Genomic DNA, 114,762 nt, shown 5'->3' with positions numbered 1-114,762 from the left:
AAAGCGAGTCACAGGCATTCGGCTGGCTTTTGCCGGTCAGCCACAACTCTTTTGCTCCGGCCCAGGCCTCTTCCGCCTGACCGGTGCTCCATTTAGCAAAGTAGTAGTTACACTGCGCCTCAGTGGTGGTCGGTTTTTCCGGGCTGAACGCCAGCAGTCCTCGCCAGTCCTGGCGGCGGGCCAGTTCATTGACAAAGCGGGACTTCAGCGCACGCGCCGCCGGTAACGTGGGGTTAGCCTGCACAAAATTGGAGACGGTGATCGCGGGCTGATTCATCAGATCATCAGTGATCTGGCGATATTCAAGATAGGGGTACAACGGATAGGTCTTCAGCGTCGGCAGCAGTTGCTGCACCACATCCATCTGTTTGTTATCCCACGCAGTTTTGATCTGCGCGTAGCGATTACGTTGTTCATCCAGTGAATCCGCACGCGCCGCATTACTGAGGGACAGCAAACAAACGCAGGCCGCCGCAAATCGCCAGGCGGTATGTTTAGCTCTCTGCACAGCTCTTTCCTCTTATTCTCTCTTAGTGGCAGCGTCATGCCGCGTCATGATGTAATGCTAACCGGGCAGGCCTTAACGCGCCATGTTCCGAACACTTTTTTACCTTTCTCACGGGATTTAACACTCCGGGCTTAGCTGGCTGGGCTTAAGCGTCGAAAACGGCTACACTCCGCTGTTGAATACTCCTTCTATGACGATAAAAAGAGGCGAAGTCCAACGTGGCTCAATTCGTATATACCATGCATCGTGTCGGCAAAGTTGTCCCGCCGAAACGTCATATTCTGAAAAATATCTCGCTAAGCTTCTTCCCTGGCGCAAAAATCGGCGTGCTGGGTCTTAACGGCGCCGGTAAATCTACCCTGCTGCGCATCATGGCCGGCATCGACACAGACATTGAAGGCGAAGCCCGTCCGCAGCCGGGAATCAAGATCGGCTATTTGCCGCAAGAGCCGCAACTTAACCCGGAACAGACGGTACGTGAATCTGTAGAAGAAGCCGTGGCTGAAGTGGTTAACGCGCTGAAAGGTCTGGATGAGGTGTATGCCAAATACGCTGAACCGGATGCTGACTTCGATAAGCTTGCCGCACAGCAAGGGAAATTTGAAGAGATTATCCAGGCGCACGACGGCCATAATCTGAATGTGCAGCTTGAACGCGCCGCAGACGCGCTGCGTCTGCCGGACTGGGATGCGAAAATTGCCAACCTCTCCGGGGGTGAACGCCGCCGCGTGGCACTGTGCCGTCTGCTGCTGGAAAAGCCGGACATGCTGCTGCTTGACGAACCCACCAACCACCTGGATGCGGAATCCGTGGCCTGGCTGGAACGCTTCCTGCACGACTTCGAAGGTACCGTGGTGGCGATCACCCACGACCGTTACTTCCTTGATAACGTTGCAGGCTGGATCCTTGAGCTGGACCGCGGCGAAGGGATTCCGTGGGAAGGCAACTACTCCTCCTGGCTGGAACAAAAAGATCAGCGTCTGGCGCAGGAAGCTTCTCAGGAAGCGGCGCGCCGCAAATCCATTGAGAAAGAGCTGGAGTGGGTTCGCCAGGGTACGAAAGGCCGTCAGTCGAAGGGCAAAGCCCGTCTGGCGCGCTTTGAAGAGCTTAACAATACCGAATACCAGAAACGTAACGAAACCAACGAACTGTTTATTCCACCAGGACCGCGTCTGGGCGACAAAGTGGTGGAAGTCAGCAACCTCAGCAAATCCTACGGCGATCGTCAGCTGATTGATAATCTGTCGTTCTCCGTACCCAAAGGGGCCATTGTCGGCATTATCGGTCCGAACGGTGCGGGTAAATCGACACTGTTCCGTATGATGTCAGGTCAGGAGCAGCCAGACAGTGGCAGCATCACCCTGGGTGATACGGTAAAACTGGCGTCGGTGGATCAGTTCCGTGATGCGATGGACAACAGCAAAACCGTGTGGGAAGAAGTCTCAGGCGGGCTGGATATCATGCGTATCGGCAACACCGAAATGCCAAGCCGCGCCTATGTTGGTCGCTTCAACTTCAAAGGCACCGATCAGGGCAAACGCGTAGGTGAGCTGTCAGGGGGTGAGCGCGGTCGTCTGCATCTGGCGAAACTGCTGCAGGTTGGCGGCAACGTTCTGCTGCTCGATGAACCGACTAACGACCTGGATATTGAAACCCTGCGCGCGCTGGAAAACGCCCTGCTCGAGTTCCCGGGCTGTGCGATGGTTATCTCGCACGACCGCTGGTTCCTCGACCGCATTGCGACCCATATTCTTGATTATCAGGATGAGGGTAAAGTGGAGTTCTTTGAAGGTAACTTCACCGAATACGAAGAGTACAAGAAACGTACGCTGGGCGCAGACGCGCTGGAGCCGAAACGAATGAAGTACAAACGTATCGCGAAATAAATCTGATGGGGCTACGGCCCCATCAGCTTTTTCACCAGTTCAACGCATTGCAGGAAGCGCGAATCGTAATCCGCTTCTTCCACCCGCACAAAATCAATGTTGTTTTCCCGCAGCATCGACACCAGCATATCCTGGAACTCTTTACGATCCACCGAACTGCCAAGGCTGCGTAGCCCATCATTAACCCACGGCGTATTGTTCTCCAGCAGGATCACCAGGTCGAAACGGTATTCATCAATCAGCGCCTGAACAAACGGATGCTCGCGCCCTTCATATTTTTTGCAGAACGCCTGCGTAGTGACAAAATCGGTGTCAATAAACGCCACTTTATTCGCATATTTTACTGCAAAATCAATGTACTGAGCGTGCCCCAGCGCAATCTTGTCGTAATCGGAATATTGTAAAGCGATTTCATCGCCGCCGAGATGCGAGAACACATAATCGCGGCCAAATTCCCATGCGCTGGTGGTGTTGAAAATATTGGCGAGCTTATTCACCAGCGTCGATTTCCCACTGGATTCACCACCGAGGATCGCCACCGTACGCACGAAGAACGGCTTCACCTCCGTTGGGATATATTCCCAGTAGCGGAACGGGTTCTCGCGGATCAGCGAGCCGCTGATATTCATAAAGGTACGCTTTGGATCCACCAGCACCGCTTCAATGCCCAGATGCTGCAAGTACTGCGGCGCATCCGCCTCTTCTGAGGTGTAAATCCAGTTCGGCGTAATACCTTTCCCGGCCATAAACGCCTTAATACCCTTACTCCAGACATCCCAGCCGTGGGGATACGGCTCCATGCCCTCTTCATTGAAGGCATGAATACGAATGTTTTTCTGGTACTTAAAGGTCTGCAATAACCAGCGCAGACGGTCACTTACCGTCGGCTGCTGCGACATTGCGCTGTCTTCAAACAACTCGCGATCGCGGGTGTCATCATAGCCAAGGATGATATGTAACTCATCGACCTGGCTACAGGCACGCTGGATCAGGTAGATGTGCCCGGTATGAAGCGGATAAAATTTGCCGAACACCACGCCGATATTCTTCTCACGACGGGGAAATTCAAGGTCGAGAAAGCGGTGTAATGCTTCCAGCTTTTGCGCGCTGGGGCTTTTAATCTTGGCGTTCAGCAACTGGCTCAAATAGCCTTTGGTCATACCGCTGGCATCCGCCACCTGTTGTAACGTGCAGCCTTTCTGACGAATGGCGTTTTTTAAGTAGTCAAATGACGACATTATTGCCTCCTGCAAAAATCATTAGCCAATTATAAGTCGTCAAAGACGCTTAACGCATCCGCCAGCTTCTTCACACCGAAAATCTGCATCCCTTCCGGCACTTTTTTCGGCACATTCGCCGCCGGAACGATGGCGCGGCGGAAACCATGCTTGGCGGCTTCCGAAATACGCTCCTGGCCGCTTGGCACCGGGCGGATCTCACCGGCCAGCCCCACTTCGCCAAACACCACCAAATCCTGCGGCAGCGGTCTGTCGCGCAGACTGGAAACCATCGCCAGCAATAGTGCAAGGTCAGCACTGGTTTCGGTGACCTTCACCCCACCAACAACGTTCACAAACACGTCCTGATCCGCCATCTGCAACCCACCGTGACGATGCAGCACCGCCAGCAGGATCGCCAGACGGTTTTGTTCCAGACCTACTGCAACCCGCCGGGGATTTGACATCATTGAGTGATCCACCAGCGCCTGAATCTCTACCAATAGCGGACGGGTACCTTCCCACACCACCATTACAGAGCTGCCGGAAGTCACCTCATCGCCACGACTGAGGAAAATAGCCGAGGGATTGCTCACTTCGCGCAACCCCTGCTCGGTCATGGCGAACACACCCAGTTCATTAACCGCGCCAAAACGGTTTTTGTGGCTACGCAGCGTACGGAAACGGGAATCCGCATCACCGTCAAGCAGTACCGAACAGTCGATGCAGTGCTCCAGCACTTTCGGTCCCGCCAGGGAACCGTCTTTCGTCACATGGCCGACCATCACAATCGCCACGCCGCGTGTTTTAGCGAACCGCGTCAGGTAAGCCGCTGTTTCACGCACCTGCGCGACACTGCCCGGCGATGACTGGATATCCGCCATATGCATGACCTGAATGGAGTCGATCACCATCAGTTTCGGCTGCTCCTCCTCTGCGATCATGCAGATTTGCTCGATACTGGTTTCCGACAACATATTCAGGTTGGCCGTCGGTAATCCAAGTCGGTGAGCACGCATCGCCACCTGTTGCAGTGACTCTTCACCCGTGACATACAGCGTTTTCATCTGTTCGGCGAGTTTGCACAACGTCTGCAACAGCAGCGTGGACTTGCCCGCGCCAGGGTTTCCGCCAATCAGGATAGCGCTGCCGGGCACAACGCCACCGCCGAGCACACGGTCAAACTCTTTAAAACCGGTAGAGAAGCGCGGCAGCTCTTCAAGGCTGATATCGGCAAGTTTTTGCACTTTCGATACGCCCGCACTGCCGGCATAGCCAGCGAGACGCTCATTGCGCGCCACGGTGGGCGACGCAGCAACACGTATTTCCGTAATGGTGTTCCAGGCATGACAGGCACTGCACTGCCCCTGCCAGCGCGGGTAATCTGCACCGCATTCATTACAGACAAACGCGCGTTTCGGAGCTTTCGCCACACTCACCTCTATTTCTTATTGATACTGCCGGAAAGAATACAGAATACGCCCATCAGATCTGCGTGACGGATGGTAATTTCCGCCTTTTCATTCACCTTTGGCTTGGCATGGAAAGCAATACCCAACCCGGCGGCTTTGATCATCGGCAGATCGTTCGCTCCATCGCCAATCGCGACCGTCTGCGCCGTTGGGATCTCGTGCTCTTCCGCCAGGCGTTTCAGGGTTCTGGCTTTATATTGCGCATCGACAATGTCCCCCAGCACCTGGCCGGTAAATTTGCCGTCCATGATCTCCAGTTCGTTCGCCACTGCCGCCGTCAGGCGCAGTTTGTCACGCAGGTAATCCGCAAAAAAAGTAAAACCGCCGGAGGCGATCGCCACTTTCCAGCCCAGCGTTTCCAGCTTCAACACCAGTTGCACCAACCCCGGCATCAGCGGCAGTTTTTCGCGGACCTGCAACAGAATATTGGCATCCGCACCTTTCAGCGTTGCCACGCGGCTGCGCAGGCTGGCGGTAAAATCCAGCTCGCCGCGCATCGCGCGCTCGGTGACTTCCGCCACCATTTCACCCGTTCCTGCCAGTTTGGCGATTTCATCAATACACTCAATCTGGATCGCGGTGGAATCCATATCCATCACCAGCAGCCCAGGCGAGCGCAAGTGCGGGATTTTCCCCAGCGGCGCAACGTCCATGCCTTCATCGTGCGCCAGTCGGGAAGCGCGCGGCGTTAATGATCCTGCCAGTCGGATCACCTGGTAATCTTCCACATCCCAGGCCGCGACGATCACCATGGCGGCACCCAGTTTACGCTGGTAGGTTGTCAGGCGTTGTTTGTCCAGATGACGCCCATACAGAAGCCAGCCGCTACGACCAGCATGATAGTCCAGAGGCATAACCTCATCACCACTTAAAGAGAGCGGCAATCCCGGCCACTGAGAAACATCATCGGGCAGATCGCACCAGGTCAAACTGTTCGGCATTAAAGCTCCTGTAAAAACGTTCGCGCCAGAAAGCATCGGAGGGGAAAATAACGCATGAGGCTACCTTGTAACCAGCGCTTCTGGCAACATTAAGCCTTAAATTTTCAACAGGTGGAATATGGCTCGCGCAAAACTTAAATTTCGACTGCACCGCGCAGTGACAGTGCTGATCTGTCTGGCGTTACTGGTGGCGCTCATGCAGGGCGCGTCCTGGTTCAGTCAAAACCACCAACGCCAGCGTAACCCGCAGCTTGAAGAGCTGGCGAGAACGCTGGCGCGCCAGGTGACGCTCAATCTCGCGCCGTTGATGCGCACCGAAACCCCGGATGAAAAACGCATCGGCATCGTGCTGCATCAGTTAACCGAAGAGAGCCGCATCCTTGATGCGGGCGTATACGATGCCGAAGGCGATCTGGTTGCACGTTCCGGCGAAAGCATTGATGTCCGCGACCGACTGGCGCTGGATGGCAAAAAAGCGGGCGGTTACTTTAATCAACAGATCGTCGAACCCATTCAGGGTAAAAGCGGTCCTCTGGGCTACCTGCGCCTGACGCTGGATACACACACGCTGGCGACCGAGGCGAAACAGGTGGATAACACCACCAATATTCTGCGCCTGATGCTACTACTCTCGCTGGCGATTGGTGTGATTCTGGCGCGCACCTTATTACAGGGTAAACGCACCCGCTGGCAGCAATCGCCGTTCTTGCTGACGGCGAACAAATCCGTACCGGAAGAAGAAGAACCCGAAAAGAAAGAGTAGTGGTCCGCCTCCGGTAAGATAACTGAATGTTACAGAAAGGAAATCTGCTATGTCGACGCTTCGTCTGCTCATCTCTGACTCTTATGATCCCTGGTTCAACCTGGCGGTTGAAGAGTGCATCTTCCGTCAGATGCCCGCCACGCAGCGGGTGCTGTTCCTGTGGCGTAATGCCGATACGGTGGTGATCGGGCGGGCGCAAAACCCGTGGAAAGAGTGCAATACCCGGCGCATGGAAGAAGACAACGTGCGCCTGGCGCGTCGTAGCAGCGGCGGCGGTGCGGTGTTCCACGATTTGGGGAATACCTGCTTTACCTTTATGGCCGGGAAACCGGAATACGATAAAACTATCTCTACGGCGATCGTGCTCAATGCGTTGAATTCGCTTGGTATCGTGGCGGAGGCCTCCGGGCGCAACGATCTGGTTGTCAAAACCGCAGAAGGCGACCGCAAGGTCTCTGGATCTGCATACCGCGAAACCAAAGACAGGGGTTTCCACCACGGTACCCTGCTGTTAAATGCCGATCTCAGTCGTCTGGCTAACTACCTGAATCCGGACAAAAAAAAGCTGCAAGCCAAAGGTATCACCTCCGTGCGCGGGCGTGTGGCGAACCTGGTGGATCTGCTGCCAGGCATTACCCACGAGCAAATTTGCGACGCGGTGACAGAGGCGTTTTTTGCTCACTACGGTGAGCGTGTAGACGCGGAGATTATCTCGCCGGATAAAACGCCGGATCTGCCCAATTTCGCCGAAACCTTCGCACGCCAGAGCAGTTGGGAGTGGAACTTTGGCCAGGCTCCCGCATTTAGCCATCTGCTGGACGAGCGTTTTAGCTGGGGCGGTGTGGAGTTGCATTTTGACGTTGAGAAAGGCCATATCACTCGCACGCAGGTGTTTACCGACAGCCTGAACCCGGCACCGCTGGAAGCGCTGGCTGCGCGTTTACAGGGCTGCCTGTACCGGGCGGACATGCTGGCGCAGGAGTGTGACGCACTGTTGGTGGATTTCCCGGAACAGGAACAGGAGCTACGCCAGCTTTCGGCGTGGATTGCCAGCGCGGTGCGTTAACAGCCCCCGACAGTGGTGAATGCGCATGAACAGTTTCGTGAAGAGATAAAAAAGGGCAGAGAACCTGCCCTTAGAAGAGAAACTTACGCCTTGTCGCCCAGCAGGACAGATTCCAGCGCAATTTTGATCATATCGTTGAAGGTCGTCTGACGCTCAGCAGAAGAGGTCTGCTCATGAGTACGGATATGGTCGGAAACGGTGCAGATAGTCAGCGCTTTCGCCCCGAACTCCGCCGCCACGCCGTAGATACCCGCAGCTTCCATTTCTACGCCCAGCACGCCATATTTTTCCATCACGTCGAACATTTCACCGTCCGGCGAGTAGAACAGATCGGCGGAAAACAGGTTGCCCACGCGCGCATCTACGCCCAGCGCTTTTGCTGCATCGACGGCATTACGCACCATGTCGAAATCAGCGATCGCGGCAAAGTCATGATCTTTGAAACGAATGCGGTTCACTTTGGAATCCGTGCATGCACCCATCCCGATCACCACATCACGCAATTTCACGTCCATACGCACCGCACCGCAGGAACCCACGCGGATGATTTTCTTCACACCGAACTCAGTGATCAGCTCTTTGGTATAAATAGAGCAGGACGGAATGCCCATACCGTGGCCCATCACGGAGATTTTGCGGCCTTTATAGGTACCGGTATAACCCAGCATGCCGCGCACGTTGTTCACTTCGCGGTAGTCTTCGAGGAACGTCTCGGCAATGTGTTTTGCGCGCAGCGGGTCGCCCGGCATCAACACTACGTCAGCGAAATCGCCCATTTCTGCATTAATATGTGGGGTAGCCATCGTCAATTCCTTTATGTCGTTGTCGTTAAAGCAGCAAGGGCGGGAATATCCCGCCCAAAATCATCAGAACATGGCCTTGCCATATTCCATATCAGACACACCGAAGTATTTCGCCAGCGTCTGGCCAATGTCCGCAAACGTTTCGCGGTGACCCAGCGAGCCAGGTTTCACTTTCGGACCGTAAACCAGTACCGGAATGTGCTCACGGGTATGATCGGTACCTTTCCAGGTCGGATCGCAACCGTGGTCCGCCGTCAGGATCAGGATATCGTCTTCGCCAACCAGCTTCATCAGTTCCGGCAAACGACGGTCGAACAGCTCCAGACCACCCGCATAACCGGCGACATCGCGACGATGGCCCCATGATGAGTCAAAATCAACGAAGTTAGTAAAGACGATGGTCTTATCACCCGCGTCTTTCATCTCTTTCACGGTTGCGTCAAACAGGGCATCCAGCCCGGTGGCTTTCACTTTTTTCGTAATGCCGCAGTTGGCATAGATGTCGGCAATTTTGCCAACGGAAACCACATGGCCCGCTTTCTCATCCACCAGTTTTTGCAGCACGGTGGCTGACGGTGGTTCCACCGCGAGATCATGACGGTTACCAGTGCGCTGGAAGTTACCCGCTTTATCACCAATAAACGGACGCGCAATCACACGACCAATGTTATAGCCGCCTTCGGTCAGCTCTTCACGGGCAATTTCACACAGTTCATACAGTTTATCGAGACCAAAGGTCTCTTCATGGCAAGCAATCTGGAACACCGAGTCCGCCGAGGTGTAGAAAATCGGTTTGCCGGTTTTCATGTGCTCTTCACCCAGTTGATCGAGGATCACCGTACCGGAAGAGTGGCAGTTGCCGAGATAACCTGGCAGGTTAGCGCGCGCCACCAGTTTATCCAGCAGTTCCTGCGGGAAGCTGTTTTCGGTGTCGCTAAAGTAACCCCAGTCAAACAGCACCGGCACACCGGCGATTTCCCAGTGACCAGACGGCGTATCTTTACCGGAAGAGAGTTCGTGCGCCCAGGCATAAGCCCCGACGATTTCCGCATTGGCGTCCATCCCAGCAGGGATAAAACCCGTTGCCCCTTCATGTGCCTTTGCCAGGCCCAGGCGGGTAAGGTTGGGTAAGTTCAGCGGACCTTTACGTCCGGTGTCGGCTTCCCCTTTAGCACAGACTTCAGCAATATGACCGAGGGTATCGGAACCCACGTCGCCAAAGCGATCCGCGTCTTCAGTCGCGCCGATGCCGAATGAGTCCAGCACCATAATAAATGCACGTTTCATATGTTCTCCGTACCTTGTGCTTTGTAAAAAAGCGATCAGATCAGTATATCGCTATTCGGTGATGCGGCGATAGACCGTCGGTGTCTCTTTTGGCGCACTGTCGCCAATCACAATCGCGGCTTTAACGGCTTGTGCCGCATCCTGCCAGCTTGCTTCGTCTTTTGCATGAATCACTGCCAGCGGTCGCTGGCCATCCACGCGCTCGCCCAAACGGGCCATCTCTGTAAAGCCAACGCTGTAATCGATGCTGTCTGTAGCCTGGCGACGACCGCCGCCCATCGACACCACCGCCATGCCCAGCGCGCGGGTATCCATGGCGCTGATAAACCCTTCATCTTCGGCATAAACCGCTTTGCTCAGCGTCGCGGTCGGCAGATATTTGGCGTAATTTTCCACGAAATCGACCGGGCCTTTCTGTGCGGCAACCATGCGGCCAAATACCTCCGCAGCTTTGCCGTTATCCAGCACCGTCTGCAACTTCGCCCGCGCCTCGGCATCGTCTTTCGCCAGTTTGCCGGAGATCAGCATCTCCACGCACAGCGCCATCGTCACATCAAACAGTCGTGGATTGCGATATTCACCGGTCAGGAACTGCACGGCTTCGCGCACTTCCACTGCGTTACCCGCACTGGACGCCAGCACCTGATTCATATCGGTCAGCAGCGCAGTCGTTCGCACGCCAGCGCCATTGGCTACGCCCACGATCGCCTCCGCCAGTTGTTCGGAAAGGGCATATGTCGGCATAAATGCGCCGCTGCCAACTTTCACATCCATGACCAGCGCATCCAGGCTTTCTGCCAGTTTTTTGGCCAGAATCGATGCCGTGATCAACGGAATAGAGTCCACCGTCGCGGTAATGTCGCGGGTGGCATAAAAACGTTTATCCGCCGGCGCAAGGGAGTTGGTCTGCCCGATGATCGCTACACCAACCTCTTTGATGATGTCCCGGAAGCGCTGGTCGTCCGGGAAGATGTCAAACCCAGGAATGGCTTCCAGTTTGTCGAGCGTGCCACCAGTATGGCCCAAGCCGCGCCCGGAGATCATCGGAATATAGCCACCGCAGGCCGCCACCATGGGGCCGAGCATCAACGATGTCACGTCGCCAACACCGCCGGTGGAGTGCTTGTCGACCACCGGACCGTTGAGATCAAGCTGTTTCCAGTCCAGAACGGTGCCCGAATCCCGCATCGCCATGGTCAGCGACACGCGTTCCGGCATGGTCATATCGTGGAAGAAAATGGTCATGGCGAGGGCGGCAATCTGCCCTTCGGAAACGGTGTTATCGCGAATTCCGTTGATAAAGAAACGGATTTCTTCATCACTCAGCGCGAGACCATCGCGTTTTTTTCGAATAATTTCTTGAGCGAGAAACATGGTACCCCCTGAGGAATGAGAGGACCGGGCCACGGAACCGGCCCGGCGAAATACAGGTTTGGTCAGCCTGATAAGCGAAGCGCCATCAGGCAATCATCAGTAGCTACTGGCGCTTTTACCGTCGCCGTGGCCCAGCGCTTTCAGCAAGCTTGCCAGCAGGCTGGACGCGCCAAAACGGTAGTGGCGGGCATCAGCCCAATCCGCGCCAAACAGCTCGTCGGCAATCGCCAGATACTGTTGCGCATCTTCTGCCGTACGTACGCCACCTGCGGGTTTAAAACCGACGGTTTTCTCAACGCCCATATCGCGGATCACTTCCAGCATAATGCGCGCACTTTCCGGGGTGGCATTCACCGGCACTTTGCCGGTAGAGGTTTTGATGAAATCTGCACCGGCTTTGATAGAAATTTCAGAGGCTTTACGGATCAGCGCTTCCTCTTTCAATTCACCGGTTTCGATGATCACTTTCAGCAACACGTTCGCCGCTGCGCATGCCTCTTTACAGGCCTTAACCAGATCAAAACCAATCTGTTCGTTTCCGGCAATCAGCGCGCGGTACGGAAACACCACATCAACTTCATCAGCGCCATAAGCAATGGCTGCACGGGTTTCAGCCAGCGCGATATCAAGATCATCATTACCGTGTGGAAAGTTCGTGACCGTCGCGATGCGCACATCCGGCGTACCTTGCGCGTTCAGAGTCTTACGCGCAATCGGGATAAAACGCGGGTAAATACAAACCGCGGCCGTGTTGCCTACCGCTGTTTTCGCTTGATGGCACAGCGCGATGACTTTTTCATTGGTGTCATCGTCGTTCAGGGTTGTCAGGTCCATCAGTTTCAACGCACGCAGGCTGCTTGCAGTTAAATCAGTCATATTCTCTCCGACGGCGTAATGCCGATTTCTTGTTCGGGTCTGTTAATATTCTAACATTAACCCACCATTACACTTCGACACCCATCACAGTTAATGAAAACTGAATGCAGTTTTGCAAAACCACAATGAGACATTCATCAAATTATTAAGCTCAAAACAACCATGGTTGCGTTTCTGTAGGCAGGGATCAAAAGCGACAGACAGCGATTTTCTTAGACTCCCTGCACCACTTAAGGAAGGAGAGGAACGATAATGTCCGAGACTGTTGATCCTTTATCACTGTCGCGTTGCCAACAGATTGTCACCAGCCCAACGCTCACGGTGGAACAAAAACGCCATTTTCTCGCCCTGGAGGCGGAGAACAGCTTGCCCTATCCTGCTCTGCCAGAAGCCGCCCGTGCGGCGCTTGATGAGGGCGCTATCTGCGATATGTTTGAGGGACATGCCCCGTACAAACCACGCTACGTTCTGCCTGATTACGCCAAATTCCTTGCCAACGGTTCCGCCTGGCTGGAACTGGAAGGCGCTCAGGATCTGGATGACGCTCTCTCGCTGTTGACCATCCTTTATCACCATGTTCCGTCGGTAACCTCCATGCCGGTTTACCTCGGGCAACTGGATGCCCTGCTGCAACCATATGTTAGAATTCTAACACAAGAAGAAGTCGATATCCGAATAAAACGTTTCTGGCGCTATCTCGACAGAACTCTGCCGGATGCGTTTATGCACGCCAATATTGGACCATATGACACGCCCATTACCCGCGCCATTTTGCGCGCGGATGCCGATCTACAGCAGGTTTCACCCAACCTCACCTTTATTTATGATCCGCAAATCACCCCTGATGACCTGCTGCTGACTGTTGCGAAAAATATCTGTACTTGCAGCAAACCGCATATTGCGAATGGTCCGGTGAATGATAATATTTTCACAAAAGGCGGTTATGGCATCGTCAGTTGTTACAATTCCCTGCCTCTGGGCGGCGGCGGTAGCACACTGGTGCGGCTCAATCTGAAAGTCATCGCTCAACGCAGTGACTCGCTGGAGGATTTTTTCAGCCGCCAGCTTCCCCACTACTGCCGTCAACAAATCGCCATCATTGATGCCCGCTGTGACTTTCTCTACCAGCAATCTGGTTTCTTTGAGCATAGCTTCCTGGTGCGGGAGGGTCTGATCGACGCCAATCGTTTTGTGCCCATGTTTGGTATGTATGGGTTAGCAGAAGCGGTAAACGTTCTGTGTGAGAAAAGCCTGCCGGGCGCACGCTACGGCAAAGATGAACAAGCCAACGCCCTTGGCTACCGCATAAGCAAACAACTGGCGGATTTTGTAGAAAACACGCCGGTGAAACATGGCTGGCGACAACGCGCGATGTTACATGCGCAGTCCGGCATCAGCTCCGATGTGGGTACTACGCCGGGGGCGCGTCTGCCGTATGGCGAGGAGCCAGATCCGATCACACATTTACTGACCGTCGCGCCGCACCACGCATGGTACAAGGCAGGTATCAGCGACATTTTGACGCTCGATGAGACCATCAAGCGTAACCCACAAGCGCTGGTGCAATTGTGCCTTGGCGCATTCAAAGCGGGGATGCGCGAGTTCACCGCTAATGTGCAGGGCAACGACCTGGTGCGGGTCACCGGTTATATGGTCCGCCTCTCGGATCTGGAAAAATACCGCGCCGAGGGTTCACGAACGAATACCACCTGGTTGGGTGAAGAAGCTGCACGCAACACACACATCCTTGAACGACAACCCCGCGTAATAAGCTATGAACAGCAGATGCGCTTTCGTCAGTAAGATCATCCCCTTTTCCTGCGTCGACGGTCCGGGAAGCCGCCTGGCGTTGTTCTTACAGGGCTGCAATATGCGCTGTAAGAACTGCCATAATCCGTGGACAATCGGGCGTTGTAATCACTGTGGTGAATGCGTGCCCACTTGCCCGCACCAAGCATTAACGCTGGCGGGCGGCCAGGTTCAATGGCATGCGCATATTTGCCAGCAGTGCGACACCTGTCTGCATGGGTGCCCACAACAGGCCACGCCCATGGCGCAGCTAATGAGTGTGGACGCCGTACTGGCTCACATCCGTAACGCCGCACTGTTTATTGAAGGCCTCACGGTAAGCGGCGGCGAAGCCACGTTGCAGCTACCGTTTCTGCATGCGCTGTTTACCGCAATGCGTGCGGATCCGTCATTACACCATCTGAAAAATCTGGTGGACAGCAATGGTCTGCTCAGTGAAACCGGCTGGCGTAAGCTGTTACCGGTGTGTGATGGCGCAATGATCGATCTGAAAGCCTGGAGCAACGAGCATCACCGTTTTCTTACCGGGCGAGAGAATACGCAGGTAAAAACCAGTCTGCGCCTGCTGGCAGCCGAAAATAAGCTTGTGGAGCTGCGCCTGCTACTGATCCCGGAGCACTGCGATTATCTGACGCACATTGATGCGCTTACCGCGTTTATCCACCAGTTAGGGAATGTACCCGTACGTCTGAATGCGTTTCATCGCCACGGCGTTTACGGCACGGCAGCAACATGGCGCAGCGCAACTGCCGACGATATTGAACCCCTGGCCGACGCGCTGCTGGCACGTGGCGTCACAACGGTGCTGCTCCCGGCGCTATATCTCTAATGAAAAGAGCCGGCGCGTATTCTCCAGCAACGCCTGTGCGATGACATCGGGTGCTTCCGGGCGCAGTTCACAGAGTGTGTCAAAGACCCGCGCCGCCTGTTCCGGACGATTAGGTTGCCCCTGAAAACCATTGAGCGGCATATCCGGGGCATCGGTTTCCAGCAACAGCGCAGACAACGGTAAACGCGCCATAACGTCGCGGGTTTTACTGGCGCGCGGATAGGTTATGGTGCCACCCACGCCGATGCAGTAGCCCAATTCAATAAAGCGCTGCGCCTGCTGTAAACTTCCGGCAAAGCCATGTACCACGCCCCGGCGCGGCAGATCCTGTTTTTTCAGATGCATCGCCAGTTTGTCATGGGTACGACGGGAGTGGAGGATCACCGGTAAATCGAAGCGTTTCGCCAGTTGTAGTTGCGCATCCAGAAACTGCTGCTGGCGACTAAACTGCGGATCATCACGGTACAGATCGAGGCCAATCTCCCCTATCGCCACCACCTTTTCCGGCTTTGCGGCAAGGTAATGCGCCAGTTTTTCAAGGCTTTCCGACGTATGTGCTTCAATTACAATCGGGTGCAGCCCCAGCGCGGCGTAGAGCGCGGTGTGCTGAGAAGCCAAATCACAAACGCGGGCAAAGTAGTCTGCACTGATGGCCGGAACAATAATGCGCTCAACGCCCACCTCGGCTGCGCGGGCAATGCTGGCGGCTTCATCTCCGGTAAAGGGCGGAAAATCAAAATGGCAGTGCGTATCGATAAAGCGAAAACTCACGCCGTATCCTCTTTATTAATGGGAAAATCATTGGCTTGCGGTGCAATAACCAGCGGCGTATCAATAGCATCGTTAGCCACCGGTGCTGGCGGCACCACACGGGTCGCAGGCACGGGCGGGTGGCGCATGATCGGCGGCGTCTCCGCCAGCAGTTTACCCACCGTAGCGAGGAAATAACGCCCGCACAACCGGCCAAGTTTATAGTCGTCGCGCAGCGCAGGTAAACGGCTGCCTAATGCCATGCTATGCAACAGTTTTGGAGGATAGATTTCGAAAATACGCAACTTACCCGGCGGGGTTTCGATAAATTTCTGAATCGCTAAATAGCTTTTCTCATGATGCTGCACCAGATTGACCAGCGACTGAAGACTGCTTTCTCCCAACCAGCGTTCCATCCGCTTAAACCACTGCGGCGTATAGTACATCTGCGAGGGCACCGTGCGGATCACCACGATCGTTTTTGCTCCGCGTTTCGCCGCTTCCTGCACCGGGATGGCATCGCTGACGCCGCCGTCCAGATAGTTTACCCCGTCCAGCATGACACCCGGACGGTAAAAGCCGGGGATAGCGCTGGAGGCGCGAATCAAATCCAGCCATGTTTGATGCGTCGGGGAGAAATATTCTGCCGTATAGTCATCCTGGCGACAGGCACACATATAAAAGGCCTTACCTGTGTCAAAGGCGCGGGCAGCGTGATCCATCGCCAGAGGCATCCGGCTTGATGTGGACTCGACCAGCCAGTCGAGATCGATAAGGTTACCGCCACGGACAAACCGCACCGGATCAAAAAAGTCCCGTTTGGTGGTGTAGCGCATAATGACTTTGCGCGCATAGCCTGGCTGGTTACAAACATAGGCTGAAAGATTCTGCGCACCGGCAGACGTGCCAAAGTAGAGATCGAAAGGGTTAAATTCCGCGCGCATGAACTCATCCAGCACCCCGGCGGTGAAGATGCCACGCTGACCGCCGCCTTCGCATACCAGTGCGAGACGACCGGGACGAAATGGTTTTAACGCCAGCGGCGCAATGTTGCCGAGCGTTACGGGAATATACTGCCCCACTCTGCTTTCCTTTCTGATGCGTTATCGCACAAAGTAACGCAATTATTCCCCTGCTGATACAGCAAAGCCAGTCACAGGGACTGGCTTTAATGTAACCGAAATTTAAGCGTGTAATACGCTATGGACGCCGGCGGCCCATGAACAGGCTAACCAGGAACAGGATAATACCGACGATGAAGACAATTTTTGCTGCGCCTGCGGCCGTACCTGCAAGACCACCAAAACCCAGGGCGGCGGCAATTAACGCGATAACCAGAAATATAATGCCCCAACGAAACATAAGACTCTCCTTTACCATAGTTAATGTCGACCGCTATAAAGTGAGCGCTCAGGATGCTCACTCGCGGTTTTCCGGGTACGTGTTGGTCATACCCGGCAAGCGCCGGGCTGTGACATTTTGAGGAACCGTTACTTAACTTTGAGATCGTTTTTCACGCTTTTAACGCCATCTATTGCTTTGGCGATACTTTCCGCGCGTTCACTTTGGGCTTGTGAATCTACCGTACCGGATAACTGCACCACACCATCAGTGGTTTCGACTTTCACCTTACGGGAAGGTACAACGTCGTCTGCCAGCAGTTTGGCTTTGATTTCACTGGTTGTTGCGGTATCACCCGCGTAACCTTTTACTGATTGATTTTTACCGTCACGAACGTGCAGCTTATCGCTGACGGACGCTACGCCTTCCACGCCTTTGGCCACGGCAACAGCCTGTTCAGCCTGCGCCTGGCTCTCAACAAAGCCGCTCAGCGTAACCACCTTTTTCTCGGTTTTGACGGAAATATCGGTGCTCTTAATGCTCTCATGATCCACCAGCGCCGCTTTTACTTTTGCGGTGATGGAGCTGTCATCCATGAAACCACCGACTTTATTCATAGAGCTATCGATTTTTTCGCCTGCACTGGACGCTGTGTTTTGCGCTTTGTCAGTGGTGGTATCTGCCGCGAGGACTGAACCACTTGCCAAAGCCGAGCCCAGCATCACAGCCAGCAGAGTTTTTGAAATCTTCAGTCTTGTCATAATCATCGATGTCATTCCTATTGGTTTGCCCACAATTTGGGCTACAAGCAGCAACAGTGGCTGCTCTACTGCTGTGGTGAATCTCACCCAGTTCAGAAATCAATGGCTTCGGTCACAACACCGTCACACATCGCCCTGAAGCAGTTATTAATATCAATTCGCAATGGGAAGGGTGAATAAAAGACCATTAAACACGCAATGAACAGGACTTTTATCCACCCAACATGTCATCACTTTGTTAAATATAGATCACGCTTGCCAAAAAACCCGGACAAACGGTTAAAAAATGAGCAATAGAGGAAAAAACGGCAGGTTTTAAGAACTTTCCGCAACGGGCTAATAAGACAGGAAAAGTGATGGAGCACGGCGTACACCGTGCTCCGCGCAAGGATTAGTGCTCGCGGGTTTTATGGAAGGTGACGTCAGGATAACGTTCCTGAGTGAGGTTCAGGTTGACCATAGTTGGTGCGATATACGTCAGGTTATCGCCGCCATCAAGGGCCAGCTGAATTTCGTTTTTACGTTTGAACTCCTCAAATTTCTTCACGTCAGTGCCTTCAACCCAACGCGCGGTGGCGACGTTGACCGATTCGTACACCGCTTCCACGTTGTACTCGCTCTTCAGGCGTGACACCACCACATCGAACTGCAGCACACCGACCGCCCCAACAATCAGGTCGTTATTCGCAATCGGACGGAAGACCTGTACCGCACCTTCTTCAGAAAGCTGGACAAGGCCTTTTAGCAGTTGTTTCTGCTTCAGCGGATCGCGCAGACGGATACGGCGGAACAGTTCCGGGGCAAAGTTCGGAATGCCGGTGAACTTCATCATCTCGCCCTGGGTGAAGGTATCGCCAATCTGAATGGTACCGTGGTTATGCAGGCCGATAATGTCGCCCGGATAGGCTTCTTCTACATGAGAGCGATCGCCCGCCATAAAAGTCAGCGCATCTGAGATCACCACATCTTTACCGGTACGCACCTGACGCAGTTTCATGCCCTTTTCATAACGCCCGGACACCACACGCATAAACGCCACGCGGTCGCGGTGTTTCGGATCCATATTGGCCTGGATCTTAAACACAAAACCGGTGAATTTTTCATCATTGGCAGTGACTTCACGGGTATCGGTTTTACGCGGCATCGGCGCTGGCGCCCACTCCACCAGACCATCAAGCATGTGATCCACGCCAAAGTTACCCAGCGCGGTACCAAAAAATACCGGGGTCATTTCACCGCTCAGGAACAGTTCTTTATCGAACTCGTTGGAAGCACCTTGCACCAGTTCCAGCTCATCACGCAGCTGTTGCGCCAGGTCTTCACCCACCGCGCTATCGAGGTCGGGGTTATTCAGCCCTTTAACAATGCGGACTTCCTGGATGGTGTGCCCTTTACCGGTCTGATAGAGGTAGGTTTCGTCTTTATAAAGATGGTAAACGCCCTTGAACAGTTTGCCGCAGCCAATGGGCCACGTGATCGGCGCACATGCAATCTTCAGCTCATTTTCCACTTCATCCAGCAGCTCCATCGGATCGCGGATGTCACGGTCAAGTTTGTTCATAAACGTCAGGATCGGCGTGTCGCGCAGACGGGTGACTTCCATCAGCTTACGCGTCCTGTCTTCAACGCCTTTTGCGGCATCAATCACCATCAGACAGCAGTCCACTGCCGTCAGCGTACGGTAGGTATCCTCGGAGAAGTCTTCGTGCCCGGGGGTATCCAGCAGGTTAACGAGACTGGTTTTATACGGGAACTGCATTACGGAGGTGGTAATGGAAATACCACGTTGCTTTTCCATCTCCATCCAGTCAGATTTTGCATGCTGGCTGGAACCACGGCCTTTTACCGTACCGGCAGTCTGGATCGCCTGTCCGAACAGCAACACCTTTTCAGTGATGGTGGTTTTACCGGCATCGGGGTGCGAGATGATAGCGAACGTACGGCGCTTCGCCACCTCTTGAAAATAAGGAGACAACGTCATAATGAAAATCTTCTGTGTAATTGCGCGGCCTCAGGCCACGCGATGAAATACGAAAAATGCGGCTATTGTACTCAACGGCTGAGTGCAGACAATCAATGTTTACACAGGAGTTGCTCCAGTTCGGTTAGAGAGGTCACGGTCCAGGTTGGGTTAATACCTTCCGGTAAAGCGCGATCGTGCGCATTCAACCAGCAGGTCGACAGCCCGGCGTTATTCCCCCCCAGAATGTCTGATTCCGCCGTGTCGCCCACCATCAATACCCGCGCACGATCCGGGTTACCGGCCTGCTGCAGTGCGTAATCAAAGATTTTAGGATCGGGTTTGGCGACACCCACCTGTTCGGAAATCACTAATAAATCAAAATAGTCGCGAAGGCCGGTTCGTTCCAGGCGAATTTGCTGCAAGGCGGTAAATCCGTTGGTGATGATGCCAAGCTTCGCTTTGCCTCGCAGACTATCAAGCAGCGATACCGCCCCCGGCAATGGCGCGCAAATTTCGGCCATTGCGTTGAGAAACGCATCATTAAGCGAACCTGCAGGCACATTCAGACGCTCAGACCAGCCCTGAAAACGCTGATGCTGCAGTTGCAGAGCGCTAATCGCACCGTTCTGGTAATCCACCCATAGCGGTTTATTGACCGCCTGGTATTCGGCAAAGTCCTGATCGGTAAATGTCACGCTATAGTCAAGAAACATCCGTTGTAAGCCACCGAACGCGTCAAACGTAAACAGCGTTTCGTCAGCATCAAAGAGTATCCAGTCCCATTTCATTACATCACCTTTATTATCAGAGAGGCAGCGCCATAATTATCGCATCCTCGCGCCCGTTGGCCGTGGGGTAATAATTACGACGAATCGTCGCCTCGTTAAATCCTAAACTTTCGTACAGCGCGATCGCGCCGGTGTTGGAGGCCCGCACTTCCAGCCACAGCGTCAGTACGCCGCGGGATTCCAGTTCGCGGATGAGATGCTCCAACAGTTGTCGGCCAAATCCTTTACGTTGCCAGGCCGGATCGACGGCAATATTGAACAGCGTGGCCTCATCCAGCACGACCTGGGTGATGGCGAATGCCGCCATGTCATCACCCACCATCAGTCGATAGTTGAGATAGCGTTCACCTTGATTGCTGGCGAGTGTTTTTTCGCTCCAGGGGAAAGCATGCGCCCGGGTTTCAATCGCGTAAGCGCGGGCTAAATCAGTCGTGCTGAGGGAAGAAATCGTGTTCATGTTCGCAGATTTGTTGCCATAACGCGGCGCATGCCGCAGGGTTGCCGCGTAATTCATCGTACGGAGCCGTTGAGACTTGTGCTCCGCCCAGCACCAGCGGCCCATCAACGCCCAGCAACCAACTATTACACTGACTGCCGGGGGGTAACATCGCGACGCGATCCGGCGTCAATTGCAAGACCTGATCCGCAGTGATGGTCAACGCGCGCAAGACATCACTCACCAGCGGCTCAGTCAGTGCCGGCAGCGTGGACGCAACCATCACCAACCGGATATGCGCAGGCAACGAGATGGCGATTTCACCCTGCAACACCGCGGGATGGCGCAAAGTCCACTGGGTAATGCCCAGTTGCTGTAATTGCCAGTCGCGTCGGGAAGTCATAGCAAAACACTCCTGTATGTCAGGCGCGCAAATATAACAAACTCAGCGCCTGTTCGCCATTAAGACACAACCAACAAAGAGATAGCGTGAAGGATACTCACCCTGTACACACAATCATTCGCGATGCGTCGAGGCGGCAAGGATGAGGAACCCCCGGAGCTTATACCAGTAAGTGACAGGGGGCCAAAGACGACGCCAACAAAGAGGCAGCGTGAAGGATAACGTGTATAATCGCCGCCAGAATTTAACGAGGAACCCCCCATGTCCGCTTTTACCCCGGCAAGTGAAGTCTTGCTGCGCCACAGTGATGATTTCGAACCCAGCCGCATTCTTTTTGCCGGTGATTTGCAGGATGACCTGCCCGCTCGTCTGGACACCGCGGAAAGCCGCGCCTGGACTCAACAGTTTCACCAGTGGCAAACGCTAAGCCAGCAAATGGGCGAGCACGCTCGCTATAGTCTGGTTGCCGACAGCGCAACGGTTGGCGATTGCGATACGCTGGTTTATTACTGGCCGAAGAACAAACCGGAAGCACAGTTTCAGTTGATGAATCTGCTTTCCTTGCTGCCTGTGGGTGCCGACATATTCGTGGTCGGCGAGAACCGTAGCGGCGTACGCAGCGCTGAGCAGATGCTGGCAGAGTATTGCCCACTGAACAAAGTCGACAGTGCCCGCCGCTGCGGTTTGTATCATGGCCGCCTGGAAAAAACGCCAGCTTTCAACCCGGACGAATTCTGGGGGGAATATGCACTGGATAATTTGACCATTAAAACGCTACCGGGCGTGTTCAGCCGCGACGGGCTGGATGTCGGCAGCCAGCTGCTGTTGTCGACCTTTACCCCGCATACTAAGGGCAAAGTGCTGGATGTAGGTTGCGGCGCAGGTGTCCTGGCGGCGGTACTGGCGAGCCACTCGCCGAAAGTGCGTCTGACGCTGTGCGACGTCTCTGCTCCGGCGTTAGAGGCCAGTCGCGCAACGCTGGCGGCGAACGGTTTCGAAGGGGATGTGTTTGCCAGCAACGTCTTCTCAGAAGTGACTGGCCGTTTCGATATGATCATCTCCAACCCGCCGTTCCACGATGGTTTGCAGACCAGTCAGGAAGCTGCACAGACGCTGATTCGCGGTGCCGTTCGCCACCTGAACAGTGGCGGTGAGTTGCGTATTGTCGCTAACGCCTTCCTGCCGTATCCGGATGTACTGGATCAGACGTTTGGTTTCCATGAAGTCATTGCGCAAACCGGCCGTTTTAAAGTCTACCGTACGGTGATGACACGCCAGGCGATAAAATAATCGCTGTTCCCGGTGGGTGCGACTCACCGGGTTACACTTCCTCTGCGTCTCAGCGCCCATTTTTACAGCAATCAGCTTCCGTTGGCTTAATTAACTGTTGACGAAAAGTTGAAAACATCTAGAATGCGCCTCCGTGGTAGCGATACTTCAAGAGTATCGATGGTATGCGAAGGTGGCGGAATTGGTAGACGCGCTAGCTTCAGGTGTTAGTGTCCTTACGGACGTGGGGGTTCAAGTCCCCCCCCTCGCACCATAAACCACGCTGATATTGCTCGCACTGTGCGAAGGTGGCGGAATTGGTAGACGCGCTAGCTTCAGGTGTTAGTGTTCTTACGGACGTGGGGGTTCAAGTCCCCCCCCTCGCACCAACGAGGCAATATCAAAAAGTAAGATGACTGTGCGAAGGTGGCGGAATTGGTAGACGCGCTAGCTTCAGGTGTTAGTGTCCTTACGGACGTGGGGGTTCAAGTCCCCCCCCTCGCACCAGATATCTTATACCCTCCCTGTATGACTCTCCTGTTACAACATCATTTTCAAATTCATCAGCAGCAGCATCATTCCACCGACCAGCGCAACGCCTGAAGGCAGCAGCACAAAATGCCGTAAACGTTTGTGGTACAGCATTGCTGGCGTGAGCAACAGACCAAGCACAATGACTCCCCGCCAGGCATTAACTGACAGATCGGCAAGCGCCAGAATGGCCACAACAATGCCTGGTAAGACAATCCCCCATCCACTCCCCAGCGCGCGCTGCAACATGCTTTCATCTCTCATATCGATAATGATAACCAATATCATATGATATGTTTTCTCATTTGTCAGCCCGATACGAAGCGTCAGTATGAAGATCACTCATCTTCTAATGACAGGCATTCAGTAAGGTGATAAATTAAGCGCCACTTAAATGAAAATCCAAATCACTAATTTTTCGCGATAACTGTTTCATCGCGTTACATTTTCTTTTTTTGACTATCAGCACGCCGTTAGATTACGGATAAACAACGATTTTTAGGTATGACATTACAAACCTGGCAATCTCTCTGTAACAAGAAATATCGATTGTCCCTGCGTCTATTTCTGTTACTCAATGCGATCTCAGCGCTGTTTTCCATCGCTCTGCCGCTCTCTCACCTGCGTATTCTGACGATCCCCGTATGCATCATTTTCGCGGCGAGCCTGGTGTTGCCAGTGCTACACCACTATTTTCCTAGCCGAAAAATTAATATCACCCTTATTGCGTTGATATTTGGCTGTCTATGGGCGTGGCATGTAATCACTAAAGTCAGATTAATAAATGATAATGCTGATGCCTTTCTACTGATCGCCTTGTTGAGCATCCTGTTTATAGGCACCATTGCATTTTCAAATAATATCCTCGCCTTTTTATTTCACTCGTTACCGGTATTCGTCAGCTGTTTGTGGCTAAGCAGTGGAGAGAACGAATTCAGAATGATCTACTCTTTTGCACTGCCGGTTTTGGGCATCTCTATTCAGCATGCAATTCAAAAGCGTAATGATCATTTTGCCCAGGCATTAATGAATCGGCTGATGCAGGAGCGCAAAACACTCAATGATTTGAGCATGCTGGATCCGCTGACCGGTTTGTACAACCGCCGTGGTTTGCAGCATAAACTCGACAATATGCTGGCGGTAGATGATAGCCCTCGCTATGTGCTGCTTCTCGATATCGATCACTTTAAAGCTTATAACGATCATTACGGCCACATGATGGGGGATCAGGCGCTCATCCGTGTCTCTGCCGCCTTGCGCAATGCCGTACGCTCACGCGATATTGTTGCCCGCTTCGGTGGCGAAGAATTTATGATCCTGCTTAATAACGCAGAACAGGAAGATGCACGCCGTACCGCTGAACGTATTCGCCAGCAGGTGTATGATCTGAAAATTCCGCATATGTTTAATGAAAGCGTCGCCACAAACGTCACCGTCAGTATCGGGATTGCGCCATTGCTGGGTAATGATATCGAAGCGTCTCTTTCCCGTGCCGATAAAGCGCTGTATGAAGCCAAACATATGGGGCGCAACAACATCCTCGTAAGTGAAGAATTACAGCCTGCCTGAGGCGCTCCCGCGCTAACTTTACGATAAACACCTTGCTATCGATTTTATCCGTGGTTAGGATTAAAAATCATTATCATTTAGATTTCTTATCCTGCTACTGCCATGACTTCACGTACCGCAACGATTGCTGAAAATGCTACCTGGCGAGGGAGCCTCAACAATGAGCGCGATTCGCTGGCGAATGCCGTACGGGAAACTATCTCCAGCCATCGCGAATATCTGCTTGATTTTATTCATCTCAATGAACCCGCACCTTACCAAACCATGACGCTGGCAGAATGGTCACGCGGTAGCGCGTTACAAACGCTTATTGCGACCTATTCCGATCATATTTATCGCAACCAGCTAACGCAGCCGCGAGAAAACAAGCCACTGTTATCACTATGGGCGCAATGGTATCTCGGGCTGATGGTACCGCCGTTGCTACTGGCGCTGTTGATGCAGGAACGCGCAATCGACCTTACACCTGAACATTTCCATGTCGAGTTTCACGAAACCGGCCGTGCCGCGTGTTTCTGGATTGATGTGCAGCCCGATGACGTATTAACGTCCTGTAACGATGCCCAACGAATTTCCGCGCTGACGACATACGCTATGCTCCCGGTCGTACAGGCGCTGGAAGCCACCGGAGGCATCAACGGTAAGCTTATCTGGAGCAATACGGGCTATCTGATTAACTGGTGCCTGGGGGATATGATCCCCGTGCTTGGTGAGGGGCGTGTCGCAGCGCTGCGTCAGACCTGCTTCTTTGAAAAACAACTTGCCGATGGCAGCGACAACCCGCTGTGGCGCACCGTTGTGCTGCGGGACGGTGTACTGGTGCGCCGCACTTGCTGCCAGCGCTATCGTCTACCAGATGTCCAGCAGTGCGGCGACTGCACGTTAACATAAACAAAGGAGCGGTTATTCCGCCCCTTTGTTTTCCTTGTGCCTTTATGCAACCTGCTTATCGTCTTCTGCGCGCTGTGCTTCTTCTGCTTCCTGTTCCAGTAACTGTTTTTCGTACACTTTAAAGAACGGATAGTAGATAACCGCAGACACACAAGCGAGCAAGACCACGAGAATTGCTGCCCGGAAATCCCAACCCAGCGCCCACGCGCCGCCAATAGGCGCAGGAGCGGTCCAGGGCACAACGGAAATCACTCTGCCAATAAGATCCAGTTTCATCGCCGCCCAGGCAATAATGGCGTTGATCGTTGGTGCCAGCAGGAAAGGAATAAAGAATACCGGGTTCATTACAATGGGTGTGCCAAAAATAACCGGCTCATTGATGTTGAACATACTCGGTACGACGCTCAAACGCCCGATGGAGCGTAAATGTACCGAACGGCTGCGCAGGTAGCAAAAGACCAGCCCCATCGTCGCCCCGGAGCCACCAATCACAATAAAGAAGGTCCAGAACGCTTCCATAAAGATATGCGGCAACGGCGCGCCCTGCGCCAACGCGGTCTGGTTCAAACCAAGGTTCGTTAACCAGAACATTTGCAGCATACCGGAAACGATCGCAGCGCCATGAATGCCGGCGAACCACAGTAAATGACCAATGATCACCGCCAGCAGAATGGCCGGTAATGAATCCGCTGCCGCTACCAAGGGTTTAAACAGCGCCATAATGGCCTGCGGGATCAGCATATTGAACTGCGTCTGGATAAGCAGACTCAACGGATAAAGCGTCAGCACTACCACCAGCACAGGAATGAGTAAATCAAACGAGTTTTTTATCATCGGCGGCACCTGATCGGGCAGGCGAATACCAATGTTATGCGCTTTTAGAAAACGCATCATTTCCACACAATAAATCGCCACCAGGATCGCGGTGAAAATACCGGTGCCGCCAAGGCTATCCACCGGCAGCGTACCGTTGGTTTTTGGGGCTGCGACCAATAAGAAAGCCATCAGCGATAGCATGGCGCACATAAAAGGATCCAACTGATGCGACTTCACATAATGCTTACCAAGATTGTAAGCAATAGCCGCACAGATATAGATAGACATAATGCCCATCGTCATATCGAAAGGCGTAAGGATCCGCCCTTCATACTGCTTCGCAAGATCAAGCCAACCACGGGCGAAACCCCAGGTGGTGTCCGGCGAAAATGGCGGATAGGCAAAGACCAGCAGGAACGAGCCCACAATCATAAACGGCATTGCGGAAATAAACCCGTCACGGATGGCCATCACATGGCGTTGGGAAGAGATTCGCCCGGCAATCGGGCTGACGTAGTTTTCTATAAACCGGAAAATGAGGTTAAACGCAGCATGGTTGGCAGACATAGCAGATCTCCTGTCAGACTAACAAAGTAAGCGCACCAGCGAATATTCTGCCGCGTCGCGATCCATTTTTTCTCTGTGAAACCATGTGGTTGTTTGAACCAGCATTACAACGAAACAGGATACGTTCATAGACGGCTCTTTATTTAATTTTCTGGGCAGAGGGAAGTGACAAAATGAGTATTAACCCGGGTTGATGACACTGCAACCGGTTACTGTAACCGGTTTCCGCGATTGTGAAGGCGATCGATAATCTGGTTGTAAGGCGTTTGTTAAGGAGGGATATTTACAGCAATAACGTGCTTGTGACAGATTAATAGCGGTTTTAAGCAGGAGAACATCATGAGTTTGCAGTCTGTGCGGCAATTTTTTGCCGACAATGCCCCCGACATCGATATCATCGAACTGAGCCAAAGCACGGCAACCGTCGCGCTGGCTGCTGCGGCACATCATGTGGAGCCGGGACAAATCGCCAAGACACTGTCGTTAAAAGTAAAAAATGAAGTCATTCTGGTGGTCGCCAAAGGCGACGCGCGCCTGGATAATAAAAAGCTAAAAAATACTTTCGGCGCGAAAGCGCGAATGTTAAGTAGTGACGAAGTGGTTACGATTACCGGCCATCCCGTTGGCGGTGTCTGCCCATTCGGTCTGGAAAACCCTCTGGCAATATATTGTGATGTGTCGTTGAAACAGTACCCGGAAGTCTTGCCAGCTGCCGGAGCCATCCACAGCGCCGTGCGTATCTCGCCAGAAAGAATGGCGGAACTGACCCGCGCCAAATGGATAGATGTGTGCCTGTAGTCTCGTTGCACCAGCGCCAGGTTTGATGCCTGGCGCACCAGAAGCGAAAGGCTAATTGGGATACTGACCGTAAACGTGCGGCATCCATGTCAGAATATCTGCAGCGTTAAGCAAACTCACATCAGACGTAACACCCAGCTTTGTCATCGCGTTAAATTTGTGCGCACGAATGGTTTTAACATTGCGATCCAGCTGTGAAGCGATTTCAGCCATGGAAAGACCGCGCGTCATACAGTTCAATATTGCCCGCTCCGTCGGGCTGAGCGTACGACACTGGCTCACATACCAATGATTAAGCATATTGTCATTGATATGCCGGGTTTCACCGAAGAGCGTTGCAAGCTGCTCCAATAAGAGAGGCAACGGCGCTGTTTTACTCAAAATGCCATGCAATCGCAACGATGAAAAAAGCCCCACCAATTGCGCCTCTCGATCGTCCTCAACCAGAACGATACGCTGTACACCGGGATGCGAGTATGAAAGTAGATGCAGCCCCATTAAACATTCACGCCGTTCTTCTCGCAGTCCAAAAAGAGAATAAATGATAGAAAAAAACGACGTCTGTTTGAGTGCCTGACGGAATTCAGCAAAATTTTTATAGAAATGAAACGAGTATTGACAATATGTCGGATCACTCAATAAATTTTGCAATCCCACTTCACTCATTATGCATTTTTCGATGATGGCTACGTTTCTTTTCGTGCAATTCTTTCCCATTCTTTCCGCTCTCCGTATGCCGTTCCTAAATTGAGCTCTTTCATTCCCCGAGTACTATTAATCCATGTGTACAGGTCCGCATTACTGCGCAGTAATAATCTGCGCATTGCACTATTTTTTTGCGCACTGATAGTTTTATTGCTCTTTTTTAGCAGTGTTGCAATTTGATTTATTCCCCACCCTTTTCCCAACAGACGTAATACTTTTCGCTCGGAAAATGTCAGTGCATCTCCCATCGAAGAATTCTCTTCCATAAATTCTTCAGCGGGCATCAAAAGCGTCTGGCTGATTTTTCCATTTTTCTCATAGCTCGCATGAATAGTCGTGACAATGTCCGCAATCGACGCCTCATCAGAAAGTAACGTTGTGTGCGAACGTAAAAGAAGCTGTTTCGCAACCGGATAGAGGCTACCGGAGACAAAGAAAATCCAGTGCGCATTATCGCATTGCGAGAGCAGTGAATAGTATTGCTGACAATTTCTGCGCGCATACCGCTGTTCGCCTGTTAAATCGACAATAACCATACTGGCGCACTGTAATTTTTGCAGCGCAATCTCCTCTATGGATGAATAACAGGCCAATTCATATTCAGTAAAATGTCGGGCAACTATGCCCTCTATTCCGGCGCTGAATACTGGCATTCGACTTATAATAACCCCATGTTTACTGTTTAGTGATAGCATAAAACCTCCGCTTCCATTCGCGAGCTCTATCAATTCTCGTTATTAATATTTACTTGACTGATGAAATTAATGCGAAATAGTCCCACATCTCGTCAGGATGACGCGGTGAAAAATTAGTAAAATGCATGATTAGCAATTAAATATAACGTTGTAAAATTATAGTATTGCCCACTCATGTGTCAACATAACACAACGCCCTTTCAAACACCCCGGATATTATTAAAAAATAAAATAAGAAATTAAAACAATCAATGCGTGGATAATTAAGATAAAACCCATAAATTTAATAAATAATTAAGATTAATTTATACCTAACCTGCTCATTAATCATGTTTTTCCACAATGAGAACATTAATACCCTAACAGACCTGAACTGGTCTTAACCCACAACGGGAATGCATCATGAAACGCCTTCATCGTGATTTAATGCACAGTTCTTGATCTACTTTAGCGCCCTTCAGCCCATATTCTGTGCTAAATATAGACTTTTCGCTCCCCCTTCTTGTGAGCGCCTTTGCAAACAGTACCAGGGTAACCATGCAAACAGACCAGTCATCGCAGCGGGCAATTACACGCCTGTGTATTCAGTGTGGCCTTTTCTTGTTACAGCACGGCGCAGAGAGCGCGCTGGTGGAAGAGTTATCAACGCGTCTGGGACTGGCGCTGGGCATGGACAGCGTAGAGAGTTTAATTTCATCCAATGCCATCGTCCTGACGACCATCAAAGACGGGCAATGCCTGACCTCCACACGCAAGAACAGCGATCGCGGAATCAATATGCATGTCGTGACGGAGGTACAACACATTGTGATCCTGACCGAACACAAGCTACTGGATCTAAAAGGCGTTGAAAAACGCTTTGCCCAGGTAAAGCCACTGCGTTACCCGCGCTGGCTGGTCACCCTGATGGTAGGCCTTTCCTGCGCCTGCTTCTGCAAGCTCAATAATGGCGGTTGGGACGGTGCATTTATCACTTTTTGCGCCAGCAGCGTTGCGATGTATGTACGGTTGGTGCTGGCAAATCGGCACATGCACCCGCAAATTAACTTCTGTGTGACCGCGTTTGTTGCAACGACGGTTTCGGGCTTGATGCTCACTCTGCCGAATTTTCTCCACTCATCAACGGTAGCCATGGCCGCCAGTGTTTTGTTATTGGTACCGGGGTTCCCGCTTATTAATTCCGTCGCCGATATGTTTAAAGGCCATATCAATACCGGGTTGGCGCGCTGGGCCATCGCCAGCTTATTAACGCTCGCAACCTGCATTGGCGTGGTGATGGCGATGACGTTATGGGGGCTACGCGGATGGATGTGATCCTGTTTTTTGTGGCGCTGGCGCAAGATATGGTGCTGGCCGCAGTCCCCGCCGTTGGGTTTGCCATGGTATTTAATGTTCCCCATCGCGCCCTGCGTTGGTGTGCGCTTCTTGGGGCCATTGGTCACGGATCGCGCTTTGCCATGATGCACTGGGGTTTTAACATTGAATGGTCAACGTTCGTGGCCTCTATGCTGGTGGGCAGTATTGGTATTCGCTGGTCGCGCTGGTATCTGGCGCATCCGAAAGTATTTACCGTCGCTGCGGTAATCCCTATGTTCCCTGGGATCTCCGCGTACACGGCAATGATTTCAGCGGTGAAAATTGGTCATTTCGGCTACAGCGAAGAGTTAATGATCCTGCTGTTGACCAACTTCCTTAAGGCATCGTCGATTGTGGGGGCGCTCTCTATTGGCCTATCGATCCCCGGCTTGTGGATCTACCGCAAACGCCCACGCGTTTGAGATTTGTTTTCTGTCGCCGCCGTGGTGATCATCGCCCTGCCTGAGGAAAAGGGTTTGAATGTCGTACGTATGGAACAAATTGCCGAACGGGCGGGCACCCCAGCGGAGGGTGGTGTATCACGTCAAAACCAAAGAAAACCTCTATTTGCAGATTATGTTCACCGCCTGATGAGCAGCCTCAGCTTTCACTGCGTGGCAAACAGAGCGACTCTTTTTCAATGTTTGAAGAGAAGGAGGAGCCAACCGCGCAGCGTCAGTATTACCGTAACATGGTGGTGCAGGTTGTGCTGTGTTATACCTGCCCGTAAAAAATAACTTGCAATTAAATCGCGCACTATATAAATTCGTTTCATGAAGACGAAAACGACACCGAACGCGCAACTCGCGTTAGATAACCAGTTTTGCTTTGCGCTTTACTCAACAAACCTGGCTCTGAATAAGCTTTACCGGCAGCTACTGGCGCCGATGAACCTGACTTATCCGCAATATCTGGTCATGCTGGTGTTGTGGGAGAAAGACGATGTGACCGTGTCGGACATTGGCGAACGCCTGTTTCTGGATTCCGCCACACTCACGCCGCTGTTAAAGCGCCTCGAAAGCGCCGGGCTGATTTCACGTCAGCGTTCGCGCCAGGATGAGCGTCAGGTGGTGATCACATTAAGCGAAAGTGGGCGCGCGTTACAGCAACAAGCCGCCTCTATTCCGGAATCGATCAGTTGCGCGATGGCGTGTGACAACGCAACCCTGCGGGACATCAAACAGCAACTGGAACAACTTCGTCAGCGGTTTCACCTGGCTTAAGCGCCCTTACGGGCGTTTTCGCCAACAGATAAATAGCACGCTATTTTATAGCAAGCACTCAAGATAATAAGGAACCTGTCATGTCTTTAGAAAAAGTCGTTTATACCGCCAAAGCCAAAGCCACCGGCGGCCGTGATGGCCGCGCAACCTCTTCTGACGGCGTACTGGACGTCAAACTGGGCGTACCGAAAGAGATGGGCGGTGCGGGCGGTGAAGTGACCAACCCGGAACAGCTGTTTGCTGCGGGCTACTCCGCCTGCTTCCTCGGTGCAATGAAATTTGTTGCCGGCCGCGACAAAATCGCCATGCCTAAAGACGCCTTTATCGAAGGCGAAGTGGGTATCGGTCCGTTGCCAACCGGTTTTGGTATCGAAGCCAAACTGAACATTCACCTGCCGGGGATGGACGCGGCAGAAGCGAAAAAACTGGTCGACGCAGCGCACATCGTTTGCCCGTATTCCAACGCGACCCGCGGTAACATCGATGTGACCCTGAACATTATCGCATAACCGCTTCAGAGCCGGGGCAACCCGGCTTTTTCCTGCTGTACTGTCCTTTCCCTTCCCTGTGTTACTATGTGTCATTATCTCTGCGTGGAAAACGCAGTGCACCGTATCCGTTGTATTCCAGTTTGAGAACGCGTTATGTCTTCCAGAATTCTGACGTCAAATGTCATCGGCATTGATGAGTTTATGCGCGATCATGCCAGCGTACTGGCCCGCACGGAAGGTGGCGCAATCGCCGTTTTTGTCAATAACAGCCCCGCGTTTTATGCCGTTACGCCACAGCGACTCGAGCGATTGCTGGCGCTGGAGGCGCAGCTTTCGCGTCCGGCCAGCGATATTGCATTAGATGCGCAGTTCTACGAAGAACCCAGCGCCGCGCCGGTAAACGTGCCAATGGGGAAATTTGCTATGTATGCGGGTTGGCAGCCCGATGCTGACTTCCAGCGTCTGGCCGCGCTATGGGGCATCGCGCTGGCGCAGCCGGTTACGCCGGAAGAACTGGCGTCTTTCGTCGCATACTGGCAGGCGGAAGGCAAAGTCTTCCACCATGTACAATGGCAGCAAAAACTGGCGCGTAGCCTGCAAATAGGGCGTGCCAGCCAGAGTGGCGCAGCAAAGCGCGATATCAACACCCTTTCAGAACCGGACAGTCAAATCCCACCAGGCTTTAGAGGATAACGATGAAAAACGTCGGCGAATTGATGAAACGTCTGCAAAAAATGATGCCCGCCAATACCCAACCTGCATTTAAAACAGGCGAAGAGTTAATGGCCTGGCAGAAACAACAGGGCGAAATCCGTTCGGCGGCGCTGGAGCGTGAAAACCGCGCCATGAAAATGCAGCGCACCTTTAACCGCTCCGGCATTCGTCCGCTTCATCAAAACTGCTCCTTCGACAACTACCGCATTGAAACCGAAGGTCAGATGCGCGCCCTGAGTCAGGCACGGCAATATGTCGAAGAGTTTGAGGGCAATATCGCCAGCTTTATCTTTTCTGGCAAGCCAGGAACCGGTAAGAATCACCTTGCGGCCGCCATTTGCAACGAGTTGTTATTACGCGGCAAATCGGTGCTGATCATTACCGTTGCCGACATTATGTCTGCCATGAAAGAGACATTCGGCAACCGTGAAAGCAGCGAAGAGCAGTTACTGAACGATTTAAGTTCGGTTGATCTGCTGGTGATCGACGAGATCGGTATGCAAACCGAGTCCCGCTACGAAAAAGTGATCATTAACCAGATTGTCGACCGCCGCTCATCATCCAAACGCCCAACCGGCATGCTGACCAACAGCAACCTTGATGAGATGAACAAACTGCTGGGCGAACGCGTCATGGACAGGATGCGCTTGGGCAATAGCTTGTGGGTGATCTTCAACTGGGAGAGTTATCGCAGCCGCGTCACCGGCAAAGAGTATTGAGAGTTTTCCCCTCCGTAGGCTTCCCGCGCCCGGGTGTATACTGGGCGCTCTCGTCATACATCAGGATCTGCACGACATGAAATTCGCCAAACGCCTGCTTTGCACCGCTGTTATCAGCAGCACCCTGTTTACCGGTTTTGCCCATGCGGCGTCCTGGCAGGACACGCTCTCCAGCGCTGCCGGCCAACTCAGCCAGAATAATTCTGCCTCGCAACAAGGCGGTTTGTCGCTCTCCTCCCTGACCGGCCTGCTTAACGGCGGCAACCAGGCGCTCAGCGCCGGAACCATGAACAACGCCGCAGGTATTATGACCTGGTGCGCCAAAAACAAACTCTCCTCGCTGACCAACACTGAAAACGTGAAAAATCAGGTACTGGATAAACTGGGTCTGGGAACAACGGAACAAAAACAGGACACCAACTATCTGGAAGGGATTCAGGGAATGCTGAACACCAAAAACGGTGAGCAACTGAATCTGAGTAACATTGGCAACACGCCGCTGGCGGAAAAAGTGAAATCAAAAGCCTGCGATATCGTTCTCAAACAGGGCGTCAACTTCCTCTCCTGACCCTGTGCCGCGTTGCTCTCAACGCGGCGTTTTCCTCCGCTGCCCTACCTTTTCGTCGCCAAAGCGACGGCGATCACCCTGCCGCCTTTCTAAACCAATTCTGAATAAACCGGGAATAAAGTGACACTACAATTGCAGGTATGTGACATGAATATTAAATTGTACGTCCTGTTACAAAGATTAATAGCCAGCAACATGTCTGGCATTGATGGGGGATGACGGTTGTCTGAATTGCTTTCTGTTGCTTTGTTTCTCGCCTCCGTGGCGACTTACGCCTGGAAAGCGGGTCGTAACACCTGGTGGTTCACCGCTACGTTGCTGGTCCTCGGTTTCTTTATCCTGTTAAATATCACCTTATTTGCCAGCCACTATTTTACCGGCGATGGTATTAACGATGCGGTACTCTATACGCTGACCAACAGCCTGACCGGTGCTGGCGTCAGCAAATACCTGCTTCCCGGCGCGGGCCTCGCGCTGGCGCTGTTTGCCGTATTTTGCGCACTCGGTTGGGTACTGCGCCGTCGTCGTCATCGCCCACATCATATGGGCTACAGCTTGCTGGCTCTGGTGCTGGCGCTTGGTTCCGTGGATGCCAGCCCGGCATTTCGTCAAATTACAGAACTGGTGAAATCCCAGACGCGCGGCGGCGATCCGGATTTTCTGACTTACTACAAAGAACCGGCAAAGTCGATTCCGTCCCCGCACCTGAATCTGGTCTATATCTATGGTGAAAGCCTGGAGCGCACCTACTTTAATGATGAGGCGTTTCCGGGGCTTACGCCGGAACTGGGCGCGTTGAAAGAGGAAAGCATCGACTTCAGTCACACCCAGCAATTGCCAGGTACGGACTACACGATTGCAGGCATGGTGTCGTCTCAGTGTGGCATTCCGCTGTTCGCACCGTTTGAAGGTAATGCCTCCGCATCCGTTTCCACCTTCTTTCCGCAAAACCTGTGTCTTGGCGACATCCTGAAAAATTCTGGCTACGAGAATCACTTTATTCAGGGGGCAAACCTGCGCTTTGCCGGTAAAGATGTGTTCCTGAAATCGCACGGTTTTGACTATCTCACCGGTGCAGAAGAGCTTAAAAAGCAGGTTGACGACCCGAACTACCGCAATGACTGGGGTTTCTATGACGATACCGTGCTGGATGCGGTATGGCGACAGTATGAAGAGCTTTCCCGCGCCGGTAAGCGCTTCTCTCTGTTTGCCCTGACGGTGGACACTCACCACCCGGACGGATTTATTTCCCGCACCTGCACGCGCAAAAGCTACCACTACGATGGCAAGCCGAATCAGTCCTTCAGCGCCGTCACCTGTAGCCAGCAGCATATTGCCGCGCTGATTAACAAGATCAAAGCATCGCCATGGTTTAAAGATACGGTGATTGTCGTGTCGTCAGACCACCTGGCGATGAACAACACCGCATGGAAATATCTGAACAAAGCAGATCGCAGTAATCTCTTTTTTGTGATCCGAGGTGATGAACCCCAGCAGGATATCTCCGGCATCAAACGCAGCACGCTGGATAATGGTGCCACCGTGCTGGATATCCTTGGCGGGGATAACTACCTTGGCCTTGGGCGTAGCAGTCTCTCCGGGCAGTCACTGTCCGGCGTGTTCCTGAATATGAAAGAGAAAGTGCTGGCCTGGAAGCCGGAGATCATTCGCCTGTGGAACTTCCCGAACGAGATGAAAGCGTTCACTATCGACCAGAATAAACAAATGGTCTCGTTCTCCGGGAGCCAGTTCCGGCTGCCGTTGCTGGTGCGCGTCGGGGATAAACGTATCGAGCCCCTGCCGGAAAGCGAATATTCCGCACCACTACGTTTCCAGTTGGCGGATTTCGCCCCGCGCGACAACTTTGTCTGGATCGATCAGTGCTACAAAATGGCGCGCTTGTGGTCGCCGGATCTGGCGCTTTCTACCAATTGGTGCGTTTCACAAGGGCAGCTGGGCGGAGAACAGCGCGTCCAGCAGGTGGATAAAGCACAATGGAAAGGGAAAACCGACTTTCAAGAGACGGTGATCAGCGCTGAACGCTACCAACATAATGTGGATACGCTGAAGATCGTCGACGATAGCATCCGTTATAAAGCCGACAGTTTTGTATTTAACGTTGCAGGCGCGCCGGAAGACGTCAAACACTTCAGCGGCCTCTCCCGTCCGGAGAGCTGGGGACGCTGGTCCAACGCAAATCTTGCCGACGAAGTGAAGATTGAGTACGACCACCCGTTGCCAGAAAAATTCGCGCTGGTCATCACCGCCAAAGCGTTTGGCCCTAACGCTAACCGCCCCATCCCGGTGCGCGTGGGTTCTGAAGAGCAAACATTAACCTTGGGAAGCGAGCTGAGTACCACAACCCTGAGTTTCAGCAATCCATCGCTCAGCAACACACTGGTGATTGCCCCGCCTGCGCCGCAATCCAGCAATGAGGGGAATATTCTTGGCCACTCACCGCGCAAGCTGGGCATTGGCCTTGTTGAACTCAAAATCGTTGATCGCGAAGGCTGACCGCTACAGGTCGGCCTTCATCTCATACTGACTGATCGGCATAAGGAGATAACCAGCACGCGTAAATAGCGGCGTAAAATGGGCGGGCACGACCACAGAAGTGCTCAGTCCGGGGAAACGCTGATTTAATGCGCGCAGTAATTCGCTGGCGAATCCTTTACGCCGGTACTCCGGCTCAACATAGATAAACCGCAGTTGCGGCTTCTCCATATGGGTGGCAATCACCGCATACGCATGCTTGCGGTACTCAAAGGCCAGCGCAGGCAGCGAAACTGAAGAAAGGGGATCGACCAGCCATGACAGCATGGCATTGCTCTCGCCTGTCGCTTTGCGCACCACCTCCAGCGGGTCAAGCGCCTGTAACGCCACCGATTGCACAGATGCATCCGCAGCGCCCTGAAAACCGTAAAGTTCCTGAGTCATCACAAAGCCCAGATTGCGATAGAGCGCCACGGCGGGATGATTCTCCTGAATCACCTCAAGTTGCATGTTCACGACGCCCCGCTCGCGCAACGCAGCCATTAGCGGCGCAAGAAGACGTTTTCCTTGCCCTTTCGCCCGGTACGCGGGGCGAATTGCAAATGCCGCTAACCGGGCGGAGACGCCGCGTCGGGTGATCAGCGCCACGGCAGCAGGCGTTTCATCCGCCAGCCAGACGCAAGAATCCACCAGACTTAATCCTTCGGCAATAAAGCGCTGGGCAAAGACCGCAGGCGGCAGCGAAAACGGCACGCTGTAGCCTTCAAAGCAGTCGCCGACAATCGCGGCCAGTTGCTCACAACTGTAGTGAAGGGCAGGAACGGCAATGAGGTGCATAAGGCTTCTCCGCAGAATGCTTTTCCAGAGAATAGCACGGCGAAGCCGGGAGAGAATGCGCCCTGGACTACAGGGCGCAGAGAACAATCAGAAGGTTTCCCAGTTGTCACCAGTATCCGTCGCGGCCACTTTACGCGGTTGGGAGGCAACCGGTGCGGCTTTGGCGAAAGCGGCGGCCCCCGCTTTACGCTGTTCCTGCAGAATGCGGAACACGGCAACTGCCTGCGTCAGGCGGCTGGCCTGTTCTTCCAGCGCAGCGGCAGCAGCAGCGGATTCTTCTACCAGCGAGGCGTTCTGCTGAGTCACGCGATCCATCTCGGCAACCGCCAGACCCACCTGGTCGATACCGCGGCTCTGCTCATCAGAAGCAGACGCGATTTCGCCCATAATATCGGTCACACGGGTGACCGCATTGACGATTTCATCCATCGTCTCACCGGCGCTTTCCACCAGCGTGGAGCCCAGTTCAACGCGACCAACGGAGTCTTCAATCAGGCTCTTGATTTCACGGGCTGCCTGGGCGCTACGCTGCGCGAGGTTACGCACTTCGCCCGCAACCACCGCAAAACCACGCCCCTGTTCACCTGCACGTGCCGCTTCTACCGCGGCGTTGAGCGCCAGGATGTTGGTCTGGAAAGCAATGCCGTCGATTACGCTGATAATGTCAGCAATTTTCTGCGAACTGGCGGCGATGTCTCGCATGGTCTGCACCACGTTGTCCACCACTTTTCCGCCTTTCTGCGCGGTTTCAGATGCGCTCAATGCCAGATGACTAGCCTGACGGGCGTTTTCGGCGTTCTGTTTAACCGTTGCGGTCAGTTCTTCCATGCTGGCTGCCGTTTCTTCCAGCGATGCGGCTTGCTGCTCGGTACGGGAAGAGAGATCGTTGTTACCCACCGAAATTTCGCTCGCGCCGCTGTAAATGGCGTTCGCACCGTTACGCACATCGCTGACGGTACGCACCAGCTCGCTCTGCATGTGACGCAGGCTGTCCGCCAGCACGCCCATTTCGTTAGAGCCCTGTACTTCAATACGCTGTACCAGATCACCACCGGCAATATGGCGAATGTTGTCGATCAGGTGGTTCAGCGGCGCAATCAATGCACGTTTGATCCCTGCCCATACGCCGACGATCACCGCCAGTACCACGATCAGGACGGTAATAATGATCCATATCGCAGAACCATAGGAGCTTTCGCTCGCATTGACTGCTGTTTCATACAGGGAATCGTTCTGCTGCAAGTAGTTGACGTATTGTTTCTCGAAACCGTCCTGGTAACGCTGTGTCGGCTGGTCAAAGAAGTCATTAATTTTGCCGGCACCCAGCAGTTGGATCAGCTCCGCCAGTGCGTTGTGATAGATATCGTAGTTACGTTTGATCTCTGCTGCGGCTTCGTCGCTCTGGCGCGGATCGCGCGGCAGCGCCTGGTAAGCAGCCCAGTTCACTTCCGCCTGTTTCAGTGAAGTACTGGCAATCTGCATCAGATCCGACACAGTGGCACCGCTACCGATATTGTTCTGATCCATCATGTAGCGAATACCCGCGCGGTTCAGGGTATTACGGGTTTGCAGCAGCGCTACCCAGCTGGCGTTCAGCGTAGATTGTTGCTGACGAATGGTTTGCAATACGGTGAAGTTTTCTTTGTCCTGCTTTAGGGCGTTGAAGAACAAGCCGCCGGAGGTGAGCTGTAAAAGGCCAAATAATCCTAATACCAGTAACAAACTGGTCACAAGTTTAATGCGATTTAACATGTTTTCTCTTTCCATATAGACAGATGTAAGATTTTCGGCCTGGAATAAGAAAACTTTATGGCTCATCGTGCTAATATTCACCAAAACAATAGTCGTAATGCAGCCGACCTGAAACGTACTCAACCCGCGCCCACCAAGGGTTCCGAGTGATCGCCATCACACATTTTCCGCCACGTAGCGCGTGTAAAAACCGCTCACTCCGATTCCATTACCGCTTAGCGTCCATTTCTAACCACTCAACCAAATCGTCGCCGTTTCGCGCGCGTAATTTGTCATGATCGTGGCCAGCATACAGCCTTTACAACACCTCACATCCGATTCTCTTTTTCTGCTAAAAGCCAGGTCTGATATGGATACTAAAAAACTCTTCAAGCACGTGCCCTGGGTGATCCTCGGGATTATCGGTGCTTTCTGTCTCTCGGTTATTGCGTTACGGCGGGGCGAGCACGTAAGCGCCCTGTGGATCGTGGTCGCTTCCGTCTCCGTTTATCTGGTGGCATATCGCTACTACAGCCTCTACATCGCCCAAAAGGTGATGAAACTCGACCCGACCCGCGCCACGCCAGCGGTGATCAATAACGATGGTCTTAACTATGTGCCAACCAACCGCTACGTGCTGTTTGGCCACCACTTTGCCGCTATCGCGGGCGCAGGTCCGTTAGTCGGGCCGGTACTGGCCGCACAAATGGGTTACCTGCCGGGCACGCTATGGCTGCTGGCAGGCGTGGTACTGGCCGGTGCCGTGCAGGACTTTATGGTGCTGTTTATCTCTTCCCGCCGTAACGGCGCCTCGCTTGGCGAGATGGTCAAAGAGGAGATGGGCCGCGTGCCGGGGACCATTGCACTGTTTGGTTGCTTCCTGATTATGATCATCATCCTCGCGGTGCTGGCTCTGATCGTGGTGAAAGCGCTGGCGGAAAGTCCGTGGGGCGTGTTTACCGTCTGCTCTACCGTGCCGATTGCCCTGTTTATGGGTATTTACATGCGCTTCCTGCGCCCAGGCCGCGTGGGTGAAGTCTCGGTTATCGGGATTGTGCTGCTGGTGGCCTCCATCTGGTTCGGCGGTATTATCGCTCACGATCCGTACTGGGGCCCGGCGCTGACCTTTAAAGACACCACCATCACCTTCGCGCTGATTGGTTATGCCTTTATATCTGCACTGCTGCCGGTATGGCTGATCCTCGCACCGCGTGACTATCTGGCGACCTTCCTGAAAATCGGCGTGATCGTCGGTCTGGCGCTGGGTATTGTGATCCTCAACCCGGAACTGAAAATGCCAGCGGTGACGCAGTACATTGACGGTACCGGCCCGCTGTGGAAAGGCGCGCTGTTCCCGTTCCTGTTTATCACCATCGCTTGCGGCGCCGTTTCTGGCTTCCATGCGCTGATCGCATCCGGCACCACGCCGAAACTGCTGGCGAACGAAACCGACGCCCGCTTTATCGGTTACGGCGCAATGTTGATGGAATCCTTTGTGGCGGTGATGGCGCTGGTTGCCGCGTCCATTATCGAACCGGGCCTTTACTTTGCGATGAACACCCCGCCGGCAGGCCTCGGTATTACTATGCCGAACTTGCATGAACTGGGTGGTGAGAATGCGCCGATGATTCTGGCGCAGTTGAAAGATGTCACCGCACATGCGGCGGCAACGGTCAGCTCCTGGGGCTTTGTGATTTCGCCGGAACAGATCCTGCAAACCGCAAAAGACATCGGCGAGCCGTCGGTACTGAACCGTGCGGGTGGCGCGCCGACGCTGGCCGTGGGTATCGCTCATGTGTTCCACAAAATCATGCCAATGGCGGATATGGGCTTCTGGTACCACTTCGGTATCCTGTTCGAAGCGCTGTTTATTCTTACCGCGCTGGATGCAGGTACTCGTGCAGGCCGCTTTATGTTGCAGGATCTGCTGGGGAACTTCGTGCCGGTTCTGAAGAAAACTGACTCGCTGGTTGCCGGCATTATTGGTACTGCGGGCTGCGTGGGCCTGTGGGGCTACCTGCTGTATCAGGGCGTGGTTGATCCGCTGGGCGGCGTGAAGAGCCTGTGGCCGCTGTTCGGTATCTCTAACCAGATGTTGGCTGCCGTTGCCCTGCTGCTCGGCACAGTTATCCTGGTGAAAATGCAGCGCATCAAATACATCTGGGTTACTGTGGTTCCTGCCATGTGGCTGCTGTTGTGCACCACCTGGGCGCTGGGCCTGAAACTGTTCAGCACCAACCCGCAACTGGAAGGCTTCCTGTATATGGCTAACCAGTACAAAGCGAAGATTGCCGCGGGCGGCAGCGAGCTGACGGCGCAACAGATTGCCAATATGAACCATATCGTGGTGAACAACTACACCAATGCCGGTTTGAGTATTCTGTTCCTGGTGGTGGTTTACAGCATCATCTTCTACGGCATCAAAACCTGGTTGAACGTACGTAACAACAAGGTACGTACCGACAAAGAGACGCCGTATGTGCCAGTGCCGGAAGGCGGCGTGAAAACCTCCTCCCATCATTGATGTAACCAGGCCGGATGGCTCCCTCTAAGGGGGAGCCATCCGGCCCCCACATATATCCGGAACAAATAATGTTTGGTAACTTAGGCGAAGCAAAAAAGTACCTCGGTCAGGCGGCAAAGATGCTGATTGGCATCCCGGACTATGACAACTATGTTGAGCATATGCAGACCAACCATCCGGACAAACCGTACATGACCTATGAAGAATTTTTCCGCGAACGCCAGCAGGCACGTTATGGCGGCGACGGCAAGGGCGGCGTCCGCTGTTGCTAAAGGAGAATGTATGACCCCCATTGCAGTGACCCTGCTGACCGGTTTTCTCGGCGCAGGCAAAACCACCCTCTTACGCCATATCCTCAACGAGCAGCACGGCTACAAAATCGCCGTTATCGAAAACGAATTCGGTGACGTCTCCGTCGACGATCAGCTGATTGGCGATCGCGCCACGCAAATCAAAACCCTGACTAATGGCTGTATCTGCTGTAGTCGTTCCAATGAACTGGAAGATGCGCTGCTGGACCTGCTCGATAGCCTCGATCGTGGTGATATCGCCTTTGACAGGCTGGTGATCGAATGCACCGGTATGGCCGATCCCGGTCCAATCATTCAGACCTTCTTCTCCCACGAGATCCTCTGCCAGCGCTACCTGCTGGACGGCGTGATCGCGCTGGTTGACGCCGTGCATGCCGATGAGCAGATGAACCAGTTCACGCTGGCGCAGTCGCAGGTCGGTTATGCCGATCGCATTCTGCTGACCAAAACCGATGTGGCTGGCGAGAGCGAAAAACTGCGCGAACGGCTGAGCCGCATTAACGCCCGCGCACCGCTTTACACCGTCACTCACGGCGATATCGAGCTGGCGCAGCTATTTAATACCAACGGTTTTATGCTGGAAGAGAACGTGGTGGCGGCCAAACCACGCTTCCACTTTATTGCCGACAAGCAGAACGACATTAATTCGATCGTCGTCGAACTGGACTACCCGGTGGACATCAGCGAAGTCTCCCGCGTGATGGAGAGCCTGCTGCTGAGCTTTGCGGAAAAACTTTTGCGCTACAAAGGGATGCTCTGGATCGATGGCGAGCCCAACCGTCTGCTGTTCCAGGGCGTGCAACGCCTGTATAGCGCCGACTGGGATCGCCCGTGGGGCGATGAATCCCCACACAGCACACTGGTGTTTATCGGCGTGCAGTTGCCGGAAGAGGAAATCAGAGCAGCGTTTGCGGATCTACGGAAATAAGCAAACCGCGGTGATAATGTTGAACCGTACGATCCCCTCCCCTCCTATGGGAAGGACAACCGGACAATAACGCTGAACCGTACGATCCCCTCCCCCTATGGGAAGGGAAACCGGGCAATAACGCTGAACCGTACGATCCCCTCTCCCTATGGGAAGGGAAACCGGACAATAACGCTGAACCGTACGATCCCCTCTCCCCTATGGGGAGAGGGTTAGGGTGAGGGGAGAACAAAGTGTAAACCTGGCAATTCAGTGGAAACTACTGCGGGCAACAATACGATTACCACCCGCAGCAATGGGAAGCAGTGAGTATCAGCCCAGCACATCCTGCACGCAGGCTTTAAATACTTTCACGCCGAGCGCTAACGCTTCGCGGTCAAAGTGCATTTCCGGGTGATGCAGCCCCGGCGTCAGGTTCGCGCCCAGCCCCCAGAAACCACCTTTCACCTGTGGGCGCAAGCGCAGGTAGTGGAAGAAATCCTCACTACCCGGCGTCGATTTCGGTGCGGTCAGCCCGGTGTCGCCAAACACACTGCGGATCGCGCGGGAAACCACGTCAGTTGCCTCATCATCAATGATCGCCGCAGGCATCTCCTTAAGAACGCGGATTTCAGCACGCGCACCATAAGCCGCGGCACTGCTTTCAATAGCACGCAGTACCTGCGGTTTCAGTGCATCCATGGCCTCATTTTCTGCCGCGCGTAGATCCCAACACACCTGCGCTTTGTCCGGAATGGAGTTAGTGACTCCGGCATCGCAAAGAAAACGTGTGGCTTTCGCGCTCCAGGTGAGCGATGGCGCAAGGTGAATACCGTTAACCGCCTGCACCGCGTGCGCAGCGGCATCCAGTGCGTTCACCCCCAAATGCGGGCGCGCAGCATGCGCTGCTTTGCCGTGAAACATCACCTCAACGGTGGCGGACGCAGAATAGTACATCGCCGGAACGGCCTGGCCCATCGGACACTCTTCCAGCGGGCGCAGGTGGAAACCAAGCAACATGTCCACATCGTCCAGCACGCCGCCTTCGGTCAGGGCAATCGCCCCGGTGCCCAGCTCTTCAGCGGGCTGGAAGATAAACTTCAGTTTGCCCTTTTTCACTACGCCTTCAGCCATCACTTCCTGCGCCGTCGTCAGCACCACAGAAGAATGCCCATCGTGACCACAGGTGTGGCGCGCAACGTGTTGACCCTCAATGATATGCCCGAGTGCATCCATATCGGCGCGCAACGCCAGAGTCGGTCCGGGTTTGCCACTGTCCAGCACGGCGACGATGCCGGTAGTGTTATTGATCTGGCGCGTAACCTGGTAGCCCGCCGCCTCCAGTACCCCGGCGATATAAGCAGAGGTTTTATACTCTTCGAACCCAAGTTCTGGGATCTGATGCAGGTAATTAAAGTGCTCTAGTGTACGTGACACGTCTTACTCCTTGGTGTGCTTCACTCAGGCAATAACGCGCATTATCAGCATAGAAATAACCGCGTTAAGAATGCTGACGGCCATCAGTAACGGCCAGTACTTCTTCGGTACATCGGCCACGCCCAACAGGCGGCCCATATACTGTAGCTGCGAACCCATTAAAAAGATGGCGGGTGCAAGAATGGTTATTTGCCCGACATCAAGCTGGCCTTTGCTCAGCAGGCTGACCGCCACGCCTGTGCCTGCGGAGGAGGAGAGCCAGGCGGTGAGCAACACGGTAATGGCTTCGCCCGGCAGGCCGAACAGCCCCATAACCGGTGCGCAAATATGACCAATAATCTGCATCACACCCAATAAATTGAGCATTTCAGCGATCACATAGGCCATTAATACATTCGGCATCAGGTTATTGATGGCGATATTAAAACCTTTTCGCGCGCCGATAACGAAAATATCGAACGGATTACCGGAGACTTTGGCGGTATTACTCATGGTCGAAATCCCTCTTATAGACAGTATTTAATGCCAGGCGAACCACGGCTGCGCCAACAAACTTCAGCACAAACATCAACACCAGCGGAATAATAATCGGGATAGTCAGCGAGGCGAACATTGCCGAACCAATAGAGAAATAGTTATTGATTAATCCGGCACCGGAATATTGCCACGCCCCCATAATCACCACATCTTTACGGGTAATTTTCTCGCTGTCGTACAACTCTTTGGTTAATGCCGCCCCGGCATCGGTACTTTGCAGATCGGTGATCAGCGCCAACCCGGTATAACCCGGAATACCGAGCAGCGGTTTAAGCAATGGCGTCAGTAGCTTATGCGCTGCGCGTATCGCGCCATAGTGGGTAAAAATCTCCAACAGCCCCAGCGCCAGCATCACCGTTGGTACCAGCGACAGCGCAAACAGAAAGCCGGCTTTTGCACTAATGCCGCCGCTGCCAATAAAGGTGCTGGTCTCCGGCGACTTCATGGTGCCAAAGGCGCCGCCCAGCGTAGTGAAGTCAAACGCTCCCAGCCACGCCATACCCTCAACCTTGAAAAAGAAGCCGGAAAAAACCAGCAGAACAATCACCAGGGAGATCCAGGCGCCAGGCCCGACTTTCCACTCATCCGCGTGCGCTTTCGCGGGTTGCTCCAGCGTTTTCGATTCGCTCATAACATCTCTCTTTAAAATAATCAGATGACAATGTTCTATTACTAAGCAGGATCCATGCCTGAACAGGTCGATGATAAAATAAAAATCTTTTACCGCGATTTTTTACGCAATAAATAACCTTCCCGCGAAATACAGAGAATAAAAAGCAAAATTACTGAAAAATTATTTAATTAACTTCTGAAACCACCCTAATAAAATAATCTCTCACCGTCATTGGGCACCCTTTTGGTGCAAAAAGCCTCTTTTAATTTTTCGTATCTGTTTTCCTCTGAAACCTGGCGGTTAATTTGATTATCACTATTCAATCCGGATGATAAATATCCGCGTTAAGATGTTATTGTTGCTCTCAGGTCAACAGTTAAGAAGGAATGTGGCAGATGTTTCAGGACAAACAGGTCGGTTATCTGTATGAAGTGGGCAACCAGGGCGGCATCCGCCGCGCGGCGGACATTCTTGGCGTTAACCCATCGGTGGTGAGCCGCCAGATTGCGCAACTGGAGCGCGCATTACAGCTCCCCTTACTGGAACGGCGCGGGCGTAACGTGGTGCTTACTGAAGCCGGGCGTCTGCTTGCTGAGGATTACTTCGCCAGCCGCCAGCGGCGCGAAAAGCTGGAAAGCCAACTGAAAGATCTGCGCCATATGCGCGGCGGCACGATATCGGTTCGTATTGGCGGCGGGCTTATCACCGCGTTTATCGAAGGGGTAATGCGCGAGTTTGCGCAGTCGTACCCGCAGGTTTTTGTCGACATTGTGGTAGGCAGCATGCAGGAAATGCTCAACGACATAGTCAGCGGCGATGCGGATATGGCGCTGGCCTTTGGCCCGATTGGCTCCCCGGAACTCAAGCGCCACAGCTTTCAATGGGGGCCGATTTGTGCCGTCGTCTCGCCGCAACACCCTATCGCCCAACGGAAGAGCATTACTATTGAAGAATTGACTCAGCATCAACTCATTGCGCTGACGGAAAATTTCGGCCTGCAACGGCATATGAATGCGATGTTTAAAAGCCAGGGCTTGCAATTTCACCCGGCGTATCGCTGCAACCAGTTCTCCACTGCCATGGGACTAAGCCAGGCTGGACTGGGGATTTCGTTTATGACCGCGTACGCCGCCGCCGATCCGATTCGCCAGGGCACGTTAGTGGCGGTACCGCTTGATCACCCGATTGCCAGCAGCGCTCAGTGCCATTTGCTGCGCAACTCCGATCGACGCTTTACGCCTGCAGCCCACCATATGTGGCGGCTGTTGCATAATGCCTTTCGCGATAAATAGCGGGGTGTGATATACCAGAGACCGACCTTAACGAGGCAAACCATGTCGATAACGCGCGATATAGAGCAATCATTTTGCCGCCCGGAAACCTTGCCAGGTGTCGAACTGCGTAGTACCTGGCGCAGCCAGCAAGCCTATAAGCGCCACCGCCATGCAGAACTGTCGATCGGCGCGATTGTTGAGGGGCAAACCCGTTGCATCTGTAACGAACGGGAATACCTGCTGATGCCCGGCGATATGATCGTGATTCCTCCGCTAACGCCACATAGCTGTAACCCGTTACCTGGTCAGTCGCGCAGTTACCATATGCTTTATCTGCCGCAGACAACCAGTGCGCAGCAGGTGATCCGCAATCCACGACTGTTTCAGCAATACCTGCACATTGTCTCGTTAATCGAAAGCGGGCAAACCGGCCCATTGCCCGCGGCTATCGCCCGTTTGCTCACCGCCCTCACCTGCCCATCACAGCACCCGGCACAACTTCGCCCTACCAGTCAGCAGTTGCAGGACGCGCTGCTCAGCAACTTACAGCAACCGCCGACGCTGGATGAACTGGCGCACGTTTTATCTCTGCGCAAAGAGACGCTGATCCGCACCTTTAAACAGGACACCGGGCTAACGCCAGGCTGTTTTTTAAATAGCGCCCGCGTGGAGTTTGCCAAAAGTCGCCTGCGTGCCGGCGATAATCTGGCCGATGTAGGCTATCAGAGCGGATTTGCCGATCAGAGCCATTTTCACCGGACCTTTGTCAGTTATACCGCCGCCACGCCGCGCCAGTACGCGATCGGCCGATCAATATCCGACAATAAATAGCGTCACGATGCCGCTAAGGTGACCGCAGTTTTTTACTGCCGAGGTCACTATGGACATTTTTCCTTCCGCGTTTCCCTCACTGGCGCTGGCGCATTTTGTCGCCCTGCTTAGCCCGGGCCCGGATTTCTTCCTGCTGGTGGGCTATGCCATTCGCTACCGGTTGCGTGGCAGCGCCGGGCTTTGCGTGGGGATTGCTTCCGGCAACGCGCTCTATATTTTGCTGGTGATTATCGGCGCGAGCGCGTTACGCCGTTTCACCGTACTCTTCACCGCCATTGCGTTGCTCGGCGCGCTTTATCTGCTATGGATAGGTTGCCAGTTAGTACGCAGCCGCCCACAAGCCCTTACGCTTGATGAAACGCAGCAACGCTGCCCGTCCATCGGCAAACAGTGTCTGCTCGGCCTCGGTTCGGCATTGCTCAATCCGAAAAATGCATTGTTCTACCTGGCGCTGATGACCGCCCTTCTCGGGCCGGACGTGACACTACTCCAGCAATCCGCCAGCGGCGTCTGGATGATAATGGTTGTGCTGCTGTGGGATTTAGTCGTCGTCTCGCTTATCGGCCTACCTGCAGTACAGAACCGATTGCGCCGAAGCGTTTACTGGATAGAGCGTATCGCGGGCGTGGTGTTGATGGGGTTTGGGCTGTGGATTTTATGCAAATTCATCTAATGCAATTACTCAAAGAGCTCAGCGTGGGTACCCAAATCGGTAAACACCACCAGATGTTTGGCCTCATCCACGCGATAAACCAATAAGTAGTCGCCACCAAGATGTAATTCACGAAATCCGAGCATATTTCCGGTTAAGGCATGATCGCTATATTGAGCCGGAAGCGGGTTGCCAGAAAGCACCATCGACATAATTGCTGCCGTTTCATGCATATCTCTGCGACCCGCTTTGTTGTAACGCGCCCAGGCTTTAACAAATGTTTTCGTGTAATCGGAACGGTAAGGAAGTGGCGCGCGTTTACTCTTTCCCATCATTTAAGCTGTCCATTAGCTGCTCAACACCATTAAAGCGTCCATGCTGGTGTGTGGTGATCTCATTGGCTTCGCTCATCGCGTTGCGTAAGCGTGCTGTTGGTTTGCGGGTAACCTCAAACGGGATACCCTCACTTTTGACGATTTGCTCAGCAAACAGCCGTATTGCCGTGCTCCAGTTGAGCCCACAGCTCTCAAGTACCAGCCCGGCGCGCGCTTTCAGTTCGCTGTCGATACGCGATCGGATAACGGAATCCATAGAACCTCCTTTATTTTTGTAGCCACATTGTAGCTACAAAATTCAACCTTTGCACCATCCCCTCGTCTCGCTCTATGCTTAACGCATGGAAAAATTAGCTGAACTCAAGCGCGCCAAACGTCTGGCGCTCTCACTGTTGCTGGTTGCAGCGGCAACGTTTGTCACCACGCTTTTCCTGCCGCCCAACTTCTGGGTGAGCGGGGTCAAAGCCATTGCCGAAGCAGCGATGGTTGGCGCGCTGGCGGACTGGTTTGCGGTAGTGGCACTGTTTCGCCGCGTGCCGATCCCGTTTATTTCCAGCCATACCGCCATTATCCCGCGTAATAAAGATCGGATTGGCGACAATCTCGGCCAGTTTGTACAGGAAAAGTTTCTTGATACTCAGTCACTCGTGGCGTTGATCCATCGTCATCAGCCTGCACAGCTGATCGGCGTCTGGTTCAGCCAGCCGGAAAACGCACAACGGGTGGGTCAACACTTACTGCAAGTGATGAGCGGCTTTCTGGAAATGGCCGACGATACCCGTATTCAGCGCCTGTTACGCCGGGCAGTGCATAAAGCCATCGACAAAGTCGATCTGACGGAAACCAGTGCGCTGTTACTGGAAAGTCTGACGCGCAACAACCGCCATCAGAAGCTGCTGGATAGCCTGATAGCCCAGTTAATTGCCCTGCTGCAGCGTGAAAGCTCACGCACCTTTATTGCCCGCCAGGTGGTGCACTGGCTGGAGACCGATCACCCGTTAAAAGCGAAGATCCTGCCAACCGAATGGCTCGGTGAGCAAAGCGCGGAACTGGTTTCCGACGCGGTGAACTCGCTGCTGGACGACATTAACGCCGACCGTACGCATCAGATTCGCCAGGCATTCGATCGGGCCACGATGAAATTGATCGCCAATCTGAAAACCGATCCGGAAATGGCGCAACGGGCAGATAACATCAAAGATTATCTGAAAAACGACGAGGCTTTTAATCGCTATCTGGGCGAAATGTGGGCGGATCTGCGCAACTGGATGAAAGCCGACATGCAGTCTGACGATTCGCGTATGAAAAAACACATTACCGACGCGGGGTTATGGTTTGGCGAAACACTGCTGGCGGATGGTGCGCTGCGCGCCTCGCTGAATGAGCATCTTGAACAGGCTGCGCACCGGGTCGCACCGGACTTCGCCGCCTTTCTGACGCGCCATATTAGCGATACGGTGAAAAGCTGGGACGCGCATGACATGTCGCGCCAGGTCGAACTGAATATAGGCAAAGACCTGCAATTTATCCGCATCAACGGCACACTGGTCGGTGGATCGATTGGTCTGATCCTCTATCTGCTCTCACAGTTACCCATGCTGCTGCACGTTACCGTTTTTTGATTCTTCTGTAAGGAGACGCCATGGCCGACATTACCCTCACCCACAGCGAGCGCGAGCAATTACGCAATAAATTGCAAGCGTACTGCGAAACGCATTTCGAACTGGAGCTGGGGCAGTTTGACGCGGAATTTTTTATCGACTTTATCATCGAACAGATTGGCCCCGCCTTTTACAATGCAGGAATAGAGGAAGCGATTCGCACGCACGCGCTCTACAGCGAACGGATCCAGGAAGAGATGGATCTGAAGAAGATACTCTGAGCCTGTTTCACTCTCAGCGTTTCTGCGCTTCAGCCGCCGGAGATCAATATTCCCCTTCATTTTATATGACTATAATGCGGCCACTTTTTACATCTCCCGTGTCACGGGGAAGGAAAATCATGTCGCTTATCACCGCACTCCCGGACGTATTTGAACAATTCTCCGAAGCCCGCCAGAAAGGTTTTCTCACCGTGATGGACCTGAAAGAGCAGGGCATCCCATTGGTAGGCACGTACTGCACCTTTATGCCACAAGAGATCGCGATGGCCGCAGGCGCCGTAGTGGTCTCGCTCTGTTCCACCAACGATGAAACCATCGAAGAAGCGGAAAAAGACCTGCCGCGTAACCTCTGCCCGCTGATAAAAAGCAGCTACGGCTTTGGCAAAACCGACAAATGCCCCTACTTCTACTTTTCCGATCTGGTGGTGGGTGAAACCACCTGCGACGGCAAAAAGAAAATGTACGAATACATGGCAGCGTTCAAAGCCGTTCATGTGATGCAACTGCCGAACAGTGCGGCGGATGCTGCATCTCGGGCATTATGGAAAGCGGAGATCCTGCGCTTACAACAAGCGATCGAACACCGTTTTGGTCAGCCCATCAGCGAAGCAGCGCTGCGCGATGCCATTGCGCTGAAAAACCGTGAACGCCAGGCGCTGGCAAACTTCTACCGCGTGGGGCAGCTCAATCCGCCTGCACTTAGCGGTGCAGATATCCTGAAAGTGGTGTACGGCGCGACCTTCCGCTTTGACAAAGAAGCACTGATCGACGAGCTGAATACCATGGCCGAACGGATCCGCAACGAATGGCTGGCCGGGAAACGCCTGGATCCCCGCCCACGTATTTTGATCACCGGTTGCCCGATTGGCGGCGCGGCAGAGAAAGTCGTGCGCGCCATCGAAGAGAATGGCGGCTGGGTGGTGGGCTACGAAAACTGCACCGGGGCGAAAGCCACTGAACGCTGTGTTGACGAGAGCGGCGATGTGTACGATGCGCTGACCGACAAGTACCTGGCGATCGGTTGCTCCTGCATCTCGCCTAACGATGAGCGCCTGAAACTGCTCAGCCAGATGGTGGAAGAGTATCAGGCCGATGGCGTAATTGATGTCATTTTACAGGCGTGCCACACCTACGCCGTTGAGTCTCTGGCCATCAAACGCCATGTGCGGCAACAACACAACATTCCATATATGGCTATTGAGACGGATTACTCGACGTCGGACATCGGGCAACTTAGCACCCGCGTTGCCGCATTTATTGAAATGTTATAAGGAGTGGTCGTGGCGTTTACCGTAGGCATTGATTCCGGCTCGACCACCACCAAAGGTATTCTGCTGGAGGGCAACACCATCGTACGGCGTTTCCTCTGCCCGACCTCGTTTCGCCCCGCTGCGTCGATCGGTGAAGCGTGGGAGACATTGCGCGCCGGGCTTGCTGAACCTCCGTTTCTAACGCTAACCGGCTACGGACGGCAACTGGTGGATTTCGCCGACAAGCAGGTCACCGAAATCTCCTGCCACGGGCTGGGCGCACGGCTGTTATTGCCCGAGGCACGTACGGTCATTGACATCGGCGGTCAGGACAGCAAAGTGATCCAGCTTGATGAGCAGGGCAATCTCACTGATTTCCTGATGAATGATAAGTGTGCCGCCGGTACCGGGCGTTTTCTCGATGTCATCTCCCGCACGCTGGGTACGCAGGTTGAGCATCTTGATGACATTACCGAAGGCGTCGAGCCGCATCCACTCACCAGCATGTGCACCGTGTTTGCCGAATCGGAAGTGATCAGCCTGCGATCGGCGGGCATCGCACCGGAGGCGATCCTCGCCGGAGTAATCAATGCGATGGCGCGCCGCAGCGCCCATTTTATCGCCCGGCTTTCCACACAAGGCCCCTTGTTATTTACCGGCGGTGTCAGCCACTGCACCACCTTTCGCCGCATGCTGGCAGCGCACCTGAACAGTGAAGTGTTTACCCATGATGACGCCCAATATGCCGGTGCCGTGGGGGCGGCGCTGATCGGCCAGCGGCAGAGAAAGCGCCATGGCTGAATACCTGCTGCTGTTCCACAACACCCCCGGTGTGCTGCAAACCCGCAAGGCGTTGCAGGCCGCCGAAATCCCCTTTCGCGTACAGGATATCCCACGCACTCTGCGTGGCGGCTGCGGTTTGTGCATCCGTTTTCACAGTACCGCAAGCGAGGTGGATCAGTGGATGATCCCCGACGTCACGCAGGCAATTTATCGCTGCGAAGGTGAGCATTTCGTGCAGGTTTCGTAGATCCGAACAGAGGCCCTGTACGCGCAGTGCCATCGGGCTGTTTCGGCCTACTGCTCCTCAATCACAAACCGCGTCGCTTCAAAGCGGTTCAACATCAAATGCACCAACCACACCATGGTTAACGTCGCCACCAGCGCCACCGTGACAGACACGATGCGGTATAAATCGCTGAACACCAGGTCCGTGTCCGGGTGCAGGTTCTGACCAAACATAATGCCAATCGTCGTGACACTGGCGAAACCGACGCCAGCGCCGACTTTTTCCATCACGTGTAAGCGCGCGCTAAACGCCAGTCCGAGACCGATCAGCGGCATCATCAGCAGCATATGGCTGCTGTGGTTATAGAGGATCAACTGCACCAGCAGAATATAGAGACAGGCGAGCACCACCCCCACTACGCGCCACAATGAACTCAGCACCGATCCGCGATAATGCATGGGAAAGAGGATCAGGATCCCCGCCATCAGCGCGGAGAGGGAATCGCTCAGATCGCTTACCTGGAAGACAACAAAAATCATCGTTGCTACCGTTCCGGAAAGCAGGGATTCATGGCGCACGCGGGCGGCGTTTTTCTCGATCAACGGCGGACGGGTGCGCGGCTCCCCATCCGGGATCAGGTAATTCATCAGCGCACTCAGCGCCACCGCCATCACACTGGCTTCGATATTGGAAAACAGCAGCGTGTGCCAGTCGCTGGCGGGGTAGCTCATAAAGTTGAGCATCGTGCTCTGGCACACTACGCCTGCCGAACCGAACAGGAACAGCGCGCCTTTACTCATAAAGCGAAAACGCATCACATACAGTGCGAATACCACCAGCGTCATGATCACCGGCCAACGCGACAAATAGCCGATAATAAACACCATTTCGATGCAGTTCAGTACCGCGCTGAAGATAAACTGCTTTGCCACATGGCGATTAAATACCGGCACCAGCGATAACAGCATCACCGGGTATACCACATAAAACACGCCGTACTGGGTGTTATAAAAGCTCGACACGCTCAGGGCGATCATCCCGGCAAACACAATGCGCAAGGTTTGACGAAAGTCATTGGGGGTGTAAACGATATTGCCATGCGGCGTAAAAACCCGCGCCAGCGTATTAATAGACATAGTGCAGCAGGCTCACCAGATGGATTTGCAGGCCAGAGAAGATCCGTGCGAAAAAGCCCTCGCTGTTATACAACTGCACGGTAGCGCGTGCGCCGGTCGGCAACGTCTTTGGCAACGGTTCGTCCAGCGCCACGTGAATGCGCATACGCTGCGCGTCGCGCACCCAACGGTTGGAGGTTTCCGGTTTGGACAGTTCACCGTTCACCGCTTCCTGACCAGCAAGAACCCCGGCATCACTGCTGGTCACATGTGCCTTAAACACATGACCCGGCAACGCATCAAACACCACTGCAGCGTCGGTGCCTGTATGGGTATGGCGCAGGCTCTTCTCGCGGAAGTCCGCCACAATGTCCGTTTTTTCATGCACCAGCGCCAGTGCTGCGCCGCCAGCAGAGGCATAGAACCCCGGACTCAGTTGCAGGTTGCTGACCGTGCCATCCACTTCCGCCCTCACCTGCGTCCAGCTCAGGTTGAGCTGCGACTGTTGCAACGCATTACGGTATTTTTGCAGAGTGACGTTACGGGCATCATCCTTTTCACCACGCTCGATGGTCAGTTCATCAATCCTGGCATTGAGCGAGTTCACCGACTGGACGCTGCTCTGCCAGGTCGTGCGGACTTTATCGAGGTCGGACTGAGACACATTGTGCATCGCGCCCAGATTCTGATAGCGCTCAAAGGTAACGCGATCGTTCTGTGCGGTGATCTGCGCGGTCTTCAGGCTGGCCTGAGCGGCAACGATCTGCGCATCCAGTTGCTGGTTGGTCAACCGCGCCTGCGCCAGCGCGATCTCACTGGCCTCAATCTGGTTACGGAATGGCGTGGGATCCAGCGCAAACAGCAGGTCGCCCTTTTTTACCTGGCTATTGTTTTGTACATACACCTGCGCTACATAACCGGAAACCCTGGCAGAAACCGGCGTGACGACACGCATCACTGTCGAGTCAGGCGTCAGCGGGATCCAGATATCCGCAACGATAAAATAAGCAAACATCAGCAGGAAAGAGGCAATACTGACCCTTACCCAGCGGGCAAACTTTTGTTCTGGCGTCATCATTTTCTTATTCGGTTTGGGTGTCGTCTTCGCGCATCACGCGCAAATTACAGGCGATTTGATTCAGAGTCGCGCTAAATACCGCCAGATCCGCAGCGGGGATATTGGCCGAGGCGCGCGCCTGACAGGCGTTGATCACTTGCGTGATCCTTTCCAGCAGGCGTTGCCCGTCGGCGGTGAGCGCCAACAGGCGAATGCGTTTGTCGTACGGCGATGTCGTACGCGCAATCAGCCCCTGTTTTTCCAGTTGTGTGAGGGTACGCATCAGCGGCGGCAGTTCAATGCCCTGCACTTCCGCCAGTTCACTGACCGAAACATTGTCGCCCAACTGGTGCAACTGCATCAGCACCGTCCAGCTCGACTGCGTCATACCTGTGTCATTCAGCGCGCGATCGATCGTCGCGCGCCACTGCCGCACCACCATCGCCATGCGCATCCCTAACGGCCGACGGGCAAACAGTACATCTTCGGTCATCGAGACACCCTCCATTCAACGGAGGGGTAAGTTAATAGTTATCAGGGTAAGTATCAAGAAACGAGAGAGCAAAGAGCATGGATTGCGAAAGTCATTCGCACTTTTCTTCAATCAAAAAACACCATCCCTTTGTACGGTTTCTCGCGACAGGCCGCCAGCCGCTGCGCCAGGTTACCCACGTGCGCTTCCAGTTTATGCCCGTCCGGATCGAGAAAGTACCAGGAGTCGCCTTCACTTTTATTCACTTTCCAACTCACCACGCCAGCTTGCTCCAGGCGTGCAACGAAGGCCGCGAAATCACCCTCGTTGATGCTGAATGCGTAATGGGTATAGTCGCTGTGCTGCGGCAAAATCGGTGTGCGCTGCGCGTCAACGGAGAGGCATAACCACAGTTCACCACAGGTGAGATAGGCACCGTTATCCCAGCGCGCATGCAGTTTCAGGCCAAGCAATTCGTGGTAAAACGCAACGCTTCGGTCCAGGTCGCTGACGGCCAACGTCAGGTGATTGAGGCTGTTTAACATAGATTTTCCCGGCACAAATGTTGACAGTGAGAATTAATACTCAGCGACCAAACCGGGGCGTTTGGTCGCTACCGTGTTTCATTCAGAGCATCTGGCTCAATTAGCGTGCTTCGTTGCCTGGTTTGCTTCTTTTACCTCAGCAACAAACTCCGGCAGATCCCATGTGCCGCCTGCGCGCACATAGCGACACATGCCCGTTGTCGACTCACTGCTTTTACGGAACGTTTCACCGTCCCACACCCACTCCGCCGACGCCCAACAGTCGCCAATCCCACGACCGCGTTGGCCCAACGAGATCGCGCCATCGGCATAGTCCGATGCCGAGTTGGTGATCAGCTGCGGGTTGCCTTTCAATGCCTTGTCGATAACCCAATAGCCATAACCTTCGTTGTACGCGGCGCGCCAGCAGAGGGTGGAAATGAGCGCATGCTTACTGTCCAGCGGGGTCAGGGTAATATCGTTATCGCCTTCGACCGTCGCTTCCTGAGGTGATGACAGACGATCGCACCCATTATCGCCAGATAACGTTGCCAGCAGGCGCGGTTTCAGCGCTTTCACTTCCGCCTCGTTCAGCGTGCGATCTTCGCCATCATCCACGGCAACTGCCTGGATAACGGGCGCAGCAACAGGTGCTGCAACGCTATTTTCTGCCTTATCCCCTTTTTTACTCAATGCACCGGGCGTACCGACGCGCCCCTGCACATCGTCGAATTTCAGCAACACCGCGGACGCCCCCTCGCCAGACAGCACAAACGGTTTCACGCCGCCCGTAAACTCAACCTTACTACTGCCTTTCACGGCAGCAATCATGTTGCTGGCCTGCTCGTCCGATAATCGCCAGGTGTCGCTGTCTTCCGCTGCGACATCGCCTTGTGATTTACCGTCGATCCACAGCGTCAGTTTTGCCTGCGGCGTTGCCTCATCGGCTTCCATCTCCGCCAGCACCACATCGACCGTAACAGGGGTATCTGGCCCGGCTTTACGGGTGATCAGCACCGAGCCACTGGCTTCTTCTTCGGCGCTATAGCCTGCCGCGCGGCAGGTCAGCGTGTTGTCACACACCACTTCCCAATCTTTATGTTCAAAGGAGATGCCGCTGTGTCCCGCCATTGCGGGAAGACTGAGCGCTGCTGCCATCACCAGCGTCGCCTTAATACTGCTGTTCATGCCATCACTCCGTAATGAGAAATGGAAACAGTGTGCAGAAATTATGTGTCAGGGAGAAGTGTATTTTTCGCTTGTGCGCCAGGAGGATGATCGTGTCCACATATCACGGGCGAACAGATGAAACCTGCAACATATAGTGGCTGTTCCCCCGATGACATGAGTCCTAAGATAGGGTTTATAACCCTTTATAAAACAATGATAAATGCAACAAAAAGGACTTTCACAGTGAAAAAGCTCTCAAGAATATGCTGGAACGACAAATACTGGCGTGCGCCGTCCGGGCGGGAAGGAAAGTCAATCAATAGCAGTAGCTACGAATACCAGCATGGATTTGGTCATGAAGAGTGGTTATTCGATACGGAAAAACTTATTGATGGCTATCATTACGCCTATTTGCAATCCCTGGCAGGATTAGTTCGCAATGGTCAGGTAATGGATATCAATTTATACACCATTAAAAATGAAAAAAGGAACAATACACGTTATTGGCTGGGTGAGATTTTAAATGCTGAACTGGTTTCCCATGCGGAGTCCCGCAGAATAGTAAAACAGTACCAGCATAATGGCTGGTATGATGAAATGAAGTCGCAGCTTAACGAAGTCGATGTGGATGGCGATATATTAGGATCGATCGACAAGAGCGAATTCTTTACCATTAAGTTTAAGCCGCAAAACTTACGCTTATGCGAGCCGTATATTTTTAGTCATACTGACCCGGCCGTAAAATCAAATTATTACAATCTCATTAATTTTGTTGAGCTTCCTCTTCAAGCCCGCAGCGCAACAGCGTTCGACTTTAAAGCAGGCCATCGCTCTAAACCAGAGAGCGGCCAGCGCAGCGGCGGTGGTTATCGCGCAGAAATCAGTTATATTCATAATACAATACAGGAGGCATTATATACTTCGCTCTGCCAGCACGTTGGTGAAGACCGGGTAAGCACGGAACAAAATACCGGGTATGGGACACGCATCGACCTTGTTGTGCAGGAAAATGAAAACACGTACTCTTTTTATGAAATAAAAACCCATGCCCACGTTTCCTATTGCATCCGTGAGGCCATCGGGCAGCTATTGGAATATGCCTACTGGCACGATAACGGCATACATATTACAAAAATGGTTATCGTTGGAATTACCCCGGCGACGGCAGAAGATAATGCCTATATCGCGCGATTACGGGCGCTACACCATCTGCCACTGGAATATATGCATTTCGATTTAGACCAGAAAACGTTCTCGCAGAGTGATCAATAAACAACGTCCAGCCAACTTATGCTGGCTGGACGTGGGTTTTATTCCCCGTCAGCGCCTGATTAATCGAGGTTCAGTTCACCGTAGGTTTTCACCACGCGGGAAACGATGCCGTAATCAATCGCTTCTTTGGTGTTCATCCAGTAGTTACGATCCGTATCCTGTTTCACTTTCTCAACTGGCTGGCCGGTTGCATCGGCGATCATGCGGTTAACGCGTTCCAGAGTACGGATGATCTCTTTGGCTTCAATCTCAATATCGCTCGCCTGACCGCGCACACCACCCAACGGCTGATGGATCATAAAGCGGGTATTCGGCAGCGAGTAGCGATGCTCTTTTTTCGCCGCCAGCAGGATGGTGATCCCGGCGCTGGCCACCCAACCGGTGCCAATAATGTGCACTTCCGGGGTGATAAATTTGATCATGTCATGGATAGTGTCAGCCGCTTCGACATGGCCACCCTGACTGTTAAGGTAAATTTTGATCGGCGCATCGCTGATGCCCTGTAACAGCAACAATTGCGTGACGACTTTTTCCGTCAGCGCCTGGTTAATTTCACCGGAGATGATAATAGAGCGGGAATCCAGCAGTTTTTGCTGCATCAGCTGGGTTGCGTTGCCGGTTTCGCTCTCTTTTTTATCGTCTTCGTCTTTGCCATTCATAACGTGCATGTGCTTTCTCCCCTTCAGGTTATGGAGCTAAGCATAGCCCAACGCAGGTTGAGCGGAAATAACAAGATGTTATCTCCGCTCGAGAGTGTCCTTACCACAGCTCTTCACGCCGCAACCCCAGGTCTTTTAACTGCTCGTCGCTGAGTGCCCGCAACAGCCTTGCCGTGCGCCTGCGCTCCCGCAGGTGTTGCCATTTACGCCAGAGTAAAACAAACCCGATCCACGGGCGCGTCGGTCGATTTTCAAAGAATTCCATTATCGCTCTCCTCACCAGAACAGAGCGTTATCATCGCCGCGAAAGGCTGTGACAATACAGACTCAGAAATTACTTTTCTTTAACATACAGATCGCTTAAAACAGTGTCTGAATCGCGAAAAATGGCCAAATCTGTACTGGTTTTTAAATCTGTATGATGGAATCAAAGGATACAGCATGACACGCTACCAACATCTGGCCACGCTGCTGGCGGAACGTATTGAGCAGGGGCTCTATCGCCCCGGAGAAAAACTTCCTTCAGTACGAAGCCTGAGCCAGGAACACGGCGTGAGTATCAGCACCGTACAGCAGTCTTACCAGGTACTGGAAAACCTGCAACTGATCACCCCGCAACCGCGTTCTGGCTATTTCGTCGCGCCGCGTAAGGCGCAACCGCCCGTACCCGCGATGTCCCGCCCGGTGCAGCGCCCGGTCGATGTGACCCAGTGGGATGAAGTGCTTACGCTGCTTGATGCCCGCACCGATAAGGCCATCATTCCTTTTGGCGGCGGCGCACCGGATATCACACAGCCCACGCTCAAACCCCTATGGCGCGAAATGAACCGCGTCATACAGCACCAGTTACATGATGTTCTGAGTTATGACACATTGCCCGGCCGCCGCGAACTGCGTGAACAGATCGCCCGATTGATGCTTGATGGCGGCACGTCGCTCAGCGCCGATGATATCGTGATCGCCAGCGGTTGCCACGCCGCGCTCACGCTGGCATTACTGGCGGTTTGCCAACCGGGAGACATTGTTGCCGTCGAATCTCCCTGTTATTACGGCACCATGCAGTTACTGCGTGGGTTAGACATTAAAGCGATAGAGATCCCGACCGATCCCAATGCCGGGATCAGCATCGAAGCTCTGGAACTGGCACTGGAGCAGTGGCCGATCAAGGGCGTGATCCTGGTGCCTAACTGCAATAATCCGCTCGGGTTTATCATGCCGGAGGCACGCAAAAAGGCGGTACTGTCGCTGGCGCAACGCCACGACATTGTGATTTTCGAAGACGATATTTATGGCGAACTGGCCACTGATTATCCACGACCATCAACCATTAAATCTTATGATATCGATGGCCGCGTGCTGTTTTGCAGCTCCGTGACCAAAACTGTTGCACCAGGGCTACGGGTCGGCTGGATCGCACCGGGGCGTTATCTCGATCGGGTATTGCATAAAAAATATGCTGCCATCGGCACAAACGTGCCCGGTACACAGCTGGCCGTAGCGGCATTTATTCGTGATGGCCATTATCACCGCCATGTACGACGCATGCGCCAGGTCTACCAGCATCAGCTCGAAACCTATACCTGCTGGGTACGTCAGTATTTCCCGTGCGGTATCTGTGTGACCCGCCCACAAGGGGGCTATCTGCTGTGGGTTGAATTACCGGAGACCGTCGATATGGTGTGTGTTTCCCGTGCCCTGTGCCAGTTAAAAGTCCAGATTGCGCCAGGCTCACTGTTCTCTGCCTCCGGTAAGTATCGTAACTGCCTGCGACTTAACTGTGCGCTGCCGCTGACGGAAGCCAACCGTGAAGCCATCAAACACCTGGGCGTAGCGATCCATAATGCCTTAGAGGCGTAATATTTTGCCGTTTGGTTATGTGTCCTGTGTAAAAACGGCGTAGATCTTCCGTGAAATAGCTTTATTAAGTTGGCACAGTCTGGCCTCCGTCAACCCAAACAGTTGGCCGATCTCTTTCAGTTTCATTTCATGCTGATAGTAGAGCGTGAAGATCGCTTGCTCACGGGGAGCAAGTTGCGCCAGCGCACTCCGTAACATACGCCCCACCAGCATCTCCTCTTCAAGGGGGCGACTGACAAGCGAAGAGGGGTACGAATCCTTTTCTTGCAGATTTTCAAGACTCTCCAGTTCGCCAGCGGAACAGAGTTGCAAATACGCCTGCCAGGATTCGAATGTCATTCGAAGGTGTGAGCTAACGTCTGTAAAACATGGTGTTTTCCCAGGCTCACTCGCCAACAGGCGTATCGCATCGTTGAGTTTGTGCGTTTGTTGCCGCAATCGCCGGGGGCGCCAGTCCAATTTGCGCAGTTCATCCAGCACGGCACCGCGTATGCGTTGCATAGCATAGCCGGCAAAGCCATCGTCCGGGTGCCCGTAGCGCCGTAAAGAAGAGAGCAGCCCCATAAGCGCAATTTGCCGCATATCGTCCTTATCCAGCACGGCACTGGTTTGCCAGGCAAACTGCCTGACGACTTTTCCCACCAACGGTAAGTAATCACGGAGATAACGCGTTTCGTCGGTTGGGGTTAAAATATTTGCATCTGTATACTTCATCAATTCCCTGTTGACTCGCCCAGCCTTCATTTTAATAAGTGCCGGAAATAAGCAACTCACATGCCAGAGTTTTAAATATTAAAAATCAAAAGATTAAGAAAAAAAGAGGAAGTTTTAATTCCGACAAATTCACGGAAAGGAAATCTTTGCGGAAACAAAAATGCCGCTACGTTTATCGAAAAATATTTTGCGATTCATGCTATGGAAGAAATGAGAGCAAAAATGTACAGTAAGAAAAAACTAAACTGCTTACCATGTGTCGGCATTTCGTTACACAGCACTTAAGTGCATTGAGAAATAAAACCATTCGTCTTTCGGCATTAATCATTATTTATGCCGACAGGTCTCCACCATCAATCGTACTAACGAACCCTGACTGACAGTTAAAACACCATGCAATTTTATGAATAAACATTATTGTGCAATAAATAACTGGCTGATTGATGTCCCGTCAGGATCTATTCTTCATTTAGTGACCGGAGAACGAAAACGCCTGGGTGCCTATCAGCTCAAACTGCTTGATGTCCTGCAACAGAATGCCGGGAAAATTTTAACGCGCGAGGAACTGACCACGCTGGTCTGGGAACGCCGGGTGATTGGCAATAACAGTCTGCCCAATGCCATTCACGCACTGCGCGCCGCACTTGAGGACGACGGCAAGCAGCAACGGATCATCCGCACAATCCCGAAACATGGATATGTTCTGGAGGCGGAATATTGCCGGATGGTGGAAAAAGACGAAGAGGAGATCAATCTCACCAATGTGCTGCCCGCACAGGACGATGAAGAGGTGCTGTTCGACGAGGCTTTGGATACGATAGAACATGAACCGGTGGATACGTATTCCCTGCTGCCTGATGCGCTTTCTCCTGCCGTGCGACGCGAGGCGCAGATGCTTCCGTCACGCGCACAACGATGGAAAGTTGTCCTGGTTTTTCTGGTTATTGCACTGGGCAGCGCTGCACTGGGTTACTCCTTTATTCCCCGCAGTGAAGCACCGGAAGTGCGGGAAATAGCGAAAAATATTTACAGCAATATCCGCATCTTTACCGTCCCCGGGCACGAGAACGATCAGCCCCTCCAACAGACAACCTTCCTGCGATTAAGGGATACTTACTACACTATAAATCAACAACTTAAATCAAAATCAATTCACATGAGCGTTTATTATAACGATGAAAACCAGACGCTGAATTACACCCTGCGCCTGTATAACATCTGTCAGCAGAAAGTATTGGCGATGCAGATCTACCATTCGCGATCCAATGCCACCCTGCTTAATAACTTAATTCTCAGCGAAACCCGGAGAAAGCTCAATGAAATGGTTCCCTGCAAAACGCCGTAAACAGTCTGTTGCGCTGATATTGACAGCCCTTCTCGCTGCACTATCAGGCACGCAATTACACCGCGCCAATGCGGTCATACAGCAAAACGTCGATGAAGTTACGCAGTTTGGCTTCTATGACCTGATGCTGCGCCAAAAGGAGTTATACGACTCGCACATGACTACGAAGGGAAATACCATACAGAGCAATATCACCAGCCCTGATGACAATCAGTTCGTCCTGAAAGGGAATTTTGTGCGAACCCGACAACAGGGTCAAACCTATTATTTCAGCTACTCACCTATCTATTTTATGTCATCACAGAATAGCCGCATGATTAATGGGAATGTGGATTTACTAACCCACAGCGGTTTCTGGATACAGCAATACGAGGCGGATAACGTCCCATTGGTGAGTATGCAAAACGGTCTCATTTTCCTCTACCCGCTGGATGCCAGATAACGTACGTTCAATGAACAGATAGCGCAGATTCCCGGTTTTTTTACGCCCATAATTGTGCCGTATGTTTCACTGTTATTTCTGGCAAAACACAGAAAGAAAAAAAGCGCCAGGCAATACACATTGATATATCCGCGATGGGTCCATGTTGCGGATTACCTTCCCGATGTATCTGAGCCTTTTTCACGCATCGACGCCAGGCGGTAACGCAGAGCACGGGGAGTAATGCCAAGAACGGCAGCCGTTTTGGTTTTGTTTCCCTGATGCTGCCTGAGTACTTCACTGATGTAGTCATACTCCGCATTGCGCCCGTGCCGGCGTACATCAGAAATCATGGCTTCGCCCGGTTTCGCCTGCGAGTGGGGCGTCGGCAGCCCCAGATCGGCGGCGTTGATCTCGTCGCCGTCTGCAAGGATCACACCGCGCTTCACCACGTTTTCCAGCTCGCGGATATTGCCAGGCCAGTCATGATTCAGCAGTGCCCGACAGGCTTCATCACTCAGACTTACCCTTCGCAGGAAACAGGACTGATACTTGTTCAGCAGAAACCGGGCAATCGGCAGAATATCCTGTGGGCGACTCCGCAACGGGGGAATGTGGATCGGCACCACCGCAATGCGGTAAAACAGATCCTGGCGAAAACGCCCTGCGTCCACTTCACGCTGAAGATCTTTATTCGTCGCCGCAATCAGGCGGATATTCAACGGCAAGCATTGACGACTCCCGAGTCGTTCAACCTCCTGTTCCTGCAAGACACGCAGCAGTTTTGCCTGCATCGCTGGCGACATATCGCCGATTTCATCCAGTAACAACGTACCGCCGTTTGCTTGCTCAAACTTTCCCGGAAGGCTGGTCACAGCCCCGGTAAAAGCACCTTTTTCATAGCCAAATAACATCGCCTCCAGCAGATTTTCCGGGATGGCGGCACAATTGACGCCGACATAAGGTGCATCATGCGCATAAGCATTGTCGTGAATATACCGGGCCACGCACTCTTTGCCGGTTCCGGTTTCACCACTAATCAACACCGGGACTGGATATTTGGCAAGACGGCGGGCTAATGAAAAAACATTTTCGCTGGCAACCGAGTGAGTAATAAATATATTCCCTTTACTTCCGCCATAATCAATAAAATGCGTCATTAGCACTTACCAAGGAAACTGTTAAATATAAAAAAAGGCCCTATCATGCCAGACGTTTTATCCGTCAGTCAGAATAGGGCAAAAAAGACTTATATCTCAGCACGACGAATTATACCGCTCGAGAAAAAAATGTCTTAATAATCTTAAATATTAAAATATTAATCCATATAAAACATATGGATACTTAAAAAATCATCCATTACACATAATCATTTAATAAATTTCTTATCTGTGCATTGCTGACAGCTCAGAATGAAAAACGCGCACTGCCACAGGCCTCCCGTGCGACTCTGTCGGCCCTTTACGTAGACATGATTTGACCGCCATCACACTTAGTGCGCTGACCCGCCTGATTGAATAAATTATTCTTATTTTTATCCTTATTAATAATATATTATTCCTTATACAGCGCCACCATTAGTGCGGCAGGCAAAGTACACACTGAAAAGTTAAGTGAGACATTGATGAACATTGATCTATCCAAACTGACCACCGAAGGTCGCAACGCTGCGAGCGCCCATATTGACATGCTCTCCACCGAAGAGATGCTGAAGGTAATCAACGCTGAAGACCAAAAAGTGGCACTGGCGGTGGAAAAGGTGATCCCGGCAATCACCCGGGCGGTCGATGCCATAGTCGGGGCATTTCGCAAAGGCGGGCGCTTAATCTACTGTGGCGCAGGCACTTCCGGTCGGCTGGGGATCCTTGATGCCAGCGAATGTCCCCCCACCTACGGCACCCCGCGTGAGCAAGTGGTAGGGTTAATTGCCGGGGGGCATCGCGCCATTTTGCAGGCGGTAGAAAACGCTGAAGACAGTCTGACACTCGGCGTCGATGACCTGAAAGCGCTTAATTTCAACGCACATGACGTACTGGTTGGCATTGCCGCCAGTGGCCGCACACCGTATGTGATCGCCGCCATGCAGTATGCGAAAAGCCTTGCGGCAACCACGGTCGCCCTGACCTGCAATGACGGTAGCGAAATGGCCCGCATCGCCGACATCGCCATTGTACCCATTGTCGGCCCTGAGGTAGTCACAGGCTCTTCGCGCATGAAAGCCGGCACCGCACAAAAAATAGTGCTCAATATGCTCACCACCGGCGCCATGATCCGCAGCGGTAAAGTCTACGGCAATCTGATGGTCGATGTGGAAGCCACCAACCTGAAGCTGGTGCAACGCCAGATCAATATTGTGATGGAAGCAACCGGCTGCGATGCAGACACGGCCTCTCTGGCGCTGAAAGCGTGTGAGGGCCACTGTAAAACAGCGATCGTCATGGTTCTGGGCCAGCTCAGCGCTACGCAAGCAACACAATTGCTCCAGGATAACGGTGGTTTTATCCGCCAGGCACTGGTTAATGCGGGGATAAAGTGATGGTGAAAATCACGGGACAGCTTATAGCGAACATCGTGGAGTTGGTCGGCGGTAGAGACAACATTAAAACCTGCGGCAACTGTATGACACGGTTGCGTCTGACATTAAACAATGAAGAGCAGGTTGACTATGAAAGCCTTAAAGCCCTGCCAGGTGTGTTGGGTGTAGTGAACAGTGATGATCAATTACAAATTATTGTCGGTCCGGGGAAAGCACAAACCGCCGCAGACACCCTGAATACGCTGCTTGGACATGAACACGCCCCCGCCGAAGCCGCAACACTGCAAAGCGTTGCGCGCGACACCAAACAGCAGATGAAAGCAAAACAGACCAGCGCGGTACATCAGTTCCTGTCGAAATTCGCCACGATTTTCACCCCCCTGATCCCCGGTTTTATCGCCGCCGGGATGCTGCTCGGTGTGGCCACATTACTCGAGCAAAGTCTGCTGAGCGGCGCGGCGCAAAAGAGCGCAACCCTCAGCCATCTGGTGGGGTATATGAAAATATTCGGCAAAGGCTTGTTCACATTTTTGCCGATCCTGATTGGTTATAACGCGCAGAAAGCCTTTGGTGGCAGCGGCGTTAACGGCGCGATCATCGCTGCACTGTTTGTACTCGGTTATAACCCGCAGGCCACCAGTGGGTATTTCTCCGGTATCGATAACTTCTTCGGTATGAGTATCGATCCGCGCGGCAATATTATTGGCGTCTTGATCGCCGCCATCCTCGGCGCGTGGATTGAACGGCAAATACGCAAAATCGTGCCGGATAACCTCGACATGATCCTCACCTCATTACTGACGCTGCTGATTACCGGGGCGCTGGCCTTTACAGTGATAATGCCGATTGGCGGTGAGTTGTTTAAGGGCATGTCGTGGTTGTTTCTGCACCTGAACGGTAACCCGTTTGGCTGTGCGGTGCTGGCTGGTCTGTTCCTGATTGCCGTGGTTTTTGGCGTACATCAGGGCTTTATTCCGGTCTATTTTGCGCTCATGGATGCGCAAGGCTTTAACGCATTGTTTCCGATCCTGGCTATGGCGGGGGGTGGTCAGGTCGGCGCAGCGCTTGCGCTCTATTTCCGTTCACCGCCGCATTCTGTTATCCGCAACCAGATCCGTGGTGCGATCATTCCCGGCATTCTGGGCGTTGGCGAACCGTTGATTTACGCCGTCACGCTACCGCGTGTTAAGCCGTTCATTACTGCCTGTATTGGTGGCGCATGCGGCGGTTTCTTTATTGGCCTGGTGGCATGGCTGGGGTTGCCGGTGGGCCTCAATACTGTGTTTGGCCCGTCCGGTCTGGTCGCCCTACCGCTAATGACGTCAGCTCAGGGGATCTACGCCGGTATGGCGGTCTACGCAGCCGGCGTGGCGGTTTCGTATGTGTGCGGTTTTGTCGTCACCTGGTTCTTTGGTCACAAAGCAGTGGACTTGAACTGATCGCCAGGGCGGTGCGCCGCCCTGCGTTTTACTCGTCCTGATAACGTTCTTTCCAGATATCCAGTGTACGTGGCACCTGAGTTTTATCCTCCCGCGTGGTGAAGTAATGCAGTTGCAATTTTCCACCCGGTCGCGCAGGGGGAAACAAGCGTGCAGCCCAGATATCACCCTGTGGCGTGTAGATAATCATGGCGGTTTGTCGGTTGGCCGCACCGCGCAGCCACATCGAGACGACCGTCGCCCCCATATTGTCCCGGTCGTTTTCGTAGATAAACACATTGGCTGTATCCACAAACTGCTGATAATCCTCCCCGACCAGCGCACGGAATTTCTGGTCCAGCGCGTCCGTGGGGAGAACCCCCAACGAGTAGAGCGTCGCTGATGGACGCGGATCCTTCTCTGCGGGCTGATACACCCCATCAATAAACGCACCGTTGGGCATAATGAGTCGACATCCCCACTCTGCATTGCTGTGTACCTGCAAAGCGCCATCCTGCTTGGGAATGATCAAGATTAAGCAGTCGCTGACATCGTGAATATTTTCAACCAGCACCATACCGTAGACTTTACGTGCCTCAGCAGTAAATTCTTGCCGGTTAACCCCGGCCCATACGCGGATGTCCGTGTCGATACTCCATTCACTGCTGCGGCTAAACTGAAGCACACTGCCGCTCATATGGGGCGCGAGCATATTCCACCACTGCCCTTGCCACGTAAAATCCGTTTTCACGTCTGACACCATATTGATGCCTTTGTAATAAGCGCGGCGGATGCAGTTATCCGTTGTGCAAGTTTGCAGGGAGGCTTCCCACGCAGCATATTGCTGGCGTATTGAACGGGTATCGTCATGATCCAACCTTGAACGATAGATAGTATCCAGCGTTTGGTCGAGCCAGCGCAGATTGTCATTATTGCAAATCGTATTTTCCAGTGGTGTTGCCGCACGCCTGCAGTTCACCGCCCATGCGCTGCAGGCATACAGGTTTAATAAAATTAAAAGGCCACCAAATAAAAGGCGATTAACCATGGCAAATATTCTTCAAGGTTAGCGATTCGCAGTGTGGGAATTATAGATGATTTTTACTAAGAAATCGTTAAGCAAATTAATAAATTAAACTAGTTAAGTCGACCTTAATTTGTGTCGCTTATATTCTTATTTTATTTTTTTAAATCACAAATCGGCGTTCAAAATCGATATTACCGAAAGCAGCATGGCTGCAGAAAATAACGGATTGTGAAAAGCCCGGTAGCAAACCGGGCTGCAGAAGTATCAAAACGCGTAGGAAAGACTGCCCACAATGTTGCGCTCGGCGCCAAAATAGCAGTAAGAGAGGGAATTACAGGCGGCAATATAGCGTTTGTCCGTCAGGTTATTGACTGTGACCTGCGCACTCAATCCTTTCAGACCCACCTGCGCCAGATCGTAACCCACTGCCATGTCTACCAGCGTATAGGAAGGCAGCGTGTGCGTATTCTGGCGATCGGACGTCATGCCATTCACATAACGCGCGCCGGAACCCACCGTCAGACCCTTTAACGGGCCGGTTTTCACATCGTAGCTCAGCCAGGCGCTGGCCTGATTGCGCGGCGCGTAAACGGCGCGTTTGCCCTGCTCTTCCGCGCTGCTCCTGGTGTAGCGAATATCATTGTAGGTATAAGACGCCTGCAATCTCAGGTTATCCGTCAACTGCCCCACCGCTTCCAGTTCAAGACCTTCAGACTCGATTTCACCAATCGAGCGATACGGATCGGTTGGCTCCACTTTGGTGGCAATATTTTCCTGATTAATCCGATACACCGATGCGCTGTACATCGTCTGCGATCCTTCCGGCTGGAACTTCAGCCCCGCCTCCCACTGCTTCCCTTTCATCGGCTTGAGGATATTGCCGTACTCATCAGTAAAGCTGGTTGGCGTAAACGCAGTGGAGTAGCTGACGTACGGCGCAAAACCGCTATCGAACAGATACATCAGCGCGGCACGGCTACTGACGTGGTTTTGATCCAGCGTATCGCTGCTGTCATTGATCTTATTGACGTTCGTGATCTTCACCTGATCGTGACGACCACCCAGCGTCAGCCGCCATCTGTCCAGCGACATTTGATCCTGCACGTAGATCCCGGTTTGCTCCAGCTTATGCTTTTCGCGGCTGTAGACCGTGATCGACAACGGATCGGCACCATAGACCGGGCTGAAGGCATCGATCGCCGGGAAACTGCCGTAAGAGGCCGTAACATCATTATTGCGACGCTGATAATCAACGCCCAAAAGCACGCGGTGGTTGATCATGCCAGTGTCGATGCTGCCATCGATCTGGTTATCCAGGGTGATGGCCGAAAGCGATTCATCAGAGCCGGAATAGCCGCGATTCAGTTCGCTGTCGTTTAGCCAGCCTGCGGCATACACCTGGTTCAAATCGACATTGGTACGGAGGTAACGCAGTTTCTGGCGAACGGACCAGCCACTGTCGAACGCATGTTCGACGTTGTAACCAACCATATTTTCCCGGCGATCATACTTATCGTATTTGTCTTCCCCTTCGAAGAAGGTATTGGAAATTTTCTGTCCGGCATGGGAAACCACTGTGCCTTCATAAGGCAGGCCAGAGTGGCTACCGCCCTCGGGGTCGCGATGCAGATAGGCCATCAGTTCAAGACGCGTGTTGTCGGTAATACGCCATGTCAGGCTGGGCGCGATGGCGTAACGCTGCTCTTTCAGGTGATCAAACTGGGAGTCCGCATAGCGCGTCATGCCGGTTAAACGTACCGCCACGCGGTCGTTGTCATCCACCGGGCCGGTCACATCAAACGCGGCACCGCGCTGGTTATTGTTACCGGCAAACAGTTTAACTTCACCGCCGGGGTCAAACGACGGTTTACGGGAGTTCAGCGCCACAATGCCGCCTGGCGAAGAGCGCCCATAAAGCACCGATGCCGGGCCACGCACCACTTCAACGCTATCGAGGAACCAGGGATCAATGACCAGAGAACTGTGCGAATTGCTATCGCCCATCATCTTCAGACCGTCGAGATAGATATTATCCAGACTGCCATCGGAGAAGCCACGCAGCACAATATAGTCAAAACGGTTCGATGCGCCGATCTGGTTGCTGTAAACGCCCGGCGTGTAGCTGACTGCCTGGCGAACGTTAATAGCACCCTGCTCTTCATACTGCTGGCGCGTCACGATGGAAACCGCCTGCGGCGTTTCGATATCCGGCGTTTCCAGCTTGGTTGCGCCACTCTGCATTTGCGAAGTCACCACCACAGTATCCTGGGTGGCTGCGGTTTCCGCCGCCGCCAACCCGCTCATTCCACCTGTGATACAGCCAATCATCAACGCCAGTCGCGTTTTTGCGAACATGAAAATCTCCAGAAGCCGTTATTATTGTAAATAAGAATTATTACCTTTTTGGATTCCATCCTCGCTATGCGCAATGACGAGTCGCATATGCGCAGTGACGAAACCTATTGCAGGAGAGAAAAAGGATCTACACGATCAGCTGAAGGGGATCAGGAAACGCGCACTTCGCTGGGTGCAACGCCGTAACGACGGCGAAAGGCGGTTGAAAAGTTGGTGGCATGCTGATAACCCGACATCCACGCAGCCTGCTGCACACTATATCCCTGTGCCAGATAGCTGCGCGCCAGCTCAAGGCGACAGTCACGCAGATAGTCGAACACTGACTGACCATAAGCCTGGCGGAATTTCACCCGCAAACTGCTGGAGCTCATGGCCGCAAGCTGCGCCAGCGCATCAAGGGTGTAGGCTTTTTCCGGCTCTTGCTCAAGCAGGCGGCGCACGTTTTCCAGCCGGTGCTGCTCACTGTACGTTGCGACGCTACGCTTTTCACTGCCCTGCATGCGGCAAGACAACGCCTGTCCCAGCAGTTGCAACATCAGCCCTTCCATCATCAACTGACGCGACAGGCCAGGCCCGGCGCTCTGCTGCGCAGCGTGCAGCCCCGAAAGTAAAAACGCCGGAACCTGCCATAAGAAGGTCGGCGCGCCGCCCGCTTCCCATTGTTGCAACAACGCCATCAGCAACGGTGACTGCAAGCAACGGGCGGGATCGACACCCAGCGACAGCGTACGCAAATGGTAATCCGCCAGATGACTGGCATTCATCACCTGATGCTCGCTGAGGCGCGAGGTAAACGCCATGCCAGCGCGCACCACAAATTCCTGCCCGTTAAGACGCAGCATCACACAGCCTTCCAGCACCACCAGCATATAAAGCGGGCAACTGTGCAGCGATGTGGTTTCATAAGGTTGAAGAACGCGAATATCGGAACGGGTCAGATTGAGGCCAGAAGAGAGGGTCATCTCTTCCACGTCCCCGCGGATCACCATCCGCTGCGCTTTAGTAAAGTCACTGTCGCCGGACAACGCCGGGAAGCGATAATCGATGCCATAGCGTTCGCCAAACCCGATAAAGTCTTCAACCGAAAAGTGTGTTTTTTGCATAGCCGGCAGCCGTCGCGATCCTGTCGCCTTCCTTGTCCCGGGCGGGACGAAATGGCTTACACCTTACCATTGGCACCGAAGCGCTTCAATAATATTGAGAATTATTCTCACATACGAATCGCAGGATTTTAATACACTCAGCCGGTAGCCAGCGAGGTCAGGATCTGCTGGCGCAACCATTTGTGCCCCGGATCGCGGTGCAGCCGTTCATGCCACAGCATCAGCATGTCGAAGCCCGCCAGCTCAACTGGCGGTTCAACCACGCTTAATGCGTCGGACGTCGCCACCAGCCGTTCCGGCAACACCGCCACCAGATCGGTTCGCGCCAGTGCGTCCAGCATAAACAGGAAATGCGGCACTGACAGCACCACATTGCGCGTCAGTCCGCGCTGCGCCAGCGCGAGATCGGTTGCCGCGCGAAACCCGCCGCCCTCCGGCGACACAATCACATGTTCGAGCGAGCAAAACTGCTCAAGCGTGGGCCGACGCTGTAGCGCCGGATGGTTTACGCGCCCCGCCAGGACATAGCGTTCGGTGAATAGCCATCGCTGGTGTAAAGCGGGTGGCGAACCATCGCGCAGATGGAAAAAGAGATCAATATCCCCCTGCTCCGCCTGGCGCTGGATCTGTCCGGGATTGAGTTCAAAGATAGCCAGACGGCTGGCCGGTGCAGCGGCGCGCAGCCTGGCAAGCAACGGCAGCAGCACTGCCGTTTCAGTGTAATCCGTGGCCGCCACGCGCCAGGTCACCTGCGCCTGAGCGGGGTCGAACTCACTGACCGGAGAAACAGCGCGTTGCAATGCATCCAGCGCCTGGCGTAGCGGCTCACGCAGACCATCGGCTCTGGCCGTGGGTTGCATGCCGCGCGGTCCAGGTAGCAGCAACGGATCGTCAAAAATCTCCCTTAGTCGCGCAAGCTGTACGCTGACAGAGGGCTGAGAGAGATTCAAACGCTGTGCCGCACGCGTGACATTATGCTCGCTGAGCAGCACATCCAGCGTCAGCAACAGGTTGAGATCCAGCCGATGAAGATTAACCATAACTATACCTGTGATAACAGCAATTAATTTCTACTATATCGCCGCCTCACCTACCCTGCAGCTTCAATCTTATTGCCGGGAGTTGTTATGAACGTACTGATTGTTTATGCCCATCCGCAGCCCCATTCCCTGAATGGGGCGCTGAAAGAATTTGCCGTACAGCATCTGGAGAGTGCGGGTCACAGCGTGGAGGTCTCTGACCTGTATGCCATGCAATGGAAGTCTCAGCTAGACGAAAACGACAGCAGCAGTGCCCCGATTGGCGACGTGTTTCACCCGTCTCTCGATTCAAAACACGCCTTTGAACAGGGTACACAGTCAGAGGACATCGCCGCTGAGCAGGCGAAATTACAACGCGCCGATGCGGTGATTTTTCAGTTCCCGCTGTGGTGGTTCTCCATGCCCGCCATTATGAAAGGGTGGGTGGATCGCGTTTATGCCTGTGGTTTTGCCTACGGTGTGGGTGAACACAGCGACAGCCATTGGGGGGATCGCTACGGCGAAGGTCGCCTTGCGGGTAAGCGCGCAATGTTGCTGGTGACCACCGGCGGCTGGGCGTCGCATTACAGCCCGCGCGGCATCAATGGTCCGATCAACGATATCCTGTTTCCGATCCAGCATGGCATCTTGTTTTACCCCGGCTTCACGGTGCTGCCACCGCTGGTGATTTACCACAGCAGCCGCATTGATGAAGCGCGCTATGCCGCACACTGTGCCGAACTGGCTGAACGCCTGGATACGCTGTGGCAAACACCACCGCTGCCATTTCGCCAGCAAAACGGCGGCGATTACGACATCCCGGCGTTAACTCTGCGGGAAGACATTCTGCCGGGCGAGCAAGGTCTGGCTATTCATGAACATAGCAAAGCGTGACATCCCTAATTAAACTGGCGTAATAACCTTGCGCCGGTTTAATTAATTTGCAACAACTCACAATGCCTTCAAATTAACTCCACAGCATTTCGCTATTATTTTCCTGCGCAATTTTCCATACTTCTTCATTATTTCTTCATAACGTCAGTTTTTGTAAATTGCCATTATTTGCGCAGAAAATACTTACTCGTAAAACATAAATTCGTTTACTCTATTTACTGATGAGAACGATCATTCTCAAACCGAATTCACGAGGATCCGACATGCAGCCGAAAACATCGCAGGAACAGCGCCATCAGCAGCGCAAAGATGAGATCATTGCCGCTGCCCGCAGGCGTTTTCGCGCCAGCGGTTTTCATGCCGCCAGCATGTCGCAAATCGCGCTCGAAGCGCAACTTAGCGTAGGGCAGATCTACCGTTACTTCGCAAGTAAGGACGCGATCATTGAAGAGATGATCCGCCGCATCATCGACTACCGCATTGCGGAGATGGAAAACAAGACAGAGACCAGCCACCTGCCAGAAGCGCTGGCCTGGCGCCACTCTTTGAGCCCGGATGATGATGCGCTGATGCTGGAGATGGCCGCAGAAGCGACCCGCAATCCACAGGTTCAGGCCATGATGATCGAAGCCGACGCACGGATGTTTGAAAACGCCTGCAATTATATGCAAAGCCGACACCCGCACCTGAGCACAGAGCGTATCCGTTGTTGCGTGGAATTACTGGCGGCACTGATGGAAGGCACCACATTGCGCTGTTTAACACCGCAAAAATGCGACCCAACGCAATTACAATTGTTGTATCAGGAAATCACCACGATGCTTTTTGCAGACAAATAAATAATTCAAAAAATAAGGGAATATAAACCTTAACCTACATATTGCTATATCCAATATATAGCACATCCGCCTGCGCCTTATCCTGTTTAAAAAAACGGGCAGGCTTCGCTCATGCCAGGAAAAAGAGAAATGAAGTTAATAAAAACAACGTTAGTGGCCGCCCTCGCCCTTGTTGGTTGCGATAATGCCACCCCGCCTGCACAACAACCGGTCCAGGAAGTCGGCGTAGTGACGTTAAAAAGCCAGCCGCTCGCGATCGCCAGCCAGTTGACTGGCCGCACATCTGCCTCGTTGTCCGCTGAAGTCCGCCCGCAGGTTGGCGGCATTATCCAGAAACGCCTGTTTACGGAAGGCGATACGGTAAAGGCCGGGCAGGCACTTTACCAGATCGATCCTTCCAGCTACCGCGCGGCGTTTGATGAGGCCGACGCTGCGCTGAAGCAAGCGCAAGCGCTGGTAACGTCTGACTGCCAGAAAGCGACCCGTTATGCGCAATTGGTGAAAGAGGATGGTGTTTCACGCCAGGATGCCGACGATGCGCAATCCACCTGCGCACAGGATCGCGCCAGCGTGGCCTCGAAAAAAGCCGCACTGGAAACCGCACGCATCAATCTGAACTGGACTACCGTCACCTCACCGATTGCCGGACGTATTGGTATCTCTTCCGTGACGCCTGGTGCGCTGGTAACGGCGGAGCAAACCACGGCACTGGCAACCGTGCGCGGGCTGGACAGCATGTACGTCGATCTCACCCGCTCAAGCGTTGATCTTCTGCGTTTGCGCCGACAAGCGCTCGCCAGCGACAGCAATACCCTGAGCGTCACGTTAACGCTGGAAGATGGCAGCACCTACAGTGAAAAAGGGCGTTTAGCGCTGACCGAAGTCGCCGTTGATGAAGCGACCGGTTCCGTCACCCTGCGCGCTGTGTTCCCGAACCCGCATCATCAACTGCTGCCGGGGATGTTTGTTCGCGCTCGCGTGGAAGAAGGGGTGATGAACAACGCGATCCTCGCGCCACAGCAAGGGGTCACTCGCGACGCCAAAGGCAACGCCACCGCACTGGTGGTCAACGCACAGAACAAAGTGGAACAACGCACCCTCGAAACCCGCGACACCTATGGCAATAAATGGCTGGTGGTGAGCGGCCTGCAAAGCGGTGACAAGCTGATCGTGGAAGGCACCGATAAAGTTGCCGCCGGCTCAACGGTAAAAGCCGTTGAGGTCCAGGAAGCGAACGGAGGAAAAGCCTGATGTTCTCCAGCTTCTTTGTGCGTCGCCCGGTTTTTGCCTGGGTGATCGCCATTCTGATCATGATGGCCGGTATTCTGGCGATCCGCACGCTGCCCGTAGCGCAGTATCCGGATGTTGCGCCGCCAGCAATCAAAATCAGCGCCACCTATACCGGTGCGTCGGCGCAGACGCTGGAAAACAGCGTCACGCAGGTGATCGAGCAGCAACTCACCGGGCTGGATAACCTGCTCTACTTCTCCTCCACCAGCAGTTCGGATGGCGAAGTGGATATCACCGTTACCTTTGAGCAGGGAACCGACCCGGATACCGCCCAGGTTCAGGTGCAAAACAAAGTGCAGCAGGCGGAATCCCGTTTGCCGACCGAAGTGACCCAGTCCGGAGTGACGGTCGTGAAATCCCAGAGCAACTTCCTGTTGATCATGGGGTTGTACGATAAAACCGATCGTGCTACCAGTTCCGACATTGCCGACTGGCTGGTCAGTAACATGCAGGATCCGCTGGCCCGCGTGAACGGCGTCGGTAGCCTGCAAGTGTTCGGCGCGGAATACGCGATGCGCATCTGGATGGATCCGAACAAACTGGCCTCCTACTCGCTGATGCCGTCGGATGTACAGTCCGCCATTGAAGCGCAGAACGTACAGGTCTCCGCCGGTAAAATTGGTGCACTGCCATCGTCCAGCAGTCAGCAGTTAACCGCCACCGTACGCGCCCAGTCACGCCTGCAAACGGTGGCGCAGTTCCAGAACATCATCATCAAGAGTGAAAGCAGCGGTGCGGTAGTGCGCGTGAAAGATGTCGCCCGCGTCGAAATGGGCAGTGAAGACTACAATGCCATTGCCAAACTGAACGGCCACCCTGCGGCCGGTCTGGCGGTGATGCTGGCGCCGGGCGCTAACGCGCTGGATACCGCCACGCGGGTCAAGGACAAAATCGCCGAGTATCGCCATAGCATGCCGCAGGGTTATGACGTGGCGTACCCGAAAGACAGCACGGAATTCATCAAAATCTCCGTCGAAGACGTGGTTAAAACGCTGATCGAAGCCATCGTGCTGGTGGTCTGTGTGATGTACCTGTTTCTGCAAAATATCCGCGCTACGCTGATTCCGGCGCTGGCGGTGCCGGTGGTGCTGCTGGGTACGTTTGGCGTGCTGGCGCTGTTTGGTTACTCCATTAACACCCTGACGCTTTTCGCCATGGTGCTGGCGATAGGGCTCCTGGTGGATGACGCCATCGTGGTGGTGGAAAACGTCGAGCGTATTATGCGCGACGAAGGCCTGCCCGCCCGCGAAGCAACCATCAAGTCGATGGGTGAAATCTCCGGCGCGCTGATTGCGATTGCGCTGGTGCTCTCCGCTGTATTCTTGCCGATGGCCTTCTTTGGCGGCTCGACCGGGGTGATTTACCGTCAGTTCTCGGTCACCATCATCTCGGCGATGGCGCTGTCAGTGGTGGTGGCGCTGACGCTGACACCCGCGCTGTGCGGCGCGGTGATGCAACACAGCGTACCGCATAAAAAAGGTTTCTTTGGCGGCTTCAACCGCTTCTACAACCATACCGAACACCAATACCAGCACGGTGTTATGCACGTTTTGCGCCGCGCGGTGACGGTCATTGGCACTTACGCGGTACTCTGCGCAGCAATGGCGTTTGTCATGTGGCGACTGCCCGGCAGCTTCCTGCCCACGGAAGATCAGGGCGAAATCATGGTGCAGTTCACTCTGCCAGCGGGCGCGACGGCAAACCGCACTGAAGAGGTCGCCAGCCAGGTCACCGACTGGTTCCTGAATAAAGAGAAAGCCAACACCGAAGCGATCTTTACCGTTACCGGCTTTAGCTTCAGCGGTAGCGGGCAGAACGCCGGGATGGCCTTCGTCTCGTTGAAAAACTGGTCCCAGCGCGCGGGATCGGAAAACACCGCACAGGCCATTGCGTTACGCGCCAGCCGCGAATTGAGCAGCATCCGCGATGCCAGCATCTTCGCCATGACGCCGCCATCTGTGGATGGTCTGGGTCAAAGTAACGGTTTCACCTTTGAACTGCTGGCCAGCGGCGGTACCGATCGTGACCAGTTGCTGAAGTACCGTAACCAGTTGCTGGGCAGCGCGAACCAGAGCGTGGAACTGCACGCCGTGCGCGCTAATGACCTGCCGCAAATGCCGCAGTTGCAGGTGGATATCGACAGCAATAAAGCCGTGGCATTGGGCCTGTCGCTGAGCGATGTCAGCGATACGCTCTCCAGCGCCTGGGGCGGCACCTACGTGAATGACTTTACTGACCGTGGCCGTGTGAAAAAGGTCTATATCCAGGGCGACAGCGACTCGCGCTCCGCACCGTCCGATCTCAATAAATGGTATGTCCGCGGCAGCAACAATGACATGACGCCGTTCTCTGCTTTCGCCACCACGCACTGGGAGTTCGGCCCGGAAAGGCTGGTGCGTTACAACGGTTCAGCGGCCTATGAGATCCAGGGCGAAAACGCTACCGGCTTCAGCTCCGGCGTGGCGATGACCAAAATGGAAAACCTGGCCGACAGCTTGCCCGCGGGGACAACCTGGGCATGGAGCGGTCTTTCATTGCAGGAAAAACTCGCCAGTGGCCAGGCCATGAGCCTGTACGCCATCTCGATTATGGTGGTCTTCCTCTGCCTGGCGGCACTGTATGAAAGCTGGTCAGTGCCGATTTCGGTGATCCTGGTGATCCCGCTGGGTGTACTGGGTGCTGCGCTTGCCGCGTGGATGCGCGGACTGAGTAACGACGTGTACTTCCAGGTGGCACTGCTGACCACCATCGGCCTGTCGTCAAAAAACGCCATCCTGATTGTGGAGTTCGCCGAAGCGGCGGTGCAGCAAGGCAGTTCCTTGTCACGCGCTGCACTGCGCGCCGCACGTACACGTCTGCGCCCGATCATGATGACCTCACTGGCGTTTATCGCCGGGGTGATGCCGCTGGCAGTGGCGACGGGCGCCGGAGCAAACAGTCGCGTCGCCATCGGCACCGGCATTATCGGCGGGACGTTAACGGCAACGCTGCTGGCCATCTTCTTTGTTCCTCTGTTCTTTGTACTGGTGAAAAAATTGTTCGCCGGTAAACGCGCACGTCAGGAGTAATTATGTTGCGTATCAGTGTTCTTTTTCTGGCCCTGTTGAGCGCCGGTTGCGTCTCGTTAGACCCGACCTATGAGCGCCCGCAGGTACCGATCCCCGCGACGCTACCGGGGAGCAGCGGCCAGGCGCAAGCCGTGGCCACCGACTGGCAGCAAATTGTTAACGATAAGCGCCTGAAACAGGTGGTCAGCGACTCGCTGACCAAAAACCGCGATGTGCAAAAAGCGATTGCGGATATTGATGCAGCCCGCGCCCTGTATGCGGAAGACCGCTCAGCATTGTTCCCGACGGTCAATGCCGAGCTGAGCAATACCCGCAGCCGGACTGTTGCCAGCGGCCTGACCAATAGCGCCGAAGCGGATGGCGCGGTGTCCAGTTTTGAGCTGGACCTGTTCGGCCGTAACCAGAGTCTGACCCGTGCTGAGCGTGAAACCTGGCTTGCCAGTGAATATACCGCGCAGAACACCCGTCTCAGTCTGGTGGCGGAAATCACCACCGCCTGGATAACCCTGGCGGCGGATAACAGTAATCTTGCGCTGGCCAAACAGACAATGGAAAGTGCGCAAAACTCGCTGAATATCGTCAAACGAAAACAGCAGGTTGGCGTAGCAGCGGCGAGCGATATTGCCGATGCCATGGCGGTATTCCAACAGGCGCGCGCCAGCGTCGCCAGTTATCAGACGCAAGTGGCGCAGGATAAAAACGCCCTCAATCTGCTGGCAGGTGACACCGTGGCAGACTCACTGCTGCCGGGAACGCTGGAAAGCCTGGCGGATAACAGCATCACCCTGACACCCGCGGGCGTCTCGTCTTCCGTTCTGCTACGCCGCCCGGATATTCAGGAAGCGGAACACAATCTGCTGAGCGCCAATGCCAATATTGGCGCTGCTCGGGCAAACTTCTTCCCGACCATCTCACTGACCGCCAGCGCAGGCGTGGGCAGTGACTCGCTCTCCTCCCTGTTTAGCCACGGCATGAAGGTATGGTCATTTGCGCCGTCCATCTCCCTGCCGCTGTTTACCGGCGGCAAAAATACGGCAGAGCTGCGCTATGCGGAAGCGGAGAAGAAAGGGTTGATCGCCACTTACGAGAAAACCATTCAGAGCGCGTTTAAAGATGTTGCCGATGCGCTGGCCCGTCGTGAAACGCTGAATGAACAGCTTGATGCACAGCGCCAGTACACAGCGGCAGAGCAGAAATCGCTGGATATCGCCCGGCGTCAGTACACTGCCGGCACCGGCGATTACCTGTCCGTGCTGACCGCACAGCGCGCATTGTGGACGGCGCAGGCGTCACTGATTTCATTGCAGCAAACCGATCTGGAAAACCGTGTGACCCTCTGGCAATCACTGGGCGGCGGCGTGCGTTAATGGTTTTGCGCCGGGTTTTTCCGGCGCACTCTTTTCGGAGTTTGTTATGTCACGGATATCCCCTGCGTATGCCATCGTACTCGGCATGCTGACGGCCATCGGGCCCATTTGCACCGACCTCTATCTGCCCGCCCTGCCGGATATTACCCGGCAAATGGACACCACCAACACCTTAACCCAACTCTCACTGACGGCGTCATTGATTGGACTGGGCCTTGGGCAGCTCTTTTTCGGCCCGTTAAGTGACAGGATGGGGCGCAAGCGCCCGCTGTTGCTGTCGCTGCTGCTGTTTATCGTGTCGTCGGTACTGTGCGCCAGCACACAGGCTATACACGGATTGATTTTCTGGCGCTTTGTTCAGGGGATTGCGGGCGCGGGCGGCTCCGTCCTCTCCCGCGCCATTGCACGTGATAAGTATCAAGGCACGCAGCTGACGCAGTTTTTCGCCCTGCTGATGACCATTACCGGCATCGCCCCTATTGTCTCTCCCATACTCGGCGGGTATATCACGTCGTTGCTGCACTGGCGCGCGCTGTTCTGGACCATGGCGATCATCGGCGTGGTACTGGTGCTCTGCGCCACACTGCTGCTAACGGAGACCTTGCAGGAGAGAAGCCACAGTGAAAGTTTGCTGATAACGTCGCTCATCGTGCTGAAAAACAGGCAGTTTTCCACCTTCTGCTTTATACAGGCGTTTATGCTGGCCGGGTTGTTCTCGTATATCGGTTCCTCGTCGTTTGTCCTGCAAAACGAATACGGTCTGACGCCAATCCAGTTCAGCCTGGTGTTTGGCATTAACGGCGTGGGGATGATTCTTTCCGCGTTGATTTTCGCCCGTTTGGCGCGGCATATCAGCGGCGTGACGCTGTTAAAAAACGGTCTGGCACTGGCGGTGCTGCTGGCGTTGATGACTGCCGTTTTTGCCTGGCTCAATATGGCGGTGCTGGCGCTGGTGGGGCTGTTTTTCACCGTTGCGGTCAATAGCGGTATTTCGACCATTGCCGGTTCGGCGGCGATGAACAGCGTCGATGCTCGCCATTCAGGTACCGCCTCGGCGCTGCTGGGGATGTTGATGTTTGTTTTTGGCGGCATCGCCACACCGTTTTCCGGGCTCGGTGGTGAAGCAATGTGGAAAATGAGTATCGCCATTGTGCTGGCTTACAGCGCTGCAATGGTGATCCATATTGGCGGGCGGCAGCGTAGCAAGAGACAATGATAAATTGGTGGAAATCCATGGTCTCAAGAGTGTTGAACGGCGAGCGACAGCTCAACATCAATCACATCAAGAAATTAGCTACACGTTTTGGCCTGTCGCCGCTGATGTGTATTTCCTGTACCTAGCCCTTCTTTCCACCCGGTTTTAACCCACGGTGAAACTCATTAATGCGTTTCACCGTTTTAATGGCCCGTTGTGAGGTGGCGGACGCCACCGACAGGATGATCATCTCCAGGCACAGCAATACCGTGCCGTGCAGCGGAATTTTGCCCTTCTCGCCGCCACGCGGCACGTGGATCACCACATCCGCCTCCTGGCTAAAGCGCGAATCCACAGCATTGGTCAGTAAAATAACCGGAATGCCCAGCCGCCGCGTCTCTTTCAGGGTGGTTAACCCTTCGCGATGCGCCGATTTCTGCGCCATCATGATCATCACATCACCGCGTTGCAGGTTGATGAGCTGCTCCGACAAGGCGATCCCCGTCCGGTTAAGCGGCGTGGCAGGCAGCCCGATACGGCTGAACAACCGGGCGCTATATTCCGCCAGAATGCCCGATGCGCCGATACCGAAAATCGCCACCTGACGCGCCTCAACCAGTAAGGCGACAGCCTGAGCAATGGCGTAGCGGTTATCCGGCGCGGAGAGGATGTCACAGGTGTGTTGATGCCCTTCCAGCACAAAATCGATCCCGGAATTCACATCACAGGAGAGCGCATTTACCGTGGTGGTCATCTTCTCGGCGGATGAGATAGCCGGGCCAAACCAGTGCTCCAGCGTCTGCTTTAAATCCCGTAGCCCGGCAAAACCCAGCGCCTGAATCGCGCGTACCACCGTCGCATCGGAGGTCTGCGTCGCCGCCGCGATTTCAATGGCGGTATGCTCCAGCACCCCTTCCCGGTTTTCATTGATATAACGCGCGACGGCCTGCAAGCGCGGCGACAGCGTATGCGCCCGCGCCCGAAAGCGCTCACCGTAGACATCCACGCGGCCTTTGGCTTTTTTGGTGTTCAGCATGCTGGTTGCCCTTATTTCGTCACTGGCAGCGGCCGCCCGGCAATCTGCGACTGCACCTGCGCCACCATCAGGCTTAGCGAGGCAAAGGAGTTGGAGATCGCCTCTTCACGTGAGATCAGCACATAGCGGCCGCTACGGCAGGCATGAAGAAAATCGCACCAGCCCGGCATCACGGCATCCATCGCCGCAATCTCATCTTGCGGTTTACCGCCGGTATCTCCGCGCCAGGTGGCAAACACAAAATCCGCGTCCAGCTCCGGCAGGCGCTCCGCACTGACGTCAATGCGACCGCCATCAGGGATGCTATCGATCAGCGGCGGGAAACGGAAACCGGCATCGCGCAATACGCGTCCCAGAGAGTGGTAACTGTGCATGGCATTGATTTTGCCGTTATTCGCCTGGATAACCGACACGGTAATATTACGGGTATCGATGGTTTGTTTCAGCGCCGCGATCTGCGCCTGGTAACGACGCTCAAGGATCGCCAGCCTGGCCTGCGTGCCGGTCAGTTGTGCCAGTTTGCGGTAAATCTGCGGCGCGCCGCCTTCCAGATGATCGATGCTCACCGTCGGGGCAATTTTCTCCAGTTGCTCGACCGGCGTATTACGGCTGGGTTCGGTAATGATCAAATCCGGCTTCGCCGCAGCAACCGCTTCAATATCAATATCCGTCGAGCCGATAAATTTTATGTCAGCGTTATCAAAGTCGACGCCGGTCAACATGGCACTGGAGCGCAGCGTATGCGTTCCGTCCGGCCGCGTACGCCCGTGACTGGCCACCGGCGGGACACCCAGTTCGATCAGCGGGATGGTGATGTCGAGATCGTGCAAAGAAACAATCCGCGTTGGGTGCAGTGGCACGGTTACCACACGGCCCAGATCGTCGGTAAAAGCCTGCGAGGGTTGTGCGGCGCTGACGCTTAACCCTACCAGCAGCAAAAGTGAAAAAAGTACGCGCATACGGCTCCTCAGGATCTATAAACGATCCCGCCGCTGCCACAGCAGCAACAGGAAAAATGGTCCGCCGACCAGTGAAATCACAATCCCGGCGGGAATTTGCAATGGCGCAAAGGCCAGCCGACCGAGCAAATCCGCCAGCAACACCAGCAACCCGCCCAGCATCGCGCTGCCCCACAGCAACGCGCGCTGGCCGCCGCGTAGCAGAAAACGCGCCATATGCGGGGCAATCAGGCCGACAAATCCCATACTGCCGACGCAAGAAACCGTGGCAGCGGTCAGCAACACCGGGGCAGTAATGCGTAGCAATTCAAGTCGCGCCAGGCGGACGCCAAGACCGGTTGCCGCCTGCTTTCCCAGCAACGCCACATCAGCGCCGCGCGCCGTTAACAGCAGGATCACTATTGCAGGTAGCGCCCAGCACAACGCGACCACCAGCAGCGGCCAGGTGGCGGCATGCAGACTTCCCGCCAGCCACATCATCGCGGTTTGCACATCGCGCACATCGGCGGTGGTCATAAACACGCCGATACCGGCAGCAAAGGTCCAGGAGACGCCAATCCCCAGCAAGACAAAACGCGGGCGCGAGACATCCCTCGCCAGTCCCATAACCAGTCCTGCCGCCAGCAGACCGCCCGCCATACCCGCCAGCGGACGCCACACCAACCCTACCGCAGGGAACGCAAGCACCAGCGTTAATACCACCACGCTGGCCCCCTCTTTCACGCCAATCAGCCCCGGATCCGCCAGGCCGTTGCGGGTTATCGACTGCATCGCTGCCCCTGCCATACCGAGCATCGCGCCGCATAACAGCGCCATCAGCACCCGGGGCAAACGAATATCCCACACCACATACTGCTGCTCTGCGCTAAGCGTTGCAGAGTAAAACAGCGCGCGACCTATTGCCGATGCCGGCACGGGCAACGAACCTTGCGTGACACCACAGAGCAGCAGCACCAGCGCCAGAACACCAAGCCCGGCAAGCCAACGCAGCGCGTGTGGGCGTAACAAACGGGAAAAACCGCCGATACGCACACCATACAACCCGGTGTGGTGAAGCCTTCCCTTCATTTAAAAAACCTCGCCGCCAGCACAATAAACAGCGGCGCACCGACCAACGCGGTCATCACGCCAGTCGCCAGTTCCTGCGGTGACAGCAACATCCGGGCAGCGATATCCGCCAGTAATAACAGTAACGCGCCCCCCAGCGCCGACAGCGGCACCACGGCGCGCAAATCGTCCCCGGCAAACCGACGCACCATATGAGGCACCACCAGACCGATAAAACCGATGGGACCGGCTACCGACACCGCCGCACCGCACAGCAGCGCAATAGCCAGCAGCGACAGCACGCGGGTGCGCACCAGCGACACCCCCAGGCCACGCGCCATGCTATCGCCCAGCGCCAGCATATTCAGCGATGGCGACAGCCAGAGAGCCAACACAAACCCGGCCAGCGCAGCAAAAGCTGCAGGCTGAATCAACGCCCAGTTCAACCCGGCGAGATCCCCCGCCAGCCAGGTGCGCATGCTCAACAACGTCTGTTCATCAAAGATCAGGAGCGCCGCAGTTATGGAGGAGGCAAACGTTGACAGCGCCACGCCGCAGAGCGTCACTTTCATCGGCGTAAACCCCGCACGCCCCGCCGCAGAGAGAGCCATCACCAGCGAGAAGAGCGCCGCGGCACCGCCTGCGGCAATCAGCGGGCGGCTGAAAGGGGAATCCCCAAGACTGACGCCCAGCGCAGTGGTCGCCACCACGGCCAGCGCCGCGCCAGCATTGAGGCCAAGGATATGCGGTTCGCCCAATGGGTTGCGGATCACTGACTGCAACAGCGCCCCGGCGACACCCAGCGCCGCGCCGGTAAACAGTGCTGCCACCAGACGCAACAAGCGCAGACTGACGATCACGCAATGATCGAAATTACGGGCATCAAAATCCACCAGCGCCCGGATAACCGCAGGCGGCGCTATATAACGCGCCCCCAGCCCCAAATGCGCAATACCCGCCGCCAGCAACAGCAGCAGTAACACGACAAACGTCATCCCCGTACGCCCGGCACGGCGGCGGGCGACAAGCGGCACAGCGCTCACGCGCCGTCTCCATAAGGTTTGCGGAAAGGCATAAAGAAGGGTTTTCCGGTTAGCGGGTTCACCGACATCTGCACGTCAACGTCAAAGACGTTTTTGATCAGCTCTGGCGTGCAGGGATCCCCTTCGTGGAGCACGCCCTGTAAGCGCCCCTGTTTGAGGAACACCAACGTGTCGGCGTAGTTCACTGCAAAATTAAGATCATGCAATACCACCACGACTGTCCGGTGATGATGGCGCGTCAGTGAATGCAGCAGTTCGAGGATCTCTACCTGGTAGCGCAGATCGAGAAAGGTGGTGGGTTCATCCAGCAGGATCACCGGCGTTTGCTGCGCCAGCGCCATCGCGATCCAGCAGCGCTGACGTTGCCCGCCGGAGAGGCTGTCGACGGGTTGATGGGCAAACCCGGCGGTCCCGGTAAGATTGAGCGCTTCCTGCACTGCCAGCTCATCGTCTTCCGACCACTGGCGCATAAAGCTCTGCCATGGAAAACGCCCGCGCGACACCAGCTCAAACACGGTCAATCCTTCCGGCACAATTGGCGACTGCGGCAGAATACCTAACTGCCGGGAGACGGCTTTGGTTGGCTGTTGATGAATGGCTTTGCCATCAAGCAGCACGCTGCCGCCAAGCGGTTTCAGCATGCGGGCAATCGTGCCAAGCAGCGTGGATTTGCCCGAACCGTTCGCCCCCACCAGCACGGTCATCTTCCCGGCTGGGAGGGCCAGGCTGATATTGTCGACGATAACCTGTTGGTGATAGCCCGCGGATAACGCGTCCAGTACGATCCCTTGCTCTGCGGTTAGATTTTCCACTGACTGTGGCATGACGCGCGCTACCCTTACAAATAAAAATAAATATCATTCTCTTTTCGATATTGCCGTTTGCCACTGTAGTAGTCAAGCCTGATAAGGAGATAAACCCGCAACGTTTACAGGGCTGTCACTACAACAGAACCCCATCTGACATTTTTAATATTATATTTTTATATTCAATTATTTACACATTAACAGAGTGGCTTTAAATCGGCTGATCTGGCGCAACGAAGTGCTGTAGCGAAATTCTCACTTTTTCCATTTACTACTACAAAACACCATGATTGAATGATTCTCAATTACATATCCGACGCCGAAGCAGCGGCTAACGGGTAGACAGGTGCAAAAGAGCAATGACTAAAAATACGTTCACTCCTGCATGGCTCGCAGGATCCTTTCGGGAAAGTAGATTACATGGCTGAGTTAACTCGTTGTATTACCGGGCCGAAAGGTCGCGCGCTGTTCTCCGCGATCGTTTTGGGATCGGTCTTCACCCCTTTTACACACGCGGCGACCAAAATCGATCAGACCAGCGACGGCGATACGCTTACGGTGCTGGCAGATGCCTCTTCCGCCGATAAACAGGCGACATCCGGCTACCAACCGCTGAATACCTCCACCGCTACACTAACCTCAATGCCGATGCTGGATATCCCGCAGGTGGTCAACACGGTGAGCGATGAAGTGCTGGAAGACCAACACGCAACCAGCCTCGATGAAGCGCTGTATAACGTCAGTAACGTGGTGCAGACCAACACGCTCGGCGGTACGCAGGATGCGTTTGTCCGCCGGGGATTTGGTGCCAACCGTGACGGCTCCATTATGACCAACGGCCTACGCACCGTGGTGCCACGCAGCTTTAATGCCGCTACATCGCGTGTGGAAGTGCTGAAAGGCCCGGCTTCCACGCTGTATGGCATCCTCGATCCCGGCGGGCTTATCAATGTTGTCACGAAACGCCCGGAAACTACCTTTGGCGGCACGATCTCCGCCACTTCGTCCAGTTTTGGCGGCGGCACCGGGCAGTTTGACGTCACCGGCCCGATTGACGGAACGCGGCTGGCGTATCGTCTGATTGGCGAGTACCAGAATGAGGATTACTGGCGCAATTTCGGCAAGGAAAAGAGCACCTTTATTGCGCCGTCGCTGACCTGGTTTGGTGATAACGCCACCGTCAACGTGATGTATTCACACCGCGATTATCAAACACCGTTTGATCGCGGCACCCTCTTCGATCTCACCACCAAACAGGCAGTGAATGTCGACAGGAAAACCCGTTTTGATGAACCTTTTAACATCACCGATGGCGAATCCGATATCGCGCAATTAAATGCCGAGTACCGCTTCAACAGCGCATGGACCGGGAAAGTCGAGTACGGTTACAGCCAGGATAAGTACAGCGATAACCAGTCGCGCGTGATGGCCTACGATGCAAAAACCGGCAACCTGACCCGCCGCGTGGACGCAACCCAGGGCTCAACCCAGCGCATGCACAGCACGCGGGCGGATCTGCAAGGGAATGTGGATATCGGCGGCTTCTACAATGAGATCCTGACGGGGGTATCGTATGAATATTACGATCTGCTGCGTACCGACATGATCCGCTGTAAAAATGTCAAAGATTTCAATATTTACAACCCGACCTACGGCAAGGCCAGCAAGTGTACATCGGTTTCGGCGTCCGACAGCGATCAGACCATTCAACAGGAGAGTTACTCCGCCTATGCACAGGATGCGCTGTACCTGACGGACAAATGGATAGCGGTAGCCGGGATGCGTTATCAGTACTACACGCAGTATGCGGGCAAGGGCCGCCCGTTCAACGTCAACACCGACAGCAGCGACGAGAAATGGACGCCGAAATTCGGTCTGGTGTACAAGCTGACGCCGTCGGTTTCGCTGTTCGGCAACGTGGCGAAAGCGTTTATGCCGCAGTCGTCTATTGCCAGCTATATCGGCGATCTGCCGCCGGAGACATCAACATCTTACGAAGTTGGCGCAAAATTTGATCTGTTCAACGGCGTTACCGCCAATATCACCGCATTTGATATCCATAAGCGCAACGTGCTGTATAGCGAGATCGTGGGTAATGAAACGGTAGCGAAAACCGCCGGTCGCGTACGCTCGCAGGGTGTGGAAATGGATCTGGCCGGTTCGCTGACGCCGAACATGAATGTGATCGCCAGCTACAGCTACACCGCAGCCAAAGTGCTGGAAGACCCGGATTACGCAGGGAAACCGCTGCCGAACGTTCCGCGCCACACCGGTTCATTGTTCCTGACGTACGACATTCATAATGTGTTTGCCGGCAATACGTTGACCCTTGGCGGCGGTGGCCACGGTGTAAGCCGCCGTTCAGCCACCAACGGCGCAGATTACTACCTGCCGGGCTACGTTGTTGCCGATGCGTTTGCCGCTTACAAAATGAAGCTGCAATACCCGGTGACCTTACAGGTTAACCTGAAAAACCTCTTCGATAAGACCTACTACACCTCGTCTATCGCCACCAATAATCTGGGTAACCAGATTGGCGCCCCACGCGAAGTGCAATTTACGGTGAAGATGGATTTCTGATATCACCCATGAAGCGTGTCAGAGATTGCCCCGCATGATGCGGGGCTTTTTTTACTATCTATAGACAGCAGCCTCAACAGCGCTATCACCACTCTATCGCGTTAAGAACATCCTCTCCTGTTACCACAGAAATATTACCCTTTGCTTACTACTCTTTCTCGGTACTTGATTTTGAAAATTATCTTGTCAGGATAGGTAACACATCCCACCATTCTGCGATCAGAGGCTATCTCTGAGGGCGGTAGCGTATCTCAAGCAGCGAAAGCGAAAGCCGGACTTCCCCAATTCAAAGATAAACAGTGAATTTTAAATATTATTAAGAGACGACCGATGACAATAAAGTCTATCGAAATAACTAACCTTCTATCCTTTGACTCAATAAAGATCGATCAAATAAAAGACATTAATTGCATCGTTGGCAAGAACAACGCAGGAAAATCCAACCTACTAAAATTAGTTAAATTTTTCTATGACACTCTAGATGGAAAGGAAAGTCTGCCACCTAAACTACATTCGAACTATTCGTACAAAGGGGCGATTACGCTCACCTACGACACCACCAGGATTTATAGAATAGCTAGAAAAAACTCAGGGAATAAATATTTCAATTATATTTTAAGAAAGCTTATCCCGGCTCATATGAGGGGGTTCTTCAGTGCCTCCCGCTACAATAAAAATCCAACTTTTTTTACGTTAACGCTTCATATTTACAGTGATAATTCAATACATTGGTCTACGAAAGATAAGCAAACGCGAGATTTAATTTTATATCTTTATCCTTTTTTTCATATTGAACCACGGCATATGAATCTTCATGACTGGGACAGTTTATGGGATCTGGTCGCACGACTAAAGTCTTTTAATTTATCAAAGACAAATAACAGCACAGTAATAGAATTTTTCGATAAAGCTATAAACACTGATTCTGAACACTCCTACAAGAAATATATAGAGGAGTTAAACACAATCCTAAAAACGCAGAAAAGCACACAAAAAGAGAAAATACTTTCCTATATCAAAGCGGGTCTTAAAGGGTATAAGTTTGAAATTGAAGAGAACGAACTTATATATCAATCAGATGGCACTAACTCTTTCCACTTTATAAAAACCTTTCTTAATATTCTTATCACAATAGCGAAACGAGAATACATTACCCCCTTTGTCTTTATTGATGAACCAGAATTAGGCCTGCATCCAAAAATGAACGAAATGTTGATTAAGGAAATTTATCGTTCTTACGCTTACAAAGCTATAGCTGGCAAGACTCCCAATCCTAAAATAATCATGTCGACTCATTCGTCGAACATTGTTAAAGAGATCATTAAAAGCTTTCGCGATAAGCAATCTATTTTATTTTTTAGAAAAAACAGACAAAGCACCACTCATATCGACTATCTCAATTCGACATTTAACAATGAAAGTTTCATTAATATCTTTAGCGATAATGAAGCACGCCTGTATTTCAGTAAATTCATTCTATTCGTTGAGGGAGAAACAGAGCAAGAAGTATTCGGTAATGCAAAATTAGCACAGCACTTTCCAAACTTAAATGAAATCGATGTTTATAAAAGTAGCAGCAACATTATTGGTGAAAGGGTCAATCCATCTTACGCAAATAGCTCTATACCCTATTTATTTCTTTTCGATGCCGATAAAGCATGGAAAATAACCGGAACTCCCGGTAACTATACACTTAGCACAGAAAAAAACGGTAACTATTACAGCCTCAAAAAGCCTATCCTTGAAAAGGATTTCAGAAAATATTCTTTAGGTTATAACCCAAAATATATTGAAATAGCAAAAAATATAAAATCGATCATCGATGTTATCGACAGCAAGGTGTCTATAAACGAAACAACACAGCGATTTGTTGATGAGGACATGATAGAGAATTTTCGGTCAGCCATAAAAAAATATCTACTCCTCAAAAACTTCTATATTAATCAAAACACCTTTGAAGGATGTCTTATTAATATAAATTCAGCGTCGCTATTCTATAAATGGCTTGAAAAGGAGCGAGGTGTTAATATTAAAAAAATTAAAAGCCGTGTTAACACTCGAAACAGTTTAGATCAAAGAATGCTGCTCACCTTCTTCAGGGTAATCTTTAATGGCAAAACTGACAGTTTATGGGATTACAGTATTTTCAACCTTGAAGTATATGCGAATGCGATAAAGACTGGATCACCGGTCCCTGAAAAACTGCTGCGTACCAGTCTGAAAGCCAAAAGATTAATGGCCTACATTGAGAAGAATTCAATGAAAAACAAATCATTGAAAAAAACAGACGGCTGGGCAACCAGTTTCATCAATTTTGCTCTCGATTTTATTGAAGCTCAAAGCAAACGACAAAAAAAATCTTTCAATACCATATTCAAATTTTACTTCCCTGAATTTCATGATATTATCCAAAGGCTTCAACCCGATAGTTAACGGGAGATATAAGCTTAGGTGAGTATCTGAGGGCTAGTCCCTCCTGTCTTTTGACATAGCCCACGAGTGACTAGTTAGCATCAGGTGTGATTAGTCGCTGGAAAGCACACCTACGGTGTAACATTGTTCTTTGTATCGGGTTGAAGCACTAATGAAATTAATTAATAATGAAATTTTTATCAGAACCATTCTTAAAGGCAATACAGATTTATTCAATACTTTCGTCCCTACATCCGCTGAATGCCAGATAGGTAAAGAGTTTTGTTGTGTCATTTCAGACTCAACTAATCATAAGGCCATAAACCATGCCTTAACGAAAATTATTTTCTCCCGTATCCCACTGAATAGTTCAGCCTGTGGTTTTGTAAAGAACAAATCCTATCTTGATTTTTTAACACCACATATAAAGAATTATTATTTCTTAAGGTTAGATATCAAAAAGTTCTTTTATAGCATCGATGTTTCCCTTGTAGAAAATCTAGCCAAAAGTTTATTTAGCCAAGATAAAGAAGGGAATAAATTTTCACCTTACAACATTGTCATGGACGCAATAACACATAAAGCATCGGCCAGTTTCCCTATCACGGAACTCAGAAATAAACAGGTTCTTCCCATCGGATATCCATCATCGCCAGTGATTTCAAACATTATCTTCAGGCCAATTGATATTTTAATTCAAAAATATTGTGAAGGGAAAAACATCATCTATACTCGTTATGCGGATGATATGTTATTTTCAGCCAACACCAAAAGGGTACTACATGACAGAAGCTTTCAAACTGAGATAGCCATATTACTGTCCACTATCAATCTCAAGATAAACAAAACAAAGACCATTGCCTGCGAAAACACCATATCACTGAATGGTTATGTCATCCAAAATGAAAGACCTATTTTTAGAAAATCTCCACATCAAAACTATGAACAACCTACAGGACACATTCGCATTTCGAATAAAAAAACAGAGATAATACACAAGATACTGCATTCACTACGAGAAAAAGAAAGCCCTTCAACGATCATGAAAAAACATTTTGGAAAAAGCTACGATAACCATAAATTTATCTACAAAAAAGATTATGCTTTTTTTATCAAATATATTGAAACACAACTACAGAACAAGCTAAAAGGTTACCGTTCTTTTTTAATATCATTAATTCAGCATGATAAAAAAAACTTCTGCATTGCCGATGAACACATTGAAAAATACAGTAAATTAACAAAAGAAATTGAACGTTATATCATTTAGAAAATATTAGCTTACTACTCTCATCTCCATATTATTGCCCGATGATGCAAGGCTCATCGGGCCTTTTTTTTTCCCCACCTCATCTCCCAATGAACACCTGTTCATTAAACAGTCACCTTTACGCCATCCTTTTGCAGCATTACTTTCACAGACTCTCTGGCTTTCAAAACCCGTAAATTTGCTTTGAAACGCTTATGAGAAAATACTGGCTTCCGTGGTTGATCCTGTCGCCATCGCTGCTGTTCCTGGCCCTGTTCACCTGGTTTCCGCTGCTGCGTTCGGTGTATGACAGCCTGTTCGACACCCGTATGGCAAGCGACAACGCCCCCTATGTCGGACTGGGCAATTTCGCCCGTCTGCTGGAAGACACCGTTTTCTGGCAATCCCTGTTCAACAACCTGATTTACATCCTGCTGACTGTTATTCCAGGCGTGACGCTGGCGCTGTTACTGGCGGTGGCATTGTGGGAAAACCACCGCATAAACCGCTGGCTGCGCACCGCTTTCTTCTTCCCGATGATTATCCCGATGGTCAGCGCCGCGGCGTTGTGGCTGTTCATTTTTATGCCCGGCCTCGGCATGCTCGATCACTATCTGGCACAGATTTTTGGCCCGATGAACAACAACTGGCTCGGACGCAGCAACAGTGCGCTATTCGCCCTGGCGCTGATCGGCGTCTGGAAGTTTGCTGGCTACTACATGCTGTTCTTTCTGGCCGGGTTACAAAGCATTCCGGCATCTACCCGGGAAGCGGCAGTGATGGAGGGCGCAACCGCTACGCAAGTGTTCTTCAAGGTCACCCTACCGCTGCTGCGCCCGACCATCAGTTTTGTCATCACCACGGCGCTGATTTACTCCATCACCCAGATCGACCACGTGGCCGTAATGACGCGCGGTGGGCCGGATAACGCTACCACCGTGTTGCTCTATTACATCCAGAACCTCGCCTGGGACACGCACGATCTTGGCAAAGCCTCCGCCGCGACCTTCCTGACGCTGGCGGGCCTGTTCATCTTTTCGCTGGTTAACCTGAAACTGCTTGAGAGAGGAGCACATTATGAGCGTTGAGATTTCACCCGCCATCCCGCGTGCACCGTCCGTGAGTCGTCCTTTGTGGTTGCGTCTGCGCCACTCACGCCCGATCACCCTCGCGGCGTTAATGATCTGCCTCGCACTGCTGTGGATCAGCCCGTTTATCTGGATGCTCTCTTCCGCCTTCAGCGCCACCACCTTTGGCGAGGGGATGGCATCGATTCTGCCGCGCTTGCCGCTGACGCTGGATAACTTCCGCGACGCGTGGGCCAGCGCCAACTGGCTAAGCCTGTACGCCAATACGCTGATTTTCGCCTTCGGCACCTTTGCGGTGCAGCTCATCACCATTACCACCGCCGGGTACGTTTTTGCCTGCCATGAATTTCGCGGCAAGCAGACCCTGTTCGTACTGTTCCTGGTGCAGCTGATGATCATGCCGGTGGTGATGATGATCCCCAACATGCTGACGCTGAAAACCTTCGGCCTGCTCAACACCCTGACGGGCGTGATGATGCCCTATTTCGCTTCCGCGTTCGGCGTCTTCCTGATGCGCCAGGCGTTTCTCGCCATCCCGAAAGAGATTGAAGAAGCGGCGCTGATGGAGGGGTGTCGGTGGTGGCAGGTGCTGTTCCGCGTGATGTTGCCCATGTCATGGCCCTCAGTGCTGGCCTTTGCCACCGTCAGCATTACCTACCACTGGAACGAGTATTTATGGCCGCTGATGATGCTCAACGATCCGGACAAACAAGTGCTGACAGTCGGGCTGGTCTCTTTCGCCATGGGTGCCGAGTCCGGCGGTCAGTGGGGCATGATCAGCGCCGGAACGTTAATGGTTTGCCTGCCGCTGATGGTGGCGTTTATTGCTTTTCAAAAACAGTTTCTCCGGAGCTTTGGCTTCTCCGGCATTAAATAAGGAGTGCAGTGATGTTTTTAGCGCAAATTTCCGACACCCATTTTCGCAGTCAGAACGAGAAGCTGTATGGCTTTATCGACATTAACGCGGGCAATGCCGACGTGGTCTGCCAACTGAATGCCCTGCGCGAACGCCCGGATGCGGTTATCGTCAGCGGCGATATCGTGAACTGTGGCCGCCCGGAAGAGTACCGCGTGGCGCGCCAGATCCTCGGCGGGCTCGACTACCCGCTGTTTGTTATTCCGGGTAATCACGATAACAAAGCCCACTTTCTGGAGTACCTGCACCCGCTGTGCCCGCAGCTTGGTAGCGACCCGCAGAATATGCACTACGCCATCGATGACTTCGCTACCCGCTTGCTGTTTATTGATTCCAGCCTCGCCGGGGAGTCAAAAGGTTGGCTGACCAGCGAGACGCTGAACTGGCTGGAAGCGCAGTTAATCACGGGCGGCGACAAACCCACCGCCGTGTTTATGCACCACCCGCCGCTGCCGCTGGGTAACGCGCAGATGGATCGCATCGCCTGTGAAAACGGCCATCTGCTGCTGAAACTGGTGGAGCGCTTCCCGTCGCTGATCCGCATTTTCTGCGGTCATAACCACAGTCTGACTCTGACCCAGTACCGCCAGGCAACGATCGCCACCGTTCCGGCGACCGTACACCAGGTACCCTATTGTCATGAAGATACCCGCCCGTATTACGATCTGTCGCCTGCTTCATGCCTGATGCACCGCCAGATCGGCGATCAATGGGTCAGCTACCAGCATCCTCTGTCGCATTACGCAGGCCCGTGGCTGTATGACGAGAAGATCAGTTGCCCGGTAGATGAGCGCTAAGCACATGTTAAAACTGCAAAACGTCAGTAAACAGTTCGAGGACAAAGCCGCGCTGAGCGCACTGTCGCTGGATATCCACGACGGTGAGTTTGTGGTACTGGTTGGCCCCTCTGGCTGCGGTAAAAGCACCCTGCTACGCCTGATCGCCGGGCTGGAGAGTGTCAGCGAAGGCGCTATCTGGCTGGGCGACGAAGAGATCACTGCGCGTTCGCCCCGTGAGCGTAACTTTGCGATGATCTTCCAGAACTATGCTCTGTTTCCGCACCTTTCCGTGCGCGACAACATCACTTTCGGTATGAAAGTGCGCAACGAAGAGAAAGCCAGCTGGCAGCCGCGACTGGATCGCGTGGCGCAGATGCTCCAGCTCGACAGCCTGCTGGATCGCAAACCGGCGAAACTCTCCGGCGGCCAGCGTCAGCGCGTGGCCATGGCGCGCGCTATCGTGCGCAATCCGACGCTGTTCTTAATGGATGAACCGCTTTCCAACCTCGATGCGCGTCTGCGTACGGAAGTGCGCGACAGCATTATGGCGATGCACCAGCAGCTAAAGACCAGCACCATTTACGTGACGCACGATCAGACGGAAGCGATGTCGATGGCCGACCGCATTGTGGTGATGAACGGTGGTCACGTGCAGCAAGTTGGCCGCCCGGAACACCTGTACGCCCACCCGGCGAACCTGTTTGTCGCCGGGTTTATTGGCTCACCGGCGATGAACCTGCTGTCGCTGCCGTGCGCAAACGGTGAGGTACTTCTGGGTGAACAGCGTCTGCCGCTTCCCGCACATGCCGCTGATTTACATAACGTATGGCTGGGCATCCGCCCGGAGCACATTACTGATGCGCCGGAAGAAGGCCACCTGGTATTGCCCGCTACCGTCATTCAGCGGGAGCTGATGGGCGCTGACTATCAGCTTCACGTCAGCACGCCGATCGGCAACCTGCGCTATATCCGCCGACACCGGGGCGATGTTCCCAACAAAGGGAACACACTCAGCGTCGGTTTTTCACCCCTTGATTGTCATCTTTTTAATGCCGAAACGCGGCTTAACTTACACCAGGAGAGAGACCATGCCTAAGCCTCTGACAAAGACGTTGCGAGCGCTTACTTACAGCATCACCCTTGCGATAAGCGGTACTGTGCTGGCGCAGGAGAAAATCGACTTTATGTTTCCCGCCCCGGTGGACGGCAAACTGACCATGGAGATGACGCGAATCATTAACGCCTTTAACGACTCGCAAAAAGAAGTGGAAGTACGCGGGATTTTTACCGGCAACTATGACACCACCAAAATGAAAGCCGAATCCGCGCAGAAAGCGGGCCAGCCACCCGCGCTGGTGATCATGTCCGCCAACTTCACCACCGACCTGGCGCTGAAAGATGAGATCCTGCCGATGGACGAGTTGTTTAAATTCGGCGACCAAAAAGCGGGTGATTTCCTGCAAAATGCGTTCTGGCCGGCCATGCACAAAAACGCGCAGGTGATGGGCGTGACTTACGCCATTCCGTTCCACAACTCGACGCCGATTCTGTATTACAACAAAACGATGTTCGATCAGGCGGGTATCAAACAACCGCCGCAGAACTGGAAAGAGCTGCTTGAGGACGCGAAAAAACTGACCGACCAGAGCAAAGGCCAGTGGGGCATTATGCTGCCCTCCACCAACGACGATTACGGCGGCTGGATCTTCTCTTCGCTGGTTCGCGCCAACGGCGGCAACTATTTCAACGAAAACTACCCAGGCGAAGTCTATTACAACGCCCCGACCACTATCGGTGCGCTGCATTTCTGGCAGGACATGATCTACAAAGACAAAGTGATGCCCTCCGGTGTGCTGAACTCCAAGCAGATCAGCGCGGCGTTCTTCTCCGGCAAACTGGGGATGGCGATGCTGAGCACCGGTGCACTGGGCTTTATGCGTGAGAACACCAAGGATTTCGAACTGGGCGTGGCGATGATGCCCGCGCAGGAGCAACGCGCCGTACCGATTGGCGGTGCCAGTCTGGTGAGCTTTAAGGGCATTTCCGATGCACAGAAAAAAGCGGCTTATCAGTTCCTGACCTATCTTGTAAGCCCGGAAGTGAACGGTTCCTGGAGCCGCTTCACCGGCTACTTCTCACCGCGCAAAGCCTCGTACGATACGCCGGAGATGAAGGCGTACCTGAAGCAGGATCCTCGCGCCGCTATCGCGCTGGAACAGTTGCAGTATGCGCACCCGTGGTATTCGACCTATGAAACGGTGGCCGTACGTAAAGCGATGGAAAACCAGCTTGCGGCAGTGGTGAACGACGAGAAAGTCACCCCGGAAGCTGCCGCCGAGGCGGCGCAGAAAGAAGCCGACACGCTGATGAAACCGTATGTTGAGAAAACGGCGCTGCAGGCCGTGAAATAAAACGCCGCGTTACCCCGCAGGGAAGCGGGGTACGTTGCTGAGTGCTGTAAACGGTTGATGATATGCAGACGCTACTACTCCGGTGAGCACTTACCAACTTCACAAGAAAATACTTAGCGTCGCTTGCCGGGTTTTAGGGTCATAATAGATTGAAAACGTGTTTGCCCCCGGCACGCCCGGTTTGCGCCATTCCTCCGCACCGTATGTCAGGCTTGGGTCCCGCTGGTAACCCATACTTTTCACGTAGTCCCGCAATGCCTCAATGTTGCGGGCATCCTCAAAAATGATGCTATTCGATGATGGGTAACCATCACCATTGTGGAACTCAAAGTGATAATTCGCACTGATTCGTGGGGCGTACGCAATCGCATCCTGCGTCAATGTGTGGTAATCCCATAAATTTTGTTCGGTGTACACCGTGGTTTCGCCCAGACTGGAAAGCATCAGCCAAAGCAAAAAAAACAGCACGAGACCCAATGAGACAACAAATAATATCCCCCACTTCAGCACGCTAAACATTAACGCAGCGTGTTTACTGATAGTGCGCATGAGCTATTCCTTTTCATCCTTGAATGTTGTTACCCTTTTAAACGCACCTGAACCCGTTAATGACCATTTTTGATGGCAAATGGCATTATTCCTCTCGCGCCAGGATCTTCGGCAGATAGTCGTTGAGCTGGTGGCGCTGCAAATAAGCGGTCACCGCGCGTTCCCAGCCTTTCCCATCCCCCAGCACTGCACGGCTATGAGTTTGCGCATAAAGATAGCGGGTATCGTACAAATTCAGCAGCGACTGATTCATGGCATCAATATTCGCGCCGGTTTTTTTACACTTCTCCTGCTGAATAGCCAGCGAGTGTAAAACACGCTCCCGCGTCTCTTCATTCGGGGTATAGACCTGCTCGCTCAGTTCACTGAGTACGAGAAATTGCGGTTGCGTGCCTTCAAGTATTGCCGCCTGCAAACGGTCATGCCCATCGAGGATGACAAACGAAGCCAGCCCGGCGATAAACCACACCAGAACCGGCGGCAGCGCGTTCTCACGGCACTTCTTGCGCCACCATTTTACCCGCCCGCTGTTGGCCTCAACCGGATAGCGGGCAAGCAGCAGATGACCGCCCCACCACCAGTCGACAAAGGTGACTTTTTCCGGGTTTTGCAGATCGGGAAAATCTTCGCTGTAAAGCGCCCAATTGACGCTGATCTGTGCACTGCTGGCAGGGGTCTGAAAGCGCCACTGCTCAAATGGCAGGGGCTTATTGACGATATAGGGCGCGGTCGGCTTTACCTGCTCCATCGGTCGTAGCAACCAGCGGCCGGGCGGTAACAGTGGCGTAGGGGCTTCCATTAACTGCCGCGCAAAATAGCGGCACCAGTGACTTTGCCAGTTCGATTCTCCGGCCCGTTTCGCGCTCTCCACATCCGCAGATGTCACCGCAGGCAGCAACAACGCCTGGGCGGGATGCTCCCCGTTAAACACCAACCAGACGCCAGCGTGATCTTTCAGCATCGTTGCCCAGAACAACGTTTCACCGTTTACCTGCAACGCCATGCGGCCGTTGTGTCCACTCTGCATCTCCATGGCCTGACCGTCGCCCGCACGCACCCTCAGTTCCAGTCCTTGCCAGCTGTCGTCGCGATCGCGAAGATCCTTCCACCAGTACTCAGTCATTGCGTTCTCCTTGCGATGTGAGAGGAAAGTGTACGGCAACAGCGATTGCCTTATAACCATAAAAATTATCTGGTTATTTGATCGAAGGGACAACATGCTCTTCGCCGGAGTTGTATATTTATTGTCCAACCCAAAGACAAGGAGCGCACCATGCCACACCCAGAACAGTACTGCCACTCCTGCGGAATGCCACTTTCCGCACCCGATGCCCGTGGCCCGAGTGACCACTATTGTGCTTACTGCACCGACAGCGAAGGTAACCTGAAGTCCTGGGAAGAGGCCGTATCCGGTCTCGCGCAGTTTCTCGATTCCTGGCAAAACGTGGGCAACGAAGAAGCGCGCAAACGCGCCGTTCGTTATCTGACGTCGATGCCCGCCTGGGCCGATCGGGCTTAACTATTTGTTGGAGATTGTGGAACCCTCGTTACACCGTGGGTTCCTTTATTTTCGGCGCATTGGCCTCGTCATATGCCGCCTGCGCAGCCAGTACGGCATCCATATTGTGTTCAACCCAGTGAGCCAGCACCGAGACGGTTTCCGTCAGCGTGCGCCCGAGAGGTGTGAGACTGTACTCAACCGATACCGGCACGGTATAGAACACTTCACGGGCAATAATGCCGTCGCGCTCCAGCTTGCGCAGTGTCTGGGTCAGTACCTTTTGTGTGATCAACCGAATATCCCGCTTCAGACCGTTAAAACGCATCGGCCCGTTCTCCAGGCGCGCCAGCACTAACAGTGCCCATTTATCCGCCAGACGCGACAGCATGTCGCGCGTGGGGCAGCGGTTATCATAAATATCGTAAGGAATGGACGGCTTAATCATAACGACAAATTCTCGTAGTAGGTTTCCTCAAGGAAACGTAGTGACCTTTGGGTGCCTTCTTCCGCAACCGCAGCGGGGTGTGTATAACTCAAACCTAAGTTTCTATTTGATACTAAGGTGCCAGAAATGGCAAAAATTCTCCTACAGGATTGAAAGGAAAAAGGATGATTACGCGGTTAAATCAGGCATTTATTAGCCTCACTTCGCACCCGGATTTTGGCAAGCTGTTGCTGCGCCTGACCTTTGGCGTGCTGATGCTATTCCACGGCGTTGCCAAAGTGCAGCATGGTGTAAGCTGGATCGCCGGTATGCTGGCGGCGAAGGGATTACCTGGGTTTATCGCTTACGGCGTATTTATTGGTGAAATCATCACTCCGCTACTGATTATTATTGGGCTGTTTACCCGCCAGGCGGCGTTTATTTACGCATTTAATATTCTGGTCGCCACATTACTGGTGGGCATGGGTAAATTCTTTACCCTGACCGACGTTGGTGCGTGGGGTCTGGAAAGTGAGGCGCTCTATTTCCTGGGTGGCCTGAGCATTATGTTTTTGGGCGCGGGGAAATATGCCCTGTCTGCCGATAAAGAAAAAGAATGGCGTTAGTTATCTCTCATTAACAGGAGAAAAATATGTCAATTGTTGTGGTTTATTATTCTGGTTATGGGCACACCAAAGCCGTAGCGGAAAAAGTGGCCGAAGGCGCGAATGCACAGCTTATTTCAGTAGATAATAATGGTGACATTCAGGAGAGCGACTGGCAGGCGCTGAATGACGCGAAGGCGATCATTTTTGGTGCCCCGACCTATATGGGCGGCGTGCCGTGGCAGTTTAAAAAGTTCGCCGACGCCAGCTCCAAAGCCTGGTTCACTCGCGCCTGGCAGGACAAAGTGTTTGCCGGCTTCAGCAACAGCGCCAGCCTGAATGGTGACAAACAGGTTTCGCTGCAATACCTGCAAACCCTGGCGTCACAGCATGGCGGCATCTGGGTCAGCCTCGGCCTGCTGCCCGCTAACACGCTGGCCGCGACGCGCCAGGACATTAACAACCTCGGTGGTTCTGTCGGCCTGCTGGTGCAGTCTCCGTCCGACGCGGGTGCCGACAAAATCGCCTCTGGCGACCTGGATACCGCAGTGAAATTCGGTCAACGCATTGCGGATATTACCCGTCGCTTTAACTGAGTTTGCCTGGTTTGAATAAGATAAGGCCGGGGTGACCTGGCTTTATTTTAACAATACGGGCCTTAACGCCAGCAGCAGAAATGCGATCAACCGACAACACCGATATTTTTATTAGACAGTTCTGCTCATTTAGCCATGATTCTTTTCACCGCATTCGCTATTTCCGGCAATCCAGAACCGTTGTCCCAACGCAGATATCGATATGATTTCATCATCGGCAACATGTTCTCAGGTGACACACCGGCATCGATCATCAGTATTTTCTTATCAGAATTCATTAAGCTCATAAAAAATGTTGTGAATTCAGCCAAGGGCCAACCACTGCGTTTAGCAAAAAAATTATCCGTTAAAATAAACAGACCAATATCAGCCTTATCTATGCCTTCATTAACTTTCAGAACGATATTATCGCCATAGTCAATTTCATAAGTATCAAGCCATGTCGCAACATCGTTGGCCTGTAAGTAAGAGTGTAGAGGAAAAACAATATTGTTTTTGTCTAATGATGAATGACTTAAAAAAACCTTTGCTTCTCTTTTCTTGAAATCGATATATTGAGGGTATTCTTTTTCCAGAACATCTCTTTCTGACCAAAGAAACGGGTGTCCACCACCATTTGCAGTTATAAAAAGATCGACCATTTCTGCATTAAGCAATGTTACTACGTTGTAGGGTAAAATATCCTTTACGAACATATTATGTCTTTTTATTTTTTCAGGATAATTATCACGAAGCCATTGCTCAAAATACACAGGATCCTTTTGCAAATTCACGGCAACATGAAATGAAAGGCAATATGGATTATTGTTCACGACAAGGCCGACCATAGTTGCATAATCTTTATCGAAATGATTAAGGATATCTTTGATAAACTTTTTCTCTTGCGTTCTGGAACCGTAATCACATTCGAACATATATAAAAAGTCATGACTCATTTCAACCTCCTTTTCTTAAACAATGTCAGGGATAACGTTAGTCTATTCCCTCAGTAAAAACGCATCAATCCGTGGTTCTCGCGAATTGCTCCATGCTTATCAGCTTATTGCCGTCGCGGTGTTCAATACGCAGTGTATTGCCTTTGATGATCAGTACCGGATTCTGATCAGGATGCACCACATTCACCCACTCTCCCTTACGGTTTTTTTCCACGACTTCATAGACGGAAGGGTTGCCATCATCCATCAAAAACCAGTAGCGCAGACGGTTTTTGAACGTATCCGGCCCGGTGACCAACGTACGCGGTTTGTTACTGGTGGTGATTTGCTGGTACGTGTCGGCATATGCAGCCCCGGCAGCAAAAGTGATAAGAATAAAGATCAGTATTTTCATTGGGATCACTCGTAATTTTTATCATTCAGCGTAGCAAATTCCTGCAGCAACCACAGTCGAGATTGTTACACGGCTTGTCATTTTGCGTTTTCATGACGGCGCAAGAAACGGTCATTCCCTCCAGGCCGTTTATCAGGTAAGGCCATTCTCAACCGTTTTTGACCTGTGGCGTGGTGTGGCGCTTATCGATATGTTGGTTGCCCTTTGCGCACAACCGCACTCATCCCTCTATTTGTCAAACTGCGTATTAGATCACGTTTCATTCCTTCATCCCGGTTCAGCCTGTTGAACTCTATATATTTTCCACCCTCCCGGATGGATAAACTTTATATCAACAGCAAGAGGGCAAAATGATGGCGGGAAAAGGGTGTAATTCGCTGATTCGCGCAGAAAAAATATTAACTCACATCGCCTATGTTGGCGTGGCGAGCTATATGGAACTGTTAAAAGAATTTCAGCTTCCCAAAAGCAGCTTGCTTAATTTATTAAATGTGATGGTGGATTGTGGCTTTTTGGTTAAAAACGAGAGTAACCAGTATGCGCTGGGGATTAAAAATTATGAACTGGGTTGTCAGGCGTTACACCGGAAAAATATTTTCGAAGTGACCAAACGCCCCATGCAGGAACTGTCGATGAAAAGCGGGCTGGTGTGCCATTTAGGCGCGATGGAGAGTTATTCAGCCATCTACCTCGACAAAGTCGAAAGCCCAAGTTCTGTACCCACACGCAAAAGCTGGATTGGTAAAAAGCTGGAATTGCATATCACCGCGCTGGGCAAGGCATTATTAGCATGGAAACCTCGCGAAGAGATTGATTATTTTTTAAATGCGTTAACCCTGAAAAAACACACCAGCAATACGTTTACCGATAAGAAACTGTTTCTGGAGGAGTTACAGAAAACGCGACTACGGGGATGGGCCATCGACAATGAAGAGTCAACTTATGGTGCCGTCTGTTTAAGTATGCCGGTATTTAATATGTATAACCGGGTTAACTATGCGATCTCCTTATCGGGTGACCCGATTGTTTATTCGGGTAATAAGATCGACGGTTATCTGGAATTGCTTCGGCAATGCGCCGGACAAATATCATATGGACTGGGATACAGGAATGACAACGAATATTTAAGAAAAGGAAACTGAAGTAATGAAGACATTCAGGGGAATTATTCCGCCAGTCTCCAGCACGTTTCATCGCGACGGGACAATCGATAAAACAGCGATGCAACAGGTTGCTGATTTTCTCATAAAAAAAGGCGTGGACGGACTTTTTTATCTGGGCACCGGCGGCGAATTCAGCCAGATGAACGCCAGTCAACGGATGGCTTTCGCCGAAAACGCTATCGCAGTGGTTGCCGGGCGGGTCCCCGTATTAATTGGTGTCGGCTCCCCTTCGACGGACGAAGCCGTGAAACTGGCGCGCCATGCCGAGGCCAGTGGTGCCGACGGCATCGTCGCAATTAACCCCTATTACTGGAAAGTCGCCCCGCGCAATCTGGATGATTATTACCAGCAAATCGCCCGCAGTGTCAGTTTGCCAGTGATCATTTATAACTTTCCGGATCTGACCGGTCAGGACTTAACGCCGGAGACCGTCAAACGGCTGGCGCTGCAAAATGAGAACATCGTCGGCATCAAAGACACCATCGACAGCGTGGGTCACTTGCGCGCAATGATCAACACTGTCAAAGCCGTGCGTCCTGAGTTCGCGGTGTTCTGTGGCTACGATGATCACTTACTGAATACGCTGCTATTGGGCGGTGCGGGTGCGATTACCGCCAGCGCCAATTTTGCGCCGGACTTATCCGTGGGCATTTATAACGCCTGGCGCAATGACGATCTCGCTACTGCCGCCACGCTGAATAAAAAACTGCTGCAATTACCGTCGATTTATTCCTTGGAAACGCCGTTCGTCTCCCTCATCAAGTACGCAATGCAATGTGTTGGGTTGCCCGTGGAGACATACTGCCTGCCACCTATCTTAGAGGCATCGGAAGAGGCAAAAGAGAAAGTTCATGCGTTATTGATGGCGCAGGGAATTTTACAACCACAAGGGGGCACCATGTCGGTTCGCGATATTTTAGATAACAACAGCCAGGATATTTATTGCGTCAGAACCCATGCCGCAGGGCCGCAGGGTGAACTGCCGCTCACACCTGACATGTTGATTAACCGCCCCAGCGGCGACATTTTTGGCATGACCATGAATGCGGGCATGGGCTGGACACCCGACGAACTGGATCGGGACGGTATTTTACTGCTCAGCACGCTGGGTGGACTACGCGGCGCAGACGGCAAACCTGTTGCGCTGGCACTTCATCAGGGGCATTACGAGCTGGATATACAGATGAAGGCGGCGGCAGAGGTGATCAAGACGCACAACGCTCTGCCCTATGCCGTCTATGTCTCCGACCCTTGTGATGGTCGCACGCAGGGGACAACCGGGATGTTTGATTCGCTGCCGTACCGGAATGACGCCTCCATGGTGATGCGCCGCCTGATCCGTTCTTTGCCCGGCGCAAAAGCGGTTATCGGCGTGGCCACCTGCGATAAAGGCCTGCCGGCAACCATGATGGCACTGGCGTCCCAGCACGACACAGCGACGGTACTGATCCCCGGCGGTGCGACCTTGCCTGCCCGTCATGGAGAGGACAACGGTAAGGTACAGACCATTGGCGCACGCTTCGCCAACGGAGAACTGTCGCTACAGGCCGCACGTCGTGCGGGCTGCCAGGCGTGCGCCTCTTCCGGTGGCGGCTGCCAGTTTCTGGGTACTGCAGGGACATCGCAGGTCGTGGCGGAAGGCCTTGGGCTCGCGCTTCCCCATTCCGCGCTGGCCCCTTCCGGCGAACCTGTCTGGCAAGAGATCGCCAGAGCCTCCGCGCGGGCTGCACTGCACCTGAGCCAACGCGGCATCACCACCAAAGATATCCTCACTGATGAAGCGATTGAAAACGCCATGGTGGTGCACGCCGCATTTGGCGGTTCCACGAACCTGCTGTTGCATATCCCGGCCATTGCTCACCAGGCCGGTTGCCGTATTCCAACCGTCGAGGACTGGACCCGCATTAATAAACGGGTGCCGCGACTGGTGAGCGTGCTGCCAAACGGGCCGGTTTATCACCCTACCGTGAATGCCTTTATGGCGGGCGGCGTACCGGAAGTGATGTTGCACCTGCGTAACCTGGGTCTGCTGCACGAAGAGGTCATGACCGTCACGGGCTGTACGCTGAAAGAAAACCTCGACTGGTGGGAGCACTCGGAACGGCGTCAGCGGTTTAAAGCACTGCTACGTGCGCAGGAACAGGTCGAGCCGGATGAGGTGATCATGTCACCGCAACAGGCGCACAAACGTGGCTTAACCTCCACGATCACCTTCCCGGTGGGTAATATCGCGCCGGAGGGTTCGGTAATAAAATCGACGGCTATTGATGCCTCGGTCATTAACGAACAGGGGATCTATTACCACAAAGGCGTAGCCAAAGTTTACACGTCCGAAAAAACAGCCATTTACGATATCAAGCACGATAAAATTAAAGCCGGAGATATCCTGGTGATCATTGGCGTTGGCCCATCTGGTACCGGGATGGAAGAGACCTATCAGGTTACCAGCGCACTGAAACACCTCTCTTACGGTAAATATGTATCACTGATTACGGATGCCCGTTTCTCCGGGGTTTCTACCGGTGCCTGTATTGGCCATGTTGGGCCAGAAGCACTGGCGGGAGGTGCAATCGGGAAATTACGCACCGGGGATCTGATAGAAATTAAAATTGACTGCCGCCAACTCCAGGGAGAAGTCAATTTCTTAGGTAGCAGCACCGATAAAAAATTACCATCACGGGAGGAAGCCAGCGTTATTTTACATGCCAGAAGTAGCCATCCGGATCTGATGCCAGATCCTGAACTGCCAGACGACACGCGGCTTTGGGCCATGCTTCAGGCGGTGAGTGGAGGAACCTGGCGCGGATGTATTTACGACGTCGATAAAATAAATGAAGCTCTACGAGGCGCTATAAATAAATCCTGAAAACAATAAACCGATAAGAACATCTTCACCCTAACTAATTCAGACTGTTGACGAAAATATCGCGACAGCCTGGATTATGGTGGGTTATTACCTGAATAATGAGAGGTCGTTATGCCACTATTTATCGTTGTGGCAGGTATTGCTGTACTCCTGCTTTTAACCATAAGAATTAAATTAAATACCTTTGTTTCTTTAATTATTGTGTCGATAGGCGTCGCCATCGCCAGTGGAATGCAACTCAGTAAAGTTGTCGCCTCAGTTGAGTCCGGGCTTGGCGGCACGCTCGGCCATATCGGCCTGATCTTTGGCTTTGGCGTTATGCTTGGCCGATTGTTAGCCGATGCCGGGGGCGCGCAACGTATTGCGCTAACAATGTTGAAATATTTCGGTGCGAAAAAGCTGGACTGGGCCGTCGTCTGTTCTGCGTTTATCGTCGGGATTGCGCTGTTCTTTGAAGTGGGGCTGATTCTGCTGGTGCCCATTTTATTTGCCATCGCCCGCGAAGCCAAAATTTCGCCGATGTATATGTGCGTGCCTATGCTGGCTGGTCTGTTAGTGGCGCACGGTTTTCTGCCACCCCATCCTGGCCCGACGGTGATCGCCAGAGAATATGGTGCCGATGTGGGCATGGTGCTGATTTATGGCATTGCGGTCGGTATTCCCTGCTTTATTCTCTGTGGACCGTTGCTGAATAAAGTGTGCCAGCGCCTGATCCCGGAAGCGTTTAAAAAAGAGGGCAATATTGCTTCCCTTGGCGCAACCCGCACCTTTAGTGAAAGCGAGATGCCAGGGTTTGGTATTAGCTTCTTAACCGCCATGTTGCCGGTTATTTTGATGGCGCTGGTGACCATAATGCAGATGGCACGGTCGAAAGATGCAGGCGACCCGGGTGTGCTCTTTAATATCATGCTGTTTTTAGGCAACTCCACCATTGCGATGCTGATTTCCCTGCTGTTCGCCATCTACACAATGGGCGTAGGCAGGGGAAAAACCATCCCGGAACTGATGGATTCCTGCGGTAAAGCGATTGCCGGCATCGCCGGTCTGCTGCTCATCATTGGCGGCGGTGGCGCGTTCAAACAGGTATTAATCGACTCGGGTGTCGGTCAGTATATTTCCACGCTGGTATCGGGAATGGACATCAACCCGATTCTGATGGCCTGGGGCGTTGCCGCCTTCCTGAGGATTTGCCTGGGTTCAGCAACGGTGGCGGCCATCTCTACCGCAGGGCTGGTCATCCCGCTACTGGCTGCACATCCAAACACCAACCTCGCGTTGATTACGCTGGCGACAGGTGCAGGTTCCTGCATTTGCTCTCATGTCAATGATGCCAGCTTCTGGATGATTAAAGATTTCTTCGGGCTGACCACCAAAGAGACATTACTCTCCTGGACGCTGATGTCGACACTGCTCTCCATATCCGGATTGCTGTTTATTCTGCTCGCCAGCATGGTTATCTGATTATCACTCACCTTCAGTGAACCGTCCGCACGGTTCACTGGCTCCCCCACTTTTCGCAAAACACCTCAATGTGTTCATCCTGAAAGTCAGCCAGCCGCTCGATGATGGTCTCGAGCGGCCAGTCCCACCAGGCGATTTGCTGCAACTGACGGGCAACCTGTGGGGAAAATCGCAAACGAATAGTTTTCGCCGGTACACCGCCGACAATGGTGTACGGCGCAACGTCTTTGCTCACCACTGCACCCGCGGCGATAACAGCCCCGTCGCCCACAGTGACACCAGGTAATACGATCGCCGCATGACCGATCCATACATCGTTGCCAATAATGACGCTGTCGCCGCGACGGCGGGCGAAGAAGTCGTGATCGCGCGTGGCGCTGGCAGAGTAGTATTCCGGGCAATAGGTAATGCGGTGCTGTGACGGGCGTTCCATCGGGTGATTCGGCGCGCCAATGCGTACGTTATTGGCAATTGCTGTGAATTTACCGATCTCCGCGTCGGCTACGGTGCAGTACTCCCCCAGGTAGGAGAAATCCCCCAGCATGCTGTACTCCATCAGGCTATTGGCGAGCACTTCGCACTGTTGGCCGATCCTGCATTCGCGCAGGCGAACCGTCGGATCGATCCAGGTTTCCGCTAATTTTACGAGCTTCATCGCTTATTCCCCTCATCACAGATAGCGCTACTGTATGAGAGATCTGTGTAGGGAAAATGACGGGCCAGATATTTATCACCCAACTCGTCCATTGATCTGCTTCCCATTCAGGTAATGCTTTCATCATGCCGGAATTGAGTTTCCTAATGGCAAAGAATTTCGGTTAAGAATCAACTTAATTGTAGCCAATACTAAGGAATGAAAGATCTGCACAGGGCAAATAACATTTTATGATTGGCAGCGCCTATATATATACATGCCATAAATACATTTATTGCCGCACCAACTGTAAGCCTATAAGATATGCCGCCAGGACAACACTGTACGATTAAATGGAATAGTCATGACCAAAACAAAAGGGCTTTTGCTCCTGGTAGTACTCGTTATTGTCGTTAACGTTATTTTCTTCTTTGCCGCTGATGACAAGAAAACAAAACAAGAAACATCCAATACAGACGCAGCACACGCACAGACAGCCGCCGCCGTTGATGCGCCTCATCAAGGTTACCAACGTCATCAGGCAGGTTACGGGCTGAGCCTTGAACTGCCAGAAACATGGGTATTGATGTCAGCAGAACAAACCAAAGAGCTTGAAAAAGTCAGCGAGTCTGTAACCGGTATCTCCCGGGATGATAAAGCCATTTCGCTTTCCGCCAATGCAAACAAAGACGGCAAGTTAAACACCGCGACGGTAAGAGTGGTTTTCACGGATAAGTCGTTTGGAAAAGATGATTTACTCCACCTCACCCGCAGTAATATCGACGATGTTTGCGAAGTGATCTCGTCGTCATTAACGCCGTCACTGGAAAAGATCAACAGCACACTCACCAGCGCGGTCACCTGCTCATTATCCACTGTCAATAACACGCCCGCATTTCTTGCTGAGTTTCATCGCAAAGGTATCCTGGACAATGACGACTGGGAGGTGAAGAGCTACCAGCTCCCGCTTGCGGAAAAAACGGCTGTGCTGACCGTTACCTATAACGTCACGAGCCAGGCCAGCAAAAATGAAATCGATACGGTATTACACAGTGTGAAATTTAACTGACAGATACTCAGCGTATTCAGTTTTTTTCGATAGCGGTCAACGTACAGCAATATTGACCGCTATCGGCAGGTTACTCTTAAGACTCACGCCATTCTTTCAACGCAGCGATATCTTTTGGCGTGAAGGCGCTTTTTCAATATTCTGCGTAGTCAGTCCACTTATTCTGATTACTATCATCATTTCTTTTTTTATCGTTCGATTCTGATTTTTCCCGGTACATCTGGATCGATCTCAAACGTTACCGTCACTATTTTCCACATATCGAATCGGGTGTTATCTAACGTGTAATTAACGGAATGCTTCATGCCCGATTTAAACACGTAACCCAACGTTGGCAGACAACGGTCACCCTCAGGAATAAAGGGATTCTTATAGAAAGCGTGGTTTACTGTTTCGCCCGAAGCACTGGATATCTCGGCAGCAATGATGCGATCACCATACTGTGAGGGATAGGCAATACAGATGCTCCCGTTTCGGAGCGACACATTTGCAGTAACCCTATCCGCCATACGATCAGAATAACCCGGGCAACCGGATAACAAGAGAACAGCGCTCAGTAACAGGTAGGGTTTCATTGCTCATGATCCTCTTCCGGTGATGATCTTTTTATACAATGCAGGAATGTCGTGGATATTATCATCTCCCCTATATTTACCTCCACCTCGAGGTTGTTGGAACGCCAGCCACGTTGATAATCCATAGACTAAAATTAACCAGTAATCGGCAAAGATAGATGCTTGTTGTTCAAGGGGGTAGTCTGTAAGTTTTTCCTTGTCGAGCCTATAGTAGTAATTCGCCGCCCAGCTAAACAAACCTCGTGTACGTACCCACTGGCCATGTTGATGTTGCCAGACGTGTCCTAACTCATGAATAAATATATGCTTATCCATAAGAGCCACGCTGATGTCAGAAAAATCATCTTTATAGAGCTCTTTTCTGAACCAAAGTTCGCCATTTGGCGCCATCGCAAATTTTGGATGTTGCCAGCCAAAAGGTAAGTAACTGTCACAATGTACCCAGACACGGCTGTAAACAATCGAATCACCATAAATCCGGCGCGCCATTACAATCTCACTCTGCGTCATAAGCCGCAGAGTCCCTTCTCCACTTCCTGTGGTCATTGTTCCTTCCTTTGGTTCACATTTTATTGCGCACCATTATCGGGGAAAGGGATTTTTGTTTTTCCGTGTGAAAACGCAGAAATAACAAATTCGGATTTTATTTTCATAGAAGAGACAAGCAAACAGATGATATGAATTAAACCATACAAATATCGATTATTCATCTCATCACAAATAACGATAAAGTCACTTCGCGACCGAATTTAAAACTGCGATGTAGAGTCACTGCGGGCAATTTTTCGCCCTTAGATCAGGATAATGGCAGACATTATCCTGAACACACCGATGATATGCCATGGCAGTTGCTCTTGTGGTACAACAATTAACTCGCGCTGAGAAAGCGGAGCATAATCTCTTCATTATAAATCCTGCACATGAGCATACCCGGCGCTATCACTACCGCCGGGTTCATTGAGATCACGCGCCTAACATTTTACGCTTTGCTCTCCCATCCCGCTTTCAACGCAGCGATATCTTTTGGTGTGGTCCGGCAGCATCCGCCGATAAGCTTCGCGCCCGCCTCCAGCCATTGCGGCAAATAGCCCGCCAGCGTTTCGCTCGCGTCACCGTGGCTGCACCACGTTTTAGTGACGGCATCGTAGTGCTCGCCAGAGTTGGGATAAACCACCAGCGGCAGCGCGGTCAGGCTTTGCAGGTGTTTCAACGCCGGGGTAGTCTCTTTCAGCGCAACACAGTTGATGCCCAGCGCCACAATCTGCGGATAGGCCGCCAGCACGCTAACCACCTCGCGCAGTGGTGTTCCATCGCTTAAATGCTCGCTGTCGCGCAGGGTAAACGAGAACCAGGCACGGGCGCGGGGATACTCGCTCAGCAAATCCGCCAGCGCTTTGCTTTCGGCAAAAGACGGCAGCGTTTCGCAAGCCAGCAGATCGGCACCAGCATCCAGAAGCGCCTGCACCCTCAGGCGATGAAAGGCGATAAACTCCTCATGGCTGCGCACATAGTCACCACGGTATTCCGAACCATCCGCCAGATACGCGCCATAAGGCCCTACAGAACCGGCCACCAGTAACGTACCTGCGTTAGTTTTTTCAGCGAGAAACGCTTCGCGCGCCTTACGCGCCAGCTCCACGCTCTTACCAATCAGCGCCAGCGACTGCGCCTCATCCAGCCCGCGGGCAGCAAAGCCTGCAGGTGTGGCCTGGTAGCTGGCGGTGATCGCCACCTGCGCCCCGGCACGAAAATAGTCGAGATGCACTTCGCGGATCAGCGCCGGGTTTTCCATCAGCACCTTGGCGGACCACAGGCTATCGGCGAGGTTGCATCCGCGCGCTTCCAGCTCCGTTGCCATGGCCCCATCCAGCACGATAAACGGCTGTTTTTCGAGGATGTGGCTCAGCGGATTATTCTGCGACATGTTCAGGCTCCTGCGTTTTCAGGGTTCGGGTCAGATAGTACGCACCATAACACAGGGCGACAAACGGCAGCCCGCAATAGAGGGCAATTCTCTGGCTGGGATCAAACGCCAGCCCGATGCAGGCGACCAGGCACAGCACAAAACCCAGCACCGGCACCAGCGGATACCAGGGCGCGCGGTACTGCAAGTCACTCAGCGGTTTTCCGGCCTGAAGATGGCGACGGCGGAACATAAAATGCGCGGCGCAGATGCTGATCCACACCGCCACCACCGCAAAGCCGGAGATCGCCGACAGCGCAACGAACACCGTGTCGGGTGCGACGACGCTGGAGAAGAGTGCCAGCACACCCCCGAGCATCGACACGGACAATGCCGTCAGCGGAACACCGTTTTTCGTGACGCGAGCAAAGCAACGCGGCAGCGTGTTTTCATTCGACAGCGACCAGAGCATACGACCGGAGGCATACAGCCCCGAGTTCGCCGCCGAGAGGATCGCCGTCAGGATAACGAAATTGAAGATGTCCGCCGCATACGGGATGCCCACCTTTTCGAACACCAGCACGAACGGGCTTTTCTCTACCCCGGCCTGCTGCATCGGGATTAGCGCCGCCAGCACGCACACGGTACCAATAAAGAAGATCACCAGCCGCGCAATGGTGCTGCGAATGGCAACCGGGATCGCTTTATGCGGGTTTTCCGTTTCCCCCGCCGCAATGCCAATCAGTTCCGTGCCAGAGAACGCAAAGTTAACGGCGACCATGGTCATCAGGATCGGCAGTGCGCCGTGCGGCAACCACCCTTCCACCGTAATGTTCGATAACCCCGGCGCGGGAGAGCCATCCTGCATGGGGATAAAGCCAAAGATCGCCGCGCCGCCCAGCACAATAAAGACAATGATGGTGACCACTTTCACCAGCGAGAACCAGAATTCACCTTCGGCAAAAAAGCGGGTAGAGATAACATTCAGACCAAAGATGACCACGCAGAACACCACGCACCATATCCATACCGGGACCTGCGGGAACCAGTACTGCATGCAGAACCCGGCGGCGGTAAAGCTGGAGCCGAGCGCCACCGTCCAGGTCAGCCAGTAGAGCCACGCGACGGTGTAGCCAGTCGCCGGGCCAAGGTAACGGCTGGCATAAACGTGAAACGCGCCGGTTTCCGGCATGGCCACGGAGAGTTCGCCCAGACACTGCATCACCAGCCAGACCACCAGTGCGCCAATCAGGTAGGCGAGCAGCGTTCCCGCCGCCCCGGTGGTCGAAATGATATAACCGGTGTTGAAAAACAGCCCGGTACCAATCACGCCGCCGAGCGACAGCATGATCAGATGGCGGGTTTTCATCGTCCGCTTAAGCTGTACTTTTTCTGGTTCCTGTTGCGTCTGCATATCACCCTTCTAAACGTGTAGACATCTAAACATCCATAGATATTTGTTATATCGTGATTGGTAGCAAAAAGCCAGATGAATGGTGGCGGTGAGTAGATCGGGCAAATGGGGAATTCAACAGGCAGTAACGGCCTGTTGCAGGAAGACAGCCTTTTGATTTTTAGGGGTTATTCACTTTCAGAGGATGAAGGAGCAATAAGGGCAATAATCGCCTTGCGTTTTTCAGCATCAACTTTGGCCCAATGGCTGATCAATGAGGCCAGGTCATCGTCTTCGGCATAAAAATAGGCCAGTGGGACTTCCAGCACGCGGGCGAGTTGCTGGACTATTTCGATGTTTGCCTGATGAATACCGTTCTCATATCGATTGATTCGCGGGCTGGCAACAAACTCATCAATCCCGGCCAGAATGCCGAGCTGCTTTTGCGACAACCCTTTAGCAAGGCGCGCTGTCTTTAGCCGCCGACTGAACACTTCGTTATGAGCAATGGAATTTTTCATGGCTACGATAATCGTAGTTATCCATTGCCTTCGATACTACGAAATACGTAGAGCAGTAAGCTATCCCCTTCTTTGCATTACCATTGCATCAAAGCTAGATCTTGTTTCCAAAACTACGAAAAACGTAGCATTTATTCTATCCGATCAAACTACGAATAACGTAGTATTAGCAGTAAGTGATTAATCTAAACAGAAGGTCGAACAAAATGGATGACCTGCCCCCAGTATTAACCACAATAATCAGTTAGTAATATCGGTTTGTTTATCTTCGTTTTTTCCATTTCGCCAGCCTGCTGCAAACTCCGCTGGCGTCAGATAATTC

At 53.1% G+C, this 114,762-nt stretch carries 111 protein-coding genes, 3 tRNA genes and 2 pseudogenes (1 of these 116 only partly in view); 60 read left to right on the top strand and 56 right to left on the bottom strand.

Annotation, left to right across the window (positions count from 1 at the left end; translation table 11 throughout):
* A protein-coding gene (gene sltY, locus ABGA49_RS09455; RefSeq protein ID WP_088237357.1) for a murein transglycosylase crosses the window boundary here: on the bottom strand, positions 1-508 show its start. The gene continues 1,433 nt to the left of window position 1, outside the view; only the first 508 of its 1,941 coding nucleotides appear in the window; the start codon lies at positions 506-508; the stop codon falls past the left edge of the window.
* A 218-nt stretch (positions 509-726) separates the two neighbouring features.
* Between sltY and ettA the strand changes: the two genes are divergently transcribed.
* Positions 727-2,394, top strand: coding sequence for an energy-dependent translational throttle protein EttA (gene ettA, locus ABGA49_RS09450; RefSeq protein ID WP_071890613.1), 1,668 nt, complete (start codon positions 727-729; stop codon positions 2,392-2,394).
* 11 nt (positions 2,395-2,405) lie between these two features.
* On the opposite strand, the gene nadR is transcribed toward ettA, so the two are convergent.
* Genes nadR through serB form a run of 3 tightly spaced genes read right to left on the bottom strand, consistent with a single transcriptional unit; the run spans position 2,406 to position 6,024 of the window.
* On the bottom strand, positions 2,406-3,632 hold the full coding sequence (nadR, locus tag ABGA49_RS09445; RefSeq protein WP_061497868.1) for a multifunctional transcriptional regulator/nicotinamide-nucleotide adenylyltransferase/ribosylnicotinamide kinase NadR: 1,227 nt from the start codon (positions 3,630-3,632) through the stop codon (positions 2,406-2,408).
* Positions 3,633-3,661: 29 nt separating this feature from the next.
* Entirely contained in the window at positions 3,662-5,044 is a 1,383-nt protein-coding gene (radA, locus tag ABGA49_RS09440) for a DNA repair protein RadA (protein ID WP_088237431.1), read from the bottom strand.
* Positions 5,045-5,052: 8 nt separating this feature from the next.
* Positions 5,053-6,024 carry a phosphoserine phosphatase gene (gene serB, locus ABGA49_RS09435; RefSeq protein ID WP_061497870.1) on the bottom strand — a complete coding sequence of 324 codons (972 nt, stop codon included), beginning with the start codon at positions 6,022-6,024 and terminating at the stop codon, positions 5,053-5,055.
* Positions 6,025-6,142: 118 nt separating this feature from the next.
* Between serB and ABGA49_RS09430 the strand changes: the two genes are divergently transcribed.
* Complete coding sequence (locus tag ABGA49_RS09430; protein ID WP_061497872.1) at positions 6,143-6,787, top strand: YtjB family periplasmic protein; 645 nt, start codon at positions 6,143-6,145, stop codon at positions 6,785-6,787.
* 49 nt (positions 6,788-6,836) lie between these two features.
* On the top strand, positions 6,837-7,853 hold the full coding sequence (gene lplA / locus ABGA49_RS09425) for a lipoate--protein ligase LplA (RefSeq protein WP_061497874.1): 1,017 nt from the start codon (positions 6,837-6,839) through the stop codon (positions 7,851-7,853).
* Between the two features lie 83 nt (positions 7,854-7,936).
* Here the strand turns inward: lplA and deoD are convergent, their stop codons facing one another.
* From deoD to deoC, 4 genes are all read right to left on the bottom strand, one after another.
* Complete coding sequence (gene deoD, locus ABGA49_RS09420; RefSeq protein WP_061497876.1) at positions 7,937-8,656, bottom strand: purine-nucleoside phosphorylase; 720 nt, start codon at positions 8,654-8,656, stop codon at positions 7,937-7,939.
* 63 nt (positions 8,657-8,719) lie between these two features.
* Positions 8,720-9,943 carry a phosphopentomutase gene (deoB, locus tag ABGA49_RS09415; RefSeq protein ID WP_347665482.1) on the bottom strand — a complete coding sequence of 408 codons (1,224 nt, stop codon included), beginning with the start codon at positions 9,941-9,943 and terminating at the stop codon, positions 8,720-8,722.
* 51 nt (positions 9,944-9,994) lie between these two features.
* Entirely contained in the window at positions 9,995-11,317 is a 1,323-nt protein-coding gene (gene deoA / locus ABGA49_RS09410) for a thymidine phosphorylase (RefSeq protein ID WP_061497880.1), read from the bottom strand.
* 96 nt (positions 11,318-11,413) lie between these two features.
* Positions 11,414-12,193, bottom strand: a complete 780-nt coding sequence (gene deoC / locus ABGA49_RS09405) for a deoxyribose-phosphate aldolase (protein ID WP_061497882.1) — start codon at positions 12,191-12,193, stop codon at positions 11,414-11,416.
* A gap of 252 nt (positions 12,194-12,445) precedes the next feature.
* On the opposite strand from deoC, the gene ABGA49_RS09400 reads away from it, so the two are divergent.
* Together ABGA49_RS09400 and ABGA49_RS09395 are read left to right on the top strand one after the other, a co-directional pair.
* Positions 12,446-13,996 (top strand): YjjI family glycine radical enzyme, encoded by a 1,551-nt coding sequence (locus ABGA49_RS09400; RefSeq protein ID WP_347665481.1) that lies wholly within the window; start codon positions 12,446-12,448, stop codon positions 13,994-13,996.
* Positions 13,968-14,831, top strand: coding sequence for a YjjW family glycine radical enzyme activase (locus tag ABGA49_RS09395; protein WP_347665480.1), 864 nt, complete (start codon positions 13,968-13,970; stop codon positions 14,829-14,831). The genes ABGA49_RS09400 and ABGA49_RS09395 overlap by 29 nt, the downstream gene beginning before the upstream one ends.
* Here the strand turns inward: ABGA49_RS09395 and ABGA49_RS09390 are convergent.
* The 8 genes from ABGA49_RS09390 to ABGA49_RS09355 form a co-directional block, all read right to left on the bottom strand.
* The gene (locus tag ABGA49_RS09390) at positions 14,820-15,602 is read right to left on the bottom strand and encodes a TatD family hydrolase (RefSeq protein WP_347665479.1); all 783 of its coding nucleotides are present in this window, start codon (positions 15,600-15,602) and stop codon (positions 14,820-14,822) included. The genes ABGA49_RS09395 and ABGA49_RS09390 overlap by 12 nt on opposite strands.
* On the bottom strand, positions 15,599-16,663 hold the full coding sequence (locus ABGA49_RS09385; RefSeq protein ID WP_061497889.1) for a patatin family protein: 1,065 nt from the start codon (positions 16,661-16,663) through the stop codon (positions 15,599-15,601). Before ABGA49_RS09385 ends, ABGA49_RS09390 begins: the two co-directional genes overlap by 4 nt.
* Before the next feature lie 118 nt (positions 16,664-16,781).
* Positions 16,782-16,943 carry a DUF1328 family protein gene (locus tag ABGA49_RS09380; protein WP_007373037.1) on the bottom strand — a complete coding sequence of 54 codons (162 nt, stop codon included), beginning with the start codon at positions 16,941-16,943 and terminating at the stop codon, positions 16,782-16,784.
* A 128-nt stretch (positions 16,944-17,071) separates the two neighbouring features.
* Complete coding sequence (gene osmY / locus ABGA49_RS09375; RefSeq protein ID WP_061497892.1) at positions 17,072-17,689, bottom strand: molecular chaperone OsmY; 618 nt, start codon at positions 17,687-17,689, stop codon at positions 17,072-17,074.
* Positions 17,690-18,074: 385 nt separating this feature from the next.
* Entirely contained in the window at positions 18,075-19,664 is a 1,590-nt protein-coding gene (gene prfC / locus ABGA49_RS09370) for a peptide chain release factor 3 (protein ID WP_061497893.1), read from the bottom strand.
* A gap of 92 nt (positions 19,665-19,756) precedes the next feature.
* Positions 19,757-20,434: a pyrimidine 5'-nucleotidase gene (gene yjjG, locus ABGA49_RS09365; RefSeq protein WP_347665478.1), complete on the bottom strand. Its 678-nt coding sequence runs from the start codon at positions 20,432-20,434 to the stop codon at positions 19,757-19,759.
* Positions 20,435-20,450: 16 nt separating this feature from the next.
* Positions 20,451-20,891 (bottom strand): ribosomal protein S18-alanine N-acetyltransferase, encoded by a 441-nt coding sequence (gene rimI, locus ABGA49_RS09360; RefSeq protein ID WP_061497898.1) that lies wholly within the window; start codon positions 20,889-20,891, stop codon positions 20,451-20,453.
* Entirely contained in the window at positions 20,860-21,273 is a 414-nt protein-coding gene (locus tag ABGA49_RS09355) for a DNA polymerase III subunit psi (protein WP_061497900.1), read from the bottom strand. Before ABGA49_RS09355 ends, rimI begins: the two co-directional genes overlap by 32 nt.
* Positions 21,274-21,534: 261 nt before the next feature.
* On the opposite strand from ABGA49_RS09355, the gene rsmC reads away from it, so the two are divergent.
* The 4 genes from rsmC (at position 21,535) to ABGA49_RS09335 (ending at position 23,049) form a co-directional block, all read left to right on the top strand.
* Positions 21,535-22,563, top strand: coding sequence for a 16S rRNA (guanine(1207)-N(2))-methyltransferase RsmC (rsmC, locus tag ABGA49_RS09350; RefSeq protein ID WP_347665477.1), 1,029 nt, complete (start codon positions 21,535-21,537; stop codon positions 22,561-22,563).
* Between the two features lie 166 nt (positions 22,564-22,729).
* Positions 22,730-22,816, top strand: a tRNA-Leu gene (locus tag ABGA49_RS09345).
* Between the two features lie 28 nt (positions 22,817-22,844).
* A tRNA-Leu gene (locus ABGA49_RS09340) sits at positions 22,845-22,931 on the top strand.
* Between the two features lie 31 nt (positions 22,932-22,962).
* A tRNA-Leu gene (locus tag ABGA49_RS09335) sits at positions 22,963-23,049 on the top strand.
* Positions 23,050-23,082: 33 nt separating this feature from the next.
* Here ABGA49_RS09335 and ABGA49_RS09330 read toward each other — a convergent pair.
* Positions 23,083-23,361 (bottom strand): DUF1435 domain-containing protein, encoded by a 279-nt coding sequence (locus tag ABGA49_RS09330; RefSeq protein WP_088237350.1) that lies wholly within the window; start codon positions 23,359-23,361, stop codon positions 23,083-23,085.
* A gap of 216 nt (positions 23,362-23,577) precedes the next feature.
* Between ABGA49_RS09330 and ABGA49_RS09325 the strand changes: the two genes are divergently transcribed.
* Both ABGA49_RS09325 and fhuF read left to right on the top strand, forming a co-directional pair.
* On the top strand, positions 23,578-24,642 hold the full coding sequence (locus ABGA49_RS09325; protein WP_061497906.1) for a GGDEF domain-containing protein: 1,065 nt from the start codon (positions 23,578-23,580) through the stop codon (positions 24,640-24,642).
* A gap of 102 nt (positions 24,643-24,744) precedes the next feature.
* Complete coding sequence (fhuF, locus tag ABGA49_RS09320; protein ID WP_347665476.1) at positions 24,745-25,533, top strand: siderophore-iron reductase FhuF; 789 nt, start codon at positions 24,745-24,747, stop codon at positions 25,531-25,533.
* A 42-nt stretch (positions 25,534-25,575) separates the two neighbouring features.
* Here the strand turns inward: fhuF and ABGA49_RS09315 are convergent, their stop codons facing one another.
* Positions 25,576-26,916, bottom strand: coding sequence for a PTS sugar transporter subunit IIC (locus tag ABGA49_RS09315; protein WP_061497909.1), 1,341 nt, complete (start codon positions 26,914-26,916; stop codon positions 25,576-25,578).
* A gap of 339 nt (positions 26,917-27,255) precedes the next feature.
* Here ABGA49_RS09315 and ABGA49_RS09310 point away from each other — a divergent pair, with 339 nt between their 5' ends.
* Positions 27,256-27,714, top strand: coding sequence for a YbaK/EbsC family protein (locus ABGA49_RS09310; RefSeq protein WP_061497911.1), 459 nt, complete (start codon positions 27,256-27,258; stop codon positions 27,712-27,714).
* A gap of 51 nt (positions 27,715-27,765) precedes the next feature.
* On the opposite strand, the gene bglJ is transcribed toward ABGA49_RS09310, so the two are convergent.
* Both bglJ and ABGA49_RS09300 read right to left on the bottom strand, forming a co-directional pair.
* On the bottom strand, positions 27,766-28,380 hold the full coding sequence (gene bglJ, locus ABGA49_RS09305) for a DNA-binding transcriptional activator BglJ (RefSeq protein ID WP_061497913.1): 615 nt from the start codon (positions 28,378-28,380) through the stop codon (positions 27,766-27,768).
* 20 nt (positions 28,381-28,400) lie between these two features.
* Positions 28,401-29,114: a LuxR C-terminal-related transcriptional regulator gene (locus tag ABGA49_RS09300; protein ID WP_088237347.1), complete on the bottom strand. Its 714-nt coding sequence runs from the start codon at positions 29,112-29,114 to the stop codon at positions 28,401-28,403.
* Between the two features lie 537 nt (positions 29,115-29,651).
* Here ABGA49_RS09300 and ABGA49_RS09295 point away from each other — a divergent pair.
* The 8 genes from ABGA49_RS09295 (at position 29,652) to opgB (ending at position 36,699) form a co-directional block, all read left to right on the top strand.
* A complete protein-coding gene (locus ABGA49_RS09295) occupies positions 29,652-30,428 on the top strand; it encodes a threonine/serine exporter ThrE family protein (protein ID WP_061497917.1) in 777 nt (258 codons plus the stop codon).
* A complete protein-coding gene (locus ABGA49_RS09290; RefSeq protein ID WP_061497919.1) occupies positions 30,419-30,892 on the top strand; it encodes a threonine/serine exporter in 474 nt (157 codons plus the stop codon). Before ABGA49_RS09295 ends, ABGA49_RS09290 begins: the two co-directional genes overlap by 10 nt.
* A 351-nt stretch (positions 30,893-31,243) precedes the next feature.
* Entirely contained in the window at positions 31,244-31,693 is a 450-nt protein-coding gene (locus tag ABGA49_RS09285; RefSeq protein ID WP_061497921.1) for a MarR family transcriptional regulator, read from the top strand.
* Between the two features lie 80 nt (positions 31,694-31,773).
* Positions 31,774-32,202 carry an organic hydroperoxide resistance protein gene (locus tag ABGA49_RS09280; RefSeq protein ID WP_020456446.1) on the top strand — a complete coding sequence of 143 codons (429 nt, stop codon included), beginning with the start codon at positions 31,774-31,776 and terminating at the stop codon, positions 32,200-32,202.
* Between the two features lie 135 nt (positions 32,203-32,337).
* The gene (dnaT, locus tag ABGA49_RS09275) at positions 32,338-32,877 is read left to right on the top strand and encodes a primosomal protein DnaT (RefSeq protein WP_347665475.1); all 540 of its coding nucleotides are present in this window, start codon (positions 32,338-32,340) and stop codon (positions 32,875-32,877) included.
* Between the two features lie 2 nt (positions 32,878-32,879).
* Positions 32,880-33,617 (top strand): DNA replication protein DnaC, encoded by a 738-nt coding sequence (gene dnaC, locus ABGA49_RS09270; RefSeq protein ID WP_061497926.1) that lies wholly within the window; start codon positions 32,880-32,882, stop codon positions 33,615-33,617.
* A 76-nt stretch (positions 33,618-33,693) separates the two neighbouring features.
* Positions 33,694-34,185, top strand: a complete 492-nt coding sequence (locus ABGA49_RS09265) for a DUF2501 domain-containing protein (protein WP_061497928.1) — start codon at positions 33,694-33,696, stop codon at positions 34,183-34,185.
* 222 nt (positions 34,186-34,407) lie between these two features.
* The gene (gene opgB, locus ABGA49_RS09260; RefSeq protein ID WP_347665474.1) at positions 34,408-36,699 is read left to right on the top strand and encodes a phosphatidylglycerol--membrane-oligosaccharide glycerophosphotransferase; all 2,292 of its coding nucleotides are present in this window, start codon (positions 34,408-34,410) and stop codon (positions 36,697-36,699) included.
* Positions 36,700-36,702: 3 nt separating this feature from the next.
* Here opgB and ABGA49_RS09255 read toward each other — a convergent pair whose 3' ends face one another.
* Together ABGA49_RS09255 and tsr are read right to left on the bottom strand one after the other, a co-directional pair.
* Entirely contained in the window at positions 36,703-37,515 is an 813-nt protein-coding gene (locus ABGA49_RS09255) for a GNAT family N-acetyltransferase (RefSeq protein WP_347665473.1), read from the bottom strand.
* 87 nt (positions 37,516-37,602) lie between these two features.
* Entirely contained in the window at positions 37,603-39,267 is a 1,665-nt protein-coding gene (tsr, locus tag ABGA49_RS09250) for a methyl-accepting chemotaxis protein (protein WP_061497933.1), read from the bottom strand.
* A gap of 349 nt (positions 39,268-39,616) precedes the next feature.
* On the opposite strand from tsr, the gene ABGA49_RS09245 reads away from it, so the two are divergent.
* The 3 genes from ABGA49_RS09245 to yjiA all read left to right on the top strand — a co-directional run bounded on the left by ABGA49_RS09245 (position 39,617) and on the right by yjiA (position 43,009).
* Entirely contained in the window at positions 39,617-41,770 is a 2,154-nt protein-coding gene (locus tag ABGA49_RS09245) for a carbon starvation CstA family protein (RefSeq protein WP_347665472.1), read from the top strand.
* A gap of 68 nt (positions 41,771-41,838) precedes the next feature.
* Positions 41,839-42,042: a YbdD/YjiX family protein gene (locus tag ABGA49_RS09240; protein WP_088237340.1), complete on the top strand. Its 204-nt coding sequence runs from the start codon at positions 41,839-41,841 to the stop codon at positions 42,040-42,042.
* A 10-nt stretch (positions 42,043-42,052) separates the two neighbouring features.
* Positions 42,053-43,009 carry a GTPase gene (yjiA, locus tag ABGA49_RS09235; protein ID WP_061497939.1) on the top strand — a complete coding sequence of 319 codons (957 nt, stop codon included), beginning with the start codon at positions 42,053-42,055 and terminating at the stop codon, positions 43,007-43,009.
* Between the two features lie 312 nt (positions 43,010-43,321).
* On the opposite strand, the gene ABGA49_RS09230 is transcribed toward yjiA, so the two are convergent.
* Genes ABGA49_RS09230 through ABGA49_RS09220 form a run of 3 tightly spaced genes read right to left on the bottom strand, consistent with a single transcriptional unit; the run spans position 43,322 to position 45,593 of the window.
* Positions 43,322-44,425, bottom strand: coding sequence for a M20 peptidase aminoacylase family protein (locus tag ABGA49_RS09230; protein ID WP_061497940.1), 1,104 nt, complete (start codon positions 44,423-44,425; stop codon positions 43,322-43,324).
* A gap of 24 nt (positions 44,426-44,449) precedes the next feature.
* Positions 44,450-44,917: a YjiG family protein gene (locus ABGA49_RS09225; RefSeq protein ID WP_061497942.1), complete on the bottom strand. Its 468-nt coding sequence runs from the start codon at positions 44,915-44,917 to the stop codon at positions 44,450-44,452.
* Positions 44,910-45,593, bottom strand: coding sequence for a nucleoside recognition domain-containing protein (locus ABGA49_RS09220; RefSeq protein ID WP_061497944.1), 684 nt, complete (start codon positions 45,591-45,593; stop codon positions 44,910-44,912). Before ABGA49_RS09220 ends, ABGA49_RS09225 begins: the two co-directional genes overlap by 8 nt.
* Positions 45,594-45,970: 377 nt before the next feature.
* On the opposite strand from ABGA49_RS09220, the gene ABGA49_RS09215 reads away from it, so the two are divergent.
* The 3 genes from ABGA49_RS09215 to ABGA49_RS09205 are packed head-to-tail and all read left to right on the top strand — an operon-like array spanning position 45,971 to position 48,353.
* Positions 45,971-46,867, top strand: a complete 897-nt coding sequence (locus ABGA49_RS09215) for a LysR substrate-binding domain-containing protein (protein WP_134318889.1) — start codon at positions 45,971-45,973, stop codon at positions 46,865-46,867.
* A gap of 42 nt (positions 46,868-46,909) precedes the next feature.
* Entirely contained in the window at positions 46,910-47,680 is a 771-nt protein-coding gene (locus ABGA49_RS09210) for an AraC family transcriptional regulator (protein ID WP_061497947.1), read from the top strand.
* Between the two features lie 49 nt (positions 47,681-47,729).
* Positions 47,730-48,353: a LysE family translocator gene (locus ABGA49_RS09205; RefSeq protein ID WP_061497948.1), complete on the top strand. Its 624-nt coding sequence runs from the start codon at positions 47,730-47,732 to the stop codon at positions 48,351-48,353.
* Positions 48,354-48,358: 5 nt separating this feature from the next.
* Here the strand turns inward: ABGA49_RS09205 and ABGA49_RS09200 are convergent, their stop codons facing one another.
* Positions 48,359-48,667, bottom strand: a complete 309-nt coding sequence (locus tag ABGA49_RS09200; RefSeq protein ID WP_245191397.1) for a type II toxin-antitoxin system YafQ family toxin — start codon at positions 48,665-48,667, stop codon at positions 48,359-48,361.
* Positions 48,651-48,923, bottom strand: a complete 273-nt coding sequence (locus ABGA49_RS09195; RefSeq protein WP_061497949.1) for a type II toxin-antitoxin system RelB/DinJ family antitoxin — start codon at positions 48,921-48,923, stop codon at positions 48,651-48,653. Before ABGA49_RS09195 ends, ABGA49_RS09200 begins: the two co-directional genes overlap by 17 nt.
* 85 nt (positions 48,924-49,008) lie before the next feature.
* On the opposite strand from ABGA49_RS09195, the gene ABGA49_RS09190 reads away from it, so the two are divergent.
* From ABGA49_RS09190 to ABGA49_RS09170, 5 genes are all read left to right on the top strand, one after another.
* Complete coding sequence (locus ABGA49_RS09190) at positions 49,009-50,289, top strand: DUF445 domain-containing protein (protein WP_134318891.1); 1,281 nt, start codon at positions 49,009-49,011, stop codon at positions 50,287-50,289.
* 20 nt (positions 50,290-50,309) lie between these two features.
* Positions 50,310-50,549: a DUF2164 domain-containing protein gene (locus ABGA49_RS09185; protein WP_061497952.1), complete on the top strand. Its 240-nt coding sequence runs from the start codon at positions 50,310-50,312 to the stop codon at positions 50,547-50,549.
* Positions 50,550-50,668: 119 nt separating this feature from the next.
* Positions 50,669-51,820: a double-cubane-cluster-containing anaerobic reductase gene (locus tag ABGA49_RS09180; RefSeq protein WP_061497954.1), complete on the top strand. Its 1,152-nt coding sequence runs from the start codon at positions 50,669-50,671 to the stop codon at positions 51,818-51,820.
* Between the two features lie 9 nt (positions 51,821-51,829).
* Complete coding sequence (gene yjiL, locus ABGA49_RS09175) at positions 51,830-52,600, top strand: putative 2-hydroxyacyl-CoA dehydratase activator YjiL (protein ID WP_088237336.1); 771 nt, start codon at positions 51,830-51,832, stop codon at positions 52,598-52,600.
* Entirely contained in the window at positions 52,593-52,829 is a 237-nt protein-coding gene (locus ABGA49_RS09170; RefSeq protein ID WP_347665471.1) for a DUF3343 domain-containing protein, read from the top strand. Before yjiL ends, ABGA49_RS09170 begins: the two co-directional genes overlap by 8 nt.
* Before the next feature lie 47 nt (positions 52,830-52,876).
* Here ABGA49_RS09170 and ABGA49_RS09165 read toward each other — a convergent pair whose 3' ends face one another.
* The 5 genes from ABGA49_RS09165 to ABGA49_RS09145 form a co-directional block, all read right to left on the bottom strand.
* Positions 52,877-53,944: a DUF2955 domain-containing protein gene (locus ABGA49_RS09165; protein WP_347665470.1), complete on the bottom strand. Its 1,068-nt coding sequence runs from the start codon at positions 53,942-53,944 to the stop codon at positions 52,877-52,879.
* Positions 53,934-55,001, bottom strand: coding sequence for an HlyD family secretion protein (locus tag ABGA49_RS09160; protein ID WP_347665469.1), 1,068 nt, complete (start codon positions 54,999-55,001; stop codon positions 53,934-53,936). The genes ABGA49_RS09165 and ABGA49_RS09160 overlap by 11 nt, the downstream gene beginning before the upstream one ends.
* A 4-nt stretch (positions 55,002-55,005) precedes the next feature.
* The gene (locus ABGA49_RS09155) at positions 55,006-55,473 is read right to left on the bottom strand and encodes a MarR family transcriptional regulator (RefSeq protein WP_061497965.1); all 468 of its coding nucleotides are present in this window, start codon (positions 55,471-55,473) and stop codon (positions 55,006-55,008) included.
* A gap of 107 nt (positions 55,474-55,580) precedes the next feature.
* On the bottom strand, positions 55,581-55,997 hold the full coding sequence (locus ABGA49_RS09150) for a FosA family fosfomycin resistance glutathione transferase (RefSeq protein WP_088237334.1): 417 nt from the start codon (positions 55,995-55,997) through the stop codon (positions 55,581-55,583).
* A 96-nt stretch (positions 55,998-56,093) separates the two neighbouring features.
* Positions 56,094-57,164, bottom strand: coding sequence for a DUF1176 domain-containing protein (locus ABGA49_RS09145; protein ID WP_134318894.1), 1,071 nt, complete (start codon positions 57,162-57,164; stop codon positions 56,094-56,096).
* A 225-nt stretch (positions 57,165-57,389) separates the two neighbouring features.
* Between ABGA49_RS09145 and ABGA49_RS09140 the strand changes: the two genes are divergently transcribed.
* Complete coding sequence (locus tag ABGA49_RS09140) at positions 57,390-58,418, top strand: hypothetical protein (RefSeq protein WP_347665468.1); 1,029 nt, start codon at positions 57,390-57,392, stop codon at positions 58,416-58,418.
* A gap of 59 nt (positions 58,419-58,477) precedes the next feature.
* On the opposite strand, the gene ABGA49_RS09135 is transcribed toward ABGA49_RS09140, so the two are convergent.
* Positions 58,478-59,077, bottom strand: a complete 600-nt coding sequence (locus tag ABGA49_RS09135; protein WP_245191399.1) for an ATP-dependent Clp protease proteolytic subunit — start codon at positions 59,075-59,077, stop codon at positions 58,478-58,480.
* Between the two features lie 100 nt (positions 59,078-59,177).
* Positions 59,178-59,342, bottom strand: a complete 165-nt coding sequence (locus tag ABGA49_RS09130) for a DUF1127 domain-containing protein (protein WP_071890619.1) — start codon at positions 59,340-59,342, stop codon at positions 59,178-59,180.
* 176 nt (positions 59,343-59,518) lie between these two features.
* Here ABGA49_RS09130 and ABGA49_RS09125 point away from each other — a divergent pair, with 176 nt between their 5' ends.
* Complete coding sequence (locus ABGA49_RS09125) at positions 59,519-60,934, top strand: PLP-dependent aminotransferase family protein (RefSeq protein ID WP_088237332.1); 1,416 nt, start codon at positions 59,519-59,521, stop codon at positions 60,932-60,934.
* Positions 60,935-60,949: 15 nt separating this feature from the next.
* Here the strand turns inward: ABGA49_RS09125 and ABGA49_RS09120 are convergent, their stop codons facing one another.
* Entirely contained in the window at positions 60,950-61,648 is a 699-nt protein-coding gene (locus ABGA49_RS09120; RefSeq protein ID WP_061497978.1) for a sigma-70 family RNA polymerase sigma factor, read from the bottom strand.
* A gap of 403 nt (positions 61,649-62,051) precedes the next feature.
* Between ABGA49_RS09120 and ABGA49_RS09115 the strand changes: the two genes are divergently transcribed.
* Positions 62,052-62,993, top strand: coding sequence for a winged helix-turn-helix domain-containing protein (locus tag ABGA49_RS09115; RefSeq protein WP_134318896.1), 942 nt, complete (start codon positions 62,052-62,054; stop codon positions 62,991-62,993).
* Positions 62,965-63,435: a hypothetical protein gene (locus tag ABGA49_RS09110; RefSeq protein ID WP_061497982.1), complete on the top strand. Its 471-nt coding sequence runs from the start codon at positions 62,965-62,967 to the stop codon at positions 63,433-63,435. Before ABGA49_RS09115 ends, ABGA49_RS09110 begins: the two co-directional genes overlap by 29 nt.
* 152 nt (positions 63,436-63,587) lie before the next feature.
* Here ABGA49_RS09110 and ABGA49_RS09105 read toward each other — a convergent pair whose 3' ends face one another.
* Positions 63,588-64,574, bottom strand: coding sequence for a sigma-54 dependent transcriptional regulator (locus ABGA49_RS09105; RefSeq protein ID WP_088237330.1), 987 nt, complete (start codon positions 64,572-64,574; stop codon positions 63,588-63,590).
* Positions 64,575-65,038: 464 nt separating this feature from the next.
* Between ABGA49_RS09105 and murQ the strand changes: the two genes are divergently transcribed.
* Positions 65,039-65,950 (top strand): N-acetylmuramic acid 6-phosphate etherase, encoded by a 912-nt coding sequence (murQ, locus tag ABGA49_RS09100; protein ID WP_347665467.1) that lies wholly within the window; start codon positions 65,039-65,041, stop codon positions 65,948-65,950.
* Complete coding sequence (gene murP, locus ABGA49_RS09095; RefSeq protein WP_061497988.1) at positions 65,950-67,389, top strand: PTS N-acetylmuramic acid transporter subunit IIBC; 1,440 nt, start codon at positions 65,950-65,952, stop codon at positions 67,387-67,389. The genes murQ and murP overlap by 1 nt, the downstream gene beginning before the upstream one ends.
* 28 nt (positions 67,390-67,417) lie before the next feature.
* Here the strand turns inward: murP and ABGA49_RS09090 are convergent, their stop codons facing one another.
* From ABGA49_RS09090 to ABGA49_RS09075, 4 genes are all read right to left on the bottom strand, one after another.
* The gene (locus ABGA49_RS09090; RefSeq protein WP_245191396.1) at positions 67,418-68,347 is read right to left on the bottom strand and encodes a hypothetical protein; all 930 of its coding nucleotides are present in this window, start codon (positions 68,345-68,347) and stop codon (positions 67,418-67,420) included.
* 312 nt (positions 68,348-68,659) lie between these two features.
* Positions 68,660-70,750 carry a TonB-dependent siderophore receptor gene (locus ABGA49_RS09085; protein WP_347665466.1) on the bottom strand — a complete coding sequence of 697 codons (2,091 nt, stop codon included), beginning with the start codon at positions 70,748-70,750 and terminating at the stop codon, positions 68,660-68,662.
* A 149-nt stretch (positions 70,751-70,899) separates the two neighbouring features.
* On the bottom strand, positions 70,900-71,853 hold the full coding sequence (locus tag ABGA49_RS09080; protein ID WP_134318901.1) for a helix-turn-helix transcriptional regulator: 954 nt from the start codon (positions 71,851-71,853) through the stop codon (positions 70,900-70,902).
* A gap of 137 nt (positions 71,854-71,990) precedes the next feature.
* Positions 71,991-72,893, bottom strand: coding sequence for a LysR family transcriptional regulator (locus ABGA49_RS09075; RefSeq protein ID WP_134318902.1), 903 nt, complete (start codon positions 72,891-72,893; stop codon positions 71,991-71,993).
* An 87-nt stretch (positions 72,894-72,980) separates the two neighbouring features.
* On the opposite strand from ABGA49_RS09075, the gene ABGA49_RS09070 reads away from it, so the two are divergent.
* The 7 genes and pseudogenes from ABGA49_RS09070 to ABGA49_RS09040 form a co-directional block, all read left to right on the top strand.
* Positions 72,981-73,766, top strand: a complete 786-nt coding sequence (locus ABGA49_RS09070) for an NAD(P)H-dependent oxidoreductase (RefSeq protein ID WP_134318903.1) — start codon at positions 72,981-72,983, stop codon at positions 73,764-73,766.
* Between the two features lie 263 nt (positions 73,767-74,029).
* A complete protein-coding gene (locus tag ABGA49_RS09065) occupies positions 74,030-74,605 on the top strand; it encodes a helix-turn-helix domain-containing protein (protein WP_347665465.1) in 576 nt (191 codons plus the stop codon).
* A gap of 129 nt (positions 74,606-74,734) precedes the next feature.
* Positions 74,735-75,856 (top strand): efflux RND transporter periplasmic adaptor subunit, encoded by a 1,122-nt coding sequence (locus ABGA49_RS09060; protein ID WP_061498002.1) that lies wholly within the window; start codon positions 74,735-74,737, stop codon positions 75,854-75,856.
* Positions 75,856-78,963, top strand: a complete 3,108-nt coding sequence (locus ABGA49_RS09055; protein ID WP_088237324.1) for an efflux RND transporter permease subunit — start codon at positions 75,856-75,858, stop codon at positions 78,961-78,963. Before ABGA49_RS09060 ends, ABGA49_RS09055 begins: the two co-directional genes overlap by 1 nt.
* A gap of 2 nt (positions 78,964-78,965) precedes the next feature.
* Positions 78,966-80,330 carry an efflux transporter outer membrane subunit gene (locus ABGA49_RS09050; RefSeq protein WP_347665464.1) on the top strand — a complete coding sequence of 455 codons (1,365 nt, stop codon included), beginning with the start codon at positions 78,966-78,968 and terminating at the stop codon, positions 80,328-80,330.
* Positions 80,331-80,376: 46 nt separating this feature from the next.
* A complete protein-coding gene (locus tag ABGA49_RS09045; protein ID WP_347665463.1) occupies positions 80,377-81,546 on the top strand; it encodes a multidrug effflux MFS transporter in 1,170 nt (389 codons plus the stop codon).
* Between the two features lie 11 nt (positions 81,547-81,557).
* Positions 81,558-81,671: pseudogene (locus tag ABGA49_RS09040) on the top strand (transcriptional regulator); the annotation flags it as partial.
* Here ABGA49_RS09040 and ABGA49_RS09035 read toward each other — a convergent pair.
* Genes ABGA49_RS09035 through ABGA49_RS09015 form a run of 5 tightly spaced genes read right to left on the bottom strand, consistent with a single transcriptional unit; the run spans position 81,668 to position 86,434 of the window.
* Positions 81,668-82,561 carry a MurR/RpiR family transcriptional regulator gene (locus tag ABGA49_RS09035; RefSeq protein ID WP_088237321.1) on the bottom strand — a complete coding sequence of 298 codons (894 nt, stop codon included), beginning with the start codon at positions 82,559-82,561 and terminating at the stop codon, positions 81,668-81,670. The pseudogene ABGA49_RS09040 and the gene ABGA49_RS09035 overlap by 4 nt on opposite strands.
* 11 nt (positions 82,562-82,572) lie before the next feature.
* A complete protein-coding gene (locus ABGA49_RS09030) occupies positions 82,573-83,520 on the bottom strand; it encodes an iron-siderophore ABC transporter substrate-binding protein (RefSeq protein WP_061498014.1) in 948 nt (315 codons plus the stop codon).
* A 15-nt stretch (positions 83,521-83,535) separates the two neighbouring features.
* Positions 83,536-84,588, bottom strand: a complete 1,053-nt coding sequence (locus ABGA49_RS09025) for an iron ABC transporter permease (protein WP_088237320.1) — start codon at positions 84,586-84,588, stop codon at positions 83,536-83,538.
* Complete coding sequence (locus tag ABGA49_RS09020; protein WP_347665517.1) at positions 84,585-85,562, bottom strand: iron ABC transporter permease; 978 nt, start codon at positions 85,560-85,562, stop codon at positions 84,585-84,587. Before ABGA49_RS09020 ends, ABGA49_RS09025 begins: the two co-directional genes overlap by 4 nt.
* A gap of 44 nt (positions 85,563-85,606) precedes the next feature.
* On the bottom strand, positions 85,607-86,434 hold the full coding sequence (locus tag ABGA49_RS09015) for an ABC transporter ATP-binding protein (RefSeq protein WP_061498020.1): 828 nt from the start codon (positions 86,432-86,434) through the stop codon (positions 85,607-85,609).
* A gap of 402 nt (positions 86,435-86,836) precedes the next feature.
* Here ABGA49_RS09015 and ABGA49_RS09010 point away from each other — a divergent pair, with 402 nt between their 5' ends.
* From ABGA49_RS09010 to ABGA49_RS08975, 8 genes are all read left to right on the top strand, one after another.
* The gene (locus ABGA49_RS09010; RefSeq protein ID WP_347665462.1) at positions 86,837-88,996 is read left to right on the top strand and encodes a TonB-dependent siderophore receptor; all 2,160 of its coding nucleotides are present in this window, start codon (positions 86,837-86,839) and stop codon (positions 88,994-88,996) included.
* A gap of 330 nt (positions 88,997-89,326) precedes the next feature.
* The gene (locus ABGA49_RS09005; protein WP_347665461.1) at positions 89,327-91,429 is read left to right on the top strand and encodes a retron Eco8 family effector endonuclease; all 2,103 of its coding nucleotides are present in this window, start codon (positions 89,327-89,329) and stop codon (positions 91,427-91,429) included.
* 151 nt (positions 91,430-91,580) lie between these two features.
* Positions 91,581-92,678 (top strand): reverse transcriptase family protein, encoded by a 1,098-nt coding sequence (locus ABGA49_RS09000; RefSeq protein WP_088237315.1) that lies wholly within the window; start codon positions 91,581-91,583, stop codon positions 92,676-92,678.
* Between the two features lie 194 nt (positions 92,679-92,872).
* Positions 92,873-93,745 carry a sugar ABC transporter permease gene (locus ABGA49_RS08995; RefSeq protein ID WP_061498023.1) on the top strand — a complete coding sequence of 291 codons (873 nt, stop codon included), beginning with the start codon at positions 92,873-92,875 and terminating at the stop codon, positions 93,743-93,745.
* Positions 93,735-94,622: a carbohydrate ABC transporter permease gene (locus tag ABGA49_RS08990; RefSeq protein WP_061498025.1), complete on the top strand. Its 888-nt coding sequence runs from the start codon at positions 93,735-93,737 to the stop codon at positions 94,620-94,622. The genes ABGA49_RS08995 and ABGA49_RS08990 overlap by 11 nt, the downstream gene beginning before the upstream one ends.
* A gap of 11 nt (positions 94,623-94,633) precedes the next feature.
* On the top strand, positions 94,634-95,458 hold the full coding sequence (locus tag ABGA49_RS08985) for a phosphodiesterase (RefSeq protein ID WP_088237314.1): 825 nt from the start codon (positions 94,634-94,636) through the stop codon (positions 95,456-95,458).
* Between the two features lie 4 nt (positions 95,459-95,462).
* Positions 95,463-96,536, top strand: coding sequence for an ABC transporter ATP-binding protein (locus ABGA49_RS08980; protein ID WP_347665460.1), 1,074 nt, complete (start codon positions 95,463-95,465; stop codon positions 96,534-96,536).
* The gene (locus ABGA49_RS08975) at positions 96,529-97,851 is read left to right on the top strand and encodes an ABC transporter substrate-binding protein (protein ID WP_347665459.1); all 1,323 of its coding nucleotides are present in this window, start codon (positions 96,529-96,531) and stop codon (positions 97,849-97,851) included. The genes ABGA49_RS08980 and ABGA49_RS08975 overlap by 8 nt, the downstream gene beginning before the upstream one ends.
* Positions 97,852-97,950: 99 nt before the next feature.
* On the opposite strand, the gene ABGA49_RS08970 is transcribed toward ABGA49_RS08975, so the two are convergent.
* Entirely contained in the window at positions 97,951-98,400 is a 450-nt protein-coding gene (locus ABGA49_RS08970) for a hypothetical protein (RefSeq protein WP_347665458.1), read from the bottom strand.
* An 85-nt stretch (positions 98,401-98,485) separates the two neighbouring features.
* Positions 98,486-99,523 carry a hypothetical protein gene (locus ABGA49_RS08965; RefSeq protein WP_347665457.1) on the bottom strand — a complete coding sequence of 346 codons (1,038 nt, stop codon included), beginning with the start codon at positions 99,521-99,523 and terminating at the stop codon, positions 98,486-98,488.
* 150 nt (positions 99,524-99,673) lie between these two features.
* On the opposite strand from ABGA49_RS08965, the gene ABGA49_RS08960 reads away from it, so the two are divergent.
* The gene (locus ABGA49_RS08960) at positions 99,674-99,919 is read left to right on the top strand and encodes a zinc ribbon domain-containing protein (RefSeq protein WP_061498034.1); all 246 of its coding nucleotides are present in this window, start codon (positions 99,674-99,676) and stop codon (positions 99,917-99,919) included.
* A gap of 28 nt (positions 99,920-99,947) precedes the next feature.
* On the opposite strand, the gene ABGA49_RS08955 is transcribed toward ABGA49_RS08960, so the two are convergent.
* Positions 99,948-100,346 carry a helix-turn-helix domain-containing protein gene (locus tag ABGA49_RS08955; protein ID WP_061498036.1) on the bottom strand — a complete coding sequence of 133 codons (399 nt, stop codon included), beginning with the start codon at positions 100,344-100,346 and terminating at the stop codon, positions 99,948-99,950.
* A 164-nt stretch (positions 100,347-100,510) separates the two neighbouring features.
* Between ABGA49_RS08955 and ABGA49_RS08950 the strand changes: the two genes are divergently transcribed.
* Both ABGA49_RS08950 and ABGA49_RS08945 read left to right on the top strand, forming a co-directional pair.
* Positions 100,511-100,951, top strand: a complete 441-nt coding sequence (locus tag ABGA49_RS08950) for a DoxX family protein (protein WP_061498038.1) — start codon at positions 100,511-100,513, stop codon at positions 100,949-100,951.
* A 26-nt stretch (positions 100,952-100,977) separates the two neighbouring features.
* Positions 100,978-101,526 carry a flavodoxin family protein gene (locus tag ABGA49_RS08945; RefSeq protein WP_347665456.1) on the top strand — a complete coding sequence of 183 codons (549 nt, stop codon included), beginning with the start codon at positions 100,978-100,980 and terminating at the stop codon, positions 101,524-101,526.
* Between the two features lie 125 nt (positions 101,527-101,651).
* On the opposite strand, the gene ABGA49_RS08940 is transcribed toward ABGA49_RS08945, so the two are convergent.
* Complete coding sequence (locus tag ABGA49_RS08940) at positions 101,652-102,461, bottom strand: toll/interleukin-1 receptor domain-containing protein (protein ID WP_088237310.1); 810 nt, start codon at positions 102,459-102,461, stop codon at positions 101,652-101,654.
* 64 nt (positions 102,462-102,525) lie between these two features.
* Positions 102,526-102,855, bottom strand: a complete 330-nt coding sequence (locus ABGA49_RS08935) for a hypothetical protein (protein ID WP_061498044.1) — start codon at positions 102,853-102,855, stop codon at positions 102,526-102,528.
* A 353-nt stretch (positions 102,856-103,208) separates the two neighbouring features.
* On the opposite strand from ABGA49_RS08935, the gene ABGA49_RS08930 reads away from it, so the two are divergent.
* The 4 genes and pseudogenes from ABGA49_RS08930 (at position 103,209) to ABGA49_RS08915 (ending at position 108,345) form a co-directional block, all read left to right on the top strand.
* A complete protein-coding gene (locus ABGA49_RS08930) occupies positions 103,209-103,997 on the top strand; it encodes an IclR family transcriptional regulator (RefSeq protein ID WP_061500206.1) in 789 nt (262 codons plus the stop codon).
* A 4-nt stretch (positions 103,998-104,001) separates the two neighbouring features.
* A pseudogene (locus ABGA49_RS08925) lies at positions 104,002-104,898 on the top strand (dihydrodipicolinate synthase family protein); the annotation flags it as partial.
* 18 nt (positions 104,899-104,916) lie between these two features.
* Complete coding sequence (locus ABGA49_RS08920) at positions 104,917-106,884, top strand: YjhG/YagF family D-xylonate dehydratase (protein ID WP_088237308.1); 1,968 nt, start codon at positions 104,917-104,919, stop codon at positions 106,882-106,884.
* Between the two features lie 111 nt (positions 106,885-106,995).
* The gene (locus ABGA49_RS08915; protein ID WP_347665455.1) at positions 106,996-108,345 is read left to right on the top strand and encodes a GntP family permease; all 1,350 of its coding nucleotides are present in this window, start codon (positions 106,996-106,998) and stop codon (positions 108,343-108,345) included.
* A 34-nt stretch (positions 108,346-108,379) separates the two neighbouring features.
* Here the strand turns inward: ABGA49_RS08915 and ABGA49_RS08910 are convergent, their stop codons facing one another.
* Entirely contained in the window at positions 108,380-109,000 is a 621-nt protein-coding gene (locus ABGA49_RS08910) for a DapH/DapD/GlmU-related protein (RefSeq protein ID WP_088237306.1), read from the bottom strand.
* 343 nt (positions 109,001-109,343) lie between these two features.
* On the opposite strand from ABGA49_RS08910, the gene ABGA49_RS08905 reads away from it, so the two are divergent.
* Positions 109,344-110,048, top strand: a complete 705-nt coding sequence (locus ABGA49_RS08905) for a hypothetical protein (protein ID WP_061498057.1) — start codon at positions 109,344-109,346, stop codon at positions 110,046-110,048.
* A gap of 188 nt (positions 110,049-110,236) precedes the next feature.
* Here ABGA49_RS08905 and ABGA49_RS08900 read toward each other — a convergent pair whose 3' ends face one another.
* From ABGA49_RS08900 to ABGA49_RS08880, 5 genes are all read right to left on the bottom strand, one after another.
* Positions 110,237-110,623, bottom strand: coding sequence for a putative T6SS immunity periplasmic lipoprotein (locus ABGA49_RS08900; RefSeq protein ID WP_347665454.1), 387 nt, complete (start codon positions 110,621-110,623; stop codon positions 110,237-110,239).
* Between the two features lie 3 nt (positions 110,624-110,626).
* Positions 110,627-111,169: a hypothetical protein gene (locus ABGA49_RS08895; RefSeq protein ID WP_061498060.1), complete on the bottom strand. Its 543-nt coding sequence runs from the start codon at positions 111,167-111,169 to the stop codon at positions 110,627-110,629.
* Between the two features lie 433 nt (positions 111,170-111,602).
* Entirely contained in the window at positions 111,603-112,547 is a 945-nt protein-coding gene (gene mmuM, locus ABGA49_RS08890; RefSeq protein ID WP_347665453.1) for a homocysteine S-methyltransferase, read from the bottom strand.
* Complete coding sequence (gene mmuP, locus ABGA49_RS08885; protein ID WP_061498064.1) at positions 112,534-113,940, bottom strand: S-methylmethionine permease; 1,407 nt, start codon at positions 113,938-113,940, stop codon at positions 112,534-112,536. Before mmuP ends, mmuM begins: the two co-directional genes overlap by 14 nt.
* 167 nt (positions 113,941-114,107) lie before the next feature.
* On the bottom strand, positions 114,108-114,440 hold the full coding sequence (locus ABGA49_RS08880) for a helix-turn-helix transcriptional regulator (protein WP_347665452.1): 333 nt from the start codon (positions 114,438-114,440) through the stop codon (positions 114,108-114,110).
* Positions 114,441-114,762 lie beyond the last annotated feature (322 nt).

The organism is Kosakonia sp. WA-90, assembly GCF_039871955.1.
Classification (GTDB): Bacteria; Pseudomonadota; Gammaproteobacteria; order Enterobacterales; family Enterobacteriaceae; genus Kosakonia; species Kosakonia oryzendophytica.
Note: the sequence above shows the minus strand (reverse complement) of the source record. Positions and strands in the feature narration are given on the sequence as shown.

Excerpts from the sequence above, each read along its gene's own strand:
- ABGA49_RS09280 (WP_020456446.1), top strand. The coding sequence starts at position 31,774 with ATGTCTTTAGAAAAAGTCGTTTATACCGCCAAAGCCAAAGCCACCGGC.
- ABGA49_RS09105 (WP_088237330.1), bottom strand. The coding sequence starts at position 64,574 with ATGACGCATTTTATTGATTATGGCGGAAGTAAAGGGAATATATTTATT.
- ABGA49_RS09180 (WP_061497954.1), top strand. The coding sequence starts at position 50,669 with ATGTCGCTTATCACCGCACTCCCGGACGTATTTGAACAATTCTCCGAA.
- ABGA49_RS08980 (WP_347665460.1), top strand. The coding sequence starts at position 95,463 with ATGTTAAAACTGCAAAACGTCAGTAAACAGTTCGAGGACAAAGCCGCG.
- ABGA49_RS09070 (WP_134318903.1), top strand. The coding sequence starts at position 72,981 with ATGAACGTACTGATTGTTTATGCCCATCCGCAGCCCCATTCCCTGAAT.
- ABGA49_RS09355 (WP_061497900.1), bottom strand. The coding sequence starts at position 21,273 with ATGACTTCCCGACGCGACTGGCAATTACAGCAACTGGGCATTACCCAG.
- ABGA49_RS08945 (WP_347665456.1), top strand. The coding sequence starts at position 100,978 with ATGTCAATTGTTGTGGTTTATTATTCTGGTTATGGGCACACCAAAGCC.
- ABGA49_RS09400 (WP_347665481.1), top strand. The coding sequence starts at position 12,446 with ATGTCCGAGACTGTTGATCCTTTATCACTGTCGCGTTGCCAACAGATT.
- ABGA49_RS09290 (WP_061497919.1), top strand. The coding sequence starts at position 30,419 with ATGGATGTGATCCTGTTTTTTGTGGCGCTGGCGCAAGATATGGTGCTG.
- dnaC (WP_061497926.1), top strand. The coding sequence starts at position 32,880 with ATGAAAAACGTCGGCGAATTGATGAAACGTCTGCAAAAAATGATGCCC.
- ABGA49_RS08905 (WP_061498057.1), top strand. The coding sequence starts at position 109,344 with ATGACCAAAACAAAAGGGCTTTTGCTCCTGGTAGTACTCGTTATTGTC.
- ABGA49_RS09015 (WP_061498020.1), bottom strand. The coding sequence starts at position 86,434 with ATGCCACAGTCAGTGGAAAATCTAACCGCAGAGCAAGGGATCGTACTG.
- ABGA49_RS08985 (WP_088237314.1), top strand. The coding sequence starts at position 94,634 with ATGTTTTTAGCGCAAATTTCCGACACCCATTTTCGCAGTCAGAACGAG.
- ABGA49_RS09265 (WP_061497928.1), top strand. The coding sequence starts at position 33,694 with ATGAAATTCGCCAAACGCCTGCTTTGCACCGCTGTTATCAGCAGCACC.
- ABGA49_RS09005 (WP_347665461.1), top strand. The coding sequence starts at position 89,327 with ATGACAATAAAGTCTATCGAAATAACTAACCTTCTATCCTTTGACTCA.
- ABGA49_RS09165 (WP_347665470.1), bottom strand. The coding sequence starts at position 53,944 with ATGTCTATTAATACGCTGGCGCGGGTTTTTACGCCGCATGGCAATATC.
- ABGA49_RS09025 (WP_088237320.1), bottom strand. The coding sequence starts at position 84,588 with ATGAAGGGAAGGCTTCACCACACCGGGTTGTATGGTGTGCGTATCGGC.
- ABGA49_RS08920 (WP_088237308.1), top strand. The coding sequence starts at position 104,917 with ATGTCGGTTCGCGATATTTTAGATAACAACAGCCAGGATATTTATTGC.
- ABGA49_RS09380 (WP_007373037.1), bottom strand. The coding sequence starts at position 16,943 with ATGTTTCGTTGGGGCATTATATTTCTGGTTATCGCGTTAATTGCCGCC.
- rsmC (WP_347665477.1), top strand. The coding sequence starts at position 21,535 with ATGTCCGCTTTTACCCCGGCAAGTGAAGTCTTGCTGCGCCACAGTGAT.
- fhuF (WP_347665476.1), top strand. The coding sequence starts at position 24,745 with ATGACTTCACGTACCGCAACGATTGCTGAAAATGCTACCTGGCGAGGG.
- ABGA49_RS09285 (WP_061497921.1), top strand. The coding sequence starts at position 31,244 with ATGAAGACGAAAACGACACCGAACGCGCAACTCGCGTTAGATAACCAG.
- dnaT (WP_347665475.1), top strand. The coding sequence starts at position 32,338 with ATGTCTTCCAGAATTCTGACGTCAAATGTCATCGGCATTGATGAGTTT.
- ABGA49_RS08900 (WP_347665454.1), bottom strand. The coding sequence starts at position 110,623 with ATGAAACCCTACCTGTTACTGAGCGCTGTTCTCTTGTTATCCGGTTGC.
- ABGA49_RS09110 (WP_061497982.1), top strand. The coding sequence starts at position 62,965 with ATGAAATGGTTCCCTGCAAAACGCCGTAAACAGTCTGTTGCGCTGATA.
- ABGA49_RS09190 (WP_134318891.1), top strand. The coding sequence starts at position 49,009 with ATGGAAAAATTAGCTGAACTCAAGCGCGCCAAACGTCTGGCGCTCTCA.
- ABGA49_RS09085 (WP_347665466.1), bottom strand. The coding sequence starts at position 70,750 with ATGTTCGCAAAAACGCGACTGGCGTTGATGATTGGCTGTATCACAGGT.
- ABGA49_RS09010 (WP_347665462.1), top strand. The coding sequence starts at position 86,837 with ATGGCTGAGTTAACTCGTTGTATTACCGGGCCGAAAGGTCGCGCGCTG.
- ABGA49_RS09300 (WP_088237347.1), bottom strand. The coding sequence starts at position 29,114 with ATGCTATCACTAAACAGTAAACATGGGGTTATTATAAGTCGAATGCCA.
- ABGA49_RS09150 (WP_088237334.1), bottom strand. The coding sequence starts at position 55,997 with ATGTTAAACAGCCTCAATCACCTGACGTTGGCCGTCAGCGACCTGGAC.
- ABGA49_RS09315 (WP_061497909.1), bottom strand. The coding sequence starts at position 26,916 with ATGTCTGCCAACCATGCTGCGTTTAACCTCATTTTCCGGTTTATAGAA.
- ABGA49_RS08990 (WP_061498025.1), top strand. The coding sequence starts at position 93,735 with ATGAGCGTTGAGATTTCACCCGCCATCCCGCGTGCACCGTCCGTGAGT.
- ABGA49_RS09055 (WP_088237324.1), top strand. The coding sequence starts at position 75,856 with ATGTTCTCCAGCTTCTTTGTGCGTCGCCCGGTTTTTGCCTGGGTGATC.
- ABGA49_RS09185 (WP_061497952.1), top strand. The coding sequence starts at position 50,310 with ATGGCCGACATTACCCTCACCCACAGCGAGCGCGAGCAATTACGCAAT.
- ABGA49_RS09200 (WP_245191397.1), bottom strand. The coding sequence starts at position 48,667 with ATGATGGGAAAGAGTAAACGCGCGCCACTTCCTTACCGTTCCGATTAC.
- mmuM (WP_347665453.1), bottom strand. The coding sequence starts at position 112,547 with ATGTCGCAGAATAATCCGCTGAGCCACATCCTCGAAAAACAGCCGTTT.
- ABGA49_RS09130 (WP_071890619.1), bottom strand. The coding sequence starts at position 59,342 with ATGGAATTCTTTGAAAATCGACCGACGCGCCCGTGGATCGGGTTTGTT.
- ABGA49_RS09295 (WP_061497917.1), top strand. The coding sequence starts at position 29,652 with ATGCAAACAGACCAGTCATCGCAGCGGGCAATTACACGCCTGTGTATT.
- ABGA49_RS09325 (WP_061497906.1), top strand. The coding sequence starts at position 23,578 with ATGACATTACAAACCTGGCAATCTCTCTGTAACAAGAAATATCGATTG.
- ABGA49_RS09135 (WP_245191399.1), bottom strand. The coding sequence starts at position 59,077 with ATGAATGGCAAAGACGAAGACGATAAAAAAGAGAGCGAAACCGGCAAC.
- ABGA49_RS09050 (WP_347665464.1), top strand. The coding sequence starts at position 78,966 with ATGTTGCGTATCAGTGTTCTTTTTCTGGCCCTGTTGAGCGCCGGTTGC.
- ABGA49_RS09065 (WP_347665465.1), top strand. The coding sequence starts at position 74,030 with ATGCAGCCGAAAACATCGCAGGAACAGCGCCATCAGCAGCGCAAAGAT.
- ABGA49_RS08930 (WP_061500206.1), top strand. The coding sequence starts at position 103,209 with ATGGCGGGAAAAGGGTGTAATTCGCTGATTCGCGCAGAAAAAATATTA.
- ABGA49_RS08880 (WP_347665452.1), bottom strand. The coding sequence starts at position 114,440 with ATGAAAAATTCCATTGCTCATAACGAAGTGTTCAGTCGGCGGCTAAAG.
- ABGA49_RS08950 (WP_061498038.1), top strand. The coding sequence starts at position 100,511 with ATGATTACGCGGTTAAATCAGGCATTTATTAGCCTCACTTCGCACCCG.
- ABGA49_RS09215 (WP_134318889.1), top strand. The coding sequence starts at position 45,971 with ATGTTTCAGGACAAACAGGTCGGTTATCTGTATGAAGTGGGCAACCAG.
- murP (WP_061497988.1), top strand. The coding sequence starts at position 65,950 with ATGGTGAAAATCACGGGACAGCTTATAGCGAACATCGTGGAGTTGGTC.
- ABGA49_RS09035 (WP_088237321.1), bottom strand. The coding sequence starts at position 82,561 with ATGCTGAACACCAAAAAAGCCAAAGGCCGCGTGGATGTCTACGGTGAG.
- ABGA49_RS09330 (WP_088237350.1), bottom strand. The coding sequence starts at position 23,361 with ATGATATTGGTTATCATTATCGATATGAGAGATGAAAGCATGTTGCAG.
- ABGA49_RS09195 (WP_061497949.1), bottom strand. The coding sequence starts at position 48,923 with ATGGATTCCGTTATCCGATCGCGTATCGACAGCGAACTGAAAGCGCGC.
- ABGA49_RS09145 (WP_134318894.1), bottom strand. The coding sequence starts at position 57,164 with ATGAACAGCAGTATTAAGGCGACGCTGGTGATGGCAGCAGCGCTCAGT.
- ABGA49_RS08910 (WP_088237306.1), bottom strand. The coding sequence starts at position 109,000 with ATGAAGCTCGTAAAATTAGCGGAAACCTGGATCGATCCGACGGTTCGC.
- deoA (WP_061497880.1), bottom strand. The coding sequence starts at position 11,317 with ATGTTTCTCGCTCAAGAAATTATTCGAAAAAAACGCGATGGTCTCGCG.
- bglJ (WP_061497913.1), bottom strand. The coding sequence starts at position 28,380 with ATGAGTGAAGTGGGATTGCAAAATTTATTGAGTGATCCGACATATTGT.
- deoC (WP_061497882.1), bottom strand. The coding sequence starts at position 12,193 with ATGACTGATTTAACTGCAAGCAGCCTGCGTGCGTTGAAACTGATGGAC.
- ABGA49_RS09310 (WP_061497911.1), top strand. The coding sequence starts at position 27,256 with ATGAGTTTGCAGTCTGTGCGGCAATTTTTTGCCGACAATGCCCCCGAC.
- ABGA49_RS08915 (WP_347665455.1), top strand. The coding sequence starts at position 106,996 with ATGCCACTATTTATCGTTGTGGCAGGTATTGCTGTACTCCTGCTTTTA.
- ABGA49_RS09060 (WP_061498002.1), top strand. The coding sequence starts at position 74,735 with ATGAAGTTAATAAAAACAACGTTAGTGGCCGCCCTCGCCCTTGTTGGT.
- ABGA49_RS09125 (WP_088237332.1), top strand. The coding sequence starts at position 59,519 with ATGACACGCTACCAACATCTGGCCACGCTGCTGGCGGAACGTATTGAG.
- ABGA49_RS09115 (WP_134318896.1), top strand. The coding sequence starts at position 62,052 with ATGAATAAACATTATTGTGCAATAAATAACTGGCTGATTGATGTCCCG.
- murQ (WP_347665467.1), top strand. The coding sequence starts at position 65,039 with ATGAACATTGATCTATCCAAACTGACCACCGAAGGTCGCAACGCTGCG.
- ABGA49_RS09120 (WP_061497978.1), bottom strand. The coding sequence starts at position 61,648 with ATGAAGTATACAGATGCAAATATTTTAACCCCAACCGACGAAACGCGT.
- ABGA49_RS08960 (WP_061498034.1), top strand. The coding sequence starts at position 99,674 with ATGCCACACCCAGAACAGTACTGCCACTCCTGCGGAATGCCACTTTCC.
- nadR (WP_061497868.1), bottom strand. The coding sequence starts at position 3,632 with ATGTCGTCATTTGACTACTTAAAAAACGCCATTCGTCAGAAAGGCTGC.
- mmuP (WP_061498064.1), bottom strand. The coding sequence starts at position 113,940 with ATGCAGACGCAACAGGAACCAGAAAAAGTACAGCTTAAGCGGACGATG.
- ABGA49_RS09210 (WP_061497947.1), top strand. The coding sequence starts at position 46,910 with ATGTCGATAACGCGCGATATAGAGCAATCATTTTGCCGCCCGGAAACC.
- serB (WP_061497870.1), bottom strand. The coding sequence starts at position 6,024 with ATGCCGAACAGTTTGACCTGGTGCGATCTGCCCGATGATGTTTCTCAG.
- ABGA49_RS09220 (WP_061497944.1), bottom strand. The coding sequence starts at position 45,593 with ATGAGCGAATCGAAAACGCTGGAGCAACCCGCGAAAGCGCACGCGGAT.
- ABGA49_RS09000 (WP_088237315.1), top strand. The coding sequence starts at position 91,581 with ATGAAATTAATTAATAATGAAATTTTTATCAGAACCATTCTTAAAGGC.
- lplA (WP_061497874.1), top strand. The coding sequence starts at position 6,837 with ATGTCGACGCTTCGTCTGCTCATCTCTGACTCTTATGATCCCTGGTTC.
- ABGA49_RS09030 (WP_061498014.1), bottom strand. The coding sequence starts at position 83,520 with ATGCGCGTACTTTTTTCACTTTTGCTGCTGGTAGGGTTAAGCGTCAGC.
- ABGA49_RS09045 (WP_347665463.1), top strand. The coding sequence starts at position 80,377 with ATGTCACGGATATCCCCTGCGTATGCCATCGTACTCGGCATGCTGACG.
- ABGA49_RS08975 (WP_347665459.1), top strand. The coding sequence starts at position 96,529 with ATGCCTAAGCCTCTGACAAAGACGTTGCGAGCGCTTACTTACAGCATC.
- ABGA49_RS09170 (WP_347665471.1), top strand. The coding sequence starts at position 52,593 with ATGGCTGAATACCTGCTGCTGTTCCACAACACCCCCGGTGTGCTGCAA.
- ABGA49_RS09245 (WP_347665472.1), top strand. The coding sequence starts at position 39,617 with ATGGATACTAAAAAACTCTTCAAGCACGTGCCCTGGGTGATCCTCGGG.
- ABGA49_RS09255 (WP_347665473.1), bottom strand. The coding sequence starts at position 37,515 with ATGCACCTCATTGCCGTTCCTGCCCTTCACTACAGTTGTGAGCAACTG.
- ABGA49_RS09155 (WP_061497965.1), bottom strand. The coding sequence starts at position 55,473 with ATGACCGAAGATGTACTGTTTGCCCGTCGGCCGTTAGGGATGCGCATG.
- ABGA49_RS08895 (WP_061498060.1), bottom strand. The coding sequence starts at position 111,169 with ATGACCACAGGAAGTGGAGAAGGGACTCTGCGGCTTATGACGCAGAGT.
- ABGA49_RS09240 (WP_088237340.1), top strand. The coding sequence starts at position 41,839 with ATGTTTGGTAACTTAGGCGAAGCAAAAAAGTACCTCGGTCAGGCGGCA.
- deoD (WP_061497876.1), bottom strand. The coding sequence starts at position 8,656 with ATGGCTACCCCACATATTAATGCAGAAATGGGCGATTTCGCTGACGTA.
- ABGA49_RS09080 (WP_134318901.1), bottom strand. The coding sequence starts at position 71,853 with ATGCAAAAAACACACTTTTCGGTTGAAGACTTTATCGGGTTTGGCGAA.
- ABGA49_RS09020 (WP_347665517.1), bottom strand. The coding sequence starts at position 85,562 with ATGACGTTTGTCGTGTTACTGCTGCTGTTGCTGGCGGCGGGTATTGCG.
- ABGA49_RS08955 (WP_061498036.1), bottom strand. The coding sequence starts at position 100,346 with ATGATTAAGCCGTCCATTCCTTACGATATTTATGATAACCGCTGCCCC.
- ABGA49_RS09160 (WP_347665469.1), bottom strand. The coding sequence starts at position 55,001 with ATGATGACGCCAGAACAAAAGTTTGCCCGCTGGGTAAGGGTCAGTATT.
- rimI (WP_061497898.1), bottom strand. The coding sequence starts at position 20,891 with ATGAACACGATTTCTTCCCTCAGCACGACTGATTTAGCCCGCGCTTAC.
- prfC (WP_061497893.1), bottom strand. The coding sequence starts at position 19,664 with ATGACGTTGTCTCCTTATTTTCAAGAGGTGGCGAAGCGCCGTACGTTC.
- ABGA49_RS08935 (WP_061498044.1), bottom strand. The coding sequence starts at position 102,855 with ATGAAAATACTGATCTTTATTCTTATCACTTTTGCTGCCGGGGCTGCA.
- ABGA49_RS09205 (WP_061497948.1), top strand. The coding sequence starts at position 47,730 with ATGGACATTTTTCCTTCCGCGTTTCCCTCACTGGCGCTGGCGCATTTT.
- yjiA (WP_061497939.1), top strand. The coding sequence starts at position 42,053 with ATGACCCCCATTGCAGTGACCCTGCTGACCGGTTTTCTCGGCGCAGGC.
- yjjG (WP_347665478.1), bottom strand. The coding sequence starts at position 20,434 with ATGAAATGGGACTGGATACTCTTTGATGCTGACGAAACGCTGTTTACG.
- ABGA49_RS08995 (WP_061498023.1), top strand. The coding sequence starts at position 92,873 with ATGAGAAAATACTGGCTTCCGTGGTTGATCCTGTCGCCATCGCTGCTG.
- ABGA49_RS08970 (WP_347665458.1), bottom strand. The coding sequence starts at position 98,400 with ATGCGCACTATCAGTAAACACGCTGCGTTAATGTTTAGCGTGCTGAAG.
- ABGA49_RS09075 (WP_134318902.1), bottom strand. The coding sequence starts at position 72,893 with ATGGTTAATCTTCATCGGCTGGATCTCAACCTGTTGCTGACGCTGGAT.
- tsr (WP_061497933.1), bottom strand. The coding sequence starts at position 39,267 with ATGTTAAATCGCATTAAACTTGTGACCAGTTTGTTACTGGTATTAGGA.
- ABGA49_RS09430 (WP_061497872.1), top strand. The coding sequence starts at position 6,143 with ATGGCTCGCGCAAAACTTAAATTTCGACTGCACCGCGCAGTGACAGTG.
- ABGA49_RS09225 (WP_061497942.1), bottom strand. The coding sequence starts at position 44,917 with ATGAGTAATACCGCCAAAGTCTCCGGTAATCCGTTCGATATTTTCGTT.
- ABGA49_RS08965 (WP_347665457.1), bottom strand. The coding sequence starts at position 99,523 with ATGACTGAGTACTGGTGGAAGGATCTTCGCGATCGCGACGACAGCTGG.
- osmY (WP_061497892.1), bottom strand. The coding sequence starts at position 17,689 with ATGATTATGACAAGACTGAAGATTTCAAAAACTCTGCTGGCTGTGATG.
- ABGA49_RS08940 (WP_088237310.1), bottom strand. The coding sequence starts at position 102,461 with ATGAGTCATGACTTTTTATATATGTTCGAATGTGATTACGGTTCCAGA.
- deoB (WP_347665482.1), bottom strand. The coding sequence starts at position 9,943 with ATGAAACGTGCATTTATTATGGTGCTGGACTCATTCGGCATCGGCGCG.
- ABGA49_RS09395 (WP_347665480.1), top strand. The coding sequence starts at position 13,968 with ATGAACAGCAGATGCGCTTTCGTCAGTAAGATCATCCCCTTTTCCTGC.